Consider the following 115,343-nt stretch of genomic DNA (forward strand, 5'->3'; position numbering starts at 1 on the left):
GAGTAGTTAATAGACCATCTACAACCTTTTGCTGTAAAGCAGTAATTACTTCAGCTCCAGCAATTGTCATACTACTTGCTCCAATTGCTTTAACCGTTTCCGGTCCGATCATACCACCTGGGGTTCTTAGGCGTAAGCCTTTTGCACTATCTGGACCAGATACCATGTTTTCAGTATCTGTTGTAAATACGGAGCCAAACATATCAACAAAACTAAATGCTAATACTTTCAGTCCTTTATCTTCCATCAATTTAGCAATCTTCTGCCCGCCATTCTCACTGTTATTGAATTTGATTCGATTCTCTAAAAAAACAGTTGGATCTTTAGGGTCATATTTAAAAATAAATGGTAATTCGTATACATTCCAGACTGGATCAAAACCTGCAAGAACTGGAGAACTAGAATGACTCATATCAATTTGCCCTTGTAACATAGCAGGCGCTTCTTGATCAGGGGGCATTAACTGACCGCTGGGAAAAAGTTGGATTGTTAATTGGCCATTACTGCGTTTCTTTACCTCTTCTGCGAACCATTCCATATGTGTATGATGATAAGCAGTAGTTGGAAAGCCATGTGCCAATTTTAAAACGAATTTTTCAGTGGAATTTGAAGAATTTGATCCAGTATCGCCTGCTGGTTTATCCTGGGTAGTATTAGCTGATTTTCCACATGCTGCTAAAACGATCATAGCGATCAATAGAAAGACTACTAAGTTATACTTTTTCAAAAAATTACCCCCCATACTAAATTTACTTCGTGAATCACTTTCGAAATTTTACTAATCTAACATAAAAGTACTTAACCACGGTACATATAGTAGAATCAGAGCGGCAAAAACTAACGCATATAAATACGGGACTGATCCCTTTACAACTACGGTAATGTTCTCTTTAAAATAGCCGCTCAAGGCAAAAAGGCTGCCACCCACAGGAGGAGTAATTTGAGATATCATCATTAAAGCACATGTTACAATCCCAAAATGAATCGGACTAAAACCTAAGCTTATTACAACCGGATAAAGAATAGGCATTGTAATAAAGAGAATCGGGAATGGTTCTAAGAATGTACCTAAAACAAAGAATAGTAGTAAAATCAATAACATTATGATCCACGGAGAAAATGATAAACCTACAATATATTCTGTAAGGTTCTGTGTAAATTGAGTATACGTAAGGGCAGTTGCAAATAACTGAGCTCCACCTAAAATTATGTAGATGACAGCAGTTGTAACCATGGAACTCTTAACGCTTTGGAGTAAATTTTCTTTCGTAAACTCTTTCCGATTAAAAAGGAAGCTGATGATTAAAACGTACAAAACAGCAATGGCAGCTGATTCTGTTGGTGTCATAATACCGGTATAAATTCCCCCTAAAACAATAACTGGCATAAACAATGATGGAATAGCTTGCAGGAAGGAAACTCTTATCTCTGCAAAACTACTTCTCTCTTTTCTAATTGCTTTCTCACGTCTACTAACAATTACCGCAGTTATAACTAATATGATTGCAATCAATATACCAGGAACGATGCCAGCTAGAAAGAGGTCGGCTACATTCACTTGAACCATTGAGGCATATACTATAAAAATAACACTAGGAGGAATCATTACACCTAAGGTACCTGCTGCAGCTACAATACCCATACTATTTTCTTTTGAATAACCTAATGCGGTCATTTGAGGAATTATCAATGTTCCAACGGCAACAACAGTTGCAATCGAGGATCCAGAAAGTGCCCCAAATAATGCACAAGCAATAACGGCAGCTGCTGGTAAGCCTCCACGGAAATGTCCTACCAAATCAGTTATTACCTTTAATATTTTTGTAGCTGGACCCATAAAAGTCATTAAGTTTCCTGCAAGTAAAAAATATGGGACTGCTAATAATAGCCAGCTATCAGTTGAAACATAAAATTGAGTAGGTATACTCTCTATCGGTAATCCCATCATTACGATTGCCCAAAATGCACCGCCAGCTCCCAATGCCAACCAAACAGGAGTACCGATAACTAGTAGAACAGCAAAAATAATTAGTCCAGCTATTAACATTTTATCTCAACCTCCTGTGGTGCTTTTTGTTCAGTTATCGTCGGTGTTATTTTGGGAACTCTAATTCTACTAAATTCGATAATAATTTGTTGAATGGAATATATGATGGCAAAAAACATCCCAATCGGAACCGCTATTGTAGGGATTACCATTAACATAGTCCCCGAAGGAGTCAATATTCTCATTTGAAACAAAGAAAGCACCCATTGTGTACTCGCCCAACAAAGAATGGCAAACGCAATGAAGAGGATGAAACTAATGATTAATTCATTAAGGTGTCGTAACTTCCCTTTAAGGATCGTGCTCATCAAATCCATTTTAATATGTTCACCTTTTTTGACGAGCGGTCCGAGATACAAGAATGTACCGTAAATAATGGTGTACCGACAAATCTCTTCAACCAATGCATAAGAGGCATCAAAAAAGAATCTCATCATAACATTAAAAATGGCAAAAGCCACACTAATGATTAAGCAAAAGAATGAGGTGAATTCAAGAGTTTTATCCAACCATTTGGTATATGATTCGATCTTTTGAATGTTTGTCATATTATTCCCCCTATTTATTATTGCTTTTTGGATTAATTTATTAGTTTCACCTTTTCATTTGCGTAATTAGTATAATTCACTCTTTTAAATACAATCCAATAACCTGATGAACTACCATCCTCCTAATAGATTTGTTTGGCAAGTAACGATCCAAAGAAAAAATGTTCCATCAGCTTATGTTAAAGGAAATTGAAAACATGCTTTAGGGGGCTGCCATAGACATAAATTAGTTAAATATATTTAGCTAATCACTGTTGTTTAAAAAAGTGAACTCACTTTTACTTTAATTGTAAATAAAAATCTTCTACTTGTAAACAGTGCAGTCCAAATATTCAGAATATTAATTCTAACAAAAATCTTATTTTTCATTGATTTCGACAGGACACTTGTGATGTTAAAACACCAAACAGATCTTCTTGTATAGAATTATAGGTAGCATACAAAAATTAAGTAATCGCTTACATTTAAACAAGAAGATATGTTTATATTACTTTTTCCGCCTGTAATTTTTCAAGTTCCTCTTCACTTACACCGCATAATTTTGAATAAACTTCTAGATTATGCTCTCCTAACTTCGGACCTGTATGTTTTACTTTGCCAGGCGTTCTGGAAAATTTCGGGACAATTCCTTGCATTTTTAAGTCTTCGAAATCCTCATCCTTTACAGAGATGATATCTTCTCTAGCCCAGATTTGCTCACTTTCAAATAAATCTTTGGTATTCATTACTACTGAATAAAAAGGAGCATCATTTTCATTTAGCACTTTCTCAATCACAGCTAATGTTCGGTCTCCTATCCAATTTTTAATTATTTCATTTAAATAAATGGCATTTTCAACACGCAGCTGATTACTTTTGAATCTTGAATCGTTTGCTAATTGATCTCCACCAATAGCTTTTAGAAACTTTCTTGCTGTATTATCTGTAGCTGCAGAGATTGTCAGCCATTTTCCATCCTTTGTCATATATGTGTTAATAGGCTGTCCACCGGGATGTTGATTCCCTTGACGTTCTTGGACTTGTTGGAGTTGATCATACATTACAATTGGAAATTCAACTATTCGAAAAAGAGTTTCAAAAAGTGCTAAATCTATCATTTGTCCACCTTTTTTGTTATGCTCCCGCTCATAAAGAGCCAGTGAAACACCATAAGCGCCCATTAAAGCAGTTAATGAATCCGCCATAGAAAAACCTGCATGGACCGGTGGGCCTTCTGGAAATCCGGTTAGATATTGGATTCCACTAAAGGCTTCAGCAGCCCGCCCAAATGAAGGTAAATCTGACATGGGACCATTTTGACCATAACCACTAATTCTTAAAAAAATCAAATCTGGGTTTATTGATTTTAAATATTCCCAGGAAAAACCAAGTCGTTCCATAACTCCTGGTCTAAAATTCTCAATGAGCACATCGCTTTTCTTTACTAATTCTGTAAAAAGCTGTTTTCCTCGTTCATCCTTTAAGTTTAAAGTAACGGATTTTTTATTTCTACCTATTACTTTCCACCATAAGCTTTCTCCATTTTTAATAGGAGCTAATTTACGTGCTGGATCTCCGCCATTTGGATCTTCAATTTTAATAACTTCCGCTCCGAAATCACCTAGTAATCCTGCACATTGTGGACCTGCAATTACTGTGCCTAAATCAATAATTCGGGTATTTGATAAAATTTCACTATTTAACATTAAAAGTTTCCCTTCAACTATTGATCAAAACAGGTTCAGGCAGACCAAAAAGTTTTTTAGCATTATAGTATTGAATTTTTTCTCTTGTTTGTTTATTTAACCCTTTCAATGCCGCAACAGGCGAATCAAATTCCCAATGTGGGTAGTCTGAAGCAAACAAGAGTTTATCAGCGCCTACCATATCTATTAGTTGTTCGAGATGCTTGCGGTCCGCAGGCTCTGGCTCTATCATAGGCTGTGTACCAAACCAAAAGTGTTCCTTTACATATTCACTTGGCGGTCTTTTCACCCAAGGAACCTCTCTTCTAACTGCACGCCATTGAGTATCCATCATATATGTCAGTCCAGGTACCCAAGCAAAACCAGCTTCTATAAATGCTATTTTTAATCCTGGAAACTTTTCAAACATTCCGGAAAAAACCATATTTGCCAATTGTGACTGAAAAACTAACGAATGTGTGGATTGAGTTTCTACAAAATATCGTGGCGGACCTATTGGACCTGATTTAAATAGTCCTGTTGGGCCAACAGTTAAGTGAAAGGTTACAACTAAATCATTCCGAACAGCTGCCTCCCAAATAGGATCGTAACGAGGATCACCCCATCCGCCAAAAGGAGAATGGATACCTAGTCCAACCTGTACCATTTGAGGATGACCGCCTACACGATCTATTTCTCTTGCAGCAGCTTCAGGATCCTGAGCTGCAACCAATACTGAACCAAATAGTCGTGAATCCTTAGCTAGCCAGTGCTCAATCAGCCATTCATTGTACGCCGGTGCCATTGCTGTTGCCATTTCACGCTGCGGTGCACCTGATAAAAAGAAGGTTCCATCCGTAAAAAGAATCGCATGTGAGTAATTATATTCGTCCATAACCTGCTTTTTGAAAAAGTCAACAGATGAACAGGCTGGTCCGCCCTCTGGTACCTTGCTATCTGCCCTAAGGCCGCCATTAACGGGTATTGTAAAATCGACTGTTGGTAAATGACCACGAAATTTACTTGCAATCATATAGTCTCTCCAGTAATCATCTAAGTAAGGTAATAAATCCCTTTTGCGAACTGGATTAGGATGAATATCACAATCAATAATAGGAACTGGCCCTTGGAAATTTTTCTCCTCAGTTGACATAAAACGCAACCTCCTTAATATAGGTAATACTTAGTAGATCCGGAAACTACGAACTGTTGTTCAAATACAACCTAACAGTGCAGGTATAATACGTTTAATACAAACGCTTACATTTTTAAATTGTGAAGATGAGCTCACTTTTAATTTATTATAAAACAAATGCAATGAATTGAAAAGTGTTTTATCTAAATTTTATGATACTTTTATTTATTCCGAAAATTCTAAGTATACTATTACTAATTGAAGATTAAATAGATTTTACAATTTTGCAGCTATAAACCTAGCTTTTTAGAAAGAATGACCTTCATAATCTCTGTAGTTCCAGCTGCGATCGTATCCATTCGAATATTTCGAAATCTGCGTGCCAGTGGATATTCTTCCATATAGCCAATACCACCATGCAGCTGCAAGCATTGATAAGCAACCCGATTGGCCATTTCTGTAATCCACCACTTCGCCATAGCTACTCTCTTTTCATCTCTAGTTCCCTTAAGATGGCTAGCAGCTACCTCATCAACAAATACTCGTCCTATTTCAATTTCCGTTGCCATTTCAACTATTTTAAATTGATTATGCTGAAATTTACTAATGGGTTGACCGAATGCAGTTCGATTTTTGGTATATTCTATAGTTAAATCCAAGACTGCTTCAGCCTCTGCTTGTGAACGAATGATTTGCACCAGACGTTCTTGTTGAAGGTTACTCATTAAATAGGAAAATCCTTTGTTTTCTTCTCCTAATAAGTTACTAATAGGTACACGGCAGTCATTGAAGTAATATTCACAGACCTCTGAAGCTTTTCTTCCCATTTTTTTCATACTTTTCCCTTTTGAAAAACCCTTAGTTCCTTCTTCGACAAGGATTAGGCTAATTCCTTTATGTGGAGGAAAAACATCTGTTCGGGTTTTACAAGCGAGGATGGTTAATTTACTGTTAATCCCATTTGATATATACACTTTCTGACCATTAATAATATAATCCTGACCCTCTTTTTTTGCAACGGTTGTTATTGCTGCAACATCTGATCCAGTATTTGGTTCTGTCATGGCGATAGATAATGTCACTTCACCCGATACGCATTTTGGCAACCATTTTTGTTTTTGTTCTTCACTTCCATATTTTTCAATATAGGGAGCAACCACATCACTATGCAATGGTACAGCAATATCAACTCCTGCTTTACCAAGTTCTTCAATCATTATAATAGAATATTCAAATCCAGCTCCTAATCCACCGTATTTCTCTTCCACCCATGGGCAAAGAAAACCACAATCCCCAAATTTTCTCCAAATTTCTTTGGGGACTAAAGTTCCTTCCTCCCATTCATCTATAAATGGAATTATCTCTTTTACTAAAAATCTACGGAAAGCTTTTCTAAAAATATAATGTTCGTCTGTGTATATACTCATCCAAAACAAATGCCTCCATATATTATTTTTAGTTGCTATTTTTTTTTGTAGACTCAATTGCGTTAATCCAAATGTTAGAGACAGTATCACTTAATTCTTCTAAGTTATACTCTTTTTCTCCACCTAGAACGCACCAATTATAAGCGGTCTGTTGAATCATACTCGCAATCGCACTTGAGATATAATCCAAATCGATATCTGTGGATATCTGCTGTTTTTCAAAGGTTCTCCGAACATTTTTAAGAAAACGCTTACGCAACTCTTGCTGTTTTTCCTTATAAAACGGATCAAAACCTGAGACCTGGACAAATACATTATATAATTTAGCATGTTTTTTAATTGATTTAAAAAAGGCCCTAGTAGATGATTTTATCTTTTGACTACTTTGGGATTTTGCCTCGTTCATACTTTCTTCATAGATATCATCAATCATGTCCTCAATGATTTCAACAAGGATCTCGTCTTTATTAGCATAATATCGATAAAAATTACCCTCTGAAACATCTGCTTCTGTGGTTATGTCTACTATTCTAGTATTTATATATCCCTTTTCACCGTATATCTCGGCAGCAGCTTTTTTTAGTTTATCTTTCATCATCTTACCTTTTTGAGTTTTAGGCTCAAGAATATTTCTTTCCATATTTGCCATAGTTATCATTCCTTCAAAAGATTGAATTTACATAATTATTTCATTTTCTCCTTTTTTAGCAGTTCACTACTATCCCAGGCATTTTCATTCGACAATTCTTTTAATTTAAATTTTTGGACTTTTTCTGTTGGTGTTTTTGGAAATTCATATATAAATTCAATAAATCTTGGGTACATAAACTCTGACATATACTTTTCACACCAATCATAAATATCCTTTTCTGTTGCTGCTTCTCCCGGTTTTAATTTAACAAAAACTTTTACCTCATCTTCACTCAATTCATTCGGGATACCGATTGCAGCTGACTCAAACACTTTTGGATGGTTATTAATGATTTTTTCTACCATAAATGAAGAAATATTTTCGCCTTTCCTTCTAATCACATCTTTTGTACGATCTAAGAAAAAGTAAAAACCATCTTCATCTTGGTAAGCACGATCACCAGTATGGAACCATCCGTCAATTAATGCTTCATTTGTCTTGTCTTCCATTTTATAATAACCTTCCATAAAAACATGCGGTTTCAATGGTCTAATACATAATTCGCCAGGTTTTTTGGGAGATACCGGAAGATTTTCTTCATCTCTAATACTTATTTCATAGTGTGATATTGGTTTACCGCAAGATCCTATCCTAAAATCATTGGGTCTATTCGCAATACAAGCAGTTGTTGTTTCAGTCGTACCATAACCTTCTAACAATTGCAGTCCAAAACGTTGTTCAAAAGGGAGCCATAAATCTTTAGGTACTGGGGCACCAATGCCCAATCTCACTGTATTGTGATATTGGATTTCACTGGATGAATTTTTATATAGTATCGTAATCATAGCTCCGATAAATTTAAACACAGTAACCTTATAACGATCCATTTCACTCCAGAATTTAGATGCACTAAATTTTTTCCCGACTGCCAACGGAACTTTTGATAATAGGGCCGGCATTGTCGTTCCCATTTGAGCATTGACATGAAAAAATGGCAGACACGTATAAATAACATCATCGGGTCGAAATTGGAAAATTTGATTAGCTGAGGCTGCACCTGCTGCAACATACGCATTTTGACTTAACATTACACCCTTTGGAACTCCGGTTGTGCCAGAAGTATATAGAATACACATAAGGTCTTCGACCAAAACTTTATTCGTTTCAATATACAAAGGACTTGCATCATCCAATAACTTTTTAAAAGAATAGAAATCATTTTGATCAATAGAAGAGCTACTATCGGATATCACAATCGAATGCTGAATTTTTTTAAGTGTTGATTTAATTTGCATATATTCATTGAGAAAGGGCTCTTCTACCAAAGCCATAACTGCATCTGAATGACTAATGATATAGCTAAGCATCTCACCTTTTGTTGACGTATTAATTGGAACCATGACGGCTCCAATTTTGGCTAAACCAAACCAACAGAATAAATATTCTGGATTATTAGAAAGAACTAATGCCACTTTATCTCCTCTTTTAACACCCAAAGAAGAAAAAACATTAGCTGCTTTATTTATCTTTATAGATAATTCACCAAGAGTAAAAATTTGATCTTGATAATATAACCATCTTAAGTCTGGTGATTCCTGAACCACCCCTTCCAGGTGATATCCAAGATTACTCATACATTATACCTCCTTAAATGGATTGCATTCAATTCAACGTTTATGGAATCTCTATTTCTAATCGCAAGATTAAGTTAGACCAAGATTTCCCGTGTGTATCTAGATTTAAGGAACGGGAAACACCACCTGAAAGTGCATTTTTCATCACAAAATTTATTGCCTTCAAACCGTCAAATTCAAATCTTGTGATTTCACCCTGTACTAACTCACCAAATAATTCACGAACACGTCCCACAGTTACTTGTTCTTTAATCAATTCATAATTTTTCTCATCATATGGAACTACACCAACGTTCGATGTATCTCCTTTATCGCCTGAACGGGAATGAGCTATTTCACGTAATAGAACTTTTCTCATTTTAATACCTCCTCTATCATACTAACTGTTAATTTTACGTCGGAAGCATCCAAAAAGGCACTGTACATCGCAAGTACTTGTTTAACACTTCTACGGTTTCCGCCGCCCCCTGCAGCACCTAAGAGATAGAGTAATTCCACCTCATGTGCCCAAGCATCTGCGATTTCTTTGGTCTCTGTTCTCATCGCTGATCTCAGCCGTACTTCATAAGGAGGTTCGCTAGGGGTTGGTGCAGAGGCTCCATGTATCGAATTTACCCCAATGATATCATAACGAATTTCTAATGAATGATCTTTGTACAATCGATCGAATCTCTTTTTTAATGTATCTTGACTTAATAAGGCACGTTCATATGCTCCAGGTCCGGCATACGACATCTCTCCTTCGCCTATATATCCTTCCAACACACCAACGAGGACTTTTAACTTCTTTGGACGAGGTTTTCCCGTTCCGTTTTCAACTAAGACATCATTTTTCCCGACTTGTTTGACGGTTACATTTTTAAGATCCGCTATTCCATCAGGAGTAATATAATTTTCAGGATCATGTACCTCGTAGACTAACTGGGATTTACATGTATCAACAGTCATGATGCCCCCTGCATCATCTAAAATGGAAATAACTCCGTCTCCACTTTCTTCAACAACAGCATACGGTAAGCCTAAACGGTCCAATCCAGGGACAACACGGTACGGTGGATCTGCATAGTTTCCACCTGTTACGTGGGTTCCACACTCTAATAGGTGTCCTATGATAATTCCTTTTCCTTTACGTTCCCAATCCTCTTCAGCCCAGCCAAATTCATATATCATTGGCCCTAGGAAAAGGGAGGGGTCAGCTAAACGACCGCCAATAATAAAATTCGCCCCATTTTCAAGTGCTTCTACAATAGCATCTGCACCAACATAGGCATTGGCAGAAACGATGGTTCCATTAAGTTCGCTTAACGGTTTTCCTGTTTCTAAAATAATCGGGTCTTTCTCTTTAATTTGGTCTAGCACATCGTCACCGGTAATTGCCGCTAAACGGATATTGGTTAAATTTAGTTCCTCCGCAATCTCTTGGACACGTCTTATGGCAGCGTCAGGATTGGCGGCTCCCATATTCCCAATGATTTTTAACCCTTTATCAACATAAGGGAGAAAGGTGCGAGCTAACTGTTCAAGTCGAATATCATAACCAGTGTTAGGATCATTCAACTTTCTCATTTGTGCCATTGACAACGTACGTTCTGCAAGCGAATCAAAACATAAATAGTCTAAATCGGCTTTTTTTGCCAATTCAATCGCTGGATCTAAATTGTCTTCTGCATAACCAGACCCGCAGCCAATTCGAATTGTTTTTTTCGTCATGGTTTAATTCATCCACCCTTCTAATTGTCTACTAGTTTTGTAATCATTAAAATATTGAAATTAAACTTAAATAATATTATTTTTATACAATTCCCTTATTTTATCCCCGTCATAATTTAAAAGCGCTTCCAATATTTCATTTGTATTTTCACCTAAATTAGGCGGACGTCGGTATATTTCATTTTCTCCAGAAACTCCCGACATTTTTATTGGATTTCCAACGGCCTGTAATGTTTTCCCATCTCCAATTGGAAACTCGACCAGCATATTTCTTGCTTTTATATGTGGATTTTCTACTAAATCTTCCGGGTCAAGAATAGGAGCAGCGGCAATACCTGCATCGAGAAACATTTTTGCCACCTCATGTTTTGAATATTTACTTGCCCATTGCTCTAATACCGGTCTGAAGAATGACTCAACTTGGCTTCCTCGTTTTTCAGGTGTATCAAAATCTGGATTTGATAGTAAGTCCTCTCTATCTATTATCTGACAAAACTTTTGCCAATGTGCTTCAACGTAAACGCTAACCGTAAACCATCCATCCTCTGCACGAAAATCACCAACAATAAAAGACAAAAAGGATGTTTCTGGAGAAGGCTTTACTCCGGTGAGCGAATAGTTCATCATTGGGCGTTCATTTAGCAAAAATAGACTATCCATCATTGCAATATCCACATAGCGGCCTTCACCGGTACGCTGCGCATCAAATATTGCGATTAGGAGTCCAATCGTACCATTAAGTGCTGTAAAAACATCTCCTAATGAAAGACCATGAAAACCTAGAGGTTCCTCTGATTTAGATCTTGTAATTAAGTTATTGGTTATGCCGCCTAAGGCTTCACCTAGATTTCCGTATGCAGCCCACCCTGAGTATGGACTAGGCAAAATATCGTTATGTCCATATCCACTTAATGAAACATATACTAACTTTTGGTTCTGACTTTTCAAGTCGCTGTATCCTAATCCTAATTTATCCATAACCCCTGCTCGGAAGTTTTCAATAACTACATCAGCTTTTTTAGCAAGTTGAATAAAAATTTCTTTTCCTTCTTTTGTTGTGATATCAAGTGTAATACTTTTTTTATTTCTATTTACCCGATACATAGTAGATGAAGTGATATTTCCATCTTCATCTTTTAAAAACGGACCTGTTCCTCTTCCTGATTCTCCTACCTTTGGGCGCTCTACTTTAATAACCTCCGCACCCATATCAGCTAATAACTGAGTTGCCATCGGTGCAGCAACCATATGCTCAGCAGCTAAAATTACTACTCCCTCTAAAGGAAGTCGTCGCTTATTATTTTTATTTTTCATAAACCTTGAGCCTCACTTTCTTAATGATTTTAAAGCCGCTCAATTATTGTAGCCGTTGCCATTCCACCGCCACAGCACATCACTTGTAATCCAAACTGCTTATCCATATCCTCTAATTCATGAAGTAAAGTAGTCATAATTCTTGCACCACTTGCACCTGTAGGATGCCCTAAAGCAATGGAGCCTCCACGTGGATTAACTTTTTCTAAATCAGGCTTAAATTCCTTCATCCAAGCGAGGATAACAGAAGCAAAAGCTTCATTGCATTCAAATATGTCAATATCTCGAACAGTTAAACCTGTTTTATCGAGAATCCGTCTTGTGATTGGGATGGGCCCATCAAGCATCATAGTAGGGTCAGATCCGATCACCTCTCGCGCAATAATACGAGCCCTTGGCTTTAAACCTAAATCCTGTGCTTTTTCACGGGACATGATTAATAAACCAGCTGCTCCATCACTGATTTGACTTGAATTACCAGCCGTTACTTTTCCGTTTTCAGCAAAAGCAGATTTCAATGAAGATAATTTTTCTAAAGTTGTAGTAAGACGAATCCCTTCATCATCGTAGATAATCTCTTTTTTACCGTCTATCATAAATTCATAGGGTAATATTTCCCGTCTAAAATCTCCTTTTTCACGAGCAATACTGGCTAGCTGGTGGCTTCTTAAAGAAATCTCATCCATCTGCAGCCGAGATATCCCCCATTTATCAGCAATTCTTTCTGCTGATATCCCTTGGGAAATCATTTCATATAGATCTGTCAATTCTACAGGAGGTTCAACCCTGTCAACACCAATAGGAATCCGAGTCATATTTTCAATCCCAGCTGCGATAACTACATCATAATCCCCTGCAATAACACCTTGGGCAGCTTGATTGATTGCTTGCTGTGAAGAACCACATTTTCGGTTTATGGTCATGGCTGCTACTTCCTTAGGAAGCCCTGCCATAAGTGTTGAAATCCGTGCTATATTATTTCCCTGCTCTGCTGTTTGTGTAACACACCCTACAATAACGTCCCTAATCTCCTTTGGATCAAAATCCACCTTTTCCACTAAACCTTTAAGTAATGAACTTAGCATATATTCAGGACGCGTATTCGAGTACATCCCATTTCTTTTTCCTGTAGGAAGACGCAATGCCTCTACTATAACTGCCTCTCTAACCATAAAAAAGCTCCCTTCTAACTTTCATCAATATAAAAAGAGATTCAGTAAGTAAAAACTAAATTCTTAGTATTCATAAAATCCTTTACCACTCTTTTTCCCCAGATACCCTAAGGCGACCATTTGTTTTAAATACGTTGGTGATTTAAAACGTTCTCCATAATTTTCTTCCATTGATGTCAATGCTTTAAGTCCAGTATCAAGACCCGCAAGGTCTGCTAACTGGAAAGGTCCCATCGGATGCTTAAACGCCAATCGCATTGCCTTATCTATATCTTCAATTGAAGCAACGCCCTCTTCATAAAGACGAAAAGCCTCAGCTCTTTGTGCAAGCAGCAGCCTGGTAGTCACAAACCCAGGAGTATCTTTTCTACAGACAACTGTTTCTTTTCCGATTGTGTGGCAAAAGTTTTGAACAGTTTGCAATGTTTCATCTGAAGTCTCAAAACCATTTATTATCTCCACTAGTTTCATAACGGGTACAGGATTAAAGAAATGGGTTCCAATTATTTTATCCTTGCGTGATACTTTAGCTCCGATTAAAGTAACACTTAATTGAGAGGTATTTGTGGCTAGGATTGTTTCTGGAGAACAAATCTCATCTAGTTGTTGAAACAGTTCCTGTTTCAAAGAGAGTACTTCTGGTATTGCTTCTATGACCAAATCTGCTTCCTTTACACTATCATTCAAATCTTTCTTTAACTGTATTCTTTGTAAACACTTATCCTTTTGGGTCACTGTTATTTTTTCTGACCTAATCATAAGATTTAAACTTCTATCAATACTTTGTAATCCTTTTTCTAGCATGTCATCATTTATATCTCGCAAAACCACATTATATCCAGCTAAAGCTGCAATCTGGGCAATTCCATGACCCATAATACCAGCGCCTATTACAGAAATATTTTCCATTTTACTCCTCCTTAGAAACGGGCTATGATGATTGAAAATTAAGTTAATTATGAGTTAAATATTTTGTTTTTAATGCATGTTTTTGGATTTTACCAGTTGTATTTCGGGGCAGTTCATCTACTAAAATAATTTTTTTAGGTAATTTAAATTTTGCTAGTCGTTCAGCTATCCAATCTTGCAATTGTTCAGTAGAAATATTTTCCTCCGAAACAACAAATGCAATAGGAATTTCTCCCCATTTAACATCTGCAATGCTTGTAACTGCTACTTCTTTAACTCCGGCATATTGCTCCATTACTTTTTCAATTTCACGAGGATAAACATTAAGTCCACCAGAAATCATCATATCTTTTTTACGATCAACAATATAAACATACCCATTTTTATCTATCATTCCGATATCACCGGTGTATAACCAGCCATCTTTTATTGTTTCTCTCGTGGATTCAGGATTTTTCCAATAACCTTCCATTACATTTTTACCTTTTGCAATAATTTCTCCTGTTTCGCCAGAATTAACTTCGTTTCCTTCATCGTTTACAACTCTTAGACTGATACCTAATAGCTGTTTACCAACTGAGTTTATAATCTTCTCATAACTAGAGTCATATAAAGCTAACTGATGATCTTCAGGTTTAAGACCCGTGAGCATTGGGCTGGCTTCAGTTAATCCATACCCATTCCAGAACTTACATTGAAATGCATCCATTGCTTTCCGTAAAAGGGGGATAGGCATTGGAGCAGCACCATAAGTAATCATTTCTAAATGGCTGAAAAAATTAGCATCAAATCTTTCGGATTCTAATAGACTAGAAATCATGGTTGGCACTAATAAGGCATGGGTAATTCGGTGTTCCCCCATAATCTGAAAAACTGTTTCAGGATCAAATTTTTGTAAAATTACATGTGTAGCCCCTGCAAAGGCAAGGCTAAAAACTCTTGAACCCGCTGAAAGGTGACACATTGGAGCAACGTTTAAAAACCGATCATGTTGACGGATGTTACCTTCTACAACGGATGTCCATGAATTTGCCATAATATTACGATTCGAAATCATAACACCCTTTGGAGTTCCTGTAGTTCCTGAAGTATATATTTGTAAAACAATATCGCTTTCTCTTATTTTCCTGTTTTCATATTTATCAGAAGCATCTTGTACTAAGCTCTCATATGACAAACCAAAAAGTACATTTTCCTCTGCCTCCAGTACAATTCCATTACTAATACCTGTCTCTTTTTTTATCTCCTCTAATCCTTCAGTGTGGTCCGAATCAATAAAAATCGCCTTAGCTTCAGCATCTTTCATTATTGAACAAATCTCAAATAATGTTAATCGATAATTAATCGGAACAGCGACAACACCAGTTAGAGAAGAGGCAAAATACAGCTCAGGGATATATCCATTATTTTGAGAAAGAATGACAAAACGATCACCTTTTACTAATCCTAATTTATTCGTTAATACATTAGATACACGTTGAACCCTTGAAAAAAACTCGCGATAAGTAAGATTATGCTGATTTGAAATAATCGCAAGCTTGCTAGGATTTACCTTATTGTGATGATCTAAAATATCTTTTACTAACAAAATATCACCCTCTATTCCGGCTAAAAACCTATTTCCCATTAAAAATAGGTTTTCTTTTTTCTAAGAAAGCGCTTACTCCTTCGTTCTTATCGTTTGTGGAACATAATCTTGAGAAGAGTTCACCTTCTTTTTCCAATCCTTCTACTAAACCATTATTTAATCCTTGATTAATACTAATTTTGCTATATTGGATTGCTAATGGAGCCTTTTTTGTTATTGTCTTAGCAATTTTCTCTGCCTCTATTAACAAGTCTTCCTGATTAACTACCATTTGAACAATGCCTAAATTTTCTGCTTCATTTGCTGTAATCAGTTTCCCAGTATATATCATTAATTTTGCCAGACCTGGAGAAACAAGCTTTGGCAGTCTTTGGGTTCCACCTCCACCAGGAATCACCCCTAACCCCACTTCCGGTAAACCAAACTTTGCATTTTTTGCCGCGATACAAATATCACAACACATAGCAATTTCAAATCCTCCCCCTAAGGCTGAGGCATTAATGGCCGCAATAATCGGGATGGGATAGTTTTCAATATAGGTAAATAATTCTCTGCTCTTATTTACGCGAGTTCTTCCACTATCTTCATTTAATTTTGCTAATTCTTTTATATCTGCTCCAGCTATAAAGGTCTTTTCACCTGTACCTGTCAGAATAATAACCTGATTGTTTATCTTCAATGTTTCTAAAACTACCTGTAATTCACTTTTCACATCATCACTTAATGAATTAACTGGTGGATTGTCTAGCTGAATAATCGCATACCGTTCCTTTTGCTGTACTTTATGAAATGTAAAGTCCATACTGTAACCTCTTTTCCAACCTATATTTATATAAAATAAAAGTGAGATTACTTTCAGTTTTATTTTATATCAGTGTGAAAACTTTGTAAACTAAAAAGTCATTATCTTTAGAATTATCCAAAAATTATGTCAGCAAACTTATCATTACAAGAAAAAGTGATGACATAGATAAAAATTACCTTGTCATCCACTTTTATCTGCACCTTTTCAGAATCATCCTTAGGCAAGCTCGAACTTAGGCAGCATCATTCCTTCTTGTTCTTGGAATAATACCCTAACAGCCATATCACACCGTACTTCCTCAACATTGCAATTAACGATATTAGACATCAGCCTGACTCCTTCATCTAATTCTATTAATGCGACAACGTATGGTACATCCTCTTTGAAGGAAGGATGTGCGGCGCGGCGTGCAATGGTATAGGAATATACTTTTCCTTTTCCGCTTGCTTCTACCCAATTTATTTGATCTGACATGCAATGAGGACAAACCTCTCTTGGATAGAAAATATGCTTATCACAATCATTGCACTGTTGAATTAGCAATTTCCCTACACTACAGCCATCCCAAAAGGTTTTAGAATCACCATCAGGAGTTGGAATTGGTTTTTTGTATTCAGTCATGGCTTAATCCCTCCCTAAAATACAAGTAGATGAAGTAGACAGAGAACCACCGATACCATTAACCAAAGCTATTTTGGCATCTTTTACCTGCCTGTCAGCACATTCACCGCGCAATTGACGGACAGCTTCAATTAATAAGAAAATCCCATACATACCTGGGTGCGCATATGAAAGTCCCCCGCCATTTGTGTTTAACGGGAAATCTCCACCAGGGGCAGTTCTCTGATTAGCAACGAAATCTCCACCTTCCCCTGGCTTGCAAAAACCAAGGGCCTCTAGCGTAAGCAAAACAGTAATAGTAAAAGAATCATAGATTTCAACCACATCAATATCATCATGTGTAACTCCGGCCATTTCAAATGCCACTTTTCCAGATTTCTGTGCTGATGTAACCGTTGCTAAATCTGGCATTGCATGAATAGACCAATGGGAATGAGATTCTCCCTGACCCAGAACCCAAATTGGTTTTTTTCGACAATTCTTGGCACGGTCTGCTGAGACTAATACAATGGCTCCCGCACCATCTGTAACAAGACAGCAATCCAACAAATGCAGGGGATCACTAATCATTTTCGAGTTTAACACATCATCTACCGTTAAAGGTTCTCTCATTGTTGCCTCTGGATTAAGCTGCGCCCATTTCCTTGTCGCTACAGCTATCTCAGCAAGATGTTCTTGCTTTGTCCCATACTGATGCATATGTCTGTGTGCTGCCATTGCATAAGCACCTACTGGGTTTGGCAACCCAAAAGGTGTTTCATATTGCCCAGTAAGAGTGGTTGGTTTTACAGGAAGTCTTACACTATCCGAGCGTTGGGTGCTTCCATAAAGTATCAGTGCTACTTCACACAATCCCGCTTGTATTGCAGCCGCTGCGTGTCCAACATGGGCTTCAAATGTTGAACCGCCTATTTGAGTGGAATCTGAATATTTGGGTTGAATGCCCAAATATTCACCCATAACGGCGGATGAAAATTGCCCAACTCCAGGCAAACCCCATAATCCTGCGGTAAATAATCCATCTACTTCATCTTTTCGAATTCCAGCATCATCTAAAGCCCTCTTAGCTGCAATAGCTTGTATTTGAAAAACGGATTTGTTTCCTAATACTTTACCGTTTTCTAACTCTACATCTCCAACCCCCACAATAGCGGCTGCCCTTTTAATTGACATTTAACTTCTCCCTTCCCCATTGAATAAATATTAACAAAATATCCAACTGAAAGCGCTATTATTCTAAATTACTACTCTACTGTTTTGCCGCCATCAACAAAATAGGTTTGACCCGTAATATAATCGGAAACCCTGGCAGCCAAATAAACAGCCATGGATGATATATCCTTTTCATCCCCTAAACGTCTTTGCGGTATCATTTTAAGCATCCTGTCCAAGGCTTTCGGATCCGAGAGATCCTCCTTATTTATATCAGTTGCTATTAACCCTGGAGCAATTGAGTTTACCTGGATATTGTAACGAGCCCATTCATTTGCAAGCGATCTTGTAAGGTGCATAACAGCCGCCTTACTTGCTGCATAGGGAGCTATATTTCGATAAGCTCTAGAACCACCAATAGAAGAAATATTGATGATTTTACCCATTTTATGAGGAATCATCATTTCAGCGGCTTGTTGACTGCAAAAAAACAGTCCCTTTAAGTTTACATTGAATATATAATCCCATTCTTCTTCCATCACATTGATAGCTTGATTAGTAGAATTAGCCCCAGCATTATTTACCAGAATATCAAGTTTTCCAAATTCTTGGGTAGTTGTTTTAAACATTGCCTTAATATCGTTAAGATTCGCCACATCCGCTGAAATTGGTATTGCCTTTCGGTTCATTAGACTAACTTCATGTGCGACCTCTTCACATTTTCCTATGTTCCTGCCCACAATGACTACATCCGCGCCTTGTGCTGCATAATCTTTCACAATTTGTGCACCAATCCCTCTACTTCCCCCTGTGACTAAAGCAACCTTACCAGTTAAGTCTAGCAATTCTTCCAACGTACGTTAGCCCCCTGTCCTATTGATATTTTTTAATTTCTAATTTAGCAACAGTTATTTTATGGACCTCATCTGGTCCATCAGAAATCCGAGTGGTTCTAGCCTTTGCCCACAATTTTGCTAGTGGGAATGTTTCACTTACTCCTCCACCGCCATGAACTTGGATAGCCCGGTCGATAACCTTAAGTGCCATGGATGGTGCTGCCACCTTGATCATCGCTATTTCACCACGAGCTTTTTTGTTTCCAACTGTATCCATCATGTACGCGGCTCTTTGTGTAAGTAAGCGTACTTGATCAATCTCCACTCTAGATTCTGCAATCCAATTTCTAATAACACCTTGTTCAATAAGCGGTTTACCAAAAGTAACTCGTTGTTGTGCTCTTTTAATCATGTATTCTAAAGAACGTTCTGCAGAACCAATCAAGCGCATACAATGATGTATTCTACCAGGTCCAAGTCTTCCTTGAGCGATAGCGAAACCTTTTCCTTCAGCCCATAAAATATTCGTAGATGGTACACGTACATTGTCAAAAATAACTTCACTATGACCATGGGGTGCATCATCATATCCAAATACAGATAAATGCTGGACAATTTTCACTCCTGGTGTGTCTTTTGGTACAAGTATCATTGACTGCTGTTCATATTTCGGGGCTGTTGGGTCAGTCTTCCCCATAACAATTAATATTTTACAATTTTCATAAGCAATTCCTGATGACCACCATTTGCGACCATTAATGACATACTCGTCACCGACTTTTTTTATGCTTGTTTGAATGTTGGTAGCATCGGAGGATGCAACCTCTGGTTCAGTCATACAGAAAGTTGAACGAATTTCCCCCTCTAATAATGGTTTGAGCCATTCCTCTTTTTGTTCAGGTGTACCAAACTTCTCTAAAATTTCCATATTTCCGGTATCAGGAGCAGCGCAGTTAAACACCTCAGGAGCCATTAATGAACGTCCCATGATTTCCATTAATGATGAAAACTCTAAGTTTGTTAAACCTACTCCGTGTTCTAGATCAGGCATAAATAAATTCCATAAGCCTGCATTTTTAGCCTTTGCTTTCAATTCCTCTAAAATCGGCGGAACCTGCCAACGATTTTCATTTTGATTTAATTGTTCCTCAAATAAATTTTCATTGGGGTAAATATAATCCTCCATAAATGCAGTTATTTCATTTTCCAACCTGATAAGTTTTTCTGATTTTTCAAATATCATTTTCTATTTCCCTCCTATATTTTTATAAATTTTTATTGTGAGTAAGTTCTTCTGCATAGGTGATGAGGTTTTTAACACTATCATAGAATTTGGCAAATCGATGATCCTGTGTGGCTCCAGTTTTATATCGATAGTAGATTTGTTGTTGTGTAACAGCTATTTTGAAGTAAGCTAAGGCTAAGTAGTAATTGAAAGAGGATATATCTCGATTTGTTGTATCAGCATACCTTTCTATAAATTGTCTTCGACTAATAAAACCAGTTTGTGCTGTAGTTGTTTCTAAGCTATTTTTTAATAAATCGGAATCCTTTTCCTCGACCCAATAGCTTAATGATGCAGCGAGGTCAAATAGTGGGTCGCCAATAGTAGCCATTTCCCAATCCAAAATAGCGGTAATAGACTTGGAGTCATCGGAAAGTAAAACATTATTTAACTTAAAGTCGTGATGAATGAGAGTGGGTTCTTGAGAATTGGGTATATTATTAGTCAGCCATTTTATTAAATTATCAATAACCTTAATCTCATCCGTTTTATATCTGTCATACCGGTTTATCCAATTTTGAAGTCTTCTTTCTATGAAACCCTGTGGATACCCAATTTTCTCTAATCCTGCTTTTTTGTAGTCCACATTATGCAGCTCTACTATGGCATCGACCATTAGTTGCGAAATATGTTGTTTATCTTGTATTGTCATATTCTTTTTACGGATTAAATTGTCATTAATGGTCTGACCCTTCTTACGTTCCATGATATAAAAAGGACTACCTATAATGGTTTCATCATCACAGTAAATATAAGGCTTTGGCGCTAAAGGAAAACAAGTATGGAGATTATTTAGTAAGTCATACTCTCTTTTCATGTCATGGGCCTTTGGCGGTAACGGACCCAATGGCGGTCTTCTTAATACAGCCTCCCATTCACCAAAACGAATTTCATAGGTTAAATTTGATTTCCCAGAGGGGTATTGTCGAACTTCTAAACAAGTAGCAGGAATATCAAGCAAATGACTTGAAACAAACTGTTTAAGCGTTTTCTTGTCTATACCTTCTCCATTTCTAATAGGAATGGTTTCATTCATTAAAGTTCCTCCTTCTCAAATGAATTATTTTAAAAAATAAATGTGCGCTCACTTTCACTTTAATTTTATAAGAGTATTTAGAAAGTTTCAACTTCTATATTTTTCATTGTATTACCTTCCAGTGAAAATTGGTGACCGCTTTTCTTTAAATGCTTGTAATCCTTCTTTATGATCGGTTGTCTGCTGCAATACAGACTGAGCTAGCGTTTCATATTGCATGGTTCCTTTTATATCAAGATTTTTACTGCTTTCAATGATTGTTTTTACAAGCGTCATAGCCTGTAGGGGTTCAACAGCCAATTTCTTGGCAAATTCTAATCCTTCAGATAATGCTTCATTTTCTTCTACCAATCGATTTACAATTCTATACTGAAAAGCCTCTTCTGCAGTAATGACAGCACCAGAAAATATTAATTCCTTCGCTTTCCATGGACCAACGATTTTTGGCAAAAAATGTAGAAGTCCGCAATCTGGAACCAAACCTACATTAATAAAACTTAACCCAAATTTTGCATTTTTCTGCGCTACAATAATGTCACAGGCTAATGCCAAACTAAATCCAGCACCCATTGCATAACCGTTTACTGCTGATATAAAAACTTTTTTCATCTCTGTTATTCTTGTAATTACACGTGTTGCATGACTCATTATTTCTATTGTTTCAAGGGTAGTTCTATCACCCATTCTTTTTACGTTTCCCCCTGCACTAAAGGCTTTTCCTTTACCTGTTACTAATACAATTTTTACTTTTGAGTCATTTTCAATTTTATCAAGTACCTGGTTTAATTCATAAATTAATTCTGAATCAAGAGCGTTTAAGGTTTCAACTGAATTCAGAGTAATTACTGCTATACCCTCAATTAAGTCATAATTTACTTTTAGAGTGTCTGTCACCCTCATGCATTCCTTTCATAACAGCAATTGGTTATTATGAAAAAATGCAGGTTAATGTCCTGCACTTTTTATGACCTGAGTTTTTTATTGGAAATTAGGTTTTCTTTTTTCAACAACCGCATTAACACCTTCTTGGAAATCTTCTAATTCTGTAACAATTCCCATTGCTGAAGAAATCATATCTAAGGAAGTACGTAAATTAATATCTAAACCTTGATAAACTGCTCTTTTTGTAAATCGGATGGTTTCTTGCGGACCATTTACTAATTTTTCAACATAATTTTCAACAAATTCATTTAATAGACGATCCTCAACAACATGTGTAACCAGGCCAAGTTCCTTTGCTTCTTTTGCTGTAAAAACTTTTCCAGTCCATAACAAATCTAATGCTTGATCGACACCAATCATACGCGGTAGAAAATAGGCTGCACCATCACCAGGGACAATTCCAGCTTTTATATAGCTTTCTGATATTTTCGTAGTTTCCGCTGCGATTCGGATATCACAGGCCAAAGTCATGTCAAACCCTGCTCCAAAAGCGAATCCATGTAGAACAGCAATTACTGGCTTGTCAATCTCTTGTAGTAGAAGTGGAATTCGTTGTACCTTTTTCCAAAGTTGATTTTTTCTTGCTAATGCAGTTGATGTAAGATCTTCCTTAACATCACTTTTTATGAAACCTTCTCCTTTGGCCATTGCTTTAATATCCCCGCCTGCGCAAAACCCACGTCCATTTCCTGAAATCACAGCAACTCGAATATCTTCAGAATCACGTATAGTTTCCAAGGCATCAATCCACAAGGATATCATTTCAGAACTGAAGGCATTAAGTGAATCTGGACGGTTTAAAGTAATTTTTGCAACATTATTTTCAACCGTAAAAATTAAGTCCTGCATTTATTGTTCCACCTTTTTAAGATTATTTTTAACGTTCGTCATTAATGACCAAAGTTCATCTTTGTTTAATTTCATCAGTGCGTCGGTTACAATTTGCTGCCAATCTCGTTCTGTACCATATTCATCTCTCCATGACCAAAGCCTTCTGGTATTATGATGTAAAGTATGTTCATAGGTAAACCCTATTGCTGCTAGTACTTGATGAGCAATTTGAGAAGAGATTCCTGCAGCTTCATTCACACGAATTTTCGCTAATGCAATATCTTTAGAAAAGGGGTCTGTTTCAAATGACTTGATCGCACAATTAGCAGCCATACTTGCCGCCGCTGATTCACCAGCCAGAAGTGCTACTTGTTGTTGAATAGCTTGAAAACGGTGAAGGGGTTTCCCAAATTGAGCCCGTTCGGATGTATGATCAATGACAATACCTAATATATTTTCTAGCGCACCCGCCATCATGACCGATTTTGTAAGGCCGCCAGCAAAAAGTAGATATTTCATTTGTTCATCTAAATCCACCTTAAAAATATGACTTTCCGCCACATAGATATTGTCAAATATTACTTCATCCCGTGCTTCCCCAGCAAGATTCCTCTTATTAATGATTCGAGCATATTCTAAGTTGACAATTGAGAGCACATTACCTTCTGTTGTTTTTCCGAAAACAATCATTTTATTTGCATATCGTGCCCAAGGGACATTTTTGGCTCTCCCAGAAATATTCCATCCTTCATCCGTTTTTTCAATTTGAATAGATTGTGAAACGTCTGGATATGAAATTGTAACAATCTCCTCCGTAACAAATACTCCCAGTCTTGATAAAATCCAATTGGCAATATATGTTTCAGCAATTGGGATGGGTGCTGAGTATTTACCTGCTAGGCGCAGGATACTTAATGCATCGGAATAATCCCCGCCATTTCCACCCAATTCTTCAGGTATTGCAACCGTTATCATTCCGTTGTTTACCAACTGGTTCCATAGGTCAGCTGCCCACTGTCCTTCTTCTGCACTATTAATGACTTCCTTCGTAGAATACTTCACCATAATTTTTTCAGTGGTTTCAATAATCATTTCTTGGATTTCACTCATTTTTGAATTATCCCCTTTGCAACAATTCCACGTAATATTTCCGTTGTTCCCCCACGCAGGGTAAAACCTGGGGAATGTAAGATTGATTGAGCCATAAAACGTTCAAGTAATGAATCGGATTCCAGCGAAGGAATTACACTAACAATTAATCTAGCAATCTCTGCAATTTGTTGCTCTAATTTTGTTCCCATATCTTTTACCAAAGAGGCAATAATATTTGAAGGTACCCCTTCTTCTAACAGCTGTGCTATCCCAAGAGACATATTTCGTAAGGTCCATAATCTTGAAACAACCTTACTAACTTCATTTAATCCATTGTTGTCCCCTTGCTCTAGTAATTCATTTGTCAGTTCATTCAGTAATGGAAAGGTACTTAAAAAACGCTCCGGCCCGCTTCTTTCATATGCTAATTCAGCCATCCCCTGATTCCATCCATTCCCAATTTCACCTACAACCATTTCATCCGGGATAAAAACATCATCAAAAAATACCTCGTTAAAATGGTGTTCTCCAGTCATCAATTGAATGGGTCTAATGGTGACACCAGGGGAAGATAAATCAACGACTAGTTGACTCATACCAGCATGGCGGTTGTTAGGATCCTGCGATGAGGTTCGACAAAGCGTAATCATGTAATGAGAAAAGTGTGCTCCACTCGTCCAAATTTTACTGCCATTTAATATCCATCCTTTATCAACCTTCACTGCTCTAGATTTAATAGCAGCAAGATCTGATCCAGCATTTGGTTCACTTAAGCCAATTGAGAAATAGCATTCTCCTTTTGCAATTTTAGGTAGAAAGAACTGCTTTTGTTCTTCTGTTCCAAATTTAAGAAAAAGCGGTCCTGATTGCCTATCGGCAATCCAATGTCCTGCAACGGGTGCACCCGCTGCCAATAATTCTTCTGTTACAATATATCTTTCAATGGCTGAACGTCCTTGGCCTCCATATTTAGTCGGCCATGTCATCCCGATCCATCCTCTTTCTCCCATTTTTTTTGAAAAATAAGCCGAATACCCACTCAGCCAACTATCACATTTAGGTTCGAAGCAGCCATTTTCTCTTTCCTCTAATAGAAATTGTCTAATTTCATTTCTTAATTCTTCGGATTCTTTGGGAAGTTCAATGATAGGAATACGAATAGCTTTCATTGATATATCACCTCAATAGATGGTTTTTTTATAAAAAATCATACGTTCTTATTTCTTTAAGTGACTACGAGTAATAAAATGATTTATGTATTTTATCACTTAAAGTAAAAGTGAGACCACTTTCATTTTTATTTTAAATGATTTTTTTGAATTTTGCAACTACTTTCCACTAATTCATGATCAGGGGTAGGTATAGCTAAACAGCGTAGGCTGCCACCGTTAGATACAACCTCTAAATAGCCTCATAATACCATGTTCCATCCTGAAATATCTTTTTAGATTGATTGTTTAAATGAAGGTGCTCTAGGTGTGCTAGTGTTTCGCCAACCGCAAAACGAGTTTCATGGATATTCAAATTCTTAAATAGCATGGTGTTAACTTCATAGATAGTAGCGGGTTTCTTAATGCTATCATATGTCATCTCTAATCGTTCATGATGGTGTGCCAATAACTCTTCTATTCTTTGATTGGCATTTCTAAAAGGCTTCCCGTGTGATGGGATGACATACTCAACGTTTAATCTTTCAATTTTTTCTAACGAAGTCATATAGGATTGTAGTGGATTTCGATTACCACGGAACCAGTATGAAATATTAGGAGAAATTTTCGGTAAAATGTGATCTGTTGAAAATAAGATACTATTCTCTTTATTAAATAAAGTGATTAATCCATCGGAATGCCCTGGTGTAAAAATAACCTCATATTCGTATTTGCCAAATGAAAATTTCATTCCTTCTTCAAGGTAGTGTTGAACAGTTGGGTAAGGTTTTACATGTACATTAAAGCCCTTTTCATCTGTAGTTAACACGTTAGATAAGTTTTCCGGAAAACCGCATGTATCATAGTTCATATTTACGGTCTTTATAGAATCCGGTTCCCAATAGGATAGCCCTGCTTCTGCGTCAATTTCAGTCATCCACACCTCTGCATTGGTGAGTTGTTGTAGAGTCCCAGCATAGCCGAAATGGTCAGGATGATAGTGTGTGAGAATAATATCCTTTATATCATATTTTTCAATAATCGGGTTCCAAATATCTCTAGATACAGAGTTATTTAATCCAGCATCAATAATCATCCACCCACTAGGGCCTTCTGCCAAAAAGCAATTCACATGATTTAAACGAAAAGGTAATGGTATAGTTACTTGCGTTACACCTATCTCAGTTAGCAAGAAGCATTGCTCCTTTCTCTATCGATAATTTTTATTTTTCTAAATAAATGAAATTAGAGACAAATATCCTGTTTTGTTGCTAATTCCTTCCTAAGATACTATTTAATTAATTCTTTCAATAATCGTTCCGTTCGCCATGCCGCCGCCTTCACAAATAGCCTGTAACCCATAGCGGCCGCCTGTTCTTTCAAGTTCATGCATCATTGAAATCATCAATTTTGCACCTGTAGCACCTAGAGGATGTCCAAGAGCAATTGCTCCTCCATTAGGATTCAATTTCTTTGGATCGGCATTAATTTCTTCTAACCAGCACATTGGCACTGGAGCGAACGCCTCGTTAACTTCGTAGGTGTCCATATCTTCAATTGTCAGCCCAGCTTTGGCTAGAACCTGTTTTGTTGCTTCAATCGGTCCAGTCAGCATCAAGGTTGGATCAGATCCTGTAACAGAACGGGCAATAATACGGAATCTTGGTTTAAGCCCTAATTCCTCTGCTTTTTCGCGTGACATTAATAGAACGGCGGCAGCTCCGTCACTCATTTGGCTGGCGTTTCCTGCATGGATTTTCCCATCTTCTTTAAAGACTGTTTTTAGGGTTGCTAATTTTTCAATCGAAGAACCTTTACGTGGCCCTTCATCGTGTTTCACCACTACCTTACTTCCATCCTCCAAGGTTACCTCTAAAGGCATGATTTCTCTATCAAATCTGCCTTCTTCTTGAGCTTTTATTGCACGATTGTGGCTTTCAATTGAAAATTCATCTAATTGAGAGCGCGTGAATCCCCATTGATCAGCAATTCTTTCTGCTGATAGACCTTGGTGAATAATCTCATATTTTGAAGTAAGTGATTCACTCCAATCTGTCTGCTTCCGTGTTGATCCTAGTGGAATGCGTGTCATGCTTTCAACTCCGCCAGCAATAACGATATCCATATCCCCACTAAGAATCGCTTGGGAGGCAAAATGAATCGCTTGCTGACCAGAACCGCATTGACGATCTAATGTTGTTCCTGGTACATGAATTGGGAAATCTGCCATCAAGGCAGCTGAACGAGCAATATTTATCGCTTGTTCTTCTACCTGTGAAACACAGCCCATGATTACGTCTTGCACGATTCCTGGAGAGATTCCAGCACGATTCACTAATTCTTTAAGCACGCTTGCAGCCAATTCATCTGGGCGGACTGAGCCAAGCAACCCTTTTCTTCTTCCAACCGGTGTACGAACACCCTCTACAATAACTACTTCACGCATTTTATGTTCCTCCAAATTCACTAATTTTTTTTACAATTCTATTCTTCTTAAGTTTTATCTTGGTGGCATACGAATGGCTCCATCTAGGCGGATGGTTTCTCCATTTAGCATGACATTTTCGATGATAGATTGGGTTAGTTGTGCATATTCAGAAGGGTGTCCCAGTCTTGAAGGGAATGGAACCTGCGATTCTAAAGCGGTTTTAGCCTGTTCAGACAATGAAGCAAAAAGTGGAGTTTCTATTAATCCAGGTGCAATGGTCATCACTCTAATGCCAGATTTGGCTAAGTCGCGTGCGATTGGCAATGTCATTCCCACAACACCACCTTTAGAGGCACTATAGGCAGCCTGGCCGATTTGGCCATCAAACGCGGCTACAGAGGCGGTATTGATAATAACTCCTCTTTCACCCTCTTGATTTGGCTGGTTATTCACCATTTTTTCAGCAGCAAGACGGATGACATTAAAAGTGCCAATTAAATTAATTTCAATTACTTTTTTAAAACTTTCAAAACTATGTGCTGTATTTCTACCTACTGTTTTTTCAGCAACTGCAATACCTGCACAATTCACCACCGTATTGATGTTACCAAATCGGGCAATGGTTGAGGTGATAGCCGTTTGTACATCTTCCTCGCTGGTTACATTGGTTTTATAGAAAACAGCATTCTCACCCAATTCTTCTTCTAAACAAGTGCCTTTTTCTACTGATAGGTCAAGTATCACTGCTTTTCCTCCGTTTTTAACAATATTACGAACGGTCGCTTCCCCAAGTCCAGATGCACCACCTGTTACTAACGCAATAGAATCTTGTATTCTCATTTCCTCTCCTCCTTCGATTCTGTTAACTTAAGTCCCTTAAATTATTTATTAAGTTTTCTATAAGATGATAAATTAACAACGTTTGTCATCCCTGTTTTAAATAATAGCAATTTTCTTAAAATTTTACAATTGATTTATTTTTTGAACCTAAGTTCAAAATTTGTTGATTTTTTACAGTAGCTATCCTATATTAAATCAATGGATAAAAATAACCGTCAGTTCCGATATAATTAGATTACAAAGTTTGAAGAGTTAGGAGGGAAAGAGTATGTCCTCTTTTAGAGCGCAGAAAATGGCGAAAAAAAAGCAGGAAATCCTTCGGTCTGCCGCCGCAGTTCTTGTAGAAAAAGGATACCAAGGAACGACCATGGAAGAAATTGCGGCTAAGCTCCTCATGACAAAAGGATCAATGTATTATTATTTTAATAATAAGGATGACCTTCTGTATCAATGTCATTTAATGATAATGGAGATTTGTCTGGATGGAATTGAGAAAGTGATTGAAAGTGATCGTACCCCAATTGAAAAGCTAAGAAGTGCGATTAAGGAGCATATCCTCCTTGCAACTAGAGAGAAATCAATGTTCATGGTACTTTCAAAGCCCAATCATAATTTTTCAGAGGAGCAGCTACAAGAGGTTCTCAAGCTAAGAAAAAGTTACTCTCAGTATTTTGATAGAATCATTCGCGAGGGCATACAAGAACAATCGTTCAGTCAAGTGGATGTAAAAATGGTTCGTCTAATTATTTTGGGTTCTCTCAACTGGATTCAAGAATGGTTCGACCAGAATGGTCCTCAAAGTCCAGAGGAAATCTCAGAGGCCTATGCTGATTACTTATTAAAAATGTTAATAAAGAAGTAGGATTAACATTTTTCACTTGATTACAGGTGGAATTTGCTGGAGTGACTTTAAATGTGTTCATTTTGTATTTCGGTCACTCCAGACTACTTGCATTGACCCAAATGCCTTTTCGCCATGGTCTTCGGTCATTCTAAACTAAGCCCTCCTTGTCAACATGGAGGGTTTTATCGTTATCCTATTTTTTCATCATTATCTTGATTTAGTAGTACTCTTTTATTAGTAGTAATCGGTGTAAGACTGGACCTTTTTAACAAATAATTTAAATGATCTACTGGGATGGACCCATGCCCTTTACCTTCTTCAAGTGTGAATTGAACGGTTGTCCCATTGTTTGTTGTAACGGTTAGAGATTCTGCCGAGTTAAAATTCCCCTTGATACTTTGAGAAATTTGATATTTCATTCCTGTTTCGATTTGCATAAGAGTCTCCTTCATTAGTATTTAGTCATAGTATTCTCCGATTATATTTATTCATACAAAAATATTCCAATTTGGTCTATTTCAAATTATGGTTATTAAAATAAGATATGATAAAATAGCATTAACTTTAGGGGGTGGGAGAATGGTAAGTTTTAGTGAATTACTTAAAGTGCAACGTGATTTTTTTCAATCCGGTAAAACCAAAGAGCTATCATACAGAATCGAAGCATTATTATCCTTAGGAAACATGATTCGCACACATGAAGCAGAGCTGATGGCTGCTCTTAAAAAAGACTTGAATAAAAGTAATTTTGACACGTATATTACCGAAATTGGGATCGTGTTAGAGGAAATCCGTTTTACTCTGAAACATATTAAAAATTGGATACAGCCGCGGAAAGTAAAGACTGCCTTCACTCAAATGGGATCAAAGAGCTATATTTATTCCGAGCCTTATGGAGTGGCATTAATTATTTCTCCTTGGAATTATCCCTTACAATTAACCCTTGCTCCACTTGTTGGTGCGATTGCTGCAGGTAATTGTGCCGTTCTTAAACCTTCAGAACTAACTCCAGAAACGTCAAGGCTCATTGAGGATCTTATCAGTAAAACATTCCCACCTGAATACATTTCCGTTGTACAAGCAGATGCCGAAATCACTCAATCTTTATTAAAAGAAAAATTCGATTATATCTTTTTTACTGGAAGTGTCACAGTAGGAAAAGTGATAATGGAAGCTGCTGCCAAGCATTTAACTCCTGTTACTCTTGAATTGGGTGGAAAAAGTCCTTGCATTGTCCATCGAGATGCAAATCTCAAGTTAGCAGCAAAGCGGATTGCCTGGGGCAAGTTTATCAATGCCGGCCAAACATGTGTAGCACCTGATTATTTATATGTTCATCGGGATATTAAGGATGAATTTATCAGGATGTTCATAGAAAGTATCAAGGATCTATACGAGGAAATTGTTAAAAACGGAGAATTTACGAGGATTGTGAGTGAAAAGCATTTTCATCGTGTTACTGGCTTTCTTACGAGTGGAGAAATCCTTCATGGCGGAAATTATTCTATCGATACTTTAACCCTTGAGCCTACTGTTCTTGGCGGAGTCAATTGGAATGATCCCGTAATGCAAGAAGAAATTTTTGGTCCTATCCTACCTGTCCTTGAATATGATGATGAAAAAACGATGATTCATCAAATTAATGAACATCCTAAACCATTAGCACTGTATATTTTCTCTGAAAGCAAAGACTTCCAAGATACGATATTGGATTCTATCTCCTTTGGCGGAGGCTGTATCAATGATACCGTCATGCACCTTAGTTCGCCTTACCTTCCGTTTGGCGGTGTGGGTGAAAGCGGCATTGGCGCTTATCATGGTAGAGGCAGTTTCGATGTCTTCTCCCATCAGAAGAGTATCTTAAAACAAACGACTACCTTTGATTTACCATTTCGATATCCTAATCGAAAAGACGCACTAAAACAAATCAAACTTTTTATTAAATAATAGCGTAAAAAAGCCTTGCAGAAAGTTACTGCAAGGCCTCTATTTTATATTACGCTAAAACTTTGGTAATCTTCTCAACTGCCCAATCAATTTCTTCCTTGGTAATGATTAGCGGCGGCGCAAAGCGAATAACAGTATCATGTGTTTCTTTACATAATAAGCCTTCTTCCTTTAATTGCTCGCAGTATGGTCTTGCTACTTCAGTCAGCTCGACTCCAATAAACAAACCTCGACCTCTAATTTCTTTGATTATAGAGTTATTGATAGTTTTTAATTTTTCTAGGAAGTACTCACCTAAATCAAGCGAACGTTCTGCTAGTTTTTCTTCTTCAATTACTTCTAAAGCTGCAATCGAAACCGCACAAGCTAGTGGATTTCCGCCAAAAGTGGAACCATGTGATCCCGGATTAAATACTCCCAAGACATCGGAGTTCGCAACCACACAAGAAATCGGAAATACTCCGCCACCTAGTGCTTTTCCTAATATTAACATATCAGGGATAACAGCTTCCCATTCAGTCGCAAACATTTTTCCGGTACGAGCTAAACCAACTTGGATTTCATCTGCGATAAATAATACATTGTTTTCTTTACAAAGGTTTGATGCTGCCTTTAAGAATCCTTCAGGAGGTAAAATGATTCCTGCTTCACCTTGAATCGGTTCAATTAAAAATGCTGCGGTATTCACAGTAATGGCTGTCTTTAATGCCTCAAGATCACCATAAGGAATCAGCTTGATTCCAGGAAGCAGTGGACCGAAACCTCGCTTATATTCAGGATCAGATGATAGTGAAACAGCTCCCATTGTCCGGCCATGGAAGTTACCTGTGCAAGCAATTATTTCTGCCTGATTATCAGCAATACCTTTAACATCATATCCCCAGCGGCGTGCGGCTTTTATTGCTGTTTCAACCGCTTCGGCACCTGTATTCATTGGCAGGGCCATATCTTTGTTCGTTAACTTACAGATTTTTTCATACCATGGACCAAGTTGATCATTATGGAAAGCACGTGAAGTTAATGTTACTTTATCCGCTTGATCTTTTAAGGCCTTAATGATTTTTGGGTGGCGGTGTCCCTGGTTTACTGCTGAATAGGCACTAAGCATATCCATATAACGTGTGCCTTCTGGATTTTCAACCCACACTCCCTCTGCCTTTGAAACAACAATCGGTAGCGGATGATAGTTGTTGGCACCAAATTTTTGTGTTTGCTCAATTATTTTAGTAGTTTTATTTAAAGTAGTATTCATTCCGTTTCCTCCTTTTTATAGCGTTTCAGATGTTGTTTTTGCTAGTATATGACGTAATAAATCCCCCTTGTTGTTTGTATAAATATTAATGCAAGTTCCGTGCCAAACATAAAATCCTTTATTATAAAGGGATTTATAGTAGTAACCGCAAAATATTTTGGCGCAAAATCATTATTATTTTTTTATAATGCAAAATATTTTTGCACTCTTATATGATTTTTGTTTTAATAGAGAGATAAACAATAAGGGGCAAACTTTCATGGATAATACAAAAATTCAATATTTGCAGTATATTAACTCAATATATAAACGGATCTTAGACGAAGTGGATGTTGGAGTCCATGCAGTAGATGATTCAGGAAATACGATTGTCTATAATAAGAAAATGGCTCAGATAGAGTCTATGGATATTCAAGATGTTATCCATAAAAACTTGTTAGATGTTTTTATGTTTAAAGAAGATCAATCCAGCACACTTGTAAAAGCACTTCAAGAAGGTAAAGAAGCAAAGAATGTTAAACAAACCTATTTTAATAACAAGGGACGAGAAATTACCACTAATAACAATACTATCCCAATTTATGTGAATGACAAACTCATGGGTGCTGTTGAAATAGCCAATGATGTTACCAAACTAGAACGGTTAATAAAAGGAACTATAACTCCAAAAGGGACAACCAGATATACTTTTGATAGCATTACCGGAAACAGTTCAGCTATCAAGGAAGTAATTGAAGGGGCTAAGCGGGCGGCACGTACTTCTTCCTATGTCTTAATTGTGGGTGAAACGGGAACTGGGAAAGAGCTATTTGCTCAGAGTATCCATAATGCCAGCAATCGATTTTCAGGACCGTTTATCTCTCAAAACTGCGCGGCACTGCCTAATAATTTAATTGAAAGTCTACTTTTTGGAACAAAGCGGGGAGCATTTACGGGAGCGATTGATCAGCCTGGACTATTTGAACAGGCAAATGGCGGTACCTTGTTACTAGATGAAATTAATTCACTAAATTTAAATCTACAGGCGAAACTTCTTCGTGTTCTTCAGGAAAAAACCATCCGACGCATTGGGGATACAAAGGATACACCTGTTGATGTACGTGTGTTAGCAAATATTAATGAAGATCCGATCGATGCAGTTACAAATAACCGTTTGCGCAAGGACTTATATTACCGTCTTGGAGTAGTTTCTGTCTTTATTCCGCCTTTAAGAGAGCGTAAAGAGGATATTCCACTTCTCGTCCAAGATTTTATTAAGAAATACAATGAGCTCTTTCAAATGAACGTAAGGGGTTTATCAGAAGAAGTGAAGCAATCTTTCCTAGAGTATGACTGGAATGGAAACATCCGGGAATTAGAACATATCATTGAAGCAGCAATGAATATTATGATGGATGATGAAGACACCATTCGTTTTTCACATCTTCCCTATCAATATCGAAGTAAAATACAAGTGAAGGAAAGAAACACACCTCCTGCCTCCGTCGATAACTTCCTTCAAGAACGGGCAGATTTAACGGCTTCACTCAAAGACCAAATGGATTACTTTGAAAAATCCTATATCGAGCTTGTTTGGGAGAAAAATGATCACAACATCTCAAAAACTGCGACTGTACTAGGACTAAGCCGTCAAAGCCTTCAATATCGAATGAAAAAACTAAAAATAAAGCAAGATTAACAATATTTTCTAAAATTGTCGTAAATTATTCAAAAAGATTGCAGGAAAATGTCGGAAAATAAAGGAATATATATAAGTAGACTTAAAAAAGGAGGAAATTGAATGAAGAAATTTTTATCGCTATTATGCGGGAGTTTAATTTTAGTTCTTATGTTTACAGGCACGGCAAATCCTGTAAAAGCAGCAAGTCCTACTAATGTTCTAGATTCAAAGAGTGACACTTGTGAGTGTCACGCAGTTACTCCGATTTACGGTATGGAGAAATATAAGATTATTTTGAATTTACTAGGAAGCAAGGAATTTAGTAAAACAACAAAAAAGTTATTGAAAGATGGTTATTATTGGAATATTACTGCTGAAATTGAAGTTTTAAAACATAATCAATACGGCACTATTATGGTCGGAGTACCGTTTAAAAGTATAAGAGGTACCAGCTATATGGCTGCATTTTTTGATGGAGTTTATATGGGTATTAGTCCAGCAGATGCTCCTCATCAGTAAATGTAAACGAAAAGGACTTGTAAACTGGCATAGCCATGTTCGCAAGTCCTTTTTTACACTATTCGTCCTCATCCATGATCTCATCGAAAGAAGCCGACACTTTGTCAAATTCATCATCGCTTTCGATTGCTGTTAAGTCTCCGTCTTCGTCGACCTTTAAGAAGAAAATATCAATGTCGTCTTCTGTATCCTCTTGAATATCTTCTACAAATCCTACTGCCACATAATTCGTACCTTCTATATTGATGGAAGCCAGTACTTCTACTTCCTGCTCTTGCTCTGTCTCATCACTAATTGTAAAAACTTCGCCTACTTCAATATTAGCCATGTAAAATTCTCCTCACATTATCAGTTTAATCAAAATTCATTCAAACAGTATTTTTAAAAAGGTATGAAATCAAGTTTTTAATAACTTATTTTTGCTCTATCACGTTAATAAATTCACGCAAATAGTCCGGAAGATCTGGCGGGCGTCTACTTGAAACCAGGTGTCCGTCAACCACAACCGGTTCATCAAACCATGTTGCACCCGCATTTTCCATGTCATCCTTAATCCCAGGTGTACTGGTTACCTTCTTGCCCTGTAATATCTTCGCAGAAATTAACACCCAACCCGCATGGCAGATTTGCCCGATAGGCTTTCGGTTCTCTTCGAAATGCTGAAGTAGTGATATTACTTCCGGAAAGCGGCGAATCTTATCCGGTGCCCAGCCTCCTGGCACCAATATGGCATCATACTCTTCCCCTTTAATATCGCTAAAGGAATAATCAGATTTTGCTGGCACACCATATTTACCTATGTACTCTTCCTCAGCCTTTTCACCTGCTAAGTTAACAACAGCCCCTTCTTCTCTTAATCTGAGAATTGGGTACCATAGTTCTAGGTCTTCAAAATCATGGTGAACAAGACTTACAACTTTCTTCCCTTTCAAACGCATATTACTTCCCACCTCCTTCTTTTATTATGACATACAAAAGGCAAAGCAACAAAATGACACCACTTCAAATATTGCGAAGTGGTGTCTTTATATGATTACATCCAGCCAAAAAATCTAACTGTTTGGGTGATAATTAAGGGAACGAGGACCGCGATAATAGTGGGAATAAGGAAAGCTAGAAAGGTCCACTTTTTACTTTTCGTTTCTTTATATATATTAAGCAGCGTTGTACCACACGGATAATGGAGCAAAGAAAATAACATCATATTTAGTGCGGTTAGCCACGTCCAGCCATGATCAAGAAAAATTTGTTTTAAATCAACCAAGCTATCCACCTCTGTTAAAGAGCCTGTAGATAAATACCCCATTAACAGAATCGGTAGGACAATTTCATTGGCTGGTAATCCCAAAATAAAGGCCAACATGATGTAACCATCAAGTCCGAGCAATTTTCCGAACGGATCTAAAAACTCAACGGCATACATCAAAATACTTGTATCACCGATAAATATATTCGCAACTATCCAAGTCAAAATGGCTGCTGGTGCTGCTACCTTCACAGCCCGCATTAATACCGCCCATGATTTTGTTAACGAAGAGCGAATCACAGTATCAAAGATTTTCGGTTTCCGGTATGGAGGCAGTTCCAAAGTGTAGTGAGTTGGAATTCCTTTAAGCGCTGTTTTAGATAACACCCATGAGACAAAAAAAGTAACGATGATTCCAAACATAACGATCCCGACAATCACTCCAGTAGTAACTAGCGATTTAAGCCCGCCGGTAAAGTTTGCTGCCATGAACAACGAAGCCAATACAATCAATGTTCCCCAGCGGCCATTACATGGCACAAAATTATTTGTTAGAATCGCAAGCATTCTTTCTCTTGGTGATTCAATAATCCTAGTAGAGATGACTGCAGCTGCATTACAGCCAAAGCCCATTGCCATCGTTAACGATTGCTTCCCATGGGCACCCACTCTTTTAAATAAACGGTCCATATTAAAAGCCACCCGAGGTAAATATCCATAATTTTCTAAAAGGGCAAAGGATGGAAAAAAGATTGCCATTGGTGGCAGCATGACACTAATAACCCAAGTCGTCCCTCGATATAGGCCAAGAACTAGAACTCCATGGACCCATTCGGGGGCACTAATAAATGTAAAAAATGATGTTAAGTACTTCTCTAACGAGCCGAAAAACTCTGCTAACATCGATGATGGGACATTGGCACCAGCAATCGTTAAATAGAATAAGACACCTAACAGACTTAACATAATTGGAAAGCCAAATATCGGTGAAGTGAATATCGCATCAAGCTTTTCGGTCCTTGTGTCCCTTTTCGATTTTGTATATTTAACCCCTTCATTACACAGTCGATGGCTTCGTTCATAAAGCTGGTGAACAATATCATCCCTCAACTGAGCTGTTGAAAGCTGCTGCGCTTCCATAAAGAGCTGTTGAATACTCATTCTGCTACCTCCTTTTGTTCAAATCGCTTTTTGAGTTCACTCAATAACTTTTCATCCCCATCCAGCAATCTTAATGATACCCAACGAGCAGAAAGATGGTTACCAACGTACTGAATTACTTTTGGTTCTATTTTTTTAATTTGTTCTTCAATTTCATCAACATAGGTTGTTTGGACAGGCACACATTCAATCACCCCTGTCACAATACGGTCAATCGTATCCAGTAGCATCGGGAACCCTTTTTTGTTTCTTGCCGATATTTTAAGGACTGGAACACCTAACCGATTAGTCAAAATCCGTTCATTAATATGAATCCCTTGTTTTTCGGCGACATCAATTAAGTTAATACAAATAATTACATTTTTTGTCATCTCTAATACCTGCAAGGCTAAATTAAAGTTCCGTTCCAAGGATGTAGCATCTAGCACCACCACAGTTACATAGGGTTTATCAAAAACAATATAATTCCTTGCAACCTCCTCATCGGTTGAATTCGAAAATAGCGAATAAGTACCTGGGAGGTCGATTAAGTTAAATGTTTTATCTTTATATTGAACGTTGCCTTCTGCAAGCGATACTGTCTTTCCTGCCCAGTTTCCTGTATGCTGTCTAAGGCCAGTTAAGGCGTTAAACAATGTACTTTTTCCAGTGTTGGGATTCCCTGCCAAAGCAATTCGATAACTATTCCCCATCAGTTATCAACATCCCTTCTATTTTTGAACTTTCCTCTTTTCTTAACGCGATCGTCGTTTGGCTGACCCGAAAGGCGATTGGGTCGCCTAAAGGACTTTTCCTAATAACCTCTACGATTGCTCCGGCCACAAATCCTAAATCTAATAATCTCCTTCTCATCACACCGTCCAGATTTAAAGAAGTAATGCGAATTAGATTCCCTTTTTCTCCATTTACCAGTTTCAATATTTTTGGTATACTCATATATCTTTCCCCCTTGTTAAAGTTTTTCCCATGTGCAACTTTTTCTTAATTATATGATAAAAACACCGTTCTGTGTTAATTTTCAAAAAAAAAAAAAAAATAGCTGCCTATTAGGCAGCTAATAACTTATAAACTTAACTTTTTCAGCTTACATCAGTACTTCTCGCAGAAGTATTCCAAGTAAGAGACCGATAAACATCGATGCCAGAGTACCAAGAAGGAAATATTCGGCCCAGTCCCGATCATCCATCTGTTTAAATCGTGCAATCGACTTTGCGGCAACAATAAATCCAATTGCTGGATAGGCACTATAATAGGTTAAAACCAAAACTAATAATCTCTCAATATAGCCAATTAATTTTCCCCTAGAGAGATCATGTTTGCTAAAAATCGTGTAGTTATATTCCTCGGTCAAGCCTCTTTTTCCACTTATTCTGTTCGCAAAATAATCCTCTTGTTGGTCATTTTTAAACACGTACTTGCCTTCAAAGGTTAATAGATGATTAGGAAATGAACCCAGGAGAATTTTTATCATGTGTCCAGCTACACTCGTTGCCAGAATAAAAATGATTAAAATAAACAATGTAGTATTTACAGTGCTTAATCCTCCGTCGTGAAGGATAAGATTATGTATGATCGTAATATCGATTCCCAAAAAAAGTTTGCAGGCAAGAAGAATCGATAGAAAATGGAGTAACTGATCTAATAAGAAGAAGCCCAGTCGTTTTAGATTTTCTTCCTTATTAATGTTAACTCTATCAAGGAGCTTTATTTTTAGTAAGTCGACCACCAGGTGGGTACCCACTATAAAAAGCAAGGTTAAAATAATATTTTTTAATTCACTCACATCATTAAAATAAAACAGCAAAAAGCCCACCAGAACTAGTAGATTCACGAGAAAATGATGTCCGATATGCTTCTTTATATTTTTCATTTTATCTAATACCATTTCGTCAGTCTGCATATAAAAATCTGCAATCAGATGGGCGAGAACAAGGGTTAATAGTAGCATGGATTCTCCTCTCTACTGGGAAATTACTTTATTTAGATTTTCTTTCAGATGGTTTCTAATTGATTCTTTTAACGAATCACTAACAACATTTCCTTGATCATTTACATAAGATTTTTCCTGCAAGGAATTAAGGATTGTGATCAATTCGCCAAAAACATTTAGTATTTCTCCGGATTTCCCCTTTTTAAAATGGCTTGAAATCGTTGGTGCCGTTTTACCAAGCAATGCTCCTGCTGCTTTTTGCTGCTGGAGAATTAGGTAATACGTACAAACCTGCTCCTGAATATGTGTTTGCTCCTGCAACATCGTCATCTGTAAACGCAATAAAGAATTGATTAATATCTCAAACTCATTACGAAATAGATTATAAGAAGATAATGTTTTATTTTCATAAAATTGATCAAGCTCAAATTTAAATAGCGGTCTTCCTTGTTCCTGTTTCAATAAATCATTAGCATACCTTGCTTGCTTAATTAAGGGATGAATCCACTTCTCTATATCCACTGCCTCTAACTCTTTATCAATATCTCCAAAGGAAAAACCAAAATAAGGAGGATGATCTTTAAATTTCCATATTCGGCTAATAAAAAATGCAAGAATATAGGCCGTTGAATACCCATAACCAACAAAAATTATTTCATCGCCTGCTCTGTGTTTCACCTTGCAATAAACTACTTCCTTTGTCCAAATGTTAATCCAGTAGACTAAATCATCTAAGTAGTTCGTTAATTTTTCACCCATGGCTGGTGACGAAGAGTTACTGACATCTAGAATAAAAATTGAAATCGGCCGGTTCATAGTTTACCCCTTACCATAAGTTAGATTATATAATCTAATTTTATTGATTTTAGAGTAAATAGTCAAACCTTAGTTAAATTAGATTGTATAATCTAATTAAATAACAATAAAATTCCGCCATTCCTGCGGAAGGAGGGTTTGGTATTGCCGTTGTAGAAATCTATCGTCTACGAGCACGATGGTCCCGTGGTCCTCCTCTGATCGAATCAGCCGTCCCCCTGCTTGTAGAACCTTATTCATACCAGGGAAAACATAGGCGTAATCATATCCGTTTTTTTCCTTCTGATTAAAATGCTCCTTTATTAGATTACGTTCATAACAAAGCTGTGGCAGCCCTACTCCTATAACAACCACACCATTTAACCGATCCCCTTTTAAATCTACGCCCTCAGAAAAAACCCCGCCAAGAACAGCGAAACCTATCAGTGTTTCTGTTTGATTCGGTTTGAACTGTTCCAAAAATGCTTCTCTCTCCTTTTCAGACATCCCCGCTCCTTGAAGCAAGGTATTGATTCCTGGAAATTCATTGATAAACTGGTCATATACTGTAAGCAAATAATGATAGGATGGAAAAAAGATTAAATAATTCCCCGGCCGATTTTGAATTAAGGAATGGATCATCGAAACAATTTTCCCTTTCGTTCGCTCACGGTCACGGTACCTGGTTGACAATGGCTTTATAAAAATATCTGTCTGTTCCTCTTTAAATGGAGACGGAATAGACAAGGAATAATCCTCCTCTTTACCGCCTAGAATATCCTGATAATAGGGAAGTGGTGAAAGGGTAGCTGAAAAAAACACTTTCGAACGATATCCTTTGCCCATTTTCTGAAGCAGTTTTGAAGGGTCGATACAAAACAGCTTCAATGTAACATCGTTCTTATCTTTCTCTCCATATATCACATAGTGGTCATCTAGTAATTCTACAATTTTCAAGAAGGCATTCACCTTGAAGTACAGTTCGAGAAGATTTGGAGAGGTCTCCAATTGCAGAATAGGTTGGGATGCTTCCATAAATTGGTTCAAAAGTACAACTAGTCCCTCATCAAGTTCTTCTATGGTAAATTCATTCTGGTCATCATTGCCTTTTTTAAAAGAAATAAACCAAGAATTTACCTTATTCGCACTTTCATATATCACTTTATTGACACTTTTAAACTCCTTTTTTATTTGGAGAAATAGGTCTTTATTAAGTGAAGCCGAAAACATCTCTCTTCCGCGATCAACAAGATTATGAGCTTCATCAACTAATAACAGTGTAGTCTTTTTCTGTTCTTCAAACAGTCGTTTTAATGATACGCGTGGGTCAAATATATAATTGTAATCACAAATAATCGCGTCCGCAACATAAGCAAGATCAAGGGAGAATTCAAAAGGACAAACCGTATGCTTATGAGCATATTCCTCAATTACATCTCGGTTCATCGAACTTTCATTTGCCGCGATATCTAAAATAGCTTCATTTATTCGATCATAGTATCCATTGGCAAACTCACAATAATCCTTTTGGCATTTCGTTTCGTCCTTAAAACAAACCTTTTCTTTCGCCGTAATCGTTACCGATTTCATACAAAGTCCGCAAGAACGCATTCGGCTAGCAGCCTCTTCTGCAGTTGTCCTTGTAATCGTTTTAGCTGTTAGATAAAAAATACGCTCTAGTTCCCCTTCACCAAAAGCTTTGATTGCTGGGAAGAAGGTAGATATTGTTTTACCAATCCCAGTAGGTGCTTTTACGAACAAACTCTTTTTTTCTGATAGGGTCTTATAAACAGCACCTGTCAGTTTGCGTTGCCCTGCCCGGTACGATTCGAATGGGAAAACCAGTTGCTTACTGCTTTCATTTCGCACATTTCGATGATCAGATATTAATTTTGCGAAGGGATAATAGTTCTCTACTACATCATGTGCAAAGACTTCGAGTTCCTCAAACGTAAAACATTTCTTTAAATATTTCCTTTCATCACTTTCAACCTGTACATAGGTCAATTGGACAAAGATTTTTCCCAAATGATGATCTTTTGCGTAGATGTATGCATACATTTTCGCTTGTGCCCAATGAACGGGTAGTCCCTCACTTTCAAGCTGGTCTAACGGAAGGGAGGTAGACTTAATTTCATCAATCGTCAGCCCATCCTCCCCAACCAATAACCCGTCACATCTTCCATCAATTGTAAATAGTAGTTCTTTAAAGGCAAGTTCAGTTCGAAGGTATACTTCCTTTTGGTCAGATTCTTTATAGGTACTTTGAATTTGTTGGTGAATTCTCGTACCATCTAAAAGCGCGGATTGCGATCGAAACCTGTTATCAATACTTCCACTGCTAAATACATTTTCCACCAGCGCTCTAACCGCAATGCGAATGGTATTTGTCAAGAATATCACCTGCTTCCATATGAGAATATACGTTTGTATAATAGTATAACAGATAGCTCTTCATTTTGGGACACTCACTCGAAAAACTCCTCTCGCATAATCTATTGTGGAGAGGAGATCATTGTTATGAATCTATTTACAAATGAAAACATCCATCAAATGTCCCTTAAAGGGTGGCAAAAGGATGCCATTGAAAAATTCAATACGAAGATAAGTGATAAAGAAAAACTCTTCCCTTGTATTCCAGCTACGATGGGATATCACCTGAATCAGTTTTATTATGGATTTGTTCCAAATTTACAAACTCCAGTTTCTTCTAATGAATTTGCACTCTTGCTAAAGGAATATTCGACCATCTATAAGTCGATTGGTGCCTATACATCACTCATCATTTTTTATGAACCTTTTCCAGATATAGAAAAGCCAATTTCTGTAGTACAATATGAACAGTTGTTTTGGGATCAGCTAAATCTACTCACTAAATCGGATGCGGTAGAATGGCCAAATCATATCCCAACAGATCCCAAACAACCTATGTGGGAGTTTTGCTTTCATGGCGAACAATATTTTATGTACTGTGCCACACCTGCCCACATTAATAGAAAAAGCAGGCATTTCCCGTATTTTATGCTTGCGATTACTCCAAGATGGGTATTAGAAAAGTTTACATCCTCACCTTTGCATACCGAAAAAATGAAATCGAGAATTCGCGACAGATTAGCAGCGTATGATTCGATATCTATTCATCCAGATTTAAATTCGTATGGACAAAATGATAACTATGAATGGAAACAATACTTCCTTAGAGACGATAATACGACTTTATCGAAATGTCCATTCCATAAAAAAAGTAGAGAACAAGAATAAACTTGTTCTCTACCACACTTATGATCGAATTTGTCCTGTACCTTGTACAATTGCCTTTGAAGTAGTAATAGCCCTAAGTCCCATTGGTCCCCTAGCGTGAAGTTTTTGTGTACTTATCCCAATTTCGGCACCATAGCCAAATTGCTCACCATCGGTAAAGCGTGTTGACGCGTTATGGTAAACAACAGCTGCATCAACTGCCTGAAAGAATAACCGAACATTTTTGTCATTCTCGCTAATAATGGCTTCGGAATGCTTCGACCCATATTGGTCAATATGCTCAATTGCTTCATGCACATCGTTGACCAGTTTTACCGATAATATCGGTGCTAGAAATTCCGTGTGCCAATCTTTTTCAGTGGCTATTTTTACAAACGAATACTCCAAAGCCAACAATTCATCGCCTCTTAGTTCAACTCCATTATCCCTAAGTGAATGCAGCATCTCCGAAACATATGGCCAACTTTTTTGAATCAGCAAGGTTTCAGCCGCATTACATACAGAAGGACGGTGCATTTTTGCGTTAATGGAAATATCAATCGCCATTTGCTTTTGAGCAGTTTCGTCAATGAATAAATGACAATTTCCCACACCTGTCTCCAGGACAGGTACAGTCGCATTTTCAATCACAGATTGAATCAAACCTGCTCCTCCGCGTGGAATCAATACATCTAGATATTGATTCAGTTTGAACATTTTTGCTGCTGTCTCTCTGCTCGTATCTTCAAGAAGCTGAACAGCATCTGCAGGGATCTTACTTTCAGCAAGAGCCTGACGCATAACATGAACTAGCGCTTTATTGGAATGAAGTGCAGAAGTGCTTCCTCTTAATAAAACAGCATTTCCTGCCTTTAAGCACAAGCTTCCCGCATCAACGGTTACATTCGGACGAGCCTCATAAACCATGCCGATGACACCTAGTGGAACACGAACAGTTTGGATCTGTAAACCATTCGGACGCTCCCATGATTCGATGATTTCTCCAATTGGGTCATCTAATTTAATCAACTGATGAATTCCTTCAACAATCTGTTCTATCCTCTCTTCTGTAAGCAATAACCGATCCAATAAAGAAGGAATGAAGCCTTTTTCTTCGCCTGCCCGAATATCTTTAGCATTTTCAATTAAAATAAACTCTTTTTCATTTAATAAACGATCAGCCATCAACAATAAGGCTTCATTTTTCTCTTCAGTGGATAAAATAGCAAGTGCTTTAGAAGCTAACCTTAGTTTTTTTGCTTTTCCTAGTAATTCACTCATATTCAACTTCACTCCTCTGGCAGACTGACCCAGTTATTACGATGAATCACTTCTGCACGTTTATTAATTGAAAAAATTTTTGTTTTCTCACCAGGCATCCCTTTCACCATTTGGAGATTCTTTGATGAATAATAGATTTGCCCCTTACCAATTAGTTCGCCTTTTTGATTGTGAACCTCGACTACATCCATTGCGTTAAAATCACCAATCACTTTCGTAACACCGACAGGTAAAAGACTTTTTCCGTTTGTAAGAATTGCATCTTCTGCTCCTTTATCAATTTCGACTACACCAGCAGATTGGGAATGAAAAGCAATCCATTGCTTTTTCTTTTGCATCTGTGTTTGGAAAGGACCGCCAATATAGGTCCCATCCCCTTTTCCCTCTAAAATAGTCGATAGTTTCTCCTTTCCCTGACCGGTTCCAACAAAGACGCTGACCCCGAAGGAAAGTGCTTTTTTTGCAGCAAGAAGCTTTGATTTCATTCCCCCAGTTCCAACGGAAGAACCACTGTCTCCTGCAGCAGAAAGGAATTCATCGGTAACTCTTGGGATATAATCAATCCTCTTTGCTGTCTTTAACACATTCGGATTGCCGTTATACAACCCATTTATATCTGTCAAAATAATTAAGGCATTCGCATGCAGGAAACCACTCACGAGGGCTGACAACAAATCATTGTCTCCAAATGTCAATTCCTCAATCGACACCGAATCATTTTCATTAATGATGGGAATAACACCCCTTTGAAGCAGTTCCGATATTGTGTTGTAAAGATTATGAAACCTTTCAAGGCTATAAAAATCCTCCCTTGTTAATAAAATTTGGGCGGGCACAATAGCAAATTCTTTGAATTGTAAAATATAATGCTGCATCAATAATCCTTGTCCTACTGCAGCAGCCGCCTGCTTTCCAGCGACAGTTTTAGGTCTGGCAGGATAACCAAGTGCACCGAATCCTGCAGCTACCGCACCGGAAGTAATCAGAATGACATCATGACCTAATTGTTTTATATAGGCAAGTGCTTCGATATGGTCACGAATTTTCTCTTCAGAAATGGTCCCTGAAGCTGTGGTTAACGAGCTGCTCCCAATTTTTACTACCACAAGTTGTTTCTTCATCACTCTTACTCCTGTCTTTGAAAAATAAAAAAAACGACTCTTCTGTCCTAAAAAAGGACGGAAAAATCGTTTTCCGCGGTACCACCTTTATTGATGCTAAAAAAACATCCTCTTGAATCCGTAACGTGGAGAAACGGCTTATGTTTGCATAAGCGGCTTTATGGGGCAGGTTCAATCTTTTTCCCGTGAGAAACCTTCCAGCCTGTGGGTTTCACTCTCTTACACGTTTCCAAGTTTACTAATCCCATACCATTATCTTTTTGTAATTTTCCTTATTATCTAAAGAAATGAGTGAATTGTCAAGGTAGTTTTTTGAAAATTAAATTTTATTCCACTATAAATCATTCGGTAAAAACTGGCCGATTAAATAATCACATATCTTTTCAGAGACTACTCTTGCCGCAATAAAAGGAGGTTGAATCCCTTTTCCCCTTTCTAGAGGGTGCCCAAGCCACATAATCCGCTGGTCGATGATGATGAAAGGGAAATTGGCTCCTTCCTCTTGCATGTAGTCAGGTTGTAACTCTGGCCGGGCTTGTTTAGAAATCAATGTTAATACTACAGAAGGTTTACGTTTCATAAATACATTTTTCCATTCTTCTGATAATACCATATGCTCTGATAAGGAAATAACAATAGAGGACCGGGCTTGTTCTATATCTATGAAAACCTTGTCTACTTTCAGTGCATGAATCCACTGTAATCTAGGAAGCTGATTTTTTATCCATGACCCAATATCTTTCGTCCTTACGCTTTGTTGTTGTTTTTCCTGATGCTCGACGAGCTGTCTAATTGTTTTTCGATTATAGACATGTTTACGAATAAAGGCGTGATTACAAACATGGATGAATTTTCCTTTTGTCCTCGTTATTGCTACATTAATAAGTCGTTCACTATCTTTCCCGGTTAAAAGCATTCCAGCACGTTCCTGTGGGTCGGAATCAACTGTATCAAATACCATGACGTCTCGTTCACTGCCCTGAAAACGATGAACAGTAGCTGATACAATATCTGCACTTAACCGTTCTTTTTCATATAAGTCCTGGAGGAGAAGATCCATTAAATTAGCTTGAGCACGGTAGGGGGTAACATATCCGATTGAACGGACGCCGCTTAGATAAGATTCATGAATTAATTGAAATGAAAGTAGAAGCTGCCAAAGATTGATCCTTGAATTAGATGTTTTTTCATTCAAACAAAAAGCACCCATATAGCTTGTATCTAAAAGGATGGCTGCCCGCCCAGGAAATGGTGCGTACTCTACAATCTTGTTCCTGCTTATGCGTACACTCTCATGGTCACCCACTAGCGATTGATAGATGTACCTATTGGTAAAAGCTGAAATATCCGGATGCATCCTTCGTTGTTCCTTTAATAAAAATAAATGTGGATGAAGTTTTCCAGACTCTACCCATTCTGCCACACCAGCTCGATGAAAAATATCCTCTTTAAGCCATTTGGTGACAAATGAATCCCTTGAAGAAGCAATTGGTGGCAATTGTTTAAAATCTCCACAAATAATGACTCTTTTTCCAAGCGTTGCTGCAAATGCCGCCTGTGGTATGTATGCCATACTTGCTTCATCAAGTATAACAACATCAAATTCCTTGCCATAAATAGCAGGATCACTAGCTGCCTTTGCAAGTGTTGATCCGACCACTAACGCATCTTTTACAAATTCACTTTCCTTTTGCCGTATCTTTTCAAGTAGTTTAGCAATCTTTTTCTCAAGTTCCAAGAGGTGATTGGAGTCTCTTTTACTAAAGGAACGGGCTAAATCCTGTTTTAAATTTCTTCTTTCTTCTATTAACATGTCTTTCTCTGTAATCAGACTCGGATCCAGTTTTACCATGAGCTGATTGATTGAAAGTGGTTCTTCGCTATCTTCAACCACTCCAGTATTAAAACCGTAACGAAGTATATCCCCTACATGGAAACGGGCTTTCTTTTTAATAAAAGCTGCAATTTCACTAATTAATACATCCACCGCTTGATTACTGTGCGAAAGGATAAGTACTGATTTTTCTTGAAAATATTTATTAGCGGCAACCCGGGCTAGTGTATACGTTTTCCCTGTACCAGGCGGTCCCCACACAAAGGTAACTGGATTGTATTTTGATCGTAAAACTACTTCATGGACATTGCTTTTTATTTTTTCTTTTGGATGGTTAGCAGGCATTGAAGGATTCATTAATCGATGGACTCTTACCCGTTTTTGTTTACTTTTGTTAATTTCATCCAGCCTTTCAATAAGCTTTTCGAGTAGCTCCCAAGGATCATGAAATATCAGGGCTTCAGTGATTAAATCACCTAAGGATTGCTCTAATTGGACAATTATTCCTTTTCCTTCCGATGATAGAGCTCTTCCTCCTTGCTTCAAACCGCCCCATACAAGAGTAATGGAGGAACCAACTGGTATTTTTAATGAAAACGCAGTGTCAAAATAATAAGTAAATGTACCATCGGTGGATAGCAGTCTGCCATTTGTCACTTTGTATTTGTTACTTCCGTATTTTTTCAAGTAGATAATTTCATTTTGGAGTGCTTGCTGCCACTCTTTAATATATAAATTCGTTTTTGTCATTCATTTCATCCTTCTAATTAGTATAACTTGTCAGTTCTTAACTCCAAATTCCGGCATTAATTTTAAATTTATCATATAGATTTTTATAAACATCATAAATCTATTTTCCTATTTAGTCCATTTAGGCAAATTCAATCAGGTGTTTTTTCATATGAACGACATGATAGACCCATTAGTTCTTACAGTCAAATAGAATACAGACACCATTTGAGCGATGCATTTCTCTTTAACGGAAGAATTCCAATTGTGATTAAATAAGTTAGCATAAAAAGGTCCTAAGTGTTGGCTAACACTTAGGACCTTTTTTTATTCGTTACTTGATTTTTTTTATTGAATTACTAACGGTTTTGATCATGAAATTTATATCTCCCTGTTGGATGTTTAATGGCGGTGATAACGTTAATACATTATTGTACCCCGCTACTGTGGCACCGTTTTTGCCAATTAATAATCCTTCCTCCTTGCAGGCCGCAATCACTTGATTAACGAGTGTCACATCTAATGGTTCCTTTGTCTGCTTATCTTTCACTAATTCAATTCCAATTAATAGCCCTTTTCCACGAACATCTCCAACAAATGGATGGCCTTTAAGAAGATTAGTCAATTCTTCTACCACCTGATTACCCAGATCACGGGAACGGTCAAATAAGTTTTCTTTTTCCATAATCTCAATGTTCTTTAACGCTAACGCACAAGCTGCAGGGTTACCCCCAAAGGTATTAATGTGACGGAAGTAATCATATTCTTCAGTCCCTTTAAAAGCATCATATATTTCTTTGCGGACTGCTGTAGCGGATAGGGGTAAATACGCACTTGTGATTCCTTTTGCCATTGTAATAATATCAGGCTTAACATCATAGTTCATGAAGCCAAAAGGCTTCCCAGTGCGTCCAAATCCACAAATAACCTCATCGACAATCAACAATGCTCCATGTTTTTCACAAACCTCTTTAGCCGCTTTCATATAGCCATCTGGCGGAATTATGATTCCCCCTCCAGTAATAATCGGTTCCATGATCATCGCTGCTATCGTTTCGCTCAACTCCCACGTCATCGCCCGGTCAATTTCCTTCACAGAAGAAAGTTCCTTCGGATCCTTTACGTTCGTATGATCTCGATAGGAATCTGGCGGAGCCACATGAATAAAGCCTGGCGCCAATGGCTCGTATTTATACTTTCTTTGGGCCTGCCCAGTTGCTGCTAATGCCGCCATAGAATTCCCATGATAGCTTCGATAGCGTGAGAGAATCTTGTAGCGATTATATTCTCCTTTTTGCTGATGGTATTGACGGACGATTTTAAAGGCAGTTTCATTGGCCTCTGATCCACTGTTAGAAAAAAAGATTACGTAATCGCCACCAAGCATTTCGTTTAATTTTTCTGCAAGCTTGATAGCTGGAATATGACTTTGAGTCAGTGGAAAATACGCCATTTCCTTAAGCTGTTCATAGGCTGCTTCAGCAAGCTCTTGTCTTCCATAACCTACATTGACGCACCATAAACCTGCCATAGCATCTAAATAACGCTTGCCATCAGCATCCGTTACCCATGATCCATCTGCCTTAGCTGCCACAATGGTAGCATTAGGATTATAGGGCTTCATTGAATGCCATATATATTTATCATCCTGTGCAAGGTATTCTTCCTGTGGGCGACCAGTTTGAACCATCTGCCATCCCTCCCTCATCTAAGCATCAAAACGCGATGTAATCATTTTTTTTCGCGTATAGAAGTTTAAGCCATCCTTTCCATTCACATGTAAATCGCCATAAAAGGAATCCTTCCAGCCTGAAAATGGAAAGAAAGCCATCGTTGCTGGAACCCCGACATTTATTCCCAGCATACCTGCATCAGCTTCTTCTCGGAATTGCCGGATTGCTTTTGCATTATTGGTATAGATCGTTGCACCATTTCCATACCTTGATTTTCGAATATACTCCAATCCTTCATCTAAATCTATCGCTCGGAGCAGGCTTAAAACGGGAGCAAAAATTTCTTCCTTGGCAATGGTCATTTCCGGAGTCACATGATCAAAAATGGTTGGCCCAAGGAAATTACCTTCTGAATATTCACTTATTTCACTTCGTCCATCACGAAGTAAGTCCGCACCCTCTGCGATTCCTTTTTCAATATATCCTAAAACTTTATCACGATGTTCCTTTCTTATAACGGGAGTTAATAACACCTCGTCATCCATGCCATTTCCGATAATTAGCTCATCTGCTTTTTTCGTTAATAACTTAACGAAACGTTCATTGTCACCTACAACAACGACCGCGCTACAGGCCATACAGCGTTGTCCAGCACTTCCAAACGTTGAACTGATAATATGCTGTACCGCCTTATCCATATCAGCATCAGGCATCACAATATGATGATTTTTTGCACCAGAAAGGGCTTGAACTCTTTTTCCTTTGCATGCCGCCCGTTCATATACATACTTTGCAACCGGCTGTGAACCAACAAAGGATATGGCAGCAATGTCTTCGTGATCCAGCAATCCATTTACTACATCATGAGCACCATGAACTACATTTAATACTCCAGGAGGGGCACCAGCTTTAGAGAACAACTCTGCTAGTCTATTAGCTAAAATAGGTGTACGTTCTGAAGGTTTTAATACAAAGGTATTTCCACATGCAATAGCTAATGGAAACATCCAGAGGGGTACCATCATTGGAAAGTTAAACGGAGTTATTCCGCCGACAACCCCAATCGGATAACGAAACATTTCGGAATCGATTTCTTCTGCAATACCTGATAATGTTTCACCCATCATTAAGGTAGGAGCTCCTGAAGCAAACTCGACACACTCAATGCCCCGTTGTACTTCCCCATAGGCCTCTTTATACGCTTTACCATTTTCTTGGACAATCAATCTTGCTAACTCTTCATGGTTATCTGTTAATAAACTATGATATTTAAAGAGTATTCTTGCCCGTTTCGGAACAGGAACCTTTTTCCATTTCATAAATGCTTCCTTTGCAGCAGCAACAGCCGAATTTACATCTTCTTTTGAAGAAACCGGAACATTTGTAAGTAATTCATTTGTTGCAGGGTTTGGCACCTGAAGTGTCTGACTCCCATTCGATCTTACCCAAACACCATTAATAAAATTTTGTAGTACGGTAGTATCTGTTTTTGTCACGATCAATAAATCCCCTTCCTGCCTACCTTCATAATCTACTAGTCTGCCTTACTTAATTCCCAAATTTTGCTTAATGAGTAAGCTCGAAAAATACTTTCTTGCATTGGCTGTCCCAATTTGTAATGTTTCTCTTTTTTTACTGCTCGGGTGGAAAAACTCAACAGATGCACCATCTAAATGCTCATGCACAGCATTAATCCGATAACCCTTCTGAACGAGAAAATCTAGTTTATCTCTTTCATTAAGATATTGTTGATAATCTGACATCGTTTCCTCCCTGCAAATAAGAATTTCATTTATCAAATTTAAGGCTGGCAGATACTTCACTAATTATATGGATAGGGTTTCGTTTTGATTTAAAGGTGTATTGCCACTGTATTTTACTCTTTTTAAATATTGACCAGCACCTGGTTTCCCAACAAACTGCTTATCACGGATAACAAATTCACCGCGAGATAAAACAGAAACAGGCTCACCAGTTACTTTCATTCCTTCAAAGGCATTGTAATCGACCGCCATATGGTGTGTCTCAGCAGAAATCACTCGCTCTGCCTGAGGATCAAAAATAACTATATCCGCATCAGAACCAACGGCAATTGTTCCTTTTCTCGGGAATAAACCAAATAATTTTGCAGCTCGTGTGGAAGTTAGTTCAACAAACTGATTTAGACTAATTCGTCCCTTCCTCACCCCCTCAGAGAATAAAATCGAAATGCGATCCTCAATGATGGGACCTCCGTTTGGAATTTTGGTAAAATCATCTCTTCCTAGGTCCTTTTGACCATTAAAATCAAAGGAGCATTGATCAGAACCGAGAGTTTGCAAATGACCACTCTTTAATGCATTCCATAGGACTTCTTGATTCCATTTTTCTCGTAATGGCGGTGACCAAACATATTTTGCCCCTTCGAAATTTGGTTTTTCCAAGTAACTTTTATCTAAAACTAAATATTGAGGACAAGTTTCTCCCCATACATCAAAACCCTTACTGCGGGCTTCAGTAATTTTTTCAACGGCTTCCGCACAAGAAACATGAACCACATATATTTGTGAGTTTGCCAGCCCTGTAAGTTTTGCTGCTCTACCAGTTGCTTCTCCCTCTAATTCTGGTGGTCTTGTTAAGGCGTGATAAATAGGGGCAGTGTTTCCTTCTGCAACAGCCTTTTTCGTTAAATAATCGATGACATCGCCATTTTCTGCATGAACCATGACAAGGGCACCGTGCTCTTTTGCTGAAATCAATGTCCGGAATAGCGTTTCATCATCTGCTTGAAATACGTTTTTGTATGCCATAAACACTTTAAAAGAGGTAATCCCTTCTTCATTAATCACATAGGGAAGCTCATTCAAAACATTTTCATTCATTTCTGCAATCATTAAATGGAAACCATAATCAATGACTGCTTTTTCTTTTGACTTAGCATGCCAGGTTTGGATGGAATTTTTTAACGGTTCACCTTTGTTTGTTAAACAAAAATCAATGACTGTTGTTGTTCCACCAAAAGCAGCTGCAATGGTTCCCGTTTCGAAATCATCTTTCGTTACCGTACCTCCAAAAGGCATATCTAAATGGGTATGAGGGTCAATGCCTCCAGGGAAAACAAGACAGCCATTAGCGTCAATTATTTCTGCACCCTGTGCAGGAAGGTTTGTACCTATTTGAGAAATTTTTCCTTCTTCAATTAATATTTCTGCTGTAAAGGAATCAGTAGCTGTGACAATTGTGCCATTTTTTATTAATTTCTTCATTACAGTTCTCCCTTCTCATTGTTTACTATCAATCTTACATTCTGTTGCAATACTCAAAGCTGCTTGTCTTTCATTCCAAGTCATCGGTGCTAGTTCATTCGCCGATTCGACCATATCGATAGCTCCGTCGACTGGGCAGACAATCGAACAAAGATTACATCCGACACAATCCTCTTCGCGTACTTTAAGATAGCCTTTACCGTTTTCGTCGGTGAGCATATCAATACATTGATGCGATGTATCCTCACAGGCAATATGGCACTTATTACAATTAATGCACACATCTGTATTAATTTTGGCAACGATATTGTAATTAAGATCCAAATTACCCCAATCGGCATATTTCGGGACTGATTTTCCAATGATTTCGCTAACGGCTTTAATACCCTTGCCATCTAAATAATGGTTGAGTCCTTCTATCATGTCTTCCACAATTCGGAATCCGTGATGCATGGCAGCTGTACAGATTTGGACACCTGTTGCCCCCATTAACATGAACTCCACTGCATCCTGCCAGTTTGAGATACCTCCAATACCAGAAATAGGAATAGGTATATTTGCATGGCGGGCACATTCTGCCACCATATTAAGAGCGATTGGTTTAATAGCAGGTCCACAATAGCCCCCATGTGCACCTTTCCCAGCGACATGGGGGATCGTATTCCATGTTTCTAGGTCAACCCCCATCAAACTATTGATTGTGTTAATCATACTTATGGCATCTGCCCCGCCTTGGCACGCGGCTTCAGCAGTAGCGGTAATGTCTGTAATATTTGGCGTTAGTTTTACAATGACAGGAGTTTTTGCCACTTCCTTTACCCAATAAGTCTGTCGCTCTACCAGCGCAGGCACTTGGCCAGAGGCAGATCCCATTCCACGTTCAGCCATTCCATGCGGACAGCCGAAGTTTAATTCGAGACCATCAACACCGACATCCTCCACTCTTTTTACGAGTTCGTGCCATTTTTCCTGTTTTGGTTCCATCATTAATGAAGCTACAATGGCATGGTTTGGAAATCTCTTTTTCGTTTCATAGATTTCTTTTAAATTTACATCAAGAGGTCTGTCTGTAATCAGTTCGATATTATTAAAACCAGCTACCCGCTGCCCGTTAAAACTGATGGCCGCAAACCTAGAGGAAACATTTAAGATTGGGTCCCCTAATGTCTTCCAAACTGCTCCACCCCATCCTGCTTCAAAGGCTCTCTGAACCTGATACCCTGAATTAGTGGGTGGTGCTGACGCCAGCCAAAATGGGTTAGGAGATTTTATCCCAGCAAGATTAATACTCAAATCAGCCATCTCGTATTCACCCCTTTATTATTAAAACTCCTTTTCACCAAGGAAAACGCTTACATATTTATATCTTTTGTAAATTCAAATTACGGTGCTGTTCCGACTGCTGTAAATTGTTTATGGATGCTATAGGCTGCTAGTTTCCCTTGTTGGGCAGCGGTAACAACCATGGCGTCACCTTTCCCCTTTCCAAAAACAACATCACCACATGCATAAACTTTTGGATTAGAAGTTTGATAGGTTTCTTTATTGACTTTTACTACACCACTGTCATGCTTTAACTCAAGTGCCTCTATTAGTTCCAAATGCCTTGTTTGTCCGATGGCTTTGATGACTGCATCGACCAGCAGGACATGTTCAGATCCTTCAATAGGATGTGGTCTCCTGCGACCATCTTGATCTGGTTCGCCAAGCTTCATTTTGATACATTCTATTCCGGTAACTCTTCCAGTTTCATCACCTATAATTCGCTTCGGAGCCGTTAACCAGCGAAATTCCACACCGTCTTGTTTTGCGAATTCATATTCAAAATCATAGGCGGTCATTTCTTCTTCTGTTCGACGGTATAAGATTTTTACATTTTTCGCTCCTAAACGTACCGAACAGGTTGCACCATCGATTGCCGTATTTCCAGCACCAATAACAACTCCACGTTTACCGATGAAATCCTTCGAAAGCCTTCCGCTTTTTGTTTCCTTTACAAACTCAATAGCGTCGTAGACTCCCTCTAAGTTTTCTCCTTCTATACCTAAACCAGGAACTTGCGCCATACCCACTGCTAACACTAGGCAATCATAGTTTTGCAGTAATTGGTTTACTGTTACATCCTTGCCAACCTTTGTATTTGTTTTGATGGTGACATTTAGTTTTTCAACTTGTTCGACTTCCCAATACGAAATCGACTGGGGAAGTCGGAAAGAGACAATACCATACGTATTTAATCCTCCAGCTTTTTCTGCTGCCTCATATATTGTTACTTTATACCCTAACCGTGCTAGTTCTCTAGAAGTAGAAAGGCCAGCAGGTCCCCCGCCAACAACGGCAACAGACTTACCGTTGGGAGCTCCCGGGTTAAAAAGTGTTTGTTTATTTTTTATTGCCCAATCTGTGGCATATCGCTGCAAGTTTCCAATCATAATTGGTTTTGTTGAGTGGTTTAAGACACATGCTCCTTCACATAGCTCTTCCGTTGGACACACCCTTGAACAGCTTGCACCAACTGGATTGGCAGCCATAATCGTTTTTGCTGATCCTAGTAGATTTCCAGAGGCTATTTTTTTAATAAAGGTTGGGATGTCAATCCCTGTTGGGCAAGCCTTAATACATGGGGCATCGTAACAATAAAGACAGCGATTTGATTCTTCTAACGCTTCTTGTTTTGTAAGTGCATGTTCCACTTCTTGAAAGTTAATTTCCAGATTGGTGTTGGATATCCGCTGTATTCTTTCCAATAAAAAGTCCTCCTTTTTAAAAGCGATTTCACTCCAAACTCTGCATTTTACAGGACAAAAATAGAGTTCATTTTTACCCTATAAGATAATACTCGTATTTTACTTCTAAAATGGTAAACAGGATTATATAACACATTTATGCGGATTATTTACACTTAATGATGATTGAAGGGAAAAATCGATGATTAATTAGAGATAAATGAGAGTTGTTCTTGTACCATTCTTTGTCTTTTACCAATTTATCACATGTGATAAACAAAATTTGTAAAATTACATCGAACTTAATTAAAAAGGTTTTTTGTTAAAAAAACAGAAAAAACCAATGTTAATACTGGAAATTTAGTATATAGCTAGCTAAAGATTTTCAGTAATTGAAAGTTCTTCTTCTAAATAAGTTCTCGACATTCCTAAATTATTTGGCGAAGACAATGTATCATCAAAAAAAGTGCACCTTATCGGTACACTTTCGTTAGACTAAACTTTGTCTTTTCCAATTAGAGTAGGCAATCATCTGATCGATCTTATAAGAAGGATAAACAGTCGTTCCATTTATTGTTGATTGTGCAACCACAACCATTGCATCTGCAACTTTTTCAGCTTGTATCCCTCTATAAGGACGCAATGGTCCAATCATAATAAAATTCAGGAAACCACTTGCTGTCTCTGCTACTTTTTCTCCCAAGCGAAACTCTTCCCTTTTCCCTAATAACAAAGAGGGTCGAAAAATCTGAAGTGATGGCAAATCCAACCTTTTAAGAGATTCTTCCAGTTTGCCCTTGACTTGATTGTAAAAAATGCGGGAATTTGCATCTGCACCCATTGCCGAAACGAGGAGGAACTTCTCCACACCATTTTTCTTTGCTAATTTGGCAGCCTCAACGGGATATTCATAGTCTACCTTTCTAAAAGCCTCTTTTGTTTTAGCTTTTTTTATTGTGGTACCTAAACAACAGAATACATCATTCACCTGAAATAACTCTGAGTATTCATGTAGGTCATCAAAATTTACAATATGTATTTCAAATCTTTCATCGTTAATTTCAATTGTTTTCCTAACCAATAAACGAATTTTATCATATTGGTCACTCTCACTAATTATTTTAACTAATTCCTTGCCAATTAGCCCTGTGGCTCCAAGAATGAGAGCGGTTTTTTTATCATAACTCATATTCTCTATCATTCTCCTCTCATTAATTGGGATTATTAACATCAACTATTTCTTATCATCAGTATTGTTATACGTTACGACTTTGTCAATTATTTGAATGCATTTCCTATTTATTTAGTTTAAGCTTAAACTAACTTGGAAAAGTGATAAACGTTCATTAACTGTAAAAAGGATGGATACAAATGAAATATGAATGGAGAAAAAAAGACAAAGAAATTTATCTGCCTTCTATAACACCAACAAAATTAAAGGTTCCTCCGATAAAGTACTTTACGTTGAACGGGAAAGGGAATCCTAACAGCGAGGCATTCAAGGAGAGTGTTGCGGCTCTATATGCATTGTCATATGCGATAAGGATGATGCCCAAGAAAGGGATTACCCCCAATGGTTATTTTGAATATACCGTTTTTCCTTTGGAAGGGGTTTGGGACTTAGACGAAGTTGGAAGACAATTAGAAAAGCTCGATAAAGATAGGTTAGTATATAATTTAATGATCCGACAACCAGATTTTGTAACAGAGGAACTCTACTCAATGGCTAAAGAACTATCAGCAAAAAAAGTTTCAGATGACTTATTAGAGTCTGTAAAATTCGAAATAATTGAAGAGGGATTGTGCGTTCAATGTTTGCACATTGGAGATTACGATAGTGAACCTGAAACATTTTCAAAAATGGATGATTTTTGTTCTGCTAATAACTTAACTCGCATTGATAAAAGACATCGTGAAATATACATTAGTGATCCACGAAAGACAGATCCTGCAAAATTAAAGACAGTATTAAGACATAAAGTAAAGTAACGCTTGGATTTTTTTCTCCAAGCGTTTTTTTAGTAATGAATCATCACAACGAAATATTAATTTTATAGAATATTCACGTTCAGTTGGTTGGTTTCTTAACGGCTTTCACCAAATTTAATAAAAATTGGTGTATAAGCGAAAAGGCATCACTGATGGACATATCCTCTTTGTATCCCGCAATATAATTTAATGCAAAATTCAAATCCCATAATCCATCATCTTGACTAAACATTAAATCAAATTTTGAATGTTCGCCATCTAAAGAGCTATTTAGATACTCCCTTAATAATTTGTCATACTTTTTTTGAAGCTTTAAGCCCAGCATAACATCATATGTACCAAAAACATCATCTGCCTCAAGTGAAATACCTTCAACACCAATATCATCAAATAAAACAGACTCAACATAAATAAATTCACTTTTATGTACTTTTAAGTAAGTAATAGACTGATTTAAGAAACTGGATGATTCATTCGCAATCATCGTTTCTGTTTCTTTACTGCAGCGTTCAATATATGCAATAGAAAAATTTGCTTCCAAAGCTGTAAGCCTCCCAATTAATCATTTCTTAAGTATTACTATAGAGCGTTTCTCATTAAAAAAGCAAATATCTTTTAAGTCAAAAAAAAGCAGCCTAAGCTGCTTTTAGTTAACTTTAATTTTCAACTAGTTTAGATAAGGCTTTTTTTTCAACAGGGTTTTCACCGATATTATCCGCAGCTTGTGTTACCCGTTTCATAAAGAATGCTAGTATTAGGGCAACTGCTGCAATAAAGGTACAAACTAAAAAGGCAAAATTTATCCCATCCAGCATGGCTTGCATCTTGATTTGTTGTTGCATTTCTGCCAACACCGCTTGTGTTGGCTGCTCTGTTAAAGCAGCCTTAGCAGCTTTACCTAGTTCGATTGCTTTCGACTCTGTCCGATTAGACATAATTGTCACCAACAGTGCTGTACCAATTGCACCAGATACTTGCTGAAGCGTGTTATTCATGGCAGTACCATGAGGATAAAAACGTGCAGGTAGTTGATTCAATCCGTTTGTTGAGACAGGCATCATGACCATCGACATTCCAAACATACGGAATGAAAAGAGTAAGAGTAAATGAAGGTACGATGTTTCAAATGATAATTGGCTGAACAGATAAGTGGTGTAAACGGTGATGCTTAAGCCAATGATTGCTAGCATACGCCCACCGAATTTGTCGAATAGTTTACCTGTAATCGGCGACATTAATGACATGATAATGGCACCTGGCAGCATCAAAAGCCCCGCATCCATTGGTGAGATTCCTTGAATCGTTTGCACATAAATCGGCAGCAATAACATCCCAGAAAACATAGCCATTGTAAGAACCATTGAAATAACGGATGATAAAGCAAACATCGGGAATTTAAAGATTCTAAAATTTAGCATTGGTTGTTCTTGTCTTACCTGTCTTACAATAAATACTAATAAAGAAAGAGCTCCGATCGCAATTGTTAAGAAAACTTGCGGACTATCCCATCCTTGCTTACCTGCTGAACTAAAGCCATACAATAATCCGCCAAAGCCAACACTTGAAAGTAACACGGCCAAGAAGTCCAGACGAATATCCACCTTTTCTTTCTTGTCTTTCAGTAAGAAAAATCCGAGTAAAAGAACAATCACAGCGATTGGTGTAACAAAGTGGAATAGCATTCTCCAGTCATAGTGCTCGATTAGCCACCCAGACAGCGTTGGACCAATAGCAGGTGCCCCCATTAAGATTAATCCAAATATCCCCATGGCTGCTCCTCTTTTTTCAATTGGGAAGCTAACTAACATAACATTCATTAATAATGGCATCATGATCGCAGAACCGGCCGCTTGTGTCATCCGACCTGCTAATAAAATTGGGAATATGTGTGCAAACCCAGCGATAATCGTTCCTGCTGTAAACAAGCCCATTGCCACTAAGAAAAGCTTTCGTACTGAATATTTTTGAATTAAAAATGCTGTGGTAGGAATTAAAACTCCATTAACTAACATAAAGCCTGTAGTCAACCATTGAACAGTTGAGGGGTCAACCTCTAAATCAGACATAATTGAAGGAAGTGCAATATTAAGTAATGTGTTATTTAAGAATGCAATAAAAGCCCCTATCATCAGGATAGAAATCATCCCGTATGGAGGACGTTTTGTTTCAGTTTTAACTTGTTCCATTTTAATACCCCCTGTAAACTCTTTGTACATTTTTTTATACCCCTGTTTCACGCTTTATTAATAATATACCGTCAGTTCATTTTTTGCAATCAAAAAATACTGAAAAATTATGGGTTTGTAATCCTCTTCTATTTAAGTTAGTATATTTTTATACTGTTAGTATAATTCGGAATATAGGTGATAACATGAACGAGCGGAAGCAGCATGTCATTAATAAAGCCCATCAATTATTTATTGATAAAGGATATCAAGCAACTTCTATTCAGGACATATTAGACTTTAGCGGCATTTCTAAAGGAACTTTTTACAAATATTTTTCTTCCAAAAGTGAATTATTAATTGCTATTTATAAGACTGTTTATAAAAAGCTAGAAAAAGAGCGGAATGAATTGTTAATTGGTAAAAATCCTGCGGATATAGAGATTTTTGTCAAACAAATGGAAATGCAAATGATTACAAATAGGAAAAATAAGTTGATTGCTCTTTACGAAGAAGTTATGGCGTCAAATGACGTTGATTTAAAACAATATATCCGTCACAGTCAGTTGAGGTCACTTCGATGGATGTTTGAGCGGTTTAACGATATCTTCGGAGAAAAAAATAAACCATACTTATTAGATTGTGCCATTATGTTTACGGGGTTATTGCGGAATAATCTCCAATACAATCGAATGGCGACAGAATCAAGCGAGAAGATTAGTGAAGTTGTTAGATATAGTGTAAATCGTTTGGTAAAAATGGTTGACGAAGTGGCAGTAACCGAAGAGCAGTTACATGCTCCCGAACTCTTAGATAAATGGCTCCCTGGAATTCGGAAAAAAAGTCATGAACAGCTGGATCAATTCTGCAAAATTACAGGTTCCATTAAGAATTCCATTACAAAACACTTTCAAGAAAAAAATGAACAAGAAAAATATCTTGAACTACTAGATTTTATCCAAGAAGAAGTCCTGCATACCAGGTCACCAAGAAAATTCCTAATCGAAAGTGCCCTACAAACGTTACAAAACAACCCAGTAGAACTTTGGAAACTAGAACTCCATCAATTAAACCAAATCATTATAAAATTCTATCAACAAATCGAAGAAACGGAAGAAAACTAACAAACCCCCGTCCACCAAAAAGGACGGGGGTTAAATTGTTGTTATTGAGGTTCTACATGAATATGTACGTCATAGACTTTATGTCTAATGATTAATTCTTCCTCGACCTCTGTAGCAATATCATGTGCACACTTTACATCTAACGTAGAATTCACAAGAATTACAACATCCACAACTACGTTATTTCCATAATTTCTTGCTTTTATTGCTTTCACACCCTTAACACCATTACATTGATAGATGGTTTCTTTATATAATTCAATTTCCTTTTCATCAAAACCATCAGTAAGATAAAGGGATGCTTCCTTAAAAATGTCCCAAGCTGTTTTACAAATAAGGAATCCAACCAAAACGGCTGCTAATGGGTCCAGCCATGGAAGCCCAAATTGCGCTCCGATAATTCCAATGAAAGTTCCTACACTTACCCAGGCATCAGAGAGATTATCTTTTGCTGCAGCCATGACTGATTGGCTGTTTATTTCTGTTGCAAGTTTCTTATTATATCGATAAACAAAATACATAACGAAGGCACAAAATAACCCCGTCCATGCAGACATTACGTCCGGTGTCTCATTTTGTGTATAGAAAATACTAATAATCGCTTCGTATGTAACCTTTAGACCAACGGCCATCATGATAAAAGACGCAACCATTGACGCTACGGTTTCTGCTTTCCAATGCCCATAAGGATGGTCATCATCAGCAGGTCTTTGAGATAACTTAAGACCTATTAAAACAGCAACCGAAGCTATAATATCAGTTACATTGTTCAAGCCATCCGCTTTCAATGCCTCGGAATTTGCAAAATAACCCACTGCTAGTTTTAATATAGATAAAAAAATATAAGCAATAATACTTATAATTGCACCACGTTCTCCTCTTTTTAAATCGATAAATCCTTGTTCTTCAATCACTTAATCACCCACTTCTTTTCCCTATATATATTATTGAACAAAAACATCTAGTGGGTCTAGAGAAACCTTTTGGCATGATGCGAAAACTATAACAGATACGAAAAAATGTTGCTTTCGGTAAACAGTATGGATGATTAACCTTGAAATTATCCTATTAGTTAAGTATTCTAAGAACATAATTCAACAAAATAAGGAAGTGTTTAACCTGCGATTAAATAAATTTATTTCTGAGTCTGGAAAAACCTCAAGGCGCGGTGCAGATAAATGGATTGAAGAAGGAAGAGTTACGATTAATGGGAAGGTGGCAAAGGTCGGCAGTCAGGTTGAGCCTGGTGACGTCGTTCGTATAAACGGTGAAACCATTAAGGTCGCCAAAAATAATGTCTACATTGCCTTAAATAAACCTGTTGGAATCACAAGTACAACTGAAAAACATATCAAAGGAAACATTGTAGATTTAGTCAATCATCCACTACGAATTTTCCATATTGGCAGACTTGATAAAGATTCGGAAGGGTTAATCCTTCTCACCAATGATGGCGATATTGTCAACGAAATCCTTCGTGCCGAAAATAAACATGAAAAAGAATATATCGTTACCGTTGATAAGCCTATCACATCTGAGTTTTTAAATGAAATGTCAGCAGGTGTTCGAATATTAGATACGAAAACACTTCCATGCAAGGTGAAACAGTTATCCAAATACGTTATTAACATCACTTTAACACAAGGATTAAATCGCCAAATCAGGCGAATGTGCTCTGCGCTTAGTTATTCAGTTGTTCGTCTTCAAAGGATTCGTGTTATGAATATTGAACTAGGAAACCTCCCTGTTGGTCAATGGCGAGATTTAACTAAAAAAGAAAAGAACCAATTATTCAGCGATCTTAACTATGAGCCTAGAGAATGGTAAAAAAGTGATAATTAACTTTAATTTGAATACTAACTATTAAAATTAACAAAAGACGTGTCAATGCACACGTCTTTTGTTAATTAAAACTTATCTTTTTTGCAGTAAGCTCTGATAAGCTGCTGATGTTCTAACTTCAACTGTAAATGTCCCATTTCCATTATAAATAGTTTTTATTAGGAATGGCGCACCAGCAGTATTTTTAAATTGAAAATCTTTTCCACCATATGAAACCGTTGCATCCCTTCCTGAAGGTACATATCCCACTGTCAGGGAATGATGATGCCATTCTACATATTCAACAGCTAGTTGATCTACAGCATTAAACAAGGTAGATGAGGTTTGACAAATTCCACCGCCAATTCCCATAACCAATTGCTTATTTACAATTTCTTGAGCAGGCTGGTAACCATGTTCTGCGTCACTTGGTCCTACTGTATTATTAAAGGAGAATACATCCCCTATTCCAACAATAACATTATCGATTGCCTGTGCAGAAAGTTCAATGTTTTTATTTCTCCCTGTTACGCTAGGATTAAATTTCGTACTATAAGTCCCTACCACCACTTCAGACAAATAGGCAACGTCTTCTGGTTTATAACCGCTTTCTGATATATATATAGGAAGAAATATATCTCCCCCGATTGTAGAAGCTTCAATAACCTTATTAACAAGTTCTGCTTCTTCAAGAACCACCCTTGGTTTTCCTTTGATAACTTGACCATTTGCATCGATTTTATCGAGTATCATCTTCGTATCATAACCAGGTGTCGTTTCTGTGCCCCTAGCTATATCCCTGGCCCAATTCTCTAGCTCTTTCTTATATTTTTCATTATCCAATCCAAATCCCATATCAACCGGAACAAGACTTTTAACAATGTTTTTGGTACTTGGGTCAATTACATTGACTACTTTCGGTTTTTTAGCTTCTTCCTCCGCAATTCTCTTAGCTTCGGCTTCAGCAGCAGCCTTCTTTGCTGCTTCTTCTGAGGCTTTTTGCTCCTCAAGTTTCTTCTCTTGTTCAGTCACCATATTCTTTTGTTCGGATTCCTTACCGGCTGTTGTCTTTTCATCACAACCAACCAAACCTATTAAACTGCCAACTAAAAGAATACACACGATCCATCTCTTCTTTAGCATTACTTCTCCTTCTTTCCCAAAGCTCTATTTCCACGTTAAAACCGGCCTTAAGATTTTATCTACAATCAGTTCGAAAACAGACTCCCAAAATCTCACCATCCTCAACAAAAAACACTTCCGAATATTCAGAAATGGAAATATGTATCTATTCACCTATTCTATTCCATATTAAGACTCATATTCCTGCAAATTTTTCTAGAATTATAGTTTTCGACAAAAATTCCCTTTATTTGGATACACCTATTAGACGTATTAATACTACTTTAGTTTCAAAAATGAATAATATTTCTTGTGCATTATTAAGAACAATATAATATAGTTTATACATTTAGTAAATAGATAAAAAACGTCAAAATACCCCTTTTTTCGTCCTTATCCTGACTCATTATAATGAACAAAAAAAGACCCATTTAAAATGAGTCTACTTTCGTAAAACAACCCTTATTTAATGGGTTTTAATTGGATTTATAGCAAAAACACGACTTTACATGATCATTTACCATCCCAATCGCCTGCATAAAGGCATAGCAAATCGTTGATCCAACAAATTTAAAGCCTCGTTTCTTTAAATCTTTGCTTAAACGATCACTAATCTCAGTTGTTGCTGGTACTTCTGATAAATCTTTAAAATGATTATTTATCGGTTTTCCATCTACAAATGACCAGATATAGTGGTTGAATGATCCAAATTCTTCTACAACCCTTAAGAATGCTTTCGCATTCGTTATAACAGAATTTATTTTTAGTTTATTTCTAACGATTCCTTCATTATGTAAAAGTTCTTCCATTTTCTGTTCATCATACAAAACGATTTTTTTTACATCAAAATTGTCAAATGCCTTACGGTAATTTTCTCTTTTCTTCAATATTGTATACCAGCTTAAACCGGCTTGAGCTCCTTCTAGAGTTAAACATTCAAAAAGCATGCGATCCTCATTTACTGGTATGCCCCACTCACAATCATGATATTTAATATATAGAGGATCTTGATTTACCCATCCACATCTGTTCATCTTTTAACCTCCAAAAAAAGCTGCCGAAAAGCTCGACAGCCTATCTGATTAGACCATTCATTATGATAATTTTAACACTCGACAAATATTTTCCACAGCAAAGGATAAATTTTCTTCACCGGATTCCAATGCTTCATCTAAAGAAGAAACACCTTTAAGGATACCGACAATAGAAGTAAATCCATTTTCATAAAGCGGTTCTACACCTTTACCTATTTTTCCTGCAAAAGCTATCACTGGAATCGAATACTTCTTAGCAATGGAAGCAACTCCAAAAGGTGTTTTACCGAACAATGTTTGGCCATCAATGCTGCCTTCCCCAGTAAAAACATAATCTGCTCCTGCCATTCTTTCCTCGAGACCAGTATATTCGATGACTAGTTCCACGCCTTTTTTTAGGTTTGCATTCAAAAATGCCATTAATCCTGCACCAAGACCACCTGCTGCACCCGCACCTTCTGAATGAGCAATGTCTTTACCAAGATCTCTCTTGATAATTTCAGCATAATGGGCTAAGTTTTGATCTAAAAGTTGAACTACTTCTGGTGAAGCACCCTTCTGTGGTCCAAAAATGGCTGATGCGCCATTTTCTCCAATTAAAGGATTAGTTACATCACAGGCTACATCAATTTTAACATGAGCGATCCGTTTATCCAATCCACTTAAATTAATAGTAGTTAATTGATTTAATGCTCCACCGCCAAAGGTTAGTTCTTGACCGTTCTGATCTTTAAAGGAAACACCGAGGGCTTGGAGCATTCCTACTCCTCCATCATTGGTGGCACTTCCCCCAATCCCGATCAATATACGAGTCACACCCTTGTCTAATGCATTTTTAATTAATTCCCCTGTACCAAACGTAGTAGTTACTAAGGGGTTACGGTCTTCTAGTTTAATGTTTTCTAATCCACTTGCACTTGCCATTTCAATAACAGCCGTTTGCCCTTCACCTAATAGACCATATTCCGCTATCACTTTTTCACCTAATGGACCAATAACCTCTGTCTTTATTATTTCCCCATTTGTCATACTTACGAGTGATTCTACCGTTCCTTCTCCTCCGTCAGCCATAGGTACGATCACACATTCTGCATCTGGAAAAACAGAACGAATCCCTCTTTCCATTGCAAGGCCAGCTTTTTTTGCGGACATACTCTCCTTAAATGAATCAGGCGCTAATACAAACCTCATTATAATCTGTCCTTTACATTTAAAGTAACAATAACTTATCAGTTATTTACGTTTTAGCTAAATATTGGTAGTAAGAAAGGGTGACCTTACAGCCACCCTACTACTGATTATCGCACTAAGCATGGACGCTTGTTATCGAATTTCCAGCTAGGAATCAAGAACTGCATTCCTACAGAGTCATCACGAGAACCAAGTCCCATATTATTGTATAATTCGTGTGCTTTCATAATTTGCTCCATGTCAATATCAATACCCAGACCTGGCTTATCAGGAATAGTTAGGTCACCATCAACAATTTGGAATGGCTCTTTTGTTAAACGCTCAGTACCTTCTTGCCAAATCCAGTGAGTATCAATTGGAGTAATCTCACCAGGTGCCGCAGCAGCTACATGTGTAAACATTGCAAGAGAGATATCAAAGTGGTTGTTAGAGTGAGAGCCCCAAGTTAAGCCCCATTCATTACAAATTTGTGCAACACGTACAGAACCTGCCATAGTCCAGAAATGTGGATCTGCTAATGGAATATCAACAGATTGTAAGGAAACAGTATGACCCATTTGTCTCCAGTCAGTTGAAATCATATTTGTTGCAGTTGGAAGACCAGTTTGCCTTCTGAATTCAGCCATAATTTCACGACCAGAATAACCATTTTCAGCACCACATGGATCTTCTGCATATGCAAGAATACCATGCATATCTTTACAAAGCTCTACTGCTTCTTTCAATGACCAAGCTCCATTTGGATCAAGGGTAATCCTCGCTTCAGGAAAGCGTTCTTTTAAAGCTTTGATCGCTTTAATTTCTTCTTTGCCTTCAAGTACTCCGCCTTTTAATTTGAAATCATTGAAGCCATATTTCTTATGGGAAGCTTCAGCTAAGCGTACAACTGCTTCAGGTGTTAGCGCTTCTTCATGACGAATGCGGTACCACTCTTCCTCTGCATCAAGGTTACTATAATAAGGTAGATCTGTCTTATTACGATCCCCAATATAGAACAAGTATCCTAATGTTTTTACTTTATCACGCTGTTGGCCTTCTCCTAACAATGCAGCGACTGGTACATTTAGATGCTTACCTAAAAGATCTAGTAATGCCGCTTCAATTGCTGTTACAGCATGGATAGTAATACGTAAATCAAAGGTTTGCAGCCCACGTCCGCCTGCGTCACGTCCAGCAAATTCTTTTCTGACCGTATTTAAGATATTATTATAATTACCAATGGATGAACCTACTACTAATGGATTCGCATCTTCTAATGTTTTACGGATTCCTTCTCCACCTGGTACTTCTCCAACACCTGTGTTTCCATTGCTGTCTTTAAGAATAAGAATGTTTCTTGTAAAATAAGCTCCGTGTGCACCACTTAGGTTAAGAAGCATGCTGTCTCGACCTGCAACTGGGATAACGGTCATTTCCGTAACAACTGGAGTAACATTAACTAAACTCTGTACAGTATTCATTGGGATTTCTCCTATCAATTGTTTTATTAGTTAATCTTTATTTGTTTTGTAATGAACGAAATGTATTTATCGCCGTGTTCTATAATTTTCACGAATAAAGTAAATGATTAGCGTGAAACTTCAGTGTTTGCTAGTTTTTCATAGTATTTTAATAGACCGCTGTGGTCATCAAATTCATGGCCATCAACCTTTAATCCATACATCATTTCTAATACTGCTGCAGTTAACGGTAGTGGTGCGCCTACTTCATGACCAGCTTCCATTGCATTTGTTAAATCTTTGATGTGAAGATTAATACGGAAACCTGGGTTGAAGTTACGATCTAACATCATTGGTGCTTTTGCTTCAAGTACTGTACTTCCAGCTAATCCTCCACGTATCGCTTCAAAAACTGCTTCTGGATTTACACCAGCTTTTTGAGATAGAACAAATGCTTCTGAAACTGCTGCGATGTTTAAGGCTACAATTACTTGGTTCGCTAATTTTGTAACATTTCCTGCACCGATTTCTCCAACGCGAACAACAGAACCAGCCATTGCGTCTAATACTGGCTTCACTTTATTAAACACTTCTTCTTTACCGCCAACCATTACAGAAATGGTTCCGTCGATTGCTTTTGGTTCACCACCGCTAACAGGAGCATCGATCATGTCTACGCCTTTTTCAATTAATACTTTATATACTTCTTGTGAAGCAGCTGGTGCAATCGAACTCATATCGATATAAACTAATCCTTCATGCGCACCTTCGATTAATCCATTTTCACCTAATGCAACTTGCTTTACATTCGGAGAATTAGGCAGCATAGTGATAACAATATCAGCTTTTTCTGCAATTTCTTTAGGGGTATTTGCTACTTCTGCGCCTAATAATTCAAGTTCCTTCACTGCATCTTTATTAAAATCACTTACAATTAGTTGATATCCAGCCTTGATCAAGTTCTTGCTCATCGGCTTACCCATTATTCCTAATCCAATAAATCCTATTTTCGTCATTTTACGACTCACTCCTACATGAATTTTATATATATAAAAAGTAATACTGCAAATATTACCTTTACTCACAATGTCAAGTTACTAAAAATAGGGCAGTAATTTTGTCTGTAAGTTGCTTACTGCCCTATTTTCTCAAAAATTTAAGTCATTATCCGATAAACATATTTAGAAGTAAAACTCCGCCTAAACCTAGGATACCTAGCGCGGTAGTATAAGTTGTTCTAACTTTTATGGCATCCGTAACCGATAAGTTAAGGTATTCTTTAAACATCCAGAAACCTGGGTCAGTTACGTGAGAGAAAGCAACACTTCCGCATGATACAGCAAGTACCATTAATTCCATCGGTATACCTGATGCTTGAGCGATTGGCAATACCACTCCAGCTGCTGTCATAACGGCAACCGTAGCTGAGCCAAGAGCAATACGTAAGAGAGCAGCAATGAGCCAAGCAAGAATGATTGGAGACAAAGCCCAGCCTTCTGTGATCGCTTTGATATAATCTGCAATTCCGCCATCAACTAGCACTTGTTTAAATGCTCCCCCTGCTCCAATCACCAAAATGATCATAGCCATTGGCTTAACAGCATCGGAACAAGACTTCATTACATCTTTTAAAGGACGACCAATTCTTGGTCCTAGTAGCCACATAGAGATTAGGAGGCCAATTAATAATGCCGACTCTGATGCACCAATGAAACTCATAACGTGTCTGAAACCATTTTCTTCTGGTAAGAACAATGTGTTAACAGCATCGATTGCAATCAGTACTACTGGTATAAGAGCAACTAAAATACTGACTCCAAAAGATGGCATTTCTTCATCTTTAAACTGTTTGGTCGATGCCAGCCCCTCTGGAATAGTCGGATTAATTTTTTTGAAAAATGGTAGTCTAGTCCAGGTATAGGCAATTAAAGTCGCTACAGGTATAGCAATAAACAATCCGTATAATAGAGTTAATCCCATATCAGCTTCGAACACGCCCACGACTGCTGCTGGCCCCGGGTGTGGAGGGAGAAAACTATGAGTGGTAGATAACCCGATTGCCATTGGCAAAGCAATCCATAAAAGATTTAACTTCGTTTGACGAACAATAACGAATACAAGTGGAATTAATAACACAAAAGCTACCTCAAAGAACATGGTAACGCCAAGAACAAAGGCAGTAATTAAGATGGCAAGCTGAACACGTTTTATTCCCATTTTGTTTACCAAGCTAGTAGCAATCCGCTGTGCGGCACCCGCATCAGCAAGAACTGTTCCAAGCATAGCGCCTAGGCCAACAATGATAGCAGTTCCCTTTAGTTGGCCTCCTAGCCCAGCACCAATGGTACCCCAAATTTGTTCCATTGGCATTCCTACGAGAAAACCAACAAATATAGAAGTCAAGATGAGTGAGATGAACCCGTTCATTTTTAGTGGGATCATTAAAACTAGTAATAGGACAACAGCTAAAGCAACATATAATAATGGCATAGTTATTTCTTCCTTCCAAAGGGAGATAGTTTAATTAATAAATTTGATACAACTCTAAGTCTTTTAAAACGTTCTCTAAAATTAATCTACTTTCTGGGCTCATCTCAGCTGCAGGTGCTAAAGCAACCCCAACATCAATACCTACCATTCTTAATCCTTCTTTTAAGACAACAGGGAATGTTGCTTTATCAACTGCTAGTCTTAATGGAGCAAGTTTTAACTGTAATTCTAGTGATTTTTGTTGATTACCTGCTACGAATGTATTGTATATCTCTGAAACTAGCTTTGGAGCAATATTACCAGTACTTGCAATTGCACCAGATCCACCATGGCAAAGTCCTGCATAAATCAAGGTATCTCTTCCAGCTAGAACCGAGAATGTTTCACGGTCTGTTACTCTTAGATACTCAGCCATTCTTGTCATATCTCCACTGCTGTCTTTAATACCAATAATATTGTCTACTTTACTTAACTCTTCACACGTTTTAACTTCAATTTTCACTTGTGTACGGGCTTCGTTTCCATAAAGGATAACAGGTAGTTTTGTTGATTTTGCAATCGCTTTAAAATGATCTGCTAATTCACTTTGTGTCGGTGACATGAAATATGGTGTAAGAACAGATAGTGCTGAAACTCCGCCAACTTCTTCAACCATTTGTGCAGTTTGAATACAATCACGAGTGGTAATTTCGCTTGCACCACAGTAAACTGGAACTCTGCCTGCTGTATGGTCAACTGTAATTTCAACCACACGGCGTTTTTGTTCTTGTGTCAATCCGTAAATCTCGCCGCTGCTTCCTAAAATAAAAAGCCCGTGAACTCCACCTGAAATCGTGTAGTCAATTACTTTTCTTAAAGCATCTTCCATTAAGTTTCCATTTTGGTCTAACGGTGTTACTAAGGCTGGAATGACTCCATTTGGTTTAAACATGTTTGCCTCCTTCTTGATCTCCCTGATATTCCTTAGAATGCTAGTGAGTCATTGTGACATTTTTGTGAACTATTTCACATAATTGGTTTTTTTTAAAAGATTACTTTGTTGATTAGTACTATTTTCAAGTTGACAATCTAATAATAATCTTTTTTTCTTGAAATAAACCGTGAAACTTGTTACAAATTGAAGATTGTTGATGAATCAGTTTTTTGTTAAGCATACTTTTTAAATCGACCCTCTTCACACATCTATCGTAAACGGTTTCGAAGAAAATTTCTTCATTCATTTCGATAAAAATCTTTCTCGTATTTTTGGTCACTTGAACAAAATTGATTTATTTGGCCTTTCTAATAACAGGAATATCAATTTAAATCAAGTGAACAATTTGTTACGCTTTTTCATTGAGTTTCAAGTTTTCTTTGTTTAATAGTAACCGTTTACAATTTATATTGTATAATTATCTTACAAATAAATCATCGGTTAAATTGATAATATTTCCTCTCGTTTTTTGTGCAAATAAACAAATGATACGTAAAACGTATTTTTTTGTAATCCTTGGAGGTATGAAAAATGAACATCAATAAGGTATTAGCTCAAGAAATTGCTAATAAAGTAATGCAGGTAATTCCCTATAACGTGAATATCATGGATGATATCGGAAGGATCATTGGAAGCGGTGACCCAAAACGAATTGATAACTATCATCAAGGTGCTACATTAGCCATCGAACAAGAATCAATCGTATCCATCTATCACTCTGAAGGTGGAGCAAAACCCGGAGTGAACATCCCCATCTATTTTAGAAATAGAATTATTGGGGTTATTGGAATTAGCGGTGATCCTCTGGTTGTAAGTCCCTTTGCTGAATTAGTAAGAATTACAGCTGAATTACTAATAAACCAAGAATTTTTATTTAAGGAACGCCGAATTAAAGAACAAATGAAGGAAGAATTTTTATATCAATGGATTTTTCGAAATGAAGAATACGATGAAACGTTGATCAATAACGGTGAGGTTTTTGGAATAGACCTTTCTATAGAGCGAAGAGCAATCGTTATTAAAAGCACTGTAAATAAAAAAGTCCCTCTTCACGACCAAGAATTCGTATTCCGGCTTACTCCTAATCTCACTCTTTTTATTGTTCCGTGTCAAAGTGAAATCATAACTAGGATTGAAAAGAGCTTAGCAAACAATGAATACAAATTAGGGGTTGGAAATCCATATACGCAAGTCAATACGTCCGTGCATGAAGCAAAAAGAGCCATTGAGATTGCTGACAAGCTAGGAATGAATCAAATTCACTGCGACTATAAGGATCTTAAATTCATAGATTATTTAACAAACAAGGACAATTCGCTTAATGACATGAATAACTTCTATCAGGAGCTTGAAGAAAATTCTAAAGGACGAGAACTAATGGAAACACTTATCAGCTATATTACTAATAGCGGGGATATGAATGCTATTTCAAAAGAGCTTCATATTCATCGAAATAGCCTAGCCTACAGATTACAAAAAATTGAAATCCTAACCAATAAAAATCCCAAGAAATTTACAGATTTATTCGAACTTTTCACGGGATACGTTTTATATAAAATGCAAACATCGTAAAAAAAAAGCCTTCACACTAAAAAGTGAAGGCATCCATTATGTTTTCTCTGTTTAGCCAATTAGCGAAATGATTCCAATTCCAATAATAGCAATTATCGTATAATGCAAGCCATTAAAACGCAAGCCAGTCTGAACTCCAGAGATACCAGCAAACCGGCTAACCATTAGGTTTAAACCGGAAAATGGGCTAAGTCCTGTGGATATTGACCAAGTCAATAAAAGCAATAATGCAAGGCTAATATTACTAATTCCTAACTCTGCGGCGTTTAGCTGCATAGCTAAAGCTCCTACCGCTGCAATTTGGTGAATTCCGATATACGTAATACATAGCACAATTACCATAACAGCAATAGCAAATAAAAGGAAGGATTGGTGCGCTAGAGTTGTTAGAAATTCACTTATTCCATTCGCAGCTGCCGTCCCTTTCATAGCAAAGGCCAACATTCCCGCACTCATAAATAGCATGATTTCATTGTTCAACATCAATACCGTGCGATCGCGAAAGTCTACTAATCTCGGAATAAGCTCATCCCATCGTTTTGATTGAATTCCAAATAAAAGAGGGATGATAATTGAAATCAAACAAACAATGACAATCATCGACCAGTTGGTTAAATACTCGATCACTAGACAAGAACCAATTAGCAAAATGACAAAAAATATTAATTTCACGAGTTGTTTTTGATGGGTGTTTTCAATTAGTATCTTATTATCGGTTGATTGTTCTGTGAGTGGATGTCGTCTTACCCAGATCACAAATAAAAGGTTTCCAATGATTAGTGACAATAGAGAAAACCCAATTCCATAGATGATATAAGCCTTGTACGGAATGTTTAAATAATGCAAAACTAAGGAAACCGATGCAAAGTAAGGTGACCACATCACTGCCGTGGTAAAGCCAACCAAATATCCTTTTGCTGACATAGCGGATGGAAGCTTTAATTCATCTAAAAACTCATTGATAATCCTTACTGAACCCAAGTTTAATATCGGAGTGAGAAGAAATAAGGTCCCAGTAATACCTGCATACAGCTTCTTTGGCTGAAGTAATAAATTCTTTAATAAAACCGAAATTGACTGGAAAAATCCACCCAGCCTTAGTGGAATCGAAAGTAATGGAGCAAGTGTGATCAGACTAATCAATGGGAGTATTAAAAATATCCCCTCACTGATTCCTGATATACCTGTGCCTTTGTTCCACTCAATTACTAACCCTAACGTCATCATAATAATCCCAAGCAAACGTGGATATTTATCTGCTTTGAAGGCACTGCCCAAAAATGCTAGTATTGAAAGGGCAACAACAGTATATTCAAGCCACTGCATTTTTAAAAAGTATTGAACTAAAAATAACACACACATCCCAATGATGAGATAACTTCGCATGATAGTCTCTCCCCGATGATAATTTGGTATTTTTTCATTTTAATAGTAGACCGTTTACTTGCATATTACAAATATTTTTTTATCATTCTTCAATTGGTAACAATTTGCCTGGAATAAAAATAACGCGAATATGGGAACAAAAAAAGAGAAATCGCCAACAGAACGATTTCCCTTTCTTTATCCTTTAGGAAAAACTAATTTATTTTTACTTGACGACTAGCAGTATTTTCATCTGTTTTTTCTTCTGCTGGTTTGGCCCGTTTGATAAAGAAAGCAAGGATCAATGCAACACCAATAATAATAGCAGATATCAAGAAAGTATAATTGATTCCTTCTAACATTGCCTTCAAAGCAATTTGTTGTTGCATCTCCGCTAATGCGGCAGTAGTTGGCTGCTCGCTGATATTTTCCATAGCGGATTGTGTTAGCTCTTTTCCATAGGATTCAGAACGATTAGACATTAACGTAATTAATAAACCAGTGCCGATGGCAGCTGACACCTGCTGCAGAGTATTATTCATCGCAGTTCCATGTGGATAAAACCGTTTTGGCAGTTGATTTAATCCGTTCGTAGACACAGGCATAAACACCATTGACATACCAAACATTCGAATGGCGTGTAAAATCACCAAAGACATATAGGTTGTTTCAAATGATAATCTACTGAAGTAAAAAGTGGTGACTGTCGTAATAAATAAGCCGATAATGGCTAAAATACGTCCGCCAAATTTATCAAATAACCTGCCAGTAACCGGTGACATGAGCGCATTAATAATAGCTCCAGGCAATAACATTAAGCCCGCATCCATCGGGGATATCCCACGGATGGTTTGAACATATATAGGAAGAAGTAAAAAACCTGAAAACATAGCAATATTTACAATCGCTGAAATAGCCGATGATAAGGCAAACATATTATATTTAAAAATCCTGAAGTTCAGCATTGGCTGCTCTTGTTTTAATTGACGGACGATAAAACATAGCAACGAAACAACCCCGATTATGATGGTCAAATAAACTTGAGGACTGTCCCAGCCTTTACTACCTGCTGAACTAAATCCATAGAGAAGACCTCCGAAACCAATGCTCGAAAGCAAAAGTGAAAAGACATCAAGTGTAATATCAACTTTCTCTTTTTTATCTTTAAGCTTCAAGTATCCGATCAAAAGAATGACTAATGCAATAGGAGTTATGAAATGGAACAGCATTCTCCAACTATAATGTTCAATAATCCAGCCAGATAATGTTGGACCAATGGCCGGTGCAAACATCAGGATTAATCCAAACACCCCCATTGCTGTTCCCCTTTTTTCAATAGGAAAGCTAACTAGCATCACATTCATTAACAACGGCATCATGATAGCCGACCCCGAAGCTTGGACCATTCGTGCAGCTAATAGTAGAGGAAACGCATGAGCTATGCCGGCTATAACTGTTCCAGCAGTAAATAAACCCATAGCAACTAAAAATAACCGGCGCACCGTATACTTTTGAATTAGGAAGGCAGTGGAAGGAATCATAATGCCATTGACAAGCATAAATCCAGTGGTCAGCCACTGAATGGTTGATGTATCAACATCTAAGTCCTTCATCATAGAAGGTAATGCAACATTTAATAAAGTATTATTTAAGAAAGAAATAAAAGCTCCTATCATTAGGACTGCAATAATTCCGTATGGCGGCGAAGCAGTTTTTTTTATGGATTGTTCCAAGTGTGTATCCCCCTGTTGACGTCTAGTCCATATGTAATGTTTTTTCTAGCACAAACATTATCTTATCCTACTCTTTCACTAATTTCAATTTTTCACCGACTACTTAAAGGAGAAGATAAAAAAAACCCTTTTCTCGATAAAGGGTTATTTGGAACTTATCTTCGTTTCTTCTTTTTAGTCTTTTTTGTCATTCGACCCAACAAAAATGCCGCTGCGGCTACACCAATCACGGTATTAGTTTGTTTATTAAATACTTGCTTTGCTACAAGATTTAAGTTTTGCGGTCTTTCAGCCAAACGTCTCATAAAATATCCATACCAGTCATTTCCGAATGGAACGTAGGTACAGAAGTTATAGCCTTCATTTGCTAATCTTAATTGAAGCTCTTTTCTAAAACCATAGAGCATTTGGAACTCAAACTGCTCATTCGGAATGTTCTTCCGTTTTACAAATTCCTTCACATGATTGATAATCATGTGATCATGTGTGGCGATGGAAGTAAATTTGCCGTTTAATAAATGCCATTCGATAAGCTTGATAAAGTTTTTATCAATGTCATTTTTATTTTGGTAAGCGCATTCATTTGATTCCTTATAAGCCCCTTTTACTATTCGTAAACGATAATTTTTATATTTTTCAAGGTATTCATCTGCACGGAGCAAATAGGCTTGAATTACGGTCCCAACATTGTCATATTCAATAGAAAGTTCATCCAATAAATCAAAAGTAGGCCGAAGATGACCTGAGTCTTCCATGTCAATATTAATGAAAATACTATAGTTGTTAGCTCGATCAACAATTTCTCTTAAATTGCTTAAGCAAACGCTATATTCGATATCCAAACCTAACTGTGTAGGCTTTAAAGAGATGTGAGCATCAACTTTATGTTCACGAATCGCTTCTATTACCTTAAGAATTTGTTCTTTTGCTTCTGTCGCTTCTTCTTCTTTACAAACGAATTCTCCTAAGTTATCAACGGTACAAGAAATTCCATGTGCATTTAACTCTTTAATACTTTTCATTACTTCATCAATATTTGTACCGGCAACAACACTTTGTGCACCCATTTTTAAACCATACTTCTTTGCAGCACTATTCAGAAACTGGTTTTTAGATAGATTCATAAAAATATCTTTCAACATAGCGATTGCTCCTTGCTATTGTAATTTCACTATTATTTTAGCATAAAAGCTTCAAATTCTCCTGAAAGTTTTGAAATAATTGCCGAAAATCAGAAAATAAATGACCTTGATATCAAAGTAAAAAAAAAGACTGCTAAGAGTCCTCTCGGCAGCCTGTCTTGGTTATCTTTATCTTCTATTACGATTACGTAGGAAGGTCGGAATATCAAGCGTATCTTCTGTTTGCTGTCTAGGTCTATCCTGATTATGACTAGAAACTTCAGATACACTCTGTTCGCGTCTTGTAATTCCCTGCGACTGTGGTCTTGTATCTAGATCCCTGTTAGGACCAGCTGATTTCTTTGCAGAAGAAAGCTCTGTTTCAGAAAAACCAGTTGCAATCACGGTAATCATAATTTCATCTTTATAGTTTTCATTAATGATAGAACCAAAGATCATATTTAAATCTTTGTCTGCTGCAGACGAAACAATATCTGCAGCTTCTTGCACTTCATAGAGACTTAAATTACTGCCGCCAGTGATGTTCATAAGGACACCTTGGGCGCCATCAATTGAAGTTTCTAATAGGGGACTTGAAATTGCCTTTTTTGCCGCTTCTACGGCACGGTCTTTTCCTTTTGCAAGACCAATACCCATTAGTGCAGTTCCTTGATTGGACATAATTGTTTTTACATCTGCAAAATCGAGGTTGATTAATCCAGGTACCGCGATTAAATCAGAAATACCTTGAACACCCTGACGAAGCACATTATCAGCTTCACGGAATGCTTGAATCATCGGTGTCTTTTTATCAACGATTTGCAGTAAACGATCATTGGGAACAATAATTAGTGTGTCCACGGCTTGGCGCATTAAATCAATTCCAGCAGCTGCATTGGTTGCACGTTTACGACCTTCAAAACCAAACGGACGTGTCACCACTCCAATGGTCAATGCACCCAGCTCACGAGAAATTTGCGCAATGGCAGGTGCTGCTCCAGTCCCAGTTCCTCCGCCCATACCAGCAGTAACAAAAACCATATCTGCCCCTTTTAAGACGTCTTGAAGCTGCTTTTTACTTTCCTCAACGGCATTTCTCCCAACCTCGGGATTTGCTCCTGCACCTAGCCCTCTTGTTAAGTTTGCACCAATTTGCATTTTGATTTCAGCTTTTGATAGTTTTAGGGCTTGAGCATCTGTATTAACGGCAATAAATTCAACACCTTGAACACCATCTTCTATCATCCGGTTTACAGCGTTATTTCCCCCACCGCCAACACCTATAACTTTAATTCTTGCTACTGAATCTATGTCCATTTCAAAATCCCACATGATCTATTTCCTCCTGCTCCCGCAAAATCCATTGCCTCATTAATCGAAAAATTCTAATGAGTCTTTTTATCTCAGAAGCTATTAGCAGATTTTTTACGATATAGTAAATAATAATCTAACTAACGCATATTTTTTTGAATTTTGTCGAAACTTTTTTCCTTAAATTCTATTTTAACAAAAAACTGGAGATTTTTATATAGTCCTGTGGTCACTCCTCGTCATTTATCAATAATTTTTTTAAATAAAGGCTCATTTTGCAAAACTGATCCTAAAATTATGCAAAAATACTTTTAATACTTTCTATTAATTCTCTAAAGAAGTCCGCTACTTTTTGTAAAAAGTTCTTGTCGCCGACTGCTTCCTCAATCCGTTGCTTAATATCTTGAGTTAGATTTTCGAGCTGCGATTTAACATTATCAAAATTAATATTTAAATTTCTCATTTTTTCAAACAAGTCTAATAAGAGTTGGCGATCTTCAGCACTTAGACTGATTTTTAACGTCTTTAACTTTTCATCAATCAGTGCAGCTAGTTCTTCTTTCGTTGCTGGTTTTTGTTGAGCGATTTCCTTTTTGATTTCTGTTAAAAGCTCACTAACTTTATCTTGATCAAGGCCATCTTTTTTCGCCAAGTCAGTTGCCAAGTTTAATTCTTCATTGGCAACCTCTGTTCGCTCCAAATTTAGGGTTGCACCTTCACCTTCATCGTAGGCTTTATAAATTCCTACTAATGCAGAGTGCCCACTGACTTTTACTGGTGAAGCAACATCCACCACAGCATCCTGAATTCCTGCCGTCAGCAGGGCATTGGCATACATCTCATCAGTAACCTCAGTAATATTTTCCGGAGTGACTTGATTGATAATTAGCCCCTCGCCTGAATCCTTCCTAGTAATTTTTGCGGAGGAATACATATTAGAGTGGCGATCGCCTTTTATATACTTAACTAGATCTTGACCAGAAACAGTGATCTCTTTCACTTTGCTACTGTCTGTAACTTTTAATAACTTTCGCACTTCATCCTTTTGAGCACTAGATAATGCTTCACCGAACACAACAATTGGCAGTCCGAACTTTTCGTTGATGCTCTCTTCTTTATTACCATTACTATCGGCAAAAGCCTTACTTGTACTACTTGCCATTACCATCAATGCAAAAATAATAGCAAATGCAGTCCATTTAAATAAGTGTTTCATAAACATCTCTCCTTATCTACGTTTTATCCTGCAGCAAACATGAACATCACTACAGCTTTGAGTTCTATCCTTCTATAATAATGTAGTATGATGAAAATGGATATTATTAAATTTTAAGGAGGTTATTTTATTGAGTGGGGATTTCAAAGCTTTAGTCGTTGATAAGATGGAAACAGATTTTACGGTTGGGATTAAAAATATTACGTTTGATGATTTATCTGCGGGCGAGGTTTTAATTAAAGTGGCTTATTCTAGCATAAATTACAAAGACGGCTTAGCCAGTATTCCTGAAGGTAAAATCGTAAGATCCTATCCTTTTGTTCCTGGAATTGATTTAGCTGGTGTAGTCGTATCATCGGAGGACCCCCGTTTTGTCGAAGGTGATAATGTCATTGCCACCAGCTATGAAATTGGCGTATCCCATTTTGGTGGTTTCAGTGAATATGCTCGAATTCCAGCTGATTGGATATTACCATTACCAGAAAATCTTTCACTAAAAGAAGCAATGGTATATGGAACTGCAGGTTTTACTGCAGCCCTATCTGTTCAGAGACTCGAAGAAAATGGGCTTACTCCTGAAAAGGGTAAGGTGTTAGTAACTGGAGCTACTGGTGGAGTAGGAAGCATCGCTGTTGCTATCCTGGCAAAAAGAGGCTATGAGGTAGTCGCAAGCACAGGTAAAGAAAGTGAACATGATTATTTACATAATATCGGTGCAAAAGAAGTTGTTTCTAGAGAAGCAGTCTTTAACGGAAAGATCAAAGCGCTAGACAAACAATTATGGGCGGGTGCGGTGGATCCCGTTGGCGGAGAATCCCTAGCGGCTATTTTAAGTAAAATCGAATCCAATGGTTCTGTAGCCGTCAGCGGATTAACAGGTGGCGGAAATGTTCCTACGACAGTATTTCCCTTCATCCTTCGTGGCATTAATCTTCTTGGGATTGATTCTGTGTATTGTCCAATGGAAGTCCGAAAGCCACTATGGGAACGCATGGCTAGTGATTTCAAACCGGATGTCCTAGATTTGATTATCAAAGAAATAAGGTTAGAAGAGTTACCACAAACTTTACCTATCATATTACAAGGGCATGCTAGAGGTCGATTCATTGTAAAAATTTAATGGGAAAAGCTGCAAATCACTATGATAAGATTTGCGGCTTTTTTTTAATTAGAACAAGAATCAAATGCCTCTTCTGATTTCATCTGGCCTAGTTTTTCACCTTGAAAGGGAATCACATACCTTCTCTGATTCCCTCTTCCCTGTTTTTTACCTTGAACGGGAATCAGATACCTCCTCTGATACCCTCTTGCCTGTTTTTTTACCTTGAATGGGAATCAGATACCTCCTCTGATTCCCTCTTGCCTGTTTTTTTATCTTGAACGGGAATCAGATTCCTTCTCTGATTCCCTCTTCCCTCGTTTTTCACCTTGTACGGGAATCACATTCCTATCTCGATGGTGACTTGTAACTTACAACTAAAACAACTATTAATCTCATTTCTAACCCGTTTTTTATCTAACATGTCCTAATCTCGTTGATATCTCCTGGCTTGTTTCTATCATAATGGGACCGAGTTGATTTAACCGCTCAGTGGTCATCCGTGTGGTTGGTCCTGATATACTCACAGCGGCAACCACATTTCCTAAATGATCAAAAACGGGTGCAGCGATACAGGTAATACCATACTCATTTTCTTCTAAGTCTAACGCGTAACCCCTTTGCCTTATTTGTTTAAGTTCCCGCAGGAATTCTTCCGTAGAAGTAATGGTATGGTCTGTATGATAGGGCATCCCTTTTCTGTCAAGGATGCCTAGAACATCACTTTCAGGTAAATGGGAAAGTATCGCTTTCCCTACGGATGTGCAATGCATCGGAGCTCTTTTTCCAACCTTTGAATGGGTTCTTAATGTTTCATTACCTTCTAATTTCTCGATATAGACTACTTCTCCCTGGTCATAAACAACGAGATGAATGACTTCATTCGTCTTATTTTCTAGTTCTTGGAGAAACGATTTCGCTTCGGTTCTTAAATCAATTGATTCTAACAGCTTCGAGCTAATCTCCAGAAACTTATAGCCAAGCTTGTATTTCCCTGTTTCACGATCCTGTTCGATATAGCCATATTGAACAAGTGTTGAAAGGGTTCGGAATACTGAGCTTTTATTAATATCCATTTGGTTAGCAATCTCTGTAACGCCCAGTCCGCCTTTTTTCATTCCCACTAGTCCAATAATATCAAGTGCCCTGCTTACCGACTTTACCACATTTTCTCTTTGCATCCTTGCTCACCTCTTTGTCAAGGCATAATGTAATGCCCTGACCACATCATTAATTAGGATCTAACTGAAAGTTTTGCTTTCGCTTCAAGACGGCGGCTATGCAAGGTTGGTTCAGTATATCCATTAGGCTGGTCATAGCCCTTAAATACTAGATCACACGCAGCCTGGAAGGCAACAGATTCATCAAATTCTGGAGTCATAGGTCTGTATGCAGGATCCCCAGCATTTTGTTCATCCACTACTTTCGCCATTCGTTCCATTGTTTCTATCACTTGTTCCTTCTTGCAAATTCCATGGTGCAGCCAGTTAGCAACATGTTGACTGGCAATACGAAGAGTGGCTCTATCTTCCATAAGTGCAATATTATTAATATCAGGTACCTTTGAGCAACCTATTCCCTGTTCAACCCACCTTACCACATAACCCAATATCCCTTGAGCATTATTATCAAGCTCTGCTTGGATTTCTTCTTGACTCCAATTCGTATTTTCGGCAACAGGAATTTGTAATATATCATCACATAAATCAGTAATGTTTCCTAAAAGATTATTTTGTACTTCCTTCACATTTACTTGATGGTAATGCAGAGCGTGAAGGGTTGCAGCCGTTGGAGATGGAACCCATGCTGTATTTCCTCCAGCCAACAAATGTCCTATTTTTTGCTCGAGCATGCCCTTCATCAAATCAGGCATGGCCCACATTCCTTTACCGATTTGTGCTCTTTCTTGGAAGCCTGTAGAAAGACCATTGTTCACATTAGATTTTTCATAGCTTTGCAACCAAAGTGTAGATTTCATTTCATTTTTACGAATCATCGCACCTGCCTCCATTGACGTGTGCATTTCATCGCCCGTACGGTCAAGGAATCCCGTGTTAATGAAGACGACACGCTGCTGTACTTCCCGAATACAGGCTTTTAGATTTAATGATGTTCGGCGTTCCTCATCCATAACACCTATTTTTAATGTATTTCTGGTTAATCCTAGTAAATCTTCTGTCTGATTAAATAGCTCATTGGCAAATGCTGCTTCCTCTGGACCGTGCATTTTCGGCTTTACGATATAAATGGAGCCTTTTTCGGAATTTTTGAAGGTCGTGTTTCCAATGATAGAATGTTTTGCACACAGAGAGGTAACAACAGCATCGATGATTCCCTCTTGAACCTCATTGCCATTTCCATCAAGGATTGCATTGTTGCTCATTAGATGACCGACATTTCGAACTAGCATTAAAGCGCGTCCAGGCAAGGTAAATCCACTTCCAATAGGTGACACATATTGACGGTCTAGATTGAGAGTTCGTGTCAATGTTTTCCCACCTTTTGTAAAAGTTGCAGTAAGATTGCCTTTATTTAAGCCTAACCAATTGCGATATATAAGAACCTTATCCTGGGCATCAACTGCTGCAACAGAGTCTTCGCAATCCATAATCGATGTAAGCGCGGATTCTAGGAGAATATCTTTTACACCTGCAGCATCTGTTTTTCCAATTGGATGGCTGTGGTCAATTTGGATTTCAAAATAGTTATCATTATTTTTCAATAGGACAGCAAATGGCTGGGTTGGTTCACCTTGATACCCAGCAAATTTATCTTCATTTTTCAAACGAGCTTGATCCCCATTACGTAAGGTTACCACTAAACTTCCTTGGTCAATCGTATAGCTTACAGCCTCTTTATGTGACCCAACCTGCAAAGGAACACTCTGGTCAAGGAATTCTCTAGCAAAGGCGATGACTTTCTCCCCACGTACAGGATTATATCCACCTTGTGCCTTGGCACCACCCGCATCACTAATAACATCAGTGCCATATAAGGCGTCATACAAACTACCCCACCGGGCATTGGCTGCATTAATCGCATAGCGGGCATTATCAACAGGTACGACTAATTGAGGACCTGCTTTACATGCGATTTCATCATCTACTCCTTCTGTAGAAATGTTAAAATCCACAGGATCTGGCAGCAGATAGCCAATTTCCTCTAAATAAGCTTTGTATCTATCAAATTTGAAATCTTTATTTTCCCGATGCCATCTATTAATTTTTGTTTGCAATTCATCCCTTTTAGTAAGTAATTCCTTATTTCTTGGAGTCAAATCCTTGATGATTTTTTCAAACCCCGTCCAAAACTTATCCTGATTCACTTGACTTCCTGGCAATGCTTCAGAATTAATAAATTCATATAATTCACTTGCTACCTGTAAAATTCCTACATTTACATAATTACTCATTATAAATTCCTCCCTAATTATTGTTCCAAATCACGTAACAGCGTTCTCTCTTTTTTAACTTCAACACAGTGCCCTGGAGTCGGAAAAAGTTTTCCTGCATTCAGGAGATTATCAGGGTTAATTGTCCCGCCACCCATGATAGTAACACTGTGTTTATTTGTATTGGCATATTCTAAAATAGATGAAATTTCCTGTTCTGTTTTTGGAAAAATAGTTACTCTGCCATAATTCCCAAGTGCATGTTCTTCATGGTCATCTTCTTCGTTAATTTGTAATTCCTTAAGAAAAACCTTTAATTCAGATAGACTTTTGCCAGTAATCAAACACATCACCTCAATTTGTTGCGTAATAACAAACAACGTTTCTGTTTTATTGTAAAAAAATCTGCCAATCCATTTCTCTTTAATTTTATTTTCCTCTCGCTAAATTGTCAATCTATTTAGAAAATTTTAACAATACCATAGAAGCCCCCTTTATTTATTGGGGGCAACAAAAAAATTTTACTTATTTGTTTTCAAATCCTCTTAAATTCGTGACAATGTTTCTCCTATCGAGTCATGAATGACATATGAATTCTTGCTCATGTCATAGGGCGAGTCACCTTTATTGATAATAATCAAAGGAGTACCTTCTCTCCTGTATTGTGGGAATGTTGAGAATGGGGTAACCTTCAAACTCGTTCCTAATACCAAAAGTAAATCAGCTTGATTGATGATGTTAATGATTTCATTGAAACCATCAATGGTAAACCATTCACCGGCATCTCCAAATAATTAGGCATATCAACTTGTGTAATGCCTGCTATAATATTGCTAGCATTTTGCTATCGGACAGTATTTCTCTCCATCCGCCAGTAAAACTAATTTTCCTATTTTAAATCTTCAAATTCCCTAGCAATTCTTTCAAATGCTTCTTTAATCATTGGTCTTGGTGACGGAATACAGATTCTTTGGTGGTGTAGGCCTTCTTCGCCAAACATCTTTCCATCTTCAAGTAAAACATTTGCTTTGTTATAAATCCGATCATGTACTTCTTCTGGAGTTAAACCATATCCGCTAAAGTCCATCCACATAATATAGGTGCCTTCAGGAATCCTTACCTTTACTTTTGGCATATTTTCAGCAAGGAAGTTTACTGCCCAATCCATGGTGTCGTCGATATACTCTTTTAGCTGCTCTAACCAATCTTCCCCCTCATGGTAAACTGCAAGTAATGCTGAAACAGTAAATGGTGAAGGCAAATGCATGCCCATTACACTATTGAATGTCTTTCGGAGCTCTGGACTTGTGATAATCACATTCGTACAATGAAGCCCAGCGACATTAAAAGTTTTGTTAATAGCTGTAAACGTAATAATATGATCAGCGTGCTCATGCGCTGCTTTTGCGATCGGAATAAAGGTTTGATTTCGTCTAATTATATCTCCATGAATCTCATCAGCTATAATTACTACATTATTTTCTACACAGATTTCAGCCAGTTTCCTAAGATCTTCTTTATTAAAAACTCTTCCAGTTGGATTATGCGGATTACATAAAATAAACATTTTCGTTTTTTCTTCTTTTGCCTTCACTTCAAAATCCGCAAAATCAATCGAATAGTTGCCATCTTCATCACAAATAAGCGAATTATTTAAAAGTGTCCTGCCGTTTGCCTCGATGGACGACGTAAAAGGAGGATAGACGGGTCGTTGGATAATGACACCATCACCTGGTTGTGTAAATGCCCGTACTGCCACATTCAACGCATGGACTGTACCAGGACTATAAATGATTTCATCCTTCTTGAACTCCCATTTATGTCTCTTTTTAAACCAATGTTGTACTGTTTCAAAATACTCATCCGGAAATACGGTATACCCAAAAATTCGATGATCAACAGTCTTATGTAATGCGTCTATCAAAGGTTGGGGCACTGGTAAATCCATGTCCGCCGTAAATAACGGAATCGTCTCTTCATCGTACCGCTCAGTAAGACCCATTGCTTTAATGAGATCTCCCCCATCCCATTTTACCGAATAGGTCCCCCTGCGATTTACAATTTCATCAAAATTATATTTCATGTGTTTATCTGTCCTTCCAATAGATAATTCCAATCTCTGTATACTTACTTTATTGATAATTCTATTATAACGTACATCTCCCAAATAATTAAAAAAGCGCCAGGATTTCCTAGCACCATTTCATTTCCTTTTATATTAATTTGCTTTTTAACGCAGTTCTAATACTGCTATTTTCTGCCTCTGTAATTTCTTGTGCTGAACATTTGTCAAATACTATGATATTTTTTAATTCAGCATACAGAATATCCCCTTTTTTTACAGGTCCCAAATTTTGATACTGATAAATGCTCATTTCTGCTTCAAATCGTTCATTGGTATCAAGTCGTCTTAACTCGATTCTAACTGTTGATCCAATAATATGAATGTGGGAAACCTCTGATCCAATACTGTTCCCTTGTGAGATTTTTCGCAAAATAATCTCATGCGGCCTGATATAGTTAATTCTCCCTTCGAAATCTTGTGAATCTTTGAATTCATTTACCCGCCCTAAAAAGCTATAAACAAAGGCATTTGCTGGCTTTTGATAAACCTCCACTGGAGAGCCAATTTGTTCAATTTTACCTTGATTCATTAACACTACCGTATCAGCCATTTCAAGCGCTTCTTCCTGGTCATGGGTAACAAATATAGTTGTTATGTTTAGCTTTTGATGAATTTCTCGTAACCAGTGCCGCAATTCCTGACGAACCTTTGCATCCAATGCCCCAAATGGTTCATCTAAGAGCAGGATATCTGGCTCAACCGCAAGCGCTCTTGCTAAAGCAATCCGCTGTCTTTGTCCCCCGGAAAGCTGTGAAGGATAGCGGGATGCAAGATGTTCTAATTGTACGAGCTTTAACAACTCAATCACTTTGTCAGCTATTACACTTTTAGTTGGGCGTGTTTTGCGTGACTTTACCTTTAGTCCAAATGCGATATTTTCAAAAATCGTCATATGCTTAAATAATGCATAATTCTGAAACACAAATCCTATATTCCGTTCTTTTATCGATTTATTGGTGTAGTCTGTCTCATTGAAAAAAATATTTCCGGAATCCAATCCCTCTAAGCCTGCTATCATCCTAAGGAGAGTGGTTTTACCTGAACCTGACGGCCCTAAAAGGGCAACAAAATCACCACTTGGAATTTCTAGATTTACATTTCTGACAGCTGCAAATGTTCCAAATGCCTTAGAAACTTCCTTAATCGTTATCCCCATATCAATAATCCCCCATTGCAAAGACAAATTATCTTTAAAATTGTTCTTTTTTAATGTTTTTTTGTTTTCCATTCTACGAGGCTCTTTAAAATTAATGTCAATATTGCAAGAAGTGCAAGTAAGGAAGCTACTGCAAAAGCTGCAGAGAAATTGTATTCGTTATACAAAATTTCAACATGAAGCGGGATCGTATTTGTTAATCCTCTAATGTGGCCGGACACAACCGAAACTGCTCCGAATTCACCCATGGCACGTGCATTACAAAGAATGACACCATACAATAATCCCCATTTAATATTTGGTAACGTGACACGAAAAAACATTTCCCATCCACTCGCACCCAAGGTGATCGCTGCCTGTTCTTCCTCTGTTCCTTGTTCCTGCATGATTGGCAATAATTCTCTAACCACAAATGGAAAGGTTACAAAAATGGTGGCAAGGACAATTCCTGGTACTCCAAAAATAATCTTAATATTATTTGCCTCTAAAAGTGGTCCCAGCAATCCTTGGGAGCCGAACAAAAGCACAAAAACGAGTCCAGCAATTACCGGAGAAACAGCAAATGGGATATCAATTAACGTGATTAATATATTTTTACCCTTGAAGTCAAACTTAGCGATAGCCCATGCAGCAAATACTCCGAAAATTGTATTCACAGGAATCGTAATCGCAGCAGTTATCACCGTTAATTTAATTGCTGATAAGGCATCCCTTTCTGTCAAGGAAGCAAAGTATAGCTCGATTCCTTTCTTTAACGCTTCCGTGAAAACAGCGATTAATGGCACAAGTATAAATATTCCTAAAAAGCCGAGGGCAATCGTGATCAACAGCCATTTCTTTAATAAAACAGGCTGGGAATTGGCTTTTATCCTTTTTGCATGTATGTTGGTTTCTCGAACAATCATATTCCCCGATCTCCCTAGCTTACTTGATATTTTTTGGATGTTTTCCATTGCCAAAAATTGATTGCAAATAATAAAATGAATGAAAATAAAAGCATGACGACAGCGATCGCCGCAGCACCGGCATAATTAAATTGCTCTAATTTGGTAATGATAAGCAGTGGAACAATTTCTGTTTTCATTGGCATATTGCCAGAGATAAAAACGACCGATCCATATTCCCCTAATGCCCGTGCAAACGCAAGCGCAAAACCTGTTAGAATGGCTGGAAAAATAGCTGGGAAAATAATTTTTGCAAATATCTGTACAGAATTAGCACCAAGTGTTGCAGCAGCCTCTTCATATTGCTTATCTAAATCTTGCAAAACTGGCTGGACAGACCTTACAACGAAGGGAAGACCGATAAACGTTAAGGCAATCATAATACCGAATGGTGTAAAAGCAACCTTAATCCCAATTGCTTCGAAGTATTGCCCTATCCATCCATTTGGGGCATAGATCGTTGTAAGGGCAATACCAGCCACCGCGGTCGGAAGAGCAAAAGGCAAATCAACTAGTGCATCAACAATCCTTTTTCCATAAAATTCGTATCTTACTAGAACCCAAGCAATAAGTGTCCCGAAAATAGCGTTAACTAGAGCCGCAATCAAGGATGTATTAATCGTCAATTTATAGGAAGCTACGACTCTTGTCTCGGTAACAGTTTCCCAAAATTCTGCCAGGCTGATCGTAGACGCTTTTAAAAATAGGACTGCAATCGGTATCATGATGATTAAACTAAGATATATAAGTGTGTACCCCATGGAAAGACCAAATCCTGGCAAAACCCGATGTTGCTTTTTCATAATAGACACGGTACCGCTCTCCTTTTATCCCTTACGGTTTGTATATCTCATCAAATACGCCGCCATCGTCAAAATGAGTTTTTTGGGCATTTTTCCAACCGTCAAATACTTCATCAATGGTAAATAGGTTGATTTTTGGGAATTGGTCTTCATACTTTTTCGCTACCGCCTCAGTTCGTGGTCGGTAATAGTTCTTTGCAGCAATTTCCTGCCCTTCATCTGTATACAGATAGTCAAGGTACGCCTTTGCCACCTCTTCTGTTCCATGTTTTTTAGCTGTTTTATCGACAACCGTGACGGGTGGCTCTGCAAGGATACTAATGGACGGATTAATAATTTCAAATTTATCCTTTCCTAACTCATTTAAAGCTAAGTAAGCCTCATTTTCCCATGCAAGTAATACATCACCAATGCCTCTTTCAACAAACGTTGTTGTCGAACCTCGTGCACCAGAATCTAAGACTGGAACATTTTTAAAGAGTTTGGTTACAAATTCTTTTGCCTTATCTTCATTATTGTTATTTTGTTTTAGAGCATATCCCCATGCAGCCAAATAATTCCATCGAGCACCACCAGATGTTTTTGGATTAGGTGTGATGACAGAAACTCCTTGTTTCACTAAATCATCCCAGTCTTTAATGCCTTTTGGATTCCCTTTTCTAACAAGAAATACAATGGTTGAAGTGTATGGCGAACTATTGTGATCAAGTTTCGTTTGCCAATCCTCTGACAATTTACCAGCTTGGGCAATGGCATCAATATCGTAGGCTAGAGCCAAAGTCACAACATCCGCTTCAAGTCCATCAATAACGGAACGAGACTGCTTTCCAGAGCCTCCATGAGATTGATTGATCGTTACTTTTTGACCGTTTTCTTTTTCCCAATAAGCAGCAAAGCTTTGGTTAAATTCTTCGTAAAATTCTCTAGTTGGATCATATGATACATTTAATAGCTCAACTTCTTTTTTCACTTCTTTTTTTGTTCCAGCAGCCTCTGTTTCTTTTTCCTTTGTTGAACTTTGATTTGCACACCCGGCAAGCCAAAAGAGTAAAGTTAGAGAAAATAATATTAACCAAATTTTTTTCGACATTGTATTTAGCCCCTTTTTTAGTAGTTTTATAGGCTTTTTTGTATAAAAAAAGCCCAATAGTTTTATGAACGTACATAGTTTATGTACGATTTACTACAGGGCCTTCGGGTGTCCGATCGGCAATTTTTTATTTTAAGTCCTACTTTTTGTTGTGCTTGGTGTTTTACTTTGTAGCGGTAACCGGTGCTTTTCCAAACGGTCGATTTGGGTGATTTGTGAATCGTGGACGGTAATTTGAACCGTTCCATATTCTAAACCTTCCAATAAATTAGCTATTTTTTCCATCACCTGCTGATTCAAACGCCCTTTTAAAGACAAAGAAATCCTCTCCTTCTAGTTTGGAAAAATTAATTCCGATTAACTCCATAGGATTACTATATCATATAATAGTGGGTATTATCTAAAAAATCAATATATTTTTAAAAAAAAAATTAAAAATATCTTAGAGGATGTTTCTTATAAATAGTTGTTCAAAATTACTAACTCAAACATACTCGTCCTCACTATGGGAATAGTACAACTATATACATATTTTCGGGAGGTAAAAAAGTGAAAACGAACAAGAAAATGGTGTCCATATTCGCATTAGGCGGCATCAACGAAATTGGTAAGAACATGTACGTAATTGAATACGGCGAAGATATTCTAGTTATTGATTGTGGAGGCAAGTTTCCAGATGAAAGTCTGTTAGGAATAGACTTGATCATCCCTGACGTAACTTACTTAGAGGAAAATCAAAATAGAATTAGAGCATTAATTGTTACTCATGGGCACGAAGATCATATCGGTGGAATTCCTTTCTTCTTAAAGAAAATCAATGTTCCAATCTATGCAACACGTTTCACTTTAGGATTAATCGAATTAAAATTAGAAGAACACCGACTTACAAGGGACACGGAGCTTGTTACCATTACCTCGGATTCCATACTTGAATTTGGGGAAATCGGTGTATCTTTTTTTAAAGTGAGCCATAGTATTCCTGATTGTCTTGGCATTGTTTTTCATACCCTAGAAGGGAAAGTTGTACATACCGGTGACTTCAAATTTGATTTAACACCAGCAAATGGCCAATATTGCGATATTCATAAAATGGCCGAGATAGGCAGACAGGGCGTTATTGCATTAATCTCTGAAAGCACCAATGCGGAGCGGAAAGGAGTCTCTCCATCAGAGTCAATGGTCGCGGAACATTTAGTGGAAGCCTTTAGAAAAGCTGAGGGCAAAATCATTCTCTCCACTTTTGCCTCCAACGTAAATCGTGTTCAGCAGGTCGTAGAGGCTGCCATGAAAACAAATCGAAAACTTTCCCTTCTAGGCAGGAGTATGGTGAATGTGGTAGATGTTGCCCTAGAGCGGGGATATTTAAATGTTCCCGATGGGATGCTGATTAGCGCGCACGAAATTGAGCAATTCCCTCCTGATAAAGTTGTCATCCTATGTACAGGTAGTCAGGGAGAACCAAATGCTGCCCTTGCACGTCTATCTACTGGCAATTATCGTGACGCTACGATTTATCCTGGGGATACCGTAATATTAGCTGCATCACCAATTCCTGGAAATGAAAAGGGGGTTTCTCGGATTATCGACAACCTTTTTCAACTAGGAGCCAAAGTGATATACGGCTCTGGAAGTTCAACTGGTATGCATGTTTCCGGACATGGCTATCAGGAAGACTTAAAACTGATGCTTACATTAATGAAGCCGACCTATTTTATCCCGATTCACGGTGAATATAGGATGTTACATCACCACAGACAATTAGCTGAATCAGTCGGTGTAGAAAAAGGTAATACCTTCATCATAAAAAATGGTGATGTTGTTGATATAGAAAATTCGGTGGCCCGCCAGACGAGAAATATTCCATCTGGTGATACGTATGTAGATGGAATTAGTGTTGGCGATGTTGGAGAAATTGTATTACGTGACCGCAAACAGCTATCTGAAGACGGTATGCTCGTCATCGTGTTAACTATAAGCAAAAGTGATCGAAGGATAATTCAAGGTCCCGACACGATTACCCGTGGATTTGTATATGTAAAGGAATCAGAGGATTTGATAAGAGAAATTAACCGACTGGTTAAGAAAACGATACTTGAGCTTGAAGCAGACAATATTCGTCAGTGGAACGTAATGAAGCAAAATATTAAAAAATCAGTTGGTCAATATTTATTTAAGCATACTAAGCGAAAACCGATGATCCTGCCGATTATCCTTGAAATTTAATAGTGGAAACTGTAAAATGTCAGTCACTAGGGAATGTGTCTGACATTTTACATTTGTTTACGTATATCGGATTTATTTTTCATTCACGCAGATAAAATCGTTTTAACGCTGATATATTTAAAATAACGAAGATATTCCTTGATTTAGACTCAAAATTATTATACATTTATTCGATTTTGACTATACTCCTAATGATAGAAATGGAGGAAAGATGATGTTTCGTTTACTTAGATTAGCTGCATTATTATTTTTACTATATATTTCCTGGCCATTTATTACTAAGCAGTTGGACAATTCCAATATCCATGCTGATTTTGTGTCTTCCTTAAAAGAAAGTCTAGCAGTACCAGAAACCATTAGTATTTTATATGATGATATCCAGCAGCTGTTGACACAGCTTGGCTTTCACCTAGAAGAAATGCCCTTGACGCTAGAAAAACCTGTGGAAAAGCAGCAGGAGAAAGTGGAGTTAACCCCCCCTTCTGAACAAATCTTTTCCGTTCATAATATTGAACTGGGGAATGCCAAAACGGAAATTGAACATAATTTGGGCGCTGCAAAACGGATATCGCTAAATGAATATGGGACAAATTGGCATACGTATCATGAAAGTTATCAAAACTTTTTTATGATTATGTATGATGAAAACAATCAAGCAGCAGGATTGTATACAAACCAAGACCTACTTTCATCTGCGAACGGGATTAAAATTGGCAGCGCAAAAGAAGATGTCCGTTCTATCCTTGGTAAGCCAATCACAAAAATCCAAAAAGGAATGGTCATTTATCAGCTTCAAGAAGATAATGACAATGATTTATTTTTACTAGAAGACACCTATGTGACGATTTTTTATGACAAGCATAAAAACAATACCGTTACTGGTATTCAAATTATTAGCAAATCCTTGGAGGAAAACAAAAAAGATTTTTATACAAACGAAACTCCTGCTTTAAAAGAAGGCTTTGAATATCAAATGTTTGATTTAACCAATGCGGCCCGGGTGAATCATCATCTTCCCATCTTAACATGGGATGATCATGTAAAAGGAACCGCTCGAGAGCACAGTGCAGATATGGCAAAGAAAAATTATTTTGATCACACCAATCAGGAGGGGCAATCACCTTTCGATCGAATGAAAGAGGATAACATCTTATTTCAGCTTGCTGGTGAAAACCTAGCATATGGTCAATTAAGCAGTATTTTTGCCCATGAGGGATTAATGAATTCACTAGGGCATCGGGAGAATATTCTGCGTGGAGATTACGAATTCTTAGGAGTTGGTGTCGCCTTTAATGAAAAATCACAGCCCTACTATACACAAAACTATTACACGAAATAGTGGAACGAATTAGGTCAGAAAATATGGGCAAATTATAGAAGAGCAATTCTTGAGTGCTCAAAAAACTTCGTCGGGAGTGATGTATCATGGCTAGAAACAAACTAGTGGTTCCTGGTGCAGACAATGCTCTGAATCAGATGAAGGAAGAAATCGCTAACGAGTTTGGAGTTCAACTTGGTGCTGATACGACCGCACGAGCAAATGGTTCTGTCGGAGGCGAAATGACCAAACGGCTTGTCGCCTACGCTGAACAATCTTTACGAAATCAGCAAGGTCAATAACCTTCGATTTCTAAAAGGTGTCCCTAGATTTTTGGGACACCTTTTTCTAATGGAAAAACAAATCAACAAAGTCTGCATATTGTAGTAGTAAATTTAAGGCGGTGATACCTATATGTTTGAAGTGAAGAAATCTAAGTATGGCCGAGGAATTTTTGCAACTCGCAGAATAAGGAAAGGCGAGCTAATCCATGAAGCACCTGTAATCATTTCACCTAATGAGGAGTATAAGTATTTGAAGAAAACCATCTTGATTGAGTACGCATTCTGGTGGGGTGAAGATTTGGAAGAATGTGCATTAGCGCTGGGATATGGCTCACTATTTAACCACTCGTATACCCCCAATGCATTATATAAGTTAAATCTAGAAAATCAGACCATCGACATTTTTGCCTATACCGAAATAAAAAAAGGTGAAGAAATTCTAATCAATTACAATGGGGAACCTGATGACGATGAGCCCATGTGGTTCGATGTTTTTTGAGTCAATTCCTTGACATAAAGGACAAAAAAGCACCCAAAATCAATTGGATGCTTTTCTATTTTAGCCTGTAGGTAACTTCATTTTATCGATAATCGATGAAAAATAACTTTTGACGATTCCTGTTTTGTTCTGTTCGAGCTGACTACTAGGCTCTGGCAAACTTTGTTCGTCTGTGGATTCACAGTGATCATCCAAGAGTTCGTTGGAAAATATCCGATTTCCATGCATTATACTACGTATGGAATCGGCTAACACCTCACTGGGATTGTCCTTTAATAAATATCCTTTTACATCTGCATCCCATGCACGTTGATAATATCCTGGTCTAGCAAAAGTTGTAAGTATAATCACTTTACAGTCTGTCAGTTGTATAGCTTCTACGGCTTCTAGTCCACTCTTTCCAGGCATTTCTAGGTCTATAATACATACATCTGGTTGGTATCGGTGCACCATGTTCAGAGCCTCTTCCCCATTGTCTGCCTGACCTACAACTATAATATCATCTTCTAAATTCAGCAGATTACCCATAGCTTCTAAAAGCAGCTTCTGATGCTCTGCGATTACAATTCGAATCATCAAAATTCTCTCCTTATCACGCAGCTGCTGTCATTGGGTAAAGTTACAATTCAGGTTTTGCTTGGACGGAAATGCGTTTTTTCGCTAACTCCTTCACATCTTTAAAACCAACAAAATTCTTGGCGTTCTCATCCCAGAGACGGAAACGAAGTGACTTTAAACTTGTTGCCAGCGAAATCGTTGGTACATTTTGTAATGGAAGCGCCTCATTATGAGCCTTTTCCAATTTATAATTTGGCACCCTTGGGCTTAAATGGTGCACATGGTGGAAACCAATATTACCTGTTAAAAACTGTAAAGGCTTTGGAAGTTTATAAAAAGAACTACCTTCCACTGCTGCTTTTACATATTCCCAGTTAGGGTCTTCTTCAAAGTAAGAATCCTCAAAAGTATGCTGCACATAAAACAACCAAATTCCGCAAGATCCAGAAATCATGAAAATCGTTCCCTGTACGAGTAAAAATGACTGCCAGCCAATTGCCCAGCAAAGCAATGCAATCAATGCAACAATAATAACATTCGTTAAATAGGTGTTCATTTTTTCTTTTTTGCGTGCGTCTTTTCGATTAAAACGATTTTTCAGCAGGAATTGGAAAATTGGACCAAGACCAAACATAACCAATGGATTTCGATAAAAACGATAAGCTAAACGAATTTTAAGCGGTGCTGCCAAGTATTCATCAACCGTTAGCGTCCAAATATCACCTGTACCACGCTTATCCAAGTTACCACTAGTTGCGTGATGAACGGAGTGCTCGTGACCCCATTGATCAAACGGGAACAATGTTAAAACTCCCATTGCTGTCCCAACTGCTCGATTTGCTGTTCTATTTTTAAAAAAAGAATGATGGGTACAATCATGAAAAATGATAAAAATTCGTACTAAAAACCCTGCTGCAGCCACCATTGGAACCAATGCTAACCAATAAGAAATTGACAAACTTTGATAGGCAAGGAACCACAATAGGATAAATGGTCCTACCGAGTTGATAATTTGCCATACACTCTGTTTTGTAGTTGATTTTTCAAAAGGAGCTACTTGTTTTCGTAAATTCTTTGTATTTTGTTGTACTGTCATATTTTTAATTTCCCTTCGGTTTGTGTCGTTAACCCAAGTATAAGGAAATATAATCATTACTGTAAGTACCAGGTGTCATATGCAGGGTATGACAAATGTAATATAAAGGTTGTCTCTTACACCAAAAATGAAATCTATGCTATAATAAAATAATGATGGTTTAACAAACTAAAGAAGTGGTGCATTACAGCATATTATAATGCGACTACCGATTTAGTTATTATAGAACAGTAGGTGCTAATAAATGAAAAATCAAATTGATACTATTTATATTTTAGAAAATCCTGAAAAGAATATTATTAAATTTGCAACTGGGTATCAGCTTAAATATGATGACATCATAAAAGATGTTTTTGGTGTTGCCTGCTTAAATGATTTAGAAATGATGATTCAATTTAACAAACCATTCCAAGACAGCATTTGTACCAATAAAGAAATTAATGTAAATAAAATTTCACTTACTACTATCCTACGAATTGCTTCAAAAACAGAACTCCTTCAATTACGAAATGAATTGTTGGAGGAAGTAGGGAATTTACCTATCCCCCGCCCTTTTGATTCAGTCATAAAGCTTCAAGAAGGAATTTTCCATTGGGATGAAACTAATTCAACGTACATTTCCGAAAAACTTGGTGCCTAAACGCTATATTTTACTCCTAGTAACCCCTAAAGAGGGTTACTTTTTTTTTAAGTCATATTAAAATCGAAATATAAAGAATTAATAGAAAATTCTATTGAAATATCATCTTTGACTAATTTATACTTTTACTATCATCTTGTTTTACAACATTCGGACATACTACCAAATTAATACATATCTAAGGAGGAGTTTTATGGTTGAGCAACTTGTTACTAGCATTAATGATTATTTATGGAGCGCACCACTCATCATCTTTATTTGTGCAGTTGGACTGTACTTTAGTGTGCGGACAAGATTTCTGCAGATTCGTCACGTAAAGGAAATGGTTCGTCTACTATTTTCTGGAAAGAGCTCCAATGAGGGTGTTTCTTCCTTTCAAGCATTGACAATGTCTTTATCAGGCCGTATTGGAGTTGGGAATATCGCCGGGACAGCAACGGGAATTGCCTTCGGAGGGCCAGGAGCTGTATTTTGGATGTGGGTAATCACCTTCATCGGTGCAGCATCTGCGTTTGTTGAGTCTACCCTTGCTCAAATCTATAAAGAAAAGCAAGATGGAGAGTATCGAGGCGGACCTGCCTTCTACATTGAAAAAGGACTTGGGTGGAAATGGTTTGCCGTTATTTTTGCAGTTGCAACCCTGCTCGCAATGGCTGTACTCATGCCAGGTATTCAGGCGAACGCCATTGCAGAGGGTGTTAGCAATGCTTTTGGAATTGAAAGTTCCATTACAGGTATAGTAGTTGTCTTACTTATGGGACTTATTATTTTTGGCGGCGTTAAGCGTATCGCAAGAGTTGCGGAATTTCTCGTGCCTTTCATGGCTGCCGGATATTTACTCATTGCGATAGCGATCATTGCGGTGAATTTCGATAGAATTCCAGAAGTATTTACTTTGATTTTTAAAAGTGCCTTTGGCGCTGAGGGAATGTTCGGTGGTATTCTCGGTTCAACCATTATGTGGGGTGTAAAACGTGGTCTATATGCGAATGAAGCAGGACAAGGAACAGGTGCTCATCCTGCAGCCGCCGCAGAAGTATCACACCCGGCAAAACAAGGACTAGTCCAAGCATTTTCCATTTATCTAGATGTTTTCTTAATCGTTACAGCGACTGCTTTTATGATTTTATTTACAAATTCGTACAATACAGTAAATGAAAAAACTGGGGAAGTTTTAGTTGAGCACCTTAAAGGAGTAGAAAGTGGTCCTGCTTATACTCAAGCAGCCGTTGATACAATTATACCAGGATTCGGATCAGGATTTATTGCGTTGGCTCTATTCTGCTTTGCATTCACGACGATTTTTGCTTATTACTATATCGCAGAAACCAATCTTGCTTTTCTAATTAAAGGCAAACATAGAAAATTAGCTATGACCCTATTAAAATTTATTCTCTTAGGTTCCACTTTCTATGGATCAATAAAGACAGCAGGGACAGCTTGGGCAATGGGTGATATCGGACTTGGAATCATGGTATGGTTAAACTTAATCGCGATTCTATTATTATTCAAACCAGCGAATATTGCATTAAAGGACTATGAAGAGCAATTGAAACAAGGAAAAGACCCTGAATTTAACTCTACTAAATTAGGTATTAAGAATGCAGAATTCTGGGCCAATGGTTATCAAAAAGAAGAAAAAGATGAAAAAAAGCGTGCTGCAAACTAATATTATTTGAATCTCCTAATAGTTTGTTCCTTAGACATGAAGGCTGATATCTACCGATTTTCTTACTTATGACATAGAAAAACTCGAAAAAAGGACACTTTATATCCTCAAGTGTCCTTTATTTGGGTGATAAAGCAACTTTTTTAATACGTACTTTCAATCGCTTTAATTGTATCAAATAATTTTTGATTTACTGGGGTTGGTACTTGATATTTTTCACCCATTTCCAATACTGCACCCGCAAACAATGGGACCTCACTATACCGCCTCGCTTCCAAATCTTGTGCCATAGACGGTTTCCCTTCTGGGCTCAATGTGGCTAATACGCTTAACCAATAATTCAGATCAGCCTCTGTTAGATTGATCCCCTCGTATTCAGATAAGGCAATTACCTCTCTCATCGCAGCAATCATGGTTTCCCTTGCTTCACCTTCACGTTGAACTTCACCGTAATTACTTTTATATACAGCAACCGTTTGATTGACACCGACATTCAGCATAAACTTTCCCCATTGCCTCTTATCCATATTGGTATCGATTTGGTATGGAAAATCCATTTTTTCAAAGAATGCTGCAACACGTTTAACCCTTTCTGAGATAATACCTGGCTTTTGATCCCCAAAGCAAAGCATCCCCATATGATCGTATGTAAGCTTATTACCCACTTTAACAGCGTCCATCCCCTGAGCAACACTATAAAGGATATGCTCTCTGCCGAATGTGTGTCCAATTATCGCTTCACTTGTAATACCATTTAAGGCAGATAAAATGATGGTATTCTCGTCCACATGATTTTTTACTGCTTGTATGGCATCATGCAAGCCTTCATATTTGACTGTAAACAGCAGTAAATCGGCTGGCTCACAAGATTCTTCAGGTATGACATAATGAAAATTACATTTTTCACCATTACAATATACATGATCATTTTTATATTTTTGGATTCGCTTCTCATCCGCAATAATCCTTAGATCCCCATTGGGCAACCTTTTGGATAAATGGTTCCCAAATAAGATTCCTAAGGCACCTAGGCCGATAATCGTAACTTTCTTAATTTCCATTTTCCTATATTTCCTTTCCACTTTTTATATATAAATTTTATCATGAAAGTTCAGTCATTAATAATTATTAGTTTTTTATTTATAATCGATATAATAGATATATAACAATAAGTTAAGAGGGATTGAGAGTGGATAACGAAAATAAAGAACAAAACAATTCGGAAGAAATAGATTGGGAAACTTTTTTTACCGATGAAAATGCCCAGGAATGGGAAAAAGAGAAACAGCAAAAGAAAGTGCGAAAAAAGTTTATTGTCAAAATCGTTAGTTTACTGCTTGTGCTGACGTTAGTAATCAGCGGATTAGAAGTGTGGGTTAATATTTTCAACCTCCCTGCTATTAACTTTGTTAAAGTATCTACTCAATTATCAAAGGAGCCTGACGTAAAAGAATACAAAAATTCGGTGGTGACGATTGAATGGGATGGAATAAAAGGAACAGGATTTACAGTCTCACCAACTGGACTCATTGTTACCAATGAACATGTAGTCAAGCGTACAAATAGAGTCAATGTCCATTTTAATACTGGGAATTCCTATGCTGGAAAGGTGATTGCTAGACATCCGGAACTGGATGTTGCTATTGTTGATATCGACACAGAAAACCTGCCTTTTCTTCCCTTGTCTTTGGAAAAAGAGTGGGAAAAATGGGCAGGCGACAAAATCATTTTTATTGGTAATCCTTTAGCATTTACCCAAATCGCTAATCAAGGGACGATCCTAGGAAAAATGCAGTTGGCTGACTGGGATGTACCGGTGATGATGATTGAAGCTCCCATTTATAAAGGTAACAGCGGCAGCCCAGTTCTGAATAAACAGGGTGAGGTGATAGGTGTCATCTTTGCCACTTTACAAAACCCTGAAATCGAAACAAAAGCAATCGTTGGCGTTGCCATACCCTCTAACTACATTAAGGAAATAGTAGATAACCTGTTAGATTAATACGAATGGCTCCAGATCGATATTCAATTAATTGATTCAGCCCAAGTCATTTTGCGTTGGGATTTGTAAAATGAAATTGGTACCACTTTGGAGCTGACCCAGATACCTTTACTTTACAAAATGAGAAACTTCACCGCTTGGAAAGGTTTCTCATATTTTTAAAATTACTCACTGGATTCAGTTCTTTTATTCTTTACGTCTTTCTAGATACTTTCTTCGTACCATTTCTTCATATATATCTTTAAATAAAGGATCGCTGTTTCTTGACGCAATGACGTCTTGTATATAAGACTCTTTTATCTTATTAAAGGCAGCAAGATTGAAAACATGCTTGTACTTGTCGATAGAACCAAGTATATCCAAGGTCAGCAAGGTTCTTTTACACTTCAGACATCGACCGCAATTCTTGATTTTGAATAGACAAACGTTTAAATAGTTGTAGGAGATGTTAAATTCAGAAACCATTTGTGTTTTTTGCACTCGGCTGAAGTTGCTTCCAGCAGAGTAGAAAGCCACATTTTCGGTTGACAGCAATGGCAGACTAATCGCATCATAAGAAGCGGAATCTTGATTGAACTTTGCATGTAATGTTTGATACCCAGATGAATAGTAATAGACATGGAAAAGCTTTTGAAAGACTAGAAGTGCAGATATATTCCGTAATGTATGAGTTCGAACAAAGCTCATCTTAAGCAGTTCATTAATATTACTATCTACAACAATTAATTCTTTCCCTAATTCAGCAGCGCAAGCCTTAGCCCATGCTACCCTTTCTTGAAAAATCTTTTCCTGCCACTGTTTACTGCCCATCATTTGGTTGGACCCAGTATTGAAAAATGTGAAATGGGTGATCTGGAAATGTTCGGGTACGGACTTACCTTGATGTTCATAGACCGTGCACAGGGAATCGATTCCACAGGATAGCCCTGTACCTACACCCCCTTCATTCGGCAAAGGCGTTGAAATCAGGTTATCACATTGTACCTGTATTGGTTTGTATTTATATATTTGGGCAATTAAGGGGATTATATGATGATTTAACCCATAAAAAAGTCTTTCCGATAGGGGCCCCTTGACCATAATATTTTGACCCTTTTTCAGGCCAAGCCACAACAGACCCACTAAAAAAGCATCAATCCGCTCCGTGGTCATATATTGTCCGAATTTTTCATTGGTTTCATACCAAAGCACATTACTTATTCCTGCTATTTCAAATTTTGCTTGAAGGCGTACTTTTCCGTTGAAGTTAACTATTTCAGGTTGGTATATAGTAATCATGTACGTTCACCACCGGTAATTAATTGCTACTATACTATGAAGTTTCAAAAATGTTTGCAAGGGACAAACTCATTAGAAAAACAAAATAAAAAGCTATCGAATATTCTCGACAGCATTTGTTCAATTTCACGGAGTTATTTCTCATTTTTTGTTAAAGCTTTTATTCCCACAAAGAGGGATTGACCTTTTGTACGTTCTATCGCATGGACATAGATGCTTACAACCATTAACTCGGCTAAAAATCCAAGCGAAGTTCCTATTGCACCAATGACACCATTCCATTGAGCAGCAAAATTCACACCAATGATTAACGCAATTAAAGTAACAACGAGTTTAGCCGATTGGGAAATGATTGTTACTTTCGTTCGTTTAAACACCATTAACAGCCCGTTAAAGTAATCTACAAATGGAAATACAAGAGCCATTAACAAGGTAGCTTTAAGCACGTGCAAACTTGCATCCAATAGTCTTCCATTTACCCCCATAACATACTCCAAAAAAAATCCTCCAAGCGGGGTATAAGATAAAATAGCCACCAGTATACATGGTAAAAAACCTGTCAGGAGTAAAAACTTCTTTACAAGTATGTTGTGCTCACCATAAAAATTAATAACAATTTGGTGGATATACGAGAAAAAACTTAGGATCAATTGAGTCAAACTCGTGGCTATGGCAAAGCTTGCAATAGCAAGTTCAATATCAGCTGTTTTACCTAAAGAGACATTGATGGCAGGACCAATCATAACCACGATTAGCGAAGAATACATAAGCGGACTGTAAAATTTGAAAATCGCTCGCTTCGACTTTATTTCCTGTTCATGCTTTTCAGGCATTTTTCGAACTAATTTCCTTGCTTCAATAAAGCTAATCAAGCATTCAACGATCATACCTGCCAAAAAAATGATTGCCCCCGTCTTTCCTGAAATATTACCACTGTAAATAAAAAAGATGGATAATAAATACATGACAGCGAGCCTAATTCCCATTCCAATGGTTAACCATTTCGTTTGTCGATTATAAATAATGATACCCTGTGTTAAACATCTTAGTGAAGAAAAGATGGTAACAAAAATAAGGACCTGGTAAATTTCTTTTATATCATCAACCATAGTAGCGTTAGCACCGAAGACCTTTGCAAAAATAAAATCTCCTACTGGTGTAAAGGCAACTGAAATGGCAGCCAACATTAAGCATCCTATTAGATATAGTGCAAACTTGGACATTAATTTATAAGAATCTCTATCCCTTACTAAAGAAGAACATGTTTGACGAAGTAACACACCCAACCTTTCCGTAATGCCAAACAAACTAATCGCAATTGTATAACTTGCAAGGATAAATTCAGAATTTTCGGCTCTAACTAAAGTACTGTTAATGATGATATGGGATATTGTAACAAGACTAGCAGATAATCCTAAAGGAATAAAGAAAATGAACAAGGATTTCATCCCGATCATTTCTTCCGTTCTATTCATTCTCTTCAACTCCTTTTACCTAGAATATCTTCCTAATTTATTTCGGTTCTCAAAATTTATTCCAATTCATGAAAACTCCTTTGGTTTTTATCGGAAGAAAGCCGGACTCATAAGAGACCGGCTTTTTAACATTTTACTTAATTCGTAAAAATGGTACCAATGATTTGATCGTATGACATTCCACTATCGACTACAAAGGAACCTGGGCGCAAAGCGTTTTGTAGCCCTCTTCTTTCGATATCCATTGTAAAAGCAAAAGCATCATCTGGTATTAATTGTGCTTGAATTAACACATTCGCGACATCAACACTAGTCATACCATTCGCAACATTGACTACTACTTGGGTTACGGATTTTTCTTTTTCTTCAGTCTCAATTGGTGTCGTTTCAGAGCTCTTTGCTGCTTGCAACGTTTTTTCTAGTTCATCTTTCGTTTGAACGACAAAACCTTCGACTTCGAGCTTTTCCTTCATTTGAGCACTCGTAAGCTGACCTTTTTCGGAAGATTTTGCTGATACTTTCTGTGCAGCACTATCATCGGAAAAGTAAACAATTCCACAAATCGTGGTAGAAATAAGAATTCCTGCTGCAAAGCTGCTCAATAAGTTAATTCGCATTGGCAACTAATCCCCCTTCATCCTTTATTTTCAGAAAAGGTGTTAGCAGCTGTTCAATTTCAGTTTCTGGGACTTCTTTTTTCGCAGCGATGCTTTCAATCGAGTAATTACGTCTATATAAGTCTATTACTTCACGCATAAAAAGCTTTTCATCTGCAGAAAGTTGAATTCCTGCTTCTTTTATTACCACTTCTATATCAAGCTCGATATCTCGGATTGAGTCATGAATGCTATTGATTTCTTTCATCATTGATACATGTACTAAATCAATTTGTTTTTTCTCAACTTTTGAATCACGATATGTCTTAACGATTGAAAATACTAACAATAGTGCGGAAAGCAGAAACAATCCGAATAAAGTCCATTCCATCAAAATACTACCTCCTTCTTTTTAAAAGAACAACACAATAATCTATTATACATCCAAAATCGTTACTTTTCGATTTGATTTTAAAAAATACATCAAAAGTCCGAGAGATTTGTAAAATTGCGGAGAAAAAGGAATTCATTAGATATATTCATTAAATTAGACTAAAGCCATAAAAAAAGCACCCTGAATATGGGCGCTTACCATTAACCGTGATTTTGTAATTCTTATATAGCCGGGGCTTCCATCCCCATTTGGCTCCATTCTTCTCTCGATGGTCCATAGATGCCTGGAACCCTCAATCCGGCTTGACGCATAAGCACCGTCATTTGACCACGATGATGAACAATATGCTTAATGAGCATATTAAGAGTTACAGACTTTTGCATTTCCATCCCAAATACATTTTTCATTTCACTTAATGTCTGATCTGTCCATTGTTTTTCAACAGCCTCACTCGTGTTAGCACTAACACTACGGAATGTTTCAGCAATTTCCCTAGCTGAAGCAGGAATGGTGCTTTCGTCTTTTACTGCATCAACAGTAACGCCAAATTCAATCAGCATTCCAGGTGTACTGGATACAATATGCCAAGCTATGGCTCCTAACGTACGGTCATCCGCTGAAACCTTTTGTTGAAGCGACTCATCCGTCAAAGCATCCAATACCTTTTGGGTTGAGGCTGCTTCTTGATTCCATTCATTGATAAAATGTGAGATAGAAGTGTACATTTATTTTCCTCCATTACTAATTTAATCATTACAATATATACTATATCATTTCTGCCTATAATTCAAAAATTCCCCATCTCTTTTTATCATTTATACGACTAAAAAAAAATGTACCGTGCATAGTAAAAATATTGCCACTAAAATCATGCGAGGAGAATAGTATGAAACCCAAATGGAAAATTGCTGTTTTGTCTGTTTTACTTTCAATAGGTCTATTAACAGCATGCAACGTTGATAAAAGAGATTCTCTCAATCAAGAGAATGAAGTGAATTTTCGCCCTATTGACTATCAACCAAAAATGAACAGAAATGAGAGTAATAATGATTATAAAAATCAGGATAACAGACGTTTCCTACACGATGAAAGCCCTACATTAACAGATGATCAAGCAACCAACAAATAAGACTTTCCAAGAAGGACTGGAAAAAAATCCAATCCTTCTTTTTTATCACTCATCAACTACTTGGCAGTAGTATTGATAACTATGGTATTGATAGTTCTGCCGCTTATACATTTCTTTTGGTGTGTCCTGACCATCTGCTACTAAAATAATGGTTTTATCATGAAACGTATCCATAACAAATTTTTGCAGCCTGCTTCCGATTCCTTTTTTTTGAAAGTCTTCATCCACTCCTAAATTATCAATTTCAGCTGTATTTTCCGATATAATTATCTCTACTGCTCCCGCTGGTATCCCTTTATAAAAAGCCAGCAACTGCATAAAATTGGGAGCTTTAAAAATCCGTTTATTCAGATCCACCTTTTGATCAGCAAAATTACTTCCAAACACAATATCCTGCTGGTACTGCAGATCGAGGAAAACTTCAAGATTTTTTTCTGATACAACTTGAATTTCAATGTCCGGATCGTCACAAACATCTGGAAATTGATTTGGCTGAATGGCATAAAGTTCGAGAAAACCAATGTCGTATTCAGCTTGATTTAAATATTCTACTAACCCAGCTGGGATATTTTTATCTACAGGAAATTTGAACTTCACATGTTTTTGACCATTTTTTTGATGGTAATCTCTTAAATATCTTTCTGCTTCTTTAAATTCAACCAATGACGGAAAAGTTTTAAACTCAATAAAATTACTATCGTATCTCGATAACATTTCTGGAAAGTGATAGTGCTTGTAAAGGTTATTTTCGGCCACTACCTGACCATGGATAAAAATATCTTCATATGTAATCTGCATTGATGAATTCTCCTTCTTTATCGACATGTACTAGTATTCTTTATCTATTATTTTAAGGGCTTTGAGTGCTAATAGCATCTGAAATTGCACTTGTGGGTCCCTTAAATCATTACGACCAAGTAGGTCCATTATTTTATTCAGTCTATATCGGAGTCCGCTAACAGACAGCGCTAAATGTTCAGCGGTCAACTCTAAATTCCCGCCATTAACGAGAAATTTATATAATGTTTCGATGAGTTCCTTTTTATTACGATTTATGTTTTCATATAACTTTCCAAGTGTAGATGTAATGATTTTGCGAACTGCATTTTCATTTTGCTGATTAATTAAAACACCGATCATCCCTAAATCATTAAAGGTAGTAATAGGCTCTTCCCTAGTTGAAAGTCTTACAGCCGACTGCGCTTCTACAAGTGCGGCGCCCGCCTCTGCAATGTTCCTGCTCATTGCACTTAATCCAGCTAAAAATAGCACATGTTTTACTTTCTTTTTAAGATAGTTTACTAATGAATGAAGGATGTGCTCAATAGATTGACCTTCCAATTGGTTTTCAGGGATGAGCAATAACAAGGTATCTGGTCGCTGACTTATTAATATATTAATATTTTTTTCCGTAAAAAACCCGGCCACACCCTCATACGGACTTATTTGATCGATTAAAGCCTTCTCTTCACAGCCCTCTTGATAGGAATACGTAAGGTTTACCACATGGTAATCACCAGATAAATTCAACTGAATATAGCCCGCTTTTTTTCCAATTTCTTGTTCTGACGGATACTTACCACTAACAATTTCCTCAAGAAAATCTCCCTTAATCCGTTGCATGGATTTAAGCTTTGTTTTTTCATTATATATTAACACAGAACAAATAGATGACACTCGTCCGATGATCATAGAATCTATTTCAAAGGTTTTGATTTCTTTATTCATATATAAAAAGGAACAATACCCAATAACTTTCTCTTCTAAAAAAATAGGTGTAACAAGTCTATGTCCATGTTCAAAAGGGACAACCGTAACCTTATCGATTCGATGATTCCTATTTTTCAAATATACCTTAAAACTCTTTTTTATAGGTTCATAGTTTTCCGTCGAAATTCCCTTTTTGTCTATTTCCTGAAAATATACATCCTCAACTATTACTGGAATCTCTATTCTCCGATTGACAATATCTAAAATGGAACCAATCGTATTTCCTTTAATAATCTCATCTGTCAATTCTTTATGTATGGCTGTCACCATTGCTAGGTTATTTTTCTCAATTAAAAGCTTTTCGTTCGCTTGTTCAAGTTCCTTTAGTATCGGCAGTTCCTTGCTATATAAAAGAAGCTCATCTGCATCCTCCTTCCATTCGGAAAGCAGGCGGCCTTCCCAGATACAACAATGATCACCAGCACCCACACATTGGTGCTCCTTAAAGAAAACTTCTTCTCCAACTAAACGTGAAACATACCCACTTGCATATCCAGTTAGCGTATAACAAACAGGGGTAGTTGATAAGCCGAAATTACGAATATGCTGTTCCGCTTCATTGGAATCTTCCCAAACCCATTTGATTCTTAGCGTTTTAACTTTTCCATTTTCCATTTCAAGATCATGGGAGCTAACGCGTGCGCGTACATGTCCTTTGGCAGTATGATAATAGGGACCTTTAAGTATCTTTTCTAATAGGGTCAAAGATTGATCCATAATAATATCTTGTGCATCTTCCTCTCCTAATTGCCAGCCATATTTGAAGAAAAATGCTTTCATCCGATTAATCCCAATATTATTTATTAAATCTCGCTGTAATATCCCAAATGCACTTGTTTGTATCAAAACTGACCGATTATTGTTTACATATAGAAGGTCATCAATTTTTGATATATGCAGCTGTTCATTGAGTGAAAGAAATTGATTTGCCATTATCTATCACCTTCATAGCTTATTTTTAAATATTAGTAGTTTCCCAGAGAATTGTAACCCCTATCATTATAACTGAATTTTCTATCAAATGACATAAAATAGTAAAAGGTGTTCCCTTATTTGGAGAACACCCCTCAACATAAATTATTTCAAGGCAATACAGATATTTTTCGCTTCATTATTTAAGTAGCTTACTGTCCAACCGGCTCTCTTGAAACATCTTTCCACGTACTATTGGTCCAGCCATGTATGTCATAATCATTTAGGGCTGACTCAACAAAGGCCCTTTGACGATCTGCTGCACCAGTTGCTTCAAAATGGAACAATGCCTCCATATTGATATTTTCGTGATTTCCTCCATAATTGACTTCATATAGCTCATGGCGGCCGCCAAATTCAGTACCAATCGTATCCCAAACCATTTTCAATAATTTGACTCTTTCTTCTGCATTAATTCCAGTACCTCTGTAATACTGATCTAAATAAGGCTTAATTTCGGGATTTAGGAAATCCTTTGAACTTGATGGTAATTGTATGAGACCTCCAGCAACAACCTGTTCAAAGATGTTTTTGACTTTAACCCATGCCAGTGGTGCCAATGCACGATAGGCTGCACTTGAGTAACCATTCGGAATGACCAATCCATTTGGACCAGGATCTGGAGCAGATGCCATTGCAGTGGAAAGTCCCCAGAACATATTTCTTAGCGCCACAACTTCACCAATTTTCGCCTGAACCCCTCTGAAGTTTTTCGTTCCCGCTCCTTCAGTAGCTTTTAATAATAATCCAGTCATAAAGTCTAGTTTAACGGCAAAACGAGTGCAGCCATGGAAGGTGTATCGAGGGATAAACCCACTTGCCGGTGCAAATCCATTGGAGATTTCAACGTTTTTATAGCACAAGACATTTTCCCACGGGATAAACACGTTATCCAAAACAATCACAGCATCGTTTTCATCAAAACGGCTGGATAATGGATAATCAAACGGCGTTCCGTTGGTTGCTGCTTGTAACTCGTAAGATTGGCGACTAATCATCTTTAATCCTGGTGCATTCATTGGCACAAAGAAAATCAATGCATGACTTTTGTCGCCATCTCCTAAATCCATTGGTCCGTAATTGGCAACAAAGTTGAAATTCGTCATCGCAGCAGCTGTACCAACCATTTTGGCACCGCTTACAATTATACCATCGTCTTTTTCGGCAACAGCACGTACGAAAACATTTTTATTTTCATGCAATGGTTTGGAGCGATCTACTTGTGGATTAATAATGGTGTGGTTGACGAATGGAACATCTTTAGATGCTTTTCTGTACCATGCTTTTGCATTATCCTCAAATCCCTCATAGTAATGTGCAAAAGCATTAAGATGTCCAATGAAGGAAGCCTTATAATCAGGTGTTCTGCCCATAAACCCAAAGCTTAGTTTGGCCCACTCTGCAATTGCGTCCCTTGCTTCTAGCAGGTCTTGGGGGCTGGTAGGAGTTTTAAAGAATTTATGCGTTTGGTCACCAAATTCGTTTGTAGTGGTTAAAATCTTACTCTTTTCCGGATCATGCAAGGCGTCATACATTCTCGCATACGACCGAGCAGAATTTCGATAGGCAGGATGAGTGGTGACATCATCAATTTTCTCACCATTAAGATAGACTACCCTTCCGTCCCTAAGACTTTCTAAATACTCTTTACCTGTGTACATCTAATCACTCCATTTCTTACTAGCTTTTTCACTACTTCTTAATAGTAAATAATCAGAAAATTGTATACAACAGCAGGGGTATTTGGTCTTTTTTCTAAACACTGTAGGTTTCTGCTAGTTTATTGCTCATTGTTTATATACTGACAAATAGGGAAATACAGAATAATCTATTTATACCAAGGCTTGCACTAATGATTTAATCATTTGATTAGTTAGGAGGGATTTGTTGTCCAAAGACTGTAAAAGTGAAGAAATGGATTAAAAAAAAGGATGTCCGATGCAGACATCCTTTGTTAAGCTATTAAATTTCTTTAATTTCTTTCTTCCATTGTTCATAAATCATTTCACTGAATAGTTGATTCAATTCTTTCTTTTTTTGCTTTTTTAACCATTCGACCTGATCGATTGGCAGTGTTAATTTTAAACTAATCGGTTCAACAGGCATTTCTACTTTTCTAATTTCCTCTAATGTAATACCCTCTTCTACATTTGGAAACCATGAACTATTTTCATTTACTTTATCCAAATCATCATACTCGTCAATGTCGACCACGTCACAGAATAAATTAAGCTGTGGTAATCCGCCTTGCAGTGTTTGAAGATGCATAATCGAATCGATCATTCTACCATCTTCTAACTCTACCTCGATAATTAGAGTTTGCTCTTGTTTATATTTTTTCACTGTAATCTCGCTGACTATTAGGTCTAGTTCTAATGTATATCCAGCACTTGATTCAAAAATATAAATCACGCTATTAAATATATAAATATTTTCACCATCAACTTTTACCGATTTTACAACAGCCATAAACCATTCCTCCAAAAAAGCAGTGACCATAAGAATCTAATTTAATAGGAGTATTATACCATAATCGCTGTATCTTTCTCCTATTAAATAAGTATCTAAACCTGCTCTAGTAAGGTAAAAATTTAGAAGCGCATAATTAATAAAGTTAAAGAATTGTTCACAGCTTATTTGTGTTGAATGCGTTAAAATAATGTCAAGTCAACATGTGACAAACTTCACAATTTTGAAGGTAGAGAGGAAACGTGTTATGTCATTACTCACACCAGATAAAATACTAGAAATTTCAATAAAAAACGGCGTCAAAAAGACTAGTTACCCGATATTAACAACCCTGATTTTAGGATTCCAGGCAGGTGCCTATATATCACTTGGATTCCTCCTATATATTCGCGTCACCGCACCATTATCTGAAGGGTTATCAGGGTTAAGTGCTATTTTAGGTGCTTCTGTATTCCCCATTGGACTGATTCTTACCTTAATAGCAGGCGGGGAGCTTCTAACTGGTAATATGATGGTGGTTCCGTTAGCCAGGTTTGCAGCCAAAATTACTACAAAGCAGGTCATTCAAAACTGGTTTCTCATCACAGTAAGTAATTTTTTTGGTGCAATTTTCGTTGCATACTTTTTCGGACATATTGTTGGGTTAACGGAAACGGGTGCTTACTTGGAAAGCACGGTTCATATAGCTCAACATAAAATAGGTGCAACCTTTCTTCAAGCCTTTGTTTCTGGGATTGGGTGCAACTGGCTTGTCGCAGCAGCAGTTTGGTTATCTTATGGAAGCAATGATATGATTGGAAAAATTGCAGGAATTTGGTTTCCAACAATGGCCTTTGTTGCGATTGGATTTCAACACGTTGTTGCCAATATGTTTGTGATACCGGCAGCGATCTTTGCAGGACACTTTACATGGCTGGACTATGTAGGTAATTTTATTCCAGTCTTTTTAGGCAATGCGGTTGGCGGCGCACTCTTTATTGGCATGGCATATTGGTTTGCTTACAAAAAGAATGAATACGCCGTAATAGAAGGAACGAAAAAGCCAGGAGCGTTTGATAAAAAAATTGGATTATAAGGTCGAGTAGTAAGGAGCCGTGATCACCACGGCTCCTATGTTTTATTCAAATAACGGACTTACTGCTTTTTCATTATGAATACGGTCTATCGCTTCTGCCAGCAGTGGTGCAACAGATAAAATGTTAATTTTAGTAGACCTCTTTTCTCCTGTCTGCTCAATCGTGTTTGTTACGACTAATTCTTGAATAGCTGATAATTCAATTCTATTGATGGCTGGACCTGAAAGAACAGCATGCGTGCAGCAAGCATACACCGCTTTGGCCCCATTCTCCACTAAGGCGTTTGCAGCTAACGTTTGCGTCGATCCAGTATTAATTAAATCATCGACAATGATGGCATTTTTTCCTTCAACATTCCCAATGATGCCTACTATTTCGGACGCATCTGGTTCAGGTCGTCTGCGATCAATAAGTGCTAGCGGAGCATTTAACAAACTCGCCATTTTCCTTGCTCTTAAGACAGCTCCATTGTGTGGTGCAACAACGACAACATCTTCAAGACCCTTTTTCTCAAAGTATTCGGAAAGAATTGGAATTCCAATTAAATGATCCACAGGAATATCAAAAAAACCTTGGACCTGTGGTGAGTGAAAGTCCATCGTTAACAGCCTGCTTGCACCTGATTTTTCTAAAAGGTTCGCAATTAATTTCGCTGTAATCGGCTCCCGAGATCTAGCTTTTCGATCTTGCCGTGCGTAGCTATAGTAAGGTATGACAATGTTGATCATTTTGGCTGAAGCTCTCTTTAAGGCATCAATCATAATGAGAAGCTCCATAATATGGTCATTATTTGGGTGTGAAGTGGATTGCACAACATAAACATCACATCCACGGACACTTTCTTCGATATTTACTTGGATTTCCCCATCACTGAATTGAGAGACCGAGCTCTTCCCGACTTCACAACCTAAATGTGCAGCTATTTCTTTTGCGAGGCTTTGATTTGAATTTAATGAAAACAATTTAAACTTTTTATTCAATTGATACGACACTTTATGTCCCCCATGCATGGTTAATTTACATTCTTATTTTAGCTCATTATCTTATTTTACATGAAATGAAGTCTTAGGAACAACTTTATTACTTGGATAAAAAAACCACTCATGACTATCATTGGCGAAACCATTAGCAGGGTTGAATTACTTCATCTTCAGAAAATGTCTTTTATTGTTCTCTATAAAAAAATGAAACAAAAAAGGGTGCCACTCGTAGTAAAGGAATGAAAGGATGTGGGAGCAATGAATAGATACTCGATTGAAGAATTTATCCAAAAAACTGAGCAGCAAGATAAGGGTGAAGGTTTTTTTGAATTAGAAACTCCTCGGATGCTGGAGGTAAACTTAGACGGGCAGGTTTGGGCTAAAGCCGGTTCGATGGTCGCGTACCATGGAGCAATGAAGTTTGTCCGCGAAGGAATTTTAGAACACGGTCTCGGAACTGCGTTCAAAAAAGCATTGACAGGAGAAGGCGCCTCCTTAATGAAAGCCAACGGGAAAGGAAAATTATATCTTGCCGATAGCGGGAAGAAAATTATCATCCTGAAATTACAAAACGATTCCATTTATATTAACGGGAATGACCTGCTAGCCTTTGAACCAAGTATAAAATGGGATATTAAATTAATGAAACGAATTGCCGGTATGATTGCGGGCGGTTTGTTTAATGTTCGCTGTGAAGGAACCGGGATGATAGCTTTTACTGCTCATTATGAACCGATCACGTTAAGAGTATTACCGGGCAGTCCTGTCATTACAGACCCAAATGCAACAGTAGCATGGTCTGGTAATCTCATGCCAAGCTTCCAAACTGATATTACATTAAAAACATTTTTTGGAAGAGGCAGTGGAGAGTCGATTCAAATGAAATTCGAGGGTGACGGTTTTGTCGTTATCCAGCCTTATGAAGAGGTCTACATGAAGGAAAAATAAAACATTACATAATTTCGAGTCATAAGTAAAATGAATTGCCCTCCATAACCCATGGTATGGAGGGCAATCTAACGTAATTGAATGCAAATAACGTTTCAATTAGTATAGAACTCTTGCTGTCGAAAATAGCCATTTCTGAATGATGATATTTTCTTAAGAGAAAAAAAATCGTTTGAAACATTTTTTGTTGTTTAATTCCCTGCTCTTTATCTTTGAATAAGATTTCTTTCATTTTGTAGTTGGGAGTTGGATATCATGTTGTTTACAGCGCTAAACAGCGCTTTTACAGAAGAAGTCATGATATCAGCGTCAATCCCACAGCCCCAATAAACAGTACCATTCAAATCAGTAATCCCCACATAAGACACAGCATTTGATCCTGATCCAATTTCTAGAGCATGCTCCTTATAGACTAAATCTTTGTAACGGATCCCGAGTTTGGTTTGAAGAGCATTGCTGATGGCGTCAAGTCTTCCATTCCCTTCACCTGTAATCTCAAGAACTTCATTATCCATCATAATGGATACAATCGTTTGATAATGGTCATTTTGAGTATAGCGGTAATTGATAAACTTAACAGGGAGATTGATATTTACATATGCTTTATTGAATATGTCAAAAATTTCATTTGGCATAAGCTCCTTGTGTAAACGGTCTGATTCATCTTTCACTTTATAACCGAAGTTTTCACGCATCTTCGCAGGTAAATCAAGCCCATAGTTTTGTTCCAAAATATAACCAATTCCCCCTTTACCAGACTGGCTATTTATACGGATGATGTCTCCTTCATATTCTCTGCCGATATCCTTAGGATCAATCAATAGATATGGGACATTCCAATACTGTCGCTCCTCTTCCTCACGCCATTTCATCCCCTTGGCAATCGCATCCTGGTGGGAGCCAGAGAATGCAGTAAAGACGAGTTCGCCACCATATGGATGTCTTTCATGAACCCTCATTCTTGTTAATTTTTCATACTTAGAAATAATCTCACGGATATTTTCAAAATTAAGTTGTGGGTTTACCCCATGGGAATACATGTTTATTGCAAGCGTTACAATATCTACATTACCCGTTCTTTCTCCGTTTCCAAACAGAGTTCCTTCTACTCTCTGCGCTCCCGCTAGCATTCCAAGTTCTGCATCAGCCACTCCCGTTCCTCTGTCATTATGCGGATGGAGTGACAGGATCACATTGTCCCGGTAATCTAGGTGATCACTCATAAACTCAATTTGACTTGCGTAGACGTGAGGCATGGACATGGAAACGGTAGCTGGAAGGTTAATAATTACCTTGTTCTCAGGAGTTGGCTGCCAAATATCAAGTACCCTGTTACATATATCAAGAGCAAATTCCATTTCTGTACCTGTAAAGCTTTCAGGTGAATACTGAAACTGGAAGTTCCCCTCCGTCTCTTCTGCATATTTTTTAAGCAATTTTGCACCGCTTACCGCTATATCGATAATTTCTTCATTAGTCATTTTAAAAACCTGCTCACGCTGTGCCACGGAAGTCGAATTATAAAGATGCACCACAGCATTGTTCACACCTTTTAACGCTTCAAATGTTTTTTCAATAATATGATCTCTCGATTGCGTTAACACTTGCACCGTTACGTCGTCTGGAATCAAATCCTGTTCAATCAAGGTCCGTAAAAAAGTATATTCTGTTTCCGAAGCTGCAGGAAAGCCAACT

105 protein-coding genes and 1 other annotated feature (2 of these 106 cut by a window edge) are annotated in these 115,343 nt (G+C 37.5%); of the genes, 20 read left to right on the top strand and 85 right to left on the bottom strand.

Annotated elements, in window-relative coordinates:
- The 27 genes from BLR86_RS18025 to BLR86_RS18155 form a co-directional block, all read right to left on the bottom strand.
- Window positions 1–727, bottom strand: partial view of a TRAP transporter substrate-binding protein gene (locus BLR86_RS18025; RefSeq protein WP_175492948.1) — the 5' portion only. The gene continues 353 nt to the left of window position 1, outside the view; the window shows 727 of its 1,080 coding nt (coding positions 1–727); the start codon lies at window positions 725–727; its stop codon lies beyond the left edge, outside the window.
- 51 nt (window positions 728–778) lie between these two features.
- Window positions 779–2,047, bottom strand: coding sequence for a TRAP transporter large permease (locus BLR86_RS18030; RefSeq protein WP_090764570.1), 1,269 nt, complete (start codon window positions 2,045–2,047; stop codon window positions 779–781).
- Window positions 2,041–2,595, bottom strand: coding sequence for a TRAP transporter small permease (locus BLR86_RS18035; RefSeq protein WP_090764573.1), 555 nt, complete (start codon window positions 2,593–2,595; stop codon window positions 2,041–2,043). Before BLR86_RS18035 ends, BLR86_RS18030 begins: the two co-directional genes overlap by 7 nt.
- 482 nt (window positions 2,596–3,077) lie before the next feature.
- Entirely contained in the window at window positions 3,078–4,280 is a 1,203-nt protein-coding gene (locus BLR86_RS18040) for a CaiB/BaiF CoA transferase family protein (RefSeq protein ID WP_090764576.1), read from the bottom strand.
- A 13-nt stretch (window positions 4,281–4,293) separates the two neighbouring features.
- Window positions 4,294–5,412, bottom strand: coding sequence for an amidohydrolase family protein (locus tag BLR86_RS18045; protein ID WP_090764578.1), 1,119 nt, complete (start codon window positions 5,410–5,412; stop codon window positions 4,294–4,296).
- Window positions 5,413–5,684: 272 nt separating this feature from the next.
- A complete protein-coding gene (locus BLR86_RS18050) occupies window positions 5,685–6,821 on the bottom strand; it encodes an acyl-CoA dehydrogenase family protein (protein WP_090764581.1) in 1,137 nt (378 codons plus the stop codon).
- Window positions 6,822–6,849: 28 nt separating this feature from the next.
- Window positions 6,850–7,470, bottom strand: coding sequence for a TetR/AcrR family transcriptional regulator (locus BLR86_RS18055; RefSeq protein WP_175492949.1), 621 nt, complete (start codon window positions 7,468–7,470; stop codon window positions 6,850–6,852).
- A 35-nt stretch (window positions 7,471–7,505) separates the two neighbouring features.
- Window positions 7,506–9,086, bottom strand: a complete 1,581-nt coding sequence (locus BLR86_RS18060) for an AMP-binding protein (RefSeq protein WP_090764588.1) — start codon at window positions 9,084–9,086, stop codon at window positions 7,506–7,508.
- Window positions 9,087–9,126: 40 nt separating this feature from the next.
- Window positions 9,127–9,444 carry an AtuA-related protein gene (locus BLR86_RS18065; RefSeq protein ID WP_090764590.1) on the bottom strand — a complete coding sequence of 106 codons (318 nt, stop codon included), beginning with the start codon at window positions 9,442–9,444 and terminating at the stop codon, window positions 9,127–9,129.
- Window positions 9,441–10,796 (bottom strand): acyclic terpene utilization AtuA family protein, encoded by a 1,356-nt coding sequence (locus BLR86_RS18070; RefSeq protein WP_090764593.1) that lies wholly within the window; start codon window positions 10,794–10,796, stop codon window positions 9,441–9,443. Before BLR86_RS18070 ends, BLR86_RS18065 begins: the two co-directional genes overlap by 4 nt.
- A gap of 66 nt (window positions 10,797–10,862) precedes the next feature.
- Window positions 10,863–12,110, bottom strand: coding sequence for a CaiB/BaiF CoA transferase family protein (locus tag BLR86_RS18075; protein ID WP_090764595.1), 1,248 nt, complete (start codon window positions 12,108–12,110; stop codon window positions 10,863–10,865).
- Window positions 12,111–12,139: 29 nt separating this feature from the next.
- Window positions 12,140–13,282, bottom strand: coding sequence for a thiolase family protein (locus BLR86_RS18080; protein ID WP_090764598.1), 1,143 nt, complete (start codon window positions 13,280–13,282; stop codon window positions 12,140–12,142).
- A 63-nt stretch (window positions 13,283–13,345) separates the two neighbouring features.
- A complete protein-coding gene (locus BLR86_RS18085; protein ID WP_090764601.1) occupies window positions 13,346–14,191 on the bottom strand; it encodes a 3-hydroxyacyl-CoA dehydrogenase family protein in 846 nt (281 codons plus the stop codon).
- A gap of 43 nt (window positions 14,192–14,234) precedes the next feature.
- Window positions 14,235–15,779 (bottom strand): long-chain-fatty-acid--CoA ligase, encoded by a 1,545-nt coding sequence (locus BLR86_RS18090; RefSeq protein ID WP_175492950.1) that lies wholly within the window; start codon window positions 15,777–15,779, stop codon window positions 14,235–14,237.
- A gap of 28 nt (window positions 15,780–15,807) precedes the next feature.
- Entirely contained in the window at window positions 15,808–16,581 is a 774-nt protein-coding gene (locus BLR86_RS18095; protein WP_090764607.1) for an enoyl-CoA hydratase/isomerase family protein, read from the bottom strand.
- 219 nt (window positions 16,582–16,800) lie between these two features.
- On the bottom strand, window positions 16,801–17,205 hold the full coding sequence (locus tag BLR86_RS18100) for a Zn-ribbon domain-containing OB-fold protein (RefSeq protein ID WP_090764610.1): 405 nt from the start codon (window positions 17,203–17,205) through the stop codon (window positions 16,801–16,803).
- A 3-nt stretch (window positions 17,206–17,208) separates the two neighbouring features.
- Window positions 17,209–18,378, bottom strand: coding sequence for an acetyl-CoA acetyltransferase (locus BLR86_RS18105; RefSeq protein WP_090764613.1), 1,170 nt, complete (start codon window positions 18,376–18,378; stop codon window positions 17,209–17,211).
- A 71-nt stretch (window positions 18,379–18,449) separates the two neighbouring features.
- Window positions 18,450–19,211 (bottom strand): SDR family NAD(P)-dependent oxidoreductase, encoded by a 762-nt coding sequence (locus BLR86_RS18110; protein ID WP_090764615.1) that lies wholly within the window; start codon window positions 19,209–19,211, stop codon window positions 18,450–18,452.
- A 19-nt stretch (window positions 19,212–19,230) separates the two neighbouring features.
- On the bottom strand, window positions 19,231–20,436 hold the full coding sequence (locus BLR86_RS18115) for an acyl-CoA dehydrogenase family protein (RefSeq protein WP_090764619.1): 1,206 nt from the start codon (window positions 20,434–20,436) through the stop codon (window positions 19,231–19,233).
- A 22-nt stretch (window positions 20,437–20,458) separates the two neighbouring features.
- Window positions 20,459–21,514, bottom strand: a complete 1,056-nt coding sequence (locus tag BLR86_RS18120) for a phosphotransferase family protein (protein ID WP_090764622.1) — start codon at window positions 21,512–21,514, stop codon at window positions 20,459–20,461.
- A gap of 111 nt (window positions 21,515–21,625) precedes the next feature.
- Entirely contained in the window at window positions 21,626–22,408 is a 783-nt protein-coding gene (locus BLR86_RS18125) for an enoyl-CoA hydratase/isomerase family protein (RefSeq protein WP_254782368.1), read from the bottom strand.
- Window positions 22,409–22,492: 84 nt separating this feature from the next.
- Window positions 22,493–23,305, bottom strand: a complete 813-nt coding sequence (locus BLR86_RS18130; RefSeq protein ID WP_090764628.1) for an enoyl-CoA hydratase/isomerase family protein — start codon at window positions 23,303–23,305, stop codon at window positions 22,493–22,495.
- Window positions 23,306–24,397 (bottom strand): acyl-CoA dehydrogenase family protein, encoded by a 1,092-nt coding sequence (locus BLR86_RS18135; protein ID WP_090764631.1) that lies wholly within the window; start codon window positions 24,395–24,397, stop codon window positions 23,306–23,308.
- Window positions 24,394–25,548 carry an acyl-CoA dehydrogenase family protein gene (locus tag BLR86_RS18140; protein ID WP_175492951.1) on the bottom strand — a complete coding sequence of 385 codons (1,155 nt, stop codon included), beginning with the start codon at window positions 25,546–25,548 and terminating at the stop codon, window positions 24,394–24,396. Before BLR86_RS18140 ends, BLR86_RS18135 begins: the two co-directional genes overlap by 4 nt.
- Before the next feature lie 232 nt (window positions 25,549–25,780).
- Complete coding sequence (locus BLR86_RS18145) at window positions 25,781–26,719, bottom strand: MBL fold metallo-hydrolase (protein WP_090764634.1); 939 nt, start codon at window positions 26,717–26,719, stop codon at window positions 25,781–25,783.
- 102 nt (window positions 26,720–26,821) lie between these two features.
- Window positions 26,822–27,973: a thiolase family protein gene (locus BLR86_RS18150; RefSeq protein ID WP_090764637.1), complete on the bottom strand. Its 1,152-nt coding sequence runs from the start codon at window positions 27,971–27,973 to the stop codon at window positions 26,822–26,824.
- 54 nt (window positions 27,974–28,027) lie between these two features.
- Window positions 28,028–28,795, bottom strand: coding sequence for a 3-hydroxyacyl-CoA dehydrogenase (locus BLR86_RS18155; RefSeq protein WP_090764640.1), 768 nt, complete (start codon window positions 28,793–28,795; stop codon window positions 28,028–28,030).
- A 268-nt stretch (window positions 28,796–29,063) separates the two neighbouring features.
- Between BLR86_RS18155 and BLR86_RS18160 the strand changes: the two genes are divergently transcribed.
- Complete coding sequence (locus BLR86_RS18160) at window positions 29,064–29,657, top strand: TetR/AcrR family transcriptional regulator (protein WP_090764642.1); 594 nt, start codon at window positions 29,064–29,066, stop codon at window positions 29,655–29,657.
- A gap of 170 nt (window positions 29,658–29,827) precedes the next feature.
- On the opposite strand, the gene BLR86_RS18165 is transcribed toward BLR86_RS18160, so the two are convergent.
- Complete coding sequence (locus BLR86_RS18165) at window positions 29,828–30,076, bottom strand: hypothetical protein (protein ID WP_090764645.1); 249 nt, start codon at window positions 30,074–30,076, stop codon at window positions 29,828–29,830.
- A gap of 142 nt (window positions 30,077–30,218) precedes the next feature.
- On the opposite strand from BLR86_RS18165, the gene BLR86_RS18170 reads away from it, so the two are divergent.
- A complete protein-coding gene (locus BLR86_RS18170) occupies window positions 30,219–31,586 on the top strand; it encodes an aldehyde dehydrogenase (protein ID WP_090764646.1) in 1,368 nt (455 codons plus the stop codon).
- Between the two features lie 49 nt (window positions 31,587–31,635).
- Here BLR86_RS18170 and BLR86_RS18175 read toward each other — a convergent pair whose 3' ends face one another.
- Window positions 31,636–32,838 carry an ornithine--oxo-acid transaminase gene (locus BLR86_RS18175; protein WP_090764647.1) on the bottom strand — a complete coding sequence of 401 codons (1,203 nt, stop codon included), beginning with the start codon at window positions 32,836–32,838 and terminating at the stop codon, window positions 31,636–31,638.
- A 259-nt stretch (window positions 32,839–33,097) separates the two neighbouring features.
- Here BLR86_RS18175 and BLR86_RS18180 point away from each other — a divergent pair, with 259 nt between their 5' ends.
- Complete coding sequence (locus BLR86_RS18180) at window positions 33,098–34,516, top strand: sigma-54 interaction domain-containing protein (protein WP_090764651.1); 1,419 nt, start codon at window positions 33,098–33,100, stop codon at window positions 34,514–34,516.
- A gap of 102 nt (window positions 34,517–34,618) precedes the next feature.
- On the top strand, window positions 34,619–35,017 hold the full coding sequence (locus BLR86_RS18185; RefSeq protein ID WP_090764654.1) for a hypothetical protein: 399 nt from the start codon (window positions 34,619–34,621) through the stop codon (window positions 35,015–35,017).
- Window positions 35,018–35,075: 58 nt separating this feature from the next.
- Here BLR86_RS18185 and BLR86_RS18190 read toward each other — a convergent pair whose 3' ends face one another.
- The 8 genes from BLR86_RS18190 to BLR86_RS18225 all read right to left on the bottom strand — a co-directional run bounded on the left by BLR86_RS18190 (window position 35,076) and on the right by BLR86_RS18225 (window position 42,543).
- Window positions 35,076–35,345: a DUF1292 domain-containing protein gene (locus BLR86_RS18190; protein WP_090764657.1), complete on the bottom strand. Its 270-nt coding sequence runs from the start codon at window positions 35,343–35,345 to the stop codon at window positions 35,076–35,078.
- 85 nt (window positions 35,346–35,430) lie between these two features.
- Window positions 35,431–35,955, bottom strand: a complete 525-nt coding sequence (locus BLR86_RS18195; RefSeq protein ID WP_090764662.1) for a type 1 glutamine amidotransferase domain-containing protein — start codon at window positions 35,953–35,955, stop codon at window positions 35,431–35,433.
- Between the two features lie 95 nt (window positions 35,956–36,050).
- Entirely contained in the window at window positions 36,051–37,424 is a 1,374-nt protein-coding gene (locus BLR86_RS18200) for a nucleoside recognition domain-containing protein (RefSeq protein ID WP_090764665.1), read from the bottom strand.
- Complete coding sequence (locus BLR86_RS18205; RefSeq protein ID WP_090764668.1) at window positions 37,421–38,116, bottom strand: FeoB small GTPase domain-containing protein; 696 nt, start codon at window positions 38,114–38,116, stop codon at window positions 37,421–37,423. Before BLR86_RS18205 ends, BLR86_RS18200 begins: the two co-directional genes overlap by 4 nt.
- Window positions 38,106–38,360, bottom strand: a complete 255-nt coding sequence (locus BLR86_RS18210) for a FeoA family protein (protein ID WP_090764671.1) — start codon at window positions 38,358–38,360, stop codon at window positions 38,106–38,108. The genes BLR86_RS18205 and BLR86_RS18210 overlap by 11 nt, the downstream gene beginning before the upstream one ends.
- Window positions 38,361–38,508: 148 nt before the next feature.
- Window positions 38,509–39,372, bottom strand: a complete 864-nt coding sequence (locus BLR86_RS18215) for a DUF3307 domain-containing protein (protein WP_090764674.1) — start codon at window positions 39,370–39,372, stop codon at window positions 38,509–38,511.
- A 12-nt stretch (window positions 39,373–39,384) separates the two neighbouring features.
- Window positions 39,385–40,170 (bottom strand): hypothetical protein, encoded by a 786-nt coding sequence (locus BLR86_RS18220; protein WP_090764677.1) that lies wholly within the window; start codon window positions 40,168–40,170, stop codon window positions 39,385–39,387.
- Between the two features lie 96 nt (window positions 40,171–40,266).
- Entirely contained in the window at window positions 40,267–42,543 is a 2,277-nt protein-coding gene (locus BLR86_RS18225) for an ATP-dependent DNA helicase (protein WP_090764681.1), read from the bottom strand.
- A 126-nt stretch (window positions 42,544–42,669) separates the two neighbouring features.
- On the opposite strand from BLR86_RS18225, the gene BLR86_RS18230 reads away from it, so the two are divergent.
- Window positions 42,670–43,410, top strand: coding sequence for a YqcI/YcgG family protein (locus BLR86_RS18230; protein WP_090764684.1), 741 nt, complete (start codon window positions 42,670–42,672; stop codon window positions 43,408–43,410).
- 18 nt (window positions 43,411–43,428) lie between these two features.
- Here the strand turns inward: BLR86_RS18230 and BLR86_RS18235 are convergent, their stop codons facing one another.
- The 10 genes from BLR86_RS18235 to BLR86_RS18280 form a co-directional block, all read right to left on the bottom strand.
- Window positions 43,429–44,670, bottom strand: coding sequence for a glutamate-5-semialdehyde dehydrogenase (locus tag BLR86_RS18235; protein ID WP_090764687.1), 1,242 nt, complete (start codon window positions 44,668–44,670; stop codon window positions 43,429–43,431).
- Between the two features lie 8 nt (window positions 44,671–44,678).
- On the bottom strand, window positions 44,679–45,791 hold the full coding sequence (proB, locus tag BLR86_RS18240) for a glutamate 5-kinase (protein ID WP_090764690.1): 1,113 nt from the start codon (window positions 45,789–45,791) through the stop codon (window positions 44,679–44,681).
- Between the two features lie 50 nt (window positions 45,792–45,841).
- Window positions 45,842–46,053: a binding site (T-box leader), on the bottom strand.
- A gap of 72 nt (window positions 46,054–46,125) precedes the next feature.
- A complete protein-coding gene (locus BLR86_RS18245; protein ID WP_090764693.1) occupies window positions 46,126–48,375 on the bottom strand; it encodes an AAA domain-containing protein in 2,250 nt (749 codons plus the stop codon).
- Window positions 48,376–48,688: 313 nt separating this feature from the next.
- The gene (locus BLR86_RS18250; RefSeq protein WP_090764697.1) at window positions 48,689–50,044 is read right to left on the bottom strand and encodes an aspartate aminotransferase family protein; all 1,356 of its coding nucleotides are present in this window, start codon (window positions 50,042–50,044) and stop codon (window positions 48,689–48,691) included.
- A gap of 18 nt (window positions 50,045–50,062) precedes the next feature.
- Entirely contained in the window at window positions 50,063–51,529 is a 1,467-nt protein-coding gene (locus BLR86_RS18255) for a CoA-acylating methylmalonate-semialdehyde dehydrogenase (protein WP_090764700.1), read from the bottom strand.
- Window positions 51,530–51,571: 42 nt separating this feature from the next.
- The gene (locus BLR86_RS18260; RefSeq protein WP_090764703.1) at window positions 51,572–51,790 is read right to left on the bottom strand and encodes a hypothetical protein; all 219 of its coding nucleotides are present in this window, start codon (window positions 51,788–51,790) and stop codon (window positions 51,572–51,574) included.
- 63 nt (window positions 51,791–51,853) lie between these two features.
- Window positions 51,854–53,272, bottom strand: a complete 1,419-nt coding sequence (gene hydA / locus BLR86_RS18265) for a dihydropyrimidinase (RefSeq protein ID WP_090764706.1) — start codon at window positions 53,270–53,272, stop codon at window positions 51,854–51,856.
- Window positions 53,273–53,287: 15 nt separating this feature from the next.
- Window positions 53,288–54,574: an NAD-dependent dihydropyrimidine dehydrogenase subunit PreA gene (gene preA, locus BLR86_RS18270; protein WP_090764709.1), complete on the bottom strand. Its 1,287-nt coding sequence runs from the start codon at window positions 54,572–54,574 to the stop codon at window positions 53,288–53,290.
- Window positions 54,575–54,654: 80 nt separating this feature from the next.
- The gene (locus BLR86_RS18275; RefSeq protein ID WP_090764923.1) at window positions 54,655–56,010 is read right to left on the bottom strand and encodes an NAD(P)-dependent oxidoreductase; all 1,356 of its coding nucleotides are present in this window, start codon (window positions 56,008–56,010) and stop codon (window positions 54,655–54,657) included.
- A 478-nt stretch (window positions 56,011–56,488) separates the two neighbouring features.
- On the bottom strand, window positions 56,489–57,187 hold the full coding sequence (locus BLR86_RS18280; RefSeq protein WP_090764712.1) for an oxidoreductase: 699 nt from the start codon (window positions 57,185–57,187) through the stop codon (window positions 56,489–56,491).
- A 182-nt stretch (window positions 57,188–57,369) separates the two neighbouring features.
- Here BLR86_RS18280 and BLR86_RS18285 point away from each other — a divergent pair, with 182 nt between their 5' ends.
- On the top strand, window positions 57,370–57,987 hold the full coding sequence (locus tag BLR86_RS18285; RefSeq protein ID WP_090764715.1) for a GyrI-like domain-containing protein: 618 nt from the start codon (window positions 57,370–57,372) through the stop codon (window positions 57,985–57,987).
- A gap of 79 nt (window positions 57,988–58,066) precedes the next feature.
- Here BLR86_RS18285 and BLR86_RS18290 read toward each other — a convergent pair whose 3' ends face one another.
- Together BLR86_RS18290 and BLR86_RS18295 are read right to left on the bottom strand one after the other, a co-directional pair.
- Window positions 58,067–58,528 (bottom strand): branched-chain amino acid aminotransferase, encoded by a 462-nt coding sequence (locus tag BLR86_RS18290; protein WP_254782369.1) that lies wholly within the window; start codon window positions 58,526–58,528, stop codon window positions 58,067–58,069.
- A gap of 115 nt (window positions 58,529–58,643) precedes the next feature.
- Window positions 58,644–60,173, bottom strand: a complete 1,530-nt coding sequence (locus tag BLR86_RS18295) for a DHA2 family efflux MFS transporter permease subunit (protein WP_090764926.1) — start codon at window positions 60,171–60,173, stop codon at window positions 58,644–58,646.
- Window positions 60,174–60,358: 185 nt separating this feature from the next.
- On the opposite strand from BLR86_RS18295, the gene BLR86_RS18300 reads away from it, so the two are divergent.
- Window positions 60,359–61,276, top strand: coding sequence for a TetR/AcrR family transcriptional regulator (locus BLR86_RS18300; protein ID WP_090764721.1), 918 nt, complete (start codon window positions 60,359–60,361; stop codon window positions 61,274–61,276).
- 41 nt (window positions 61,277–61,317) lie between these two features.
- Here BLR86_RS18300 and BLR86_RS18305 read toward each other — a convergent pair whose 3' ends face one another.
- Window positions 61,318–62,187 carry a cation diffusion facilitator family transporter gene (locus BLR86_RS18305; RefSeq protein ID WP_090764929.1) on the bottom strand — a complete coding sequence of 290 codons (870 nt, stop codon included), beginning with the start codon at window positions 62,185–62,187 and terminating at the stop codon, window positions 61,318–61,320.
- Window positions 62,188–62,386: 199 nt separating this feature from the next.
- Here BLR86_RS18305 and rluF point away from each other — a divergent pair, with 199 nt between their 5' ends.
- Entirely contained in the window at window positions 62,387–63,103 is a 717-nt protein-coding gene (gene rluF, locus BLR86_RS18310) for a 23S rRNA pseudouridine(2604) synthase RluF (protein WP_090764932.1), read from the top strand.
- 87 nt (window positions 63,104–63,190) lie between these two features.
- Here rluF and BLR86_RS18315 read toward each other — a convergent pair whose 3' ends face one another.
- The 7 genes from BLR86_RS18315 to dapA form a co-directional block, all read right to left on the bottom strand.
- Window positions 63,191–64,240: a VanW family protein gene (locus BLR86_RS18315; protein ID WP_090764724.1), complete on the bottom strand. Its 1,050-nt coding sequence runs from the start codon at window positions 64,238–64,240 to the stop codon at window positions 63,191–63,193.
- Window positions 64,241–64,695: 455 nt separating this feature from the next.
- The gene (locus BLR86_RS18320) at window positions 64,696–65,253 is read right to left on the bottom strand and encodes a DNA-3-methyladenine glycosylase I (RefSeq protein ID WP_090764727.1); all 558 of its coding nucleotides are present in this window, start codon (window positions 65,251–65,253) and stop codon (window positions 64,696–64,698) included.
- Window positions 65,254–65,313: 60 nt separating this feature from the next.
- Window positions 65,314–66,444 carry a glycerate kinase family protein gene (locus BLR86_RS18325; protein WP_090764729.1) on the bottom strand — a complete coding sequence of 377 codons (1,131 nt, stop codon included), beginning with the start codon at window positions 66,442–66,444 and terminating at the stop codon, window positions 65,314–65,316.
- Window positions 66,445–66,551: 107 nt separating this feature from the next.
- On the bottom strand, window positions 66,552–67,904 hold the full coding sequence (gene gudD / locus BLR86_RS18330) for a glucarate dehydratase (RefSeq protein WP_090764731.1): 1,353 nt from the start codon (window positions 67,902–67,904) through the stop codon (window positions 66,552–66,554).
- Between the two features lie 107 nt (window positions 67,905–68,011).
- Window positions 68,012–68,899, bottom strand: coding sequence for a 2-hydroxy-3-oxopropionate reductase (garR, locus tag BLR86_RS18335; RefSeq protein WP_090764733.1), 888 nt, complete (start codon window positions 68,897–68,899; stop codon window positions 68,012–68,014).
- A 148-nt stretch (window positions 68,900–69,047) separates the two neighbouring features.
- On the bottom strand, window positions 69,048–70,373 hold the full coding sequence (locus BLR86_RS18340; protein WP_090764736.1) for a gluconate:H+ symporter: 1,326 nt from the start codon (window positions 70,371–70,373) through the stop codon (window positions 69,048–69,050).
- A gap of 34 nt (window positions 70,374–70,407) precedes the next feature.
- A complete protein-coding gene (gene dapA, locus BLR86_RS18345) occupies window positions 70,408–71,304 on the bottom strand; it encodes a 4-hydroxy-tetrahydrodipicolinate synthase (RefSeq protein ID WP_175492953.1) in 897 nt (298 codons plus the stop codon).
- Window positions 71,305–71,877: 573 nt separating this feature from the next.
- Here dapA and BLR86_RS18350 point away from each other — a divergent pair.
- Window positions 71,878–72,918 (top strand): CdaR family transcriptional regulator, encoded by a 1,041-nt coding sequence (locus tag BLR86_RS18350; protein WP_090764742.1) that lies wholly within the window; start codon window positions 71,878–71,880, stop codon window positions 72,916–72,918.
- Window positions 72,919–72,969: 51 nt separating this feature from the next.
- On the opposite strand, the gene BLR86_RS18355 is transcribed toward BLR86_RS18350, so the two are convergent.
- The 5 genes from BLR86_RS18355 to BLR86_RS18375 form a co-directional block, all read right to left on the bottom strand.
- The gene (locus BLR86_RS18355) at window positions 72,970–74,304 is read right to left on the bottom strand and encodes a TRAP transporter large permease subunit (RefSeq protein ID WP_090764745.1); all 1,335 of its coding nucleotides are present in this window, start codon (window positions 74,302–74,304) and stop codon (window positions 72,970–72,972) included.
- A 194-nt stretch (window positions 74,305–74,498) separates the two neighbouring features.
- Window positions 74,499–76,016: a DHA2 family efflux MFS transporter permease subunit gene (locus BLR86_RS18360; RefSeq protein WP_090764749.1), complete on the bottom strand. Its 1,518-nt coding sequence runs from the start codon at window positions 76,014–76,016 to the stop codon at window positions 74,499–74,501.
- Window positions 76,017–76,171: 155 nt separating this feature from the next.
- Window positions 76,172–77,158, bottom strand: coding sequence for a proline dehydrogenase family protein (locus BLR86_RS18365; RefSeq protein WP_090764752.1), 987 nt, complete (start codon window positions 77,156–77,158; stop codon window positions 76,172–76,174).
- A 168-nt stretch (window positions 77,159–77,326) separates the two neighbouring features.
- Window positions 77,327–78,469 (bottom strand): cell division protein FtsZ, encoded by a 1,143-nt coding sequence (gene ftsZ / locus BLR86_RS18370; RefSeq protein ID WP_090764755.1) that lies wholly within the window; start codon window positions 78,467–78,469, stop codon window positions 77,327–77,329.
- Between the two features lie 274 nt (window positions 78,470–78,743).
- A complete protein-coding gene (locus tag BLR86_RS18375) occupies window positions 78,744–79,616 on the bottom strand; it encodes a DUF1002 domain-containing protein (protein WP_254782372.1) in 873 nt (290 codons plus the stop codon).
- Between the two features lie 178 nt (window positions 79,617–79,794).
- Between BLR86_RS18375 and BLR86_RS18380 the strand changes: the two genes are divergently transcribed.
- Entirely contained in the window at window positions 79,795–80,784 is a 990-nt protein-coding gene (locus BLR86_RS18380) for an NADPH:quinone oxidoreductase family protein (RefSeq protein ID WP_090764763.1), read from the top strand.
- A 392-nt stretch (window positions 80,785–81,176) separates the two neighbouring features.
- On the opposite strand, the gene BLR86_RS18385 is transcribed toward BLR86_RS18380, so the two are convergent.
- From BLR86_RS18385 to BLR86_RS18425, 9 genes are all read right to left on the bottom strand, one after another.
- Window positions 81,177–81,944, bottom strand: coding sequence for an IclR family transcriptional regulator (locus BLR86_RS18385; RefSeq protein ID WP_090764765.1), 768 nt, complete (start codon window positions 81,942–81,944; stop codon window positions 81,177–81,179).
- Window positions 81,945–81,997: 53 nt separating this feature from the next.
- A complete protein-coding gene (locus BLR86_RS18390) occupies window positions 81,998–84,175 on the bottom strand; it encodes a malate synthase G (RefSeq protein ID WP_090764768.1) in 2,178 nt (725 codons plus the stop codon).
- A 17-nt stretch (window positions 84,176–84,192) separates the two neighbouring features.
- A complete protein-coding gene (locus BLR86_RS18395) occupies window positions 84,193–84,534 on the bottom strand; it encodes an FAD-dependent oxidoreductase (protein ID WP_139185650.1) in 342 nt (113 codons plus the stop codon).
- Window positions 84,535–85,043: 509 nt separating this feature from the next.
- Entirely contained in the window at window positions 85,044–86,237 is a 1,194-nt protein-coding gene (locus BLR86_RS18400) for a MalY/PatB family protein (protein ID WP_090764774.1), read from the bottom strand.
- A gap of 130 nt (window positions 86,238–86,367) precedes the next feature.
- Window positions 86,368–87,435 (bottom strand): sulfate/molybdate ABC transporter ATP-binding protein, encoded by a 1,068-nt coding sequence (locus BLR86_RS18405; RefSeq protein ID WP_090764937.1) that lies wholly within the window; start codon window positions 87,433–87,435, stop codon window positions 86,368–86,370.
- A gap of 50 nt (window positions 87,436–87,485) precedes the next feature.
- The gene (gene cysW, locus BLR86_RS18410; RefSeq protein WP_175492954.1) at window positions 87,486–88,340 is read right to left on the bottom strand and encodes a sulfate ABC transporter permease subunit CysW; all 855 of its coding nucleotides are present in this window, start codon (window positions 88,338–88,340) and stop codon (window positions 87,486–87,488) included.
- A gap of 14 nt (window positions 88,341–88,354) precedes the next feature.
- Window positions 88,355–89,182, bottom strand: coding sequence for a sulfate ABC transporter permease subunit CysT (gene cysT, locus BLR86_RS18415; protein ID WP_090764943.1), 828 nt, complete (start codon window positions 89,180–89,182; stop codon window positions 88,355–88,357).
- A 31-nt stretch (window positions 89,183–89,213) separates the two neighbouring features.
- Window positions 89,214–90,272, bottom strand: coding sequence for a sulfate ABC transporter substrate-binding protein (locus BLR86_RS18420; protein WP_090764776.1), 1,059 nt, complete (start codon window positions 90,270–90,272; stop codon window positions 89,214–89,216).
- A 132-nt stretch (window positions 90,273–90,404) separates the two neighbouring features.
- Entirely contained in the window at window positions 90,405–90,590 is a 186-nt protein-coding gene (locus BLR86_RS18425) for a YezD family protein (RefSeq protein ID WP_254782370.1), read from the bottom strand.
- A 249-nt stretch (window positions 90,591–90,839) separates the two neighbouring features.
- Here BLR86_RS18425 and BLR86_RS18430 point away from each other — a divergent pair, with 249 nt between their 5' ends.
- From BLR86_RS18430 to BLR86_RS18445, 4 genes are all read left to right on the top strand, one after another.
- On the top strand, window positions 90,840–92,495 hold the full coding sequence (locus BLR86_RS18430) for a ribonuclease J (protein WP_175492960.1): 1,656 nt from the start codon (window positions 90,840–90,842) through the stop codon (window positions 92,493–92,495).
- Window positions 92,496–92,706: 211 nt separating this feature from the next.
- The gene (locus BLR86_RS18435; protein ID WP_368086799.1) at window positions 92,707–93,834 is read left to right on the top strand and encodes a CAP domain-containing protein; all 1,128 of its coding nucleotides are present in this window, start codon (window positions 92,707–92,709) and stop codon (window positions 93,832–93,834) included.
- A gap of 86 nt (window positions 93,835–93,920) precedes the next feature.
- Window positions 93,921–94,115 (top strand): alpha/beta-type small acid-soluble spore protein, encoded by a 195-nt coding sequence (locus BLR86_RS18440; RefSeq protein WP_045521602.1) that lies wholly within the window; start codon window positions 93,921–93,923, stop codon window positions 94,113–94,115.
- 112 nt (window positions 94,116–94,227) lie between these two features.
- The gene (locus BLR86_RS18445; RefSeq protein WP_090764784.1) at window positions 94,228–94,596 is read left to right on the top strand and encodes an SET domain-containing protein; all 369 of its coding nucleotides are present in this window, start codon (window positions 94,228–94,230) and stop codon (window positions 94,594–94,596) included.
- A 60-nt stretch (window positions 94,597–94,656) separates the two neighbouring features.
- Here the strand turns inward: BLR86_RS18445 and BLR86_RS18450 are convergent, their stop codons facing one another.
- Together BLR86_RS18450 and BLR86_RS18455 are read right to left on the bottom strand one after the other, a co-directional pair.
- Window positions 94,657–95,172 carry a response regulator gene (locus tag BLR86_RS18450; protein ID WP_090764787.1) on the bottom strand — a complete coding sequence of 172 codons (516 nt, stop codon included), beginning with the start codon at window positions 95,170–95,172 and terminating at the stop codon, window positions 94,657–94,659.
- 43 nt (window positions 95,173–95,215) lie between these two features.
- Window positions 95,216–96,250, bottom strand: coding sequence for a Delta(5) desaturase DesA (locus tag BLR86_RS18455; RefSeq protein WP_090764791.1), 1,035 nt, complete (start codon window positions 96,248–96,250; stop codon window positions 95,216–95,218).
- Window positions 96,251–96,494: 244 nt separating this feature from the next.
- Between BLR86_RS18455 and BLR86_RS18460 the strand changes: the two genes are divergently transcribed.
- Together BLR86_RS18460 and BLR86_RS18465 are read left to right on the top strand one after the other, a co-directional pair.
- Window positions 96,495–96,890, top strand: coding sequence for a hypothetical protein (locus tag BLR86_RS18460; RefSeq protein WP_090764794.1), 396 nt, complete (start codon window positions 96,495–96,497; stop codon window positions 96,888–96,890).
- A gap of 193 nt (window positions 96,891–97,083) precedes the next feature.
- A complete protein-coding gene (locus BLR86_RS18465) occupies window positions 97,084–98,559 on the top strand; it encodes an alanine/glycine:cation symporter family protein (RefSeq protein WP_090764798.1) in 1,476 nt (491 codons plus the stop codon).
- A 143-nt stretch (window positions 98,560–98,702) separates the two neighbouring features.
- Here BLR86_RS18465 and BLR86_RS18470 read toward each other — a convergent pair whose 3' ends face one another.
- The gene (locus BLR86_RS18470; RefSeq protein ID WP_090764801.1) at window positions 98,703–99,620 is read right to left on the bottom strand and encodes a ketopantoate reductase family protein; all 918 of its coding nucleotides are present in this window, start codon (window positions 99,618–99,620) and stop codon (window positions 98,703–98,705) included.
- A gap of 128 nt (window positions 99,621–99,748) precedes the next feature.
- Between BLR86_RS18470 and BLR86_RS18475 the strand changes: the two genes are divergently transcribed.
- Window positions 99,749–100,561, top strand: coding sequence for a S1C family serine protease (locus BLR86_RS18475; RefSeq protein ID WP_090764804.1), 813 nt, complete (start codon window positions 99,749–99,751; stop codon window positions 100,559–100,561).
- Window positions 100,562–100,747: 186 nt separating this feature from the next.
- Here the strand turns inward: BLR86_RS18475 and BLR86_RS18480 are convergent, their stop codons facing one another.
- The 5 genes from BLR86_RS18480 to BLR86_RS18500 all read right to left on the bottom strand — a co-directional run bounded on the left by BLR86_RS18480 (window position 100,748) and on the right by BLR86_RS18500 (window position 105,029).
- Window positions 100,748–101,839: a hypothetical protein gene (locus BLR86_RS18480; RefSeq protein WP_090764807.1), complete on the bottom strand. Its 1,092-nt coding sequence runs from the start codon at window positions 101,837–101,839 to the stop codon at window positions 100,748–100,750.
- Window positions 101,840–101,973: 134 nt separating this feature from the next.
- A complete protein-coding gene (locus tag BLR86_RS18485) occupies window positions 101,974–103,314 on the bottom strand; it encodes a multi antimicrobial extrusion protein MatE (protein ID WP_254782371.1) in 1,341 nt (446 codons plus the stop codon).
- Window positions 103,315–103,451: 137 nt separating this feature from the next.
- Window positions 103,452–103,931 (bottom strand): aminodeoxychorismate lyase, encoded by a 480-nt coding sequence (locus BLR86_RS18490; protein WP_175492955.1) that lies wholly within the window; start codon window positions 103,929–103,931, stop codon window positions 103,452–103,454.
- Window positions 103,921–104,301, bottom strand: a complete 381-nt coding sequence (locus tag BLR86_RS18495; RefSeq protein WP_090764810.1) for a hypothetical protein — start codon at window positions 104,299–104,301, stop codon at window positions 103,921–103,923. Before BLR86_RS18495 ends, BLR86_RS18490 begins: the two co-directional genes overlap by 11 nt.
- Window positions 104,302–104,525: 224 nt before the next feature.
- On the bottom strand, window positions 104,526–105,029 hold the full coding sequence (locus BLR86_RS18500; protein ID WP_090764814.1) for a DinB family protein: 504 nt from the start codon (window positions 105,027–105,029) through the stop codon (window positions 104,526–104,528).
- Window positions 105,030–105,190: 161 nt separating this feature from the next.
- Between BLR86_RS18500 and BLR86_RS18505 the strand changes: the two genes are divergently transcribed.
- The gene (locus BLR86_RS18505) at window positions 105,191–105,433 is read left to right on the top strand and encodes a hypothetical protein (RefSeq protein ID WP_090764816.1); all 243 of its coding nucleotides are present in this window, start codon (window positions 105,191–105,193) and stop codon (window positions 105,431–105,433) included.
- A 45-nt stretch (window positions 105,434–105,478) separates the two neighbouring features.
- On the opposite strand, the gene BLR86_RS18510 is transcribed toward BLR86_RS18505, so the two are convergent.
- The 4 genes from BLR86_RS18510 to BLR86_RS18525 form a co-directional block, all read right to left on the bottom strand.
- Entirely contained in the window at window positions 105,479–106,231 is a 753-nt protein-coding gene (locus tag BLR86_RS18510) for a GNAT family N-acetyltransferase (RefSeq protein WP_090764819.1), read from the bottom strand.
- Between the two features lie 30 nt (window positions 106,232–106,261).
- Window positions 106,262–108,136, bottom strand: a complete 1,875-nt coding sequence (locus tag BLR86_RS18515; protein WP_090764823.1) for a XylR N-terminal domain-containing protein — start codon at window positions 108,134–108,136, stop codon at window positions 106,262–106,264.
- Window positions 108,137–108,327: 191 nt separating this feature from the next.
- Window positions 108,328–109,836 carry a 4-hydroxyphenylacetate 3-hydroxylase family protein gene (locus BLR86_RS18520; protein WP_090764826.1) on the bottom strand — a complete coding sequence of 503 codons (1,509 nt, stop codon included), beginning with the start codon at window positions 109,834–109,836 and terminating at the stop codon, window positions 108,328–108,330.
- Window positions 109,837–110,137: 301 nt separating this feature from the next.
- Complete coding sequence (locus BLR86_RS18525) at window positions 110,138–110,644, bottom strand: hypothetical protein (protein WP_090764829.1); 507 nt, start codon at window positions 110,642–110,644, stop codon at window positions 110,138–110,140.
- A gap of 247 nt (window positions 110,645–110,891) precedes the next feature.
- Between BLR86_RS18525 and BLR86_RS18530 the strand changes: the two genes are divergently transcribed.
- Complete coding sequence (locus BLR86_RS18530; protein ID WP_090764832.1) at window positions 110,892–111,719, top strand: formate/nitrite transporter family protein; 828 nt, start codon at window positions 110,892–110,894, stop codon at window positions 111,717–111,719.
- 42 nt (window positions 111,720–111,761) lie between these two features.
- Here the strand turns inward: BLR86_RS18530 and BLR86_RS18535 are convergent, their stop codons facing one another.
- On the bottom strand, window positions 111,762–112,712 hold the full coding sequence (locus tag BLR86_RS18535) for a ribose-phosphate diphosphokinase (RefSeq protein WP_090764835.1): 951 nt from the start codon (window positions 112,710–112,712) through the stop codon (window positions 111,762–111,764).
- Window positions 112,713–112,958: 246 nt separating this feature from the next.
- On the opposite strand from BLR86_RS18535, the gene BLR86_RS18540 reads away from it, so the two are divergent.
- Window positions 112,959–113,648 carry an AIM24 family protein gene (locus BLR86_RS18540; protein WP_090764838.1) on the top strand — a complete coding sequence of 230 codons (690 nt, stop codon included), beginning with the start codon at window positions 112,959–112,961 and terminating at the stop codon, window positions 113,646–113,648.
- A gap of 206 nt (window positions 113,649–113,854) precedes the next feature.
- Here the strand turns inward: BLR86_RS18540 and BLR86_RS18545 are convergent, their stop codons facing one another.
- Window positions 113,855–115,343 carry the 3' portion of a 2-isopropylmalate synthase gene (locus BLR86_RS18545; RefSeq protein WP_090764842.1) on the bottom strand. Its footprint extends 209 nt past the window's final position, so only the last 1,489 of its 1,698 coding nucleotides appear in the window; its start codon lies beyond the right edge, outside the window; the stop codon is at window positions 113,855–113,857.

The organism is Bacillus sp. OK048 (genome assembly GCF_900103525.1).
Classification (GTDB): Bacteria; Bacillota; Bacilli; order Bacillales; family Cytobacillaceae; genus Neobacillus.

What these genes read in the sequence shown, in the direction of transcription:
- BLR86_RS18030 (WP_090764570.1), bottom strand. Translation starts at nt 2,047, where the DNA reads ATGTTAATAGCTGGACTAATTATTTTTGCTGTTCTACTAGTTATCGGT.
- BLR86_RS18035 (WP_090764573.1), bottom strand. Translation starts at nt 2,595, where the DNA reads ATGACAAACATTCAAAAGATCGAATCATATACCAAATGGTTGGATAAA.
- BLR86_RS18040 (WP_090764576.1), bottom strand. Translation starts at nt 4,280, where the DNA reads ATGTTAAATAGTGAAATTTTATCAAATACCCGAATTATTGATTTAGGC.
- BLR86_RS18045 (WP_090764578.1), bottom strand. Translation starts at nt 5,412, where the DNA reads ATGTCAACTGAGGAGAAAAATTTCCAAGGGCCAGTTCCTATTATTGAT.
- BLR86_RS18050 (WP_090764581.1), bottom strand. Translation starts at nt 6,821, where the DNA reads ATGAGTATATACACAGACGAACATTATATTTTTAGAAAAGCTTTCCGT.
- BLR86_RS18055 (WP_175492949.1), bottom strand. Translation starts at nt 7,470, where the DNA reads ATGGCAAATATGGAAAGAAATATTCTTGAGCCTAAAACTCAAAAAGGT.
- BLR86_RS18060 (WP_090764588.1), bottom strand. Translation starts at nt 9,086, where the DNA reads ATGAGTAATCTTGGATATCACCTGGAAGGGGTGGTTCAGGAATCACCA.
- BLR86_RS18065 (WP_090764590.1), bottom strand. Translation starts at nt 9,444, where the DNA reads ATGAGAAAAGTTCTATTACGTGAAATAGCTCATTCCCGTTCAGGCGAT.
- BLR86_RS18070 (WP_090764593.1), bottom strand. Translation starts at nt 10,796, where the DNA reads ATGACGAAAAAAACAATTCGAATTGGCTGCGGGTCTGGTTATGCAGAA.
- BLR86_RS18075 (WP_090764595.1), bottom strand. Translation starts at nt 12,110, where the DNA reads ATGAAAAATAAAAATAATAAGCGACGACTTCCTTTAGAGGGAGTAGTA.
- BLR86_RS18080 (WP_090764598.1), bottom strand. Translation starts at nt 13,282, where the DNA reads ATGGTTAGAGAGGCAGTTATAGTAGAGGCATTGCGTCTTCCTACAGGA.
- BLR86_RS18085 (WP_090764601.1), bottom strand. Translation starts at nt 14,191, where the DNA reads ATGGAAAATATTTCTGTAATAGGCGCTGGTATTATGGGTCATGGAATT.
- BLR86_RS18095 (WP_090764607.1), bottom strand. Translation starts at nt 16,581, where the DNA reads ATGGACTTTACATTTCATAAAGTACAGCAAAAGGAACGGTATGCGATT.
- BLR86_RS18100 (WP_090764610.1), bottom strand. Translation starts at nt 17,205, where the DNA reads ATGACTGAATACAAAAAACCAATTCCAACTCCTGATGGTGATTCTAAA.
- BLR86_RS18105 (WP_090764613.1), bottom strand. Translation starts at nt 18,378, where the DNA reads ATGTCAATTAAAAGGGCAGCCGCTATTGTGGGGGTTGGAGATGTAGAG.
- BLR86_RS18115 (WP_090764619.1), bottom strand. Translation starts at nt 20,436, where the DNA reads ATGATATTTGAAAAATCAGAAAAACTTATCAGGTTGGAAAATGAAATA.
- BLR86_RS18120 (WP_090764622.1), bottom strand. Translation starts at nt 21,514, where the DNA reads ATGAATGAAACCATTCCTATTAGAAATGGAGAAGGTATAGACAAGAAA.
- BLR86_RS18130 (WP_090764628.1), bottom strand. Translation starts at nt 23,305, where the DNA reads ATGCAGGACTTAATTTTTACGGTTGAAAATAATGTTGCAAAAATTACT.
- BLR86_RS18135 (WP_090764631.1), bottom strand. Translation starts at nt 24,397, where the DNA reads ATGAGTGAAATCCAAGAAATGATTATTGAAACCACTGAAAAAATTATG.
- BLR86_RS18140 (WP_175492951.1), bottom strand. Translation starts at nt 25,548, where the DNA reads ATGAAAGCTATTCGTATTCCTATCATTGAACTTCCCAAAGAATCCGAA.
- BLR86_RS18150 (WP_090764637.1), bottom strand. Translation starts at nt 27,973, where the DNA reads ATGCGTGAAGTAGTTATTGTAGAGGGTGTTCGTACACCGGTTGGAAGA.
- BLR86_RS18155 (WP_090764640.1), bottom strand. Translation starts at nt 28,795, where the DNA reads ATGAGAATACAAGATTCTATTGCGTTAGTAACAGGTGGTGCATCTGGA.
- BLR86_RS18160 (WP_090764642.1), top strand. Translation starts at nt 29,064, where the DNA reads ATGTCCTCTTTTAGAGCGCAGAAAATGGCGAAAAAAAAGCAGGAAATC.
- BLR86_RS18165 (WP_090764645.1), bottom strand. Translation starts at nt 30,076, where the DNA reads ATGCAAATCGAAACAGGAATGAAATATCAAATTTCTCAAAGTATCAAG.
- BLR86_RS18170 (WP_090764646.1), top strand. Translation starts at nt 30,219, where the DNA reads ATGGTAAGTTTTAGTGAATTACTTAAAGTGCAACGTGATTTTTTTCAA.
- BLR86_RS18175 (WP_090764647.1), bottom strand. Translation starts at nt 32,838, where the DNA reads ATGAATACTACTTTAAATAAAACTACTAAAATAATTGAGCAAACACAA.
- BLR86_RS18180 (WP_090764651.1), top strand. Translation starts at nt 33,098, where the DNA reads ATGGATAATACAAAAATTCAATATTTGCAGTATATTAACTCAATATAT.
- BLR86_RS18185 (WP_090764654.1), top strand. Translation starts at nt 34,619, where the DNA reads ATGAAGAAATTTTTATCGCTATTATGCGGGAGTTTAATTTTAGTTCTT.
- BLR86_RS18190 (WP_090764657.1), bottom strand. Translation starts at nt 35,345, where the DNA reads ATGGCTAATATTGAAGTAGGCGAAGTTTTTACAATTAGTGATGAGACA.
- BLR86_RS18195 (WP_090764662.1), bottom strand. Translation starts at nt 35,955, where the DNA reads ATGCGTTTGAAAGGGAAGAAAGTTGTAAGTCTTGTTCACCATGATTTT.
- BLR86_RS18200 (WP_090764665.1), bottom strand. Translation starts at nt 37,424, where the DNA reads ATGAGTATTCAACAGCTCTTTATGGAAGCGCAGCAGCTTTCAACAGCT.
- BLR86_RS18205 (WP_090764668.1), bottom strand. Translation starts at nt 38,116, where the DNA reads ATGGGGAATAGTTATCGAATTGCTTTGGCAGGGAATCCCAACACTGGA.
- BLR86_RS18210 (WP_090764671.1), bottom strand. Translation starts at nt 38,360, where the DNA reads ATGAGTATACCAAAAATATTGAAACTGGTAAATGGAGAAAAAGGGAAT.
- BLR86_RS18215 (WP_090764674.1), bottom strand. Translation starts at nt 39,372, where the DNA reads ATGCTACTATTAACCCTTGTTCTCGCCCATCTGATTGCAGATTTTTAT.
- BLR86_RS18220 (WP_090764677.1), bottom strand. Translation starts at nt 40,170, where the DNA reads ATGAACCGGCCGATTTCAATTTTTATTCTAGATGTCAGTAACTCTTCG.
- BLR86_RS18230 (WP_090764684.1), top strand. Translation starts at nt 42,670, where the DNA reads ATGAATCTATTTACAAATGAAAACATCCATCAAATGTCCCTTAAAGGG.
- BLR86_RS18235 (WP_090764687.1), bottom strand. Translation starts at nt 44,670, where the DNA reads ATGAGTGAATTACTAGGAAAAGCAAAAAAACTAAGGTTAGCTTCTAAA.
- proB (WP_090764690.1), bottom strand. Translation starts at nt 45,791, where the DNA reads ATGAAGAAACAACTTGTGGTAGTAAAAATTGGGAGCAGCTCGTTAACC.
- BLR86_RS18245 (WP_090764693.1), bottom strand. Translation starts at nt 48,375, where the DNA reads ATGACAAAAACGAATTTATATATTAAAGAGTGGCAGCAAGCACTCCAA.
- BLR86_RS18250 (WP_090764697.1), bottom strand. Translation starts at nt 50,044, where the DNA reads ATGGTTCAAACTGGTCGCCCACAGGAAGAATACCTTGCACAGGATGAT.
- BLR86_RS18260 (WP_090764703.1), bottom strand. Translation starts at nt 51,790, where the DNA reads ATGTCAGATTATCAACAATATCTTAATGAAAGAGATAAACTAGATTTT.
- hydA (WP_090764706.1), bottom strand. Translation starts at nt 53,272, where the DNA reads ATGAAGAAATTAATAAAAAATGGCACAATTGTCACAGCTACTGATTCC.
- preA (WP_090764709.1), bottom strand. Translation starts at nt 54,574, where the DNA reads ATGGCTGATTTGAGTATTAATCTTGCTGGGATAAAATCTCCTAACCCA.
- BLR86_RS18280 (WP_090764712.1), bottom strand. Translation starts at nt 57,187, where the DNA reads ATGAGTTATGATAAAAAAACCGCTCTCATTCTTGGAGCCACAGGGCTA.
- BLR86_RS18285 (WP_090764715.1), top strand. Translation starts at nt 57,370, where the DNA reads ATGAAATATGAATGGAGAAAAAAAGACAAAGAAATTTATCTGCCTTCT.
- BLR86_RS18295 (WP_090764926.1), bottom strand. Translation starts at nt 60,173, where the DNA reads ATGGAACAAGTTAAAACTGAAACAAAACGTCCTCCATACGGGATGATT.
- BLR86_RS18300 (WP_090764721.1), top strand. Translation starts at nt 60,359, where the DNA reads ATGAACGAGCGGAAGCAGCATGTCATTAATAAAGCCCATCAATTATTT.
- BLR86_RS18315 (WP_090764724.1), bottom strand. Translation starts at nt 64,240, where the DNA reads ATGCTAAAGAAGAGATGGATCGTGTGTATTCTTTTAGTTGGCAGTTTA.
- BLR86_RS18320 (WP_090764727.1), bottom strand. Translation starts at nt 65,253, where the DNA reads ATGAACAGATGTGGATGGGTAAATCAAGATCCTCTATATATTAAATAT.
- BLR86_RS18325 (WP_090764729.1), bottom strand. Translation starts at nt 66,444, where the DNA reads ATGAGGTTTGTATTAGCGCCTGATTCATTTAAGGAGAGTATGTCCGCA.
- gudD (WP_090764731.1), bottom strand. Translation starts at nt 67,904, where the DNA reads ATGAATACTGTACAGAGTTTAGTTAATGTTACTCCAGTTGTTACGGAA.
- garR (WP_090764733.1), bottom strand. Translation starts at nt 68,899, where the DNA reads ATGACGAAAATAGGATTTATTGGATTAGGAATAATGGGTAAGCCGATG.
- BLR86_RS18340 (WP_090764736.1), bottom strand. Translation starts at nt 70,373, where the DNA reads ATGCCATTATTATATGTTGCTTTAGCTGTTGTCCTATTACTAGTTTTA.
- dapA (WP_175492953.1), bottom strand. Translation starts at nt 71,304, where the DNA reads ATGTTTAAACCAAATGGAGTCATTCCAGCCTTAGTAACACCGTTAGAC.
- BLR86_RS18350 (WP_090764742.1), top strand. Translation starts at nt 71,878, where the DNA reads ATGAACATCAATAAGGTATTAGCTCAAGAAATTGCTAATAAAGTAATG.
- BLR86_RS18355 (WP_090764745.1), bottom strand. Translation starts at nt 74,304, where the DNA reads ATGCGAAGTTATCTCATCATTGGGATGTGTGTGTTATTTTTAGTTCAA.
- BLR86_RS18365 (WP_090764752.1), bottom strand. Translation starts at nt 77,158, where the DNA reads ATGTTGAAAGATATTTTTATGAATCTATCTAAAAACCAGTTTCTGAAT.
- ftsZ (WP_090764755.1), bottom strand. Translation starts at nt 78,469, where the DNA reads ATGTGGGATTTTGAAATGGACATAGATTCAGTAGCAAGAATTAAAGTT.
- BLR86_RS18375 (WP_254782372.1), bottom strand. Translation starts at nt 79,616, where the DNA reads ATGGTAATGGCAAGTAGTACAAGTAAGGCTTTTGCCGATAGTAATGGT.
- BLR86_RS18385 (WP_090764765.1), bottom strand. Translation starts at nt 81,944, where the DNA reads ATGCAAAGAGAAAATGTGGTAAAGTCGGTAAGCAGGGCACTTGATATT.
- BLR86_RS18390 (WP_090764768.1), bottom strand. Translation starts at nt 84,175, where the DNA reads ATGAGTAATTATGTAAATGTAGGAATTTTACAGGTAGCAAGTGAATTA.
- BLR86_RS18400 (WP_090764774.1), bottom strand. Translation starts at nt 86,237, where the DNA reads ATGAAATATAATTTTGATGAAATTGTAAATCGCAGGGGGACCTATTCG.
- BLR86_RS18405 (WP_090764937.1), bottom strand. Translation starts at nt 87,435, where the DNA reads ATGGGGATAACGATTAAGGAAGTTTCTAAGGCATTTGGAACATTTGCA.
- cysW (WP_175492954.1), bottom strand. Translation starts at nt 88,340, where the DNA reads ATGATTGTTCGAGAAACCAACATACATGCAAAAAGGATAAAAGCCAAT.
- cysT (WP_090764943.1), bottom strand. Translation starts at nt 89,182, where the DNA reads ATGAAAAAGCAACATCGGGTTTTGCCAGGATTTGGTCTTTCCATGGGG.
- BLR86_RS18420 (WP_090764776.1), bottom strand. Translation starts at nt 90,272, where the DNA reads ATGTCGAAAAAAATTTGGTTAATATTATTTTCTCTAACTTTACTCTTT.
- BLR86_RS18430 (WP_175492960.1), top strand. Translation starts at nt 90,840, where the DNA reads ATGGTGTCCATATTCGCATTAGGCGGCATCAACGAAATTGGTAAGAAC.
- BLR86_RS18435 (WP_368086799.1), top strand. Translation starts at nt 92,707, where the DNA reads ATGATGTTTCGTTTACTTAGATTAGCTGCATTATTATTTTTACTATAT.
- BLR86_RS18440 (WP_045521602.1), top strand. Translation starts at nt 93,921, where the DNA reads ATGGCTAGAAACAAACTAGTGGTTCCTGGTGCAGACAATGCTCTGAAT.
- BLR86_RS18445 (WP_090764784.1), top strand. Translation starts at nt 94,228, where the DNA reads ATGTTTGAAGTGAAGAAATCTAAGTATGGCCGAGGAATTTTTGCAACT.
- BLR86_RS18450 (WP_090764787.1), bottom strand. Translation starts at nt 95,172, where the DNA reads ATGATTCGAATTGTAATCGCAGAGCATCAGAAGCTGCTTTTAGAAGCT.
- BLR86_RS18455 (WP_090764791.1), bottom strand. Translation starts at nt 96,250, where the DNA reads ATGACAGTACAACAAAATACAAAGAATTTACGAAAACAAGTAGCTCCT.
- BLR86_RS18460 (WP_090764794.1), top strand. Translation starts at nt 96,495, where the DNA reads ATGAAAAATCAAATTGATACTATTTATATTTTAGAAAATCCTGAAAAG.
- BLR86_RS18465 (WP_090764798.1), top strand. Translation starts at nt 97,084, where the DNA reads ATGGTTGAGCAACTTGTTACTAGCATTAATGATTATTTATGGAGCGCA.
- BLR86_RS18470 (WP_090764801.1), bottom strand. Translation starts at nt 99,620, where the DNA reads ATGGAAATTAAGAAAGTTACGATTATCGGCCTAGGTGCCTTAGGAATC.
- BLR86_RS18480 (WP_090764807.1), bottom strand. Translation starts at nt 101,839, where the DNA reads ATGATTACTATATACCAACCTGAAATAGTTAACTTCAACGGAAAAGTA.
- BLR86_RS18485 (WP_254782371.1), bottom strand. Translation starts at nt 103,314, where the DNA reads ATGAATAGAACGGAAGAAATGATCGGGATGAAATCCTTGTTCATTTTC.
- BLR86_RS18490 (WP_175492955.1), bottom strand. Translation starts at nt 103,931, where the DNA reads ATGCGAATTAACTTATTGAGCAGCTTTGCAGCAGGAATTCTTATTTCT.
- BLR86_RS18495 (WP_090764810.1), bottom strand. Translation starts at nt 104,301, where the DNA reads ATGGAATGGACTTTATTCGGATTGTTTCTGCTTTCCGCACTATTGTTA.
- BLR86_RS18500 (WP_090764814.1), bottom strand. Translation starts at nt 105,029, where the DNA reads ATGTACACTTCTATCTCACATTTTATCAATGAATGGAATCAAGAAGCA.
- BLR86_RS18505 (WP_090764816.1), top strand. Translation starts at nt 105,191, where the DNA reads ATGAAACCCAAATGGAAAATTGCTGTTTTGTCTGTTTTACTTTCAATA.
- BLR86_RS18510 (WP_090764819.1), bottom strand. Translation starts at nt 106,231, where the DNA reads ATGCAGATTACATATGAAGATATTTTTATCCATGGTCAGGTAGTGGCC.
- BLR86_RS18515 (WP_090764823.1), bottom strand. Translation starts at nt 108,136, where the DNA reads ATGGCAAATCAATTTCTTTCACTCAATGAACAGCTGCATATATCAAAA.
- BLR86_RS18520 (WP_090764826.1), bottom strand. Translation starts at nt 109,836, where the DNA reads ATGTACACAGGTAAAGAGTATTTAGAAAGTCTTAGGGACGGAAGGGTA.
- BLR86_RS18525 (WP_090764829.1), bottom strand. Translation starts at nt 110,644, where the DNA reads ATGGCTGTTGTAAAATCGGTAAAAGTTGATGGTGAAAATATTTATATA.
- BLR86_RS18530 (WP_090764832.1), top strand. Translation starts at nt 110,892, where the DNA reads ATGTCATTACTCACACCAGATAAAATACTAGAAATTTCAATAAAAAAC.
- BLR86_RS18540 (WP_090764838.1), top strand. Translation starts at nt 112,959, where the DNA reads ATGAATAGATACTCGATTGAAGAATTTATCCAAAAAACTGAGCAGCAA.